General features: G+C 40.6%; 109 protein-coding genes and 1 tRNA gene (2 of these 110 running past the window's edge). 51 read left to right on the top strand and 59 right to left on the bottom strand.

Annotated features, from left to right (window positions below):
• Nucleotides 1-1362, top strand: the 3' portion of a protein-coding gene (locus MSC25_RS08075; RefSeq protein WP_248443128.1) for an EAL domain-containing protein. Its footprint begins 897 nt before the window's first position; only the last 1362 of its 2259 coding nucleotides appear in the window; the start codon falls outside the window, past its left edge; the stop codon is at nucleotides 1360-1362.
• A gap of 2 nt (nucleotides 1363-1364) precedes the next feature.
• Here the strand turns inward: MSC25_RS08075 and MSC25_RS08070 are convergent, their stop codons facing one another.
• Both MSC25_RS08070 and yeiP read right to left on the bottom strand, forming a co-directional pair.
• Nucleotides 1365-1559: a hypothetical protein gene (locus MSC25_RS08070; RefSeq protein WP_029773485.1), complete on the bottom strand. Its 195-nt coding sequence runs from the start codon at nucleotides 1557-1559 to the stop codon at nucleotides 1365-1367.
• A gap of 208 nt (nucleotides 1560-1767) precedes the next feature.
• The gene (gene yeiP, locus MSC25_RS08065; protein WP_004587302.1) at nucleotides 1768-2340 is read right to left on the bottom strand and encodes an elongation factor P-like protein YeiP; all 573 of its coding nucleotides are present in this window, start codon (nucleotides 2338-2340) and stop codon (nucleotides 1768-1770) included.
• 194 nt (nucleotides 2341-2534) lie between these two features.
• Here yeiP and MSC25_RS08060 point away from each other — a divergent pair, with 194 nt between their 5' ends.
• The gene (locus tag MSC25_RS08060) at nucleotides 2535-2921 is read left to right on the top strand and encodes an MmcQ/YjbR family DNA-binding protein (protein WP_004587303.1); all 387 of its coding nucleotides are present in this window, start codon (nucleotides 2535-2537) and stop codon (nucleotides 2919-2921) included.
• Nucleotides 2922-2958: 37 nt separating this feature from the next.
• On the opposite strand, the gene MSC25_RS08055 is transcribed toward MSC25_RS08060, so the two are convergent.
• The 3 genes from MSC25_RS08055 to fadI all read right to left on the bottom strand — a co-directional run bounded on the left by MSC25_RS08055 (nucleotide 2959) and on the right by fadI (nucleotide 7288).
• Entirely contained in the window at nucleotides 2959-3468 is a 510-nt protein-coding gene (locus MSC25_RS08055; protein ID WP_248443126.1) for a GNAT family N-acetyltransferase, read from the bottom strand.
• A gap of 287 nt (nucleotides 3469-3755) precedes the next feature.
• Nucleotides 3756-5978 (bottom strand): fatty acid oxidation complex subunit alpha FadJ, encoded by a 2223-nt coding sequence (fadJ, locus tag MSC25_RS08050; protein ID WP_248443124.1) that lies wholly within the window; start codon nucleotides 5976-5978, stop codon nucleotides 3756-3758.
• Complete coding sequence (gene fadI, locus MSC25_RS08045; RefSeq protein ID WP_024031879.1) at nucleotides 5978-7288, bottom strand: acetyl-CoA C-acyltransferase FadI; 1311 nt, start codon at nucleotides 7286-7288, stop codon at nucleotides 5978-5980. Before fadI ends, fadJ begins: the two co-directional genes overlap by 1 nt.
• Before the next feature lie 329 nt (nucleotides 7289-7617).
• Here fadI and MSC25_RS08040 point away from each other — a divergent pair, with 329 nt between their 5' ends.
• The 9 genes from MSC25_RS08040 to MSC25_RS08000 all read left to right on the top strand — a co-directional run bounded on the left by MSC25_RS08040 (nucleotide 7618) and on the right by MSC25_RS08000 (nucleotide 16882).
• Nucleotides 7618-8574, top strand: a complete 957-nt coding sequence (locus MSC25_RS08040) for a MoxR family ATPase (protein WP_248443123.1) — start codon at nucleotides 7618-7620, stop codon at nucleotides 8572-8574.
• A gap of 3 nt (nucleotides 8575-8577) precedes the next feature.
• Entirely contained in the window at nucleotides 8578-9522 is a 945-nt protein-coding gene (locus MSC25_RS08035) for a DUF58 domain-containing protein (RefSeq protein ID WP_029773480.1), read from the top strand.
• Between the two features lie 2 nt (nucleotides 9523-9524).
• Nucleotides 9525-9959 carry a DUF4381 domain-containing protein gene (locus MSC25_RS08030; RefSeq protein WP_096042038.1) on the top strand — a complete coding sequence of 145 codons (435 nt, stop codon included), beginning with the start codon at nucleotides 9525-9527 and terminating at the stop codon, nucleotides 9957-9959.
• Nucleotides 9952-10938 (top strand): VWA domain-containing protein, encoded by a 987-nt coding sequence (locus MSC25_RS08025; protein WP_029773478.1) that lies wholly within the window; start codon nucleotides 9952-9954, stop codon nucleotides 10936-10938. Before MSC25_RS08030 ends, MSC25_RS08025 begins: the two co-directional genes overlap by 8 nt.
• Entirely contained in the window at nucleotides 10938-12845 is a 1908-nt protein-coding gene (locus MSC25_RS08020) for a VWA domain-containing protein (RefSeq protein WP_248443121.1), read from the top strand. Before MSC25_RS08025 ends, MSC25_RS08020 begins: the two co-directional genes overlap by 1 nt.
• Complete coding sequence (locus MSC25_RS08015; RefSeq protein ID WP_248443119.1) at nucleotides 12839-14503, top strand: BatD family protein; 1665 nt, start codon at nucleotides 12839-12841, stop codon at nucleotides 14501-14503. Before MSC25_RS08020 ends, MSC25_RS08015 begins: the two co-directional genes overlap by 7 nt.
• A 63-nt stretch (nucleotides 14504-14566) precedes the next feature.
• Nucleotides 14567-15124, top strand: a complete 558-nt coding sequence (locus MSC25_RS08010) for a sigma-70 family RNA polymerase sigma factor (protein WP_039972214.1) — start codon at nucleotides 14567-14569, stop codon at nucleotides 15122-15124.
• Complete coding sequence (locus tag MSC25_RS08005; RefSeq protein ID WP_248443115.1) at nucleotides 15124-15876, top strand: DUF3379 family protein; 753 nt, start codon at nucleotides 15124-15126, stop codon at nucleotides 15874-15876. Before MSC25_RS08010 ends, MSC25_RS08005 begins: the two co-directional genes overlap by 1 nt.
• Before the next feature lie 160 nt (nucleotides 15877-16036).
• Entirely contained in the window at nucleotides 16037-16882 is an 846-nt protein-coding gene (locus tag MSC25_RS08000) for a Tim44-like domain-containing protein (protein WP_248443113.1), read from the top strand.
• A gap of 279 nt (nucleotides 16883-17161) precedes the next feature.
• On the opposite strand, the gene MSC25_RS07995 is transcribed toward MSC25_RS08000, so the two are convergent.
• From MSC25_RS07995 to MSC25_RS07980, 4 genes are all read right to left on the bottom strand, one after another.
• Nucleotides 17162-18352, bottom strand: coding sequence for an amino acid aminotransferase (locus MSC25_RS07995; RefSeq protein WP_248443111.1), 1191 nt, complete (start codon nucleotides 18350-18352; stop codon nucleotides 17162-17164).
• A gap of 80 nt (nucleotides 18353-18432) precedes the next feature.
• Nucleotides 18433-19092, bottom strand: coding sequence for a GAF domain-containing protein (locus MSC25_RS07990; protein ID WP_024031866.1), 660 nt, complete (start codon nucleotides 19090-19092; stop codon nucleotides 18433-18435).
• 56 nt (nucleotides 19093-19148) lie between these two features.
• Nucleotides 19149-20798 carry a fused response regulator/phosphatase gene (locus MSC25_RS07985; RefSeq protein WP_248443109.1) on the bottom strand — a complete coding sequence of 550 codons (1650 nt, stop codon included), beginning with the start codon at nucleotides 20796-20798 and terminating at the stop codon, nucleotides 19149-19151.
• Nucleotides 20798-21103, bottom strand: coding sequence for an STAS domain-containing protein (locus MSC25_RS07980; RefSeq protein WP_004587319.1), 306 nt, complete (start codon nucleotides 21101-21103; stop codon nucleotides 20798-20800). The genes MSC25_RS07985 and MSC25_RS07980 overlap by 1 nt, the downstream gene beginning before the upstream one ends.
• Before the next feature lie 129 nt (nucleotides 21104-21232).
• On the opposite strand from MSC25_RS07980, the gene MSC25_RS07975 reads away from it, so the two are divergent.
• The gene (locus MSC25_RS07975; protein WP_024031864.1) at nucleotides 21233-21562 is read left to right on the top strand and encodes a translation initiation factor; all 330 of its coding nucleotides are present in this window, start codon (nucleotides 21233-21235) and stop codon (nucleotides 21560-21562) included.
• A gap of 12 nt (nucleotides 21563-21574) precedes the next feature.
• On the opposite strand, the gene MSC25_RS07970 is transcribed toward MSC25_RS07975, so the two are convergent.
• The gene (locus MSC25_RS07970) at nucleotides 21575-24589 is read right to left on the bottom strand and encodes an EAL domain-containing protein (RefSeq protein ID WP_248443107.1); all 3015 of its coding nucleotides are present in this window, start codon (nucleotides 24587-24589) and stop codon (nucleotides 21575-21577) included.
• Nucleotides 24590-24947: 358 nt separating this feature from the next.
• Here MSC25_RS07970 and MSC25_RS07965 point away from each other — a divergent pair, with 358 nt between their 5' ends.
• A complete protein-coding gene (locus tag MSC25_RS07965) occupies nucleotides 24948-26105 on the top strand; it encodes a chorismate mutase (protein WP_248443105.1) in 1158 nt (385 codons plus the stop codon).
• A gap of 104 nt (nucleotides 26106-26209) precedes the next feature.
• On the opposite strand, the gene tyrA is transcribed toward MSC25_RS07965, so the two are convergent.
• The 6 genes from tyrA to ffh form a co-directional block, all read right to left on the bottom strand.
• Nucleotides 26210-27343: a bifunctional chorismate mutase/prephenate dehydrogenase gene (gene tyrA, locus MSC25_RS07960; RefSeq protein WP_248443103.1), complete on the bottom strand. Its 1134-nt coding sequence runs from the start codon at nucleotides 27341-27343 to the stop codon at nucleotides 26210-26212.
• A 251-nt stretch (nucleotides 27344-27594) separates the two neighbouring features.
• Nucleotides 27595-27954 carry a 50S ribosomal protein L19 gene (gene rplS, locus MSC25_RS07955; protein ID WP_004587324.1) on the bottom strand — a complete coding sequence of 120 codons (360 nt, stop codon included), beginning with the start codon at nucleotides 27952-27954 and terminating at the stop codon, nucleotides 27595-27597.
• 33 nt (nucleotides 27955-27987) lie between these two features.
• Nucleotides 27988-28755, bottom strand: a complete 768-nt coding sequence (gene trmD / locus MSC25_RS07950) for a tRNA (guanosine(37)-N1)-methyltransferase TrmD (RefSeq protein ID WP_004587325.1) — start codon at nucleotides 28753-28755, stop codon at nucleotides 27988-27990.
• A complete protein-coding gene (gene rimM, locus MSC25_RS07945) occupies nucleotides 28755-29291 on the bottom strand; it encodes a ribosome maturation factor RimM (protein ID WP_004587326.1) in 537 nt (178 codons plus the stop codon). The genes trmD and rimM overlap by 1 nt, the downstream gene beginning before the upstream one ends.
• A gap of 17 nt (nucleotides 29292-29308) precedes the next feature.
• The gene (gene rpsP / locus MSC25_RS07940) at nucleotides 29309-29557 is read right to left on the bottom strand and encodes a 30S ribosomal protein S16 (protein ID WP_004587327.1); all 249 of its coding nucleotides are present in this window, start codon (nucleotides 29555-29557) and stop codon (nucleotides 29309-29311) included.
• A gap of 250 nt (nucleotides 29558-29807) precedes the next feature.
• On the bottom strand, nucleotides 29808-31187 hold the full coding sequence (ffh, locus tag MSC25_RS07935; RefSeq protein WP_024031859.1) for a signal recognition particle protein: 1380 nt from the start codon (nucleotides 31185-31187) through the stop codon (nucleotides 29808-29810).
• 253 nt (nucleotides 31188-31440) lie between these two features.
• Between ffh and ccsA the strand changes: the two genes are divergently transcribed.
• Nucleotides 31441-32247: a cytochrome c biogenesis protein CcsA gene (gene ccsA, locus MSC25_RS07930; protein WP_024031858.1), complete on the top strand. Its 807-nt coding sequence runs from the start codon at nucleotides 31441-31443 to the stop codon at nucleotides 32245-32247.
• Nucleotides 32248-32308: 61 nt separating this feature from the next.
• Entirely contained in the window at nucleotides 32309-33577 is a 1269-nt protein-coding gene (locus tag MSC25_RS07925; RefSeq protein WP_004587330.1) for a CNNM domain-containing protein, read from the top strand.
• A gap of 60 nt (nucleotides 33578-33637) precedes the next feature.
• Here the strand turns inward: MSC25_RS07925 and MSC25_RS07920 are convergent, their stop codons facing one another.
• Together MSC25_RS07920 and gshA are read right to left on the bottom strand one after the other, a co-directional pair.
• A complete protein-coding gene (locus MSC25_RS07920) occupies nucleotides 33638-34249 on the bottom strand; it encodes a transglycosylase SLT domain-containing protein (RefSeq protein ID WP_248443101.1) in 612 nt (203 codons plus the stop codon).
• A gap of 133 nt (nucleotides 34250-34382) precedes the next feature.
• The gene (gene gshA, locus MSC25_RS07915) at nucleotides 34383-35969 is read right to left on the bottom strand and encodes a glutamate--cysteine ligase (protein WP_024031856.1); all 1587 of its coding nucleotides are present in this window, start codon (nucleotides 35967-35969) and stop codon (nucleotides 34383-34385) included.
• 601 nt (nucleotides 35970-36570) lie between these two features.
• Here gshA and MSC25_RS07910 point away from each other — a divergent pair.
• Nucleotides 36571-38118 carry a methyl-accepting chemotaxis protein gene (locus MSC25_RS07910; protein WP_248443099.1) on the top strand — a complete coding sequence of 516 codons (1548 nt, stop codon included), beginning with the start codon at nucleotides 36571-36573 and terminating at the stop codon, nucleotides 38116-38118.
• A 46-nt stretch (nucleotides 38119-38164) separates the two neighbouring features.
• On the opposite strand, the gene clpB is transcribed toward MSC25_RS07910, so the two are convergent.
• From clpB to rluD, 3 genes are all read right to left on the bottom strand, one after another.
• Entirely contained in the window at nucleotides 38165-40741 is a 2577-nt protein-coding gene (clpB, locus tag MSC25_RS07905) for an ATP-dependent chaperone ClpB (protein WP_004587334.1), read from the bottom strand.
• A gap of 97 nt (nucleotides 40742-40838) precedes the next feature.
• Complete coding sequence (gene pgeF / locus MSC25_RS07900; RefSeq protein ID WP_248443097.1) at nucleotides 40839-41570, bottom strand: peptidoglycan editing factor PgeF; 732 nt, start codon at nucleotides 41568-41570, stop codon at nucleotides 40839-40841.
• On the bottom strand, nucleotides 41570-42547 hold the full coding sequence (gene rluD / locus MSC25_RS07895; protein ID WP_004587336.1) for a 23S rRNA pseudouridine(1911/1915/1917) synthase RluD: 978 nt from the start codon (nucleotides 42545-42547) through the stop codon (nucleotides 41570-41572). The genes pgeF and rluD overlap by 1 nt, the downstream gene beginning before the upstream one ends.
• 141 nt (nucleotides 42548-42688) lie before the next feature.
• Between rluD and MSC25_RS07890 the strand changes: the two genes are divergently transcribed.
• Nucleotides 42689-43453, top strand: coding sequence for an outer membrane protein assembly factor BamD (locus MSC25_RS07890; protein WP_024031852.1), 765 nt, complete (start codon nucleotides 42689-42691; stop codon nucleotides 43451-43453).
• A 277-nt stretch (nucleotides 43454-43730) separates the two neighbouring features.
• Here MSC25_RS07890 and MSC25_RS07885 read toward each other — a convergent pair whose 3' ends face one another.
• On the bottom strand, nucleotides 43731-45953 hold the full coding sequence (locus MSC25_RS07885; RefSeq protein ID WP_029773462.1) for a TonB-dependent receptor: 2223 nt from the start codon (nucleotides 45951-45953) through the stop codon (nucleotides 43731-43733).
• A gap of 414 nt (nucleotides 45954-46367) precedes the next feature.
• On the opposite strand from MSC25_RS07885, the gene MSC25_RS07880 reads away from it, so the two are divergent.
• Nucleotides 46368-46958: a LuxR C-terminal-related transcriptional regulator gene (locus MSC25_RS07880; RefSeq protein ID WP_029773461.1), complete on the top strand. Its 591-nt coding sequence runs from the start codon at nucleotides 46368-46370 to the stop codon at nucleotides 46956-46958.
• Here the strand turns inward: MSC25_RS07880 and MSC25_RS07875 are convergent.
• The 6 genes from MSC25_RS07875 to MSC25_RS07850 form a co-directional block, all read right to left on the bottom strand.
• Complete coding sequence (locus MSC25_RS07875) at nucleotides 46948-47793, bottom strand: hypothetical protein (protein WP_248443095.1); 846 nt, start codon at nucleotides 47791-47793, stop codon at nucleotides 46948-46950. The genes MSC25_RS07880 and MSC25_RS07875 overlap by 11 nt on opposite strands.
• Complete coding sequence (locus MSC25_RS07870; protein ID WP_248443094.1) at nucleotides 47783-50194, bottom strand: fimbria/pilus outer membrane usher protein; 2412 nt, start codon at nucleotides 50192-50194, stop codon at nucleotides 47783-47785. The genes MSC25_RS07875 and MSC25_RS07870 overlap by 11 nt, the downstream gene beginning before the upstream one ends.
• Nucleotides 50191-50832 carry a hypothetical protein gene (locus MSC25_RS07865; protein WP_248443091.1) on the bottom strand — a complete coding sequence of 214 codons (642 nt, stop codon included), beginning with the start codon at nucleotides 50830-50832 and terminating at the stop codon, nucleotides 50191-50193. The genes MSC25_RS07870 and MSC25_RS07865 overlap by 4 nt, the downstream gene beginning before the upstream one ends.
• An 86-nt stretch (nucleotides 50833-50918) precedes the next feature.
• The gene (locus MSC25_RS07860; RefSeq protein ID WP_248443089.1) at nucleotides 50919-51617 is read right to left on the bottom strand and encodes a DUF916 domain-containing protein; all 699 of its coding nucleotides are present in this window, start codon (nucleotides 51615-51617) and stop codon (nucleotides 50919-50921) included.
• Nucleotides 51618-51671: 54 nt separating this feature from the next.
• Nucleotides 51672-52148 (bottom strand): hypothetical protein, encoded by a 477-nt coding sequence (locus MSC25_RS07855; RefSeq protein ID WP_024031845.1) that lies wholly within the window; start codon nucleotides 52146-52148, stop codon nucleotides 51672-51674.
• A 55-nt stretch (nucleotides 52149-52203) separates the two neighbouring features.
• Entirely contained in the window at nucleotides 52204-52674 is a 471-nt protein-coding gene (locus MSC25_RS07850) for a hypothetical protein (RefSeq protein WP_024031844.1), read from the bottom strand.
• 513 nt (nucleotides 52675-53187) lie between these two features.
• On the opposite strand from MSC25_RS07850, the gene MSC25_RS07845 reads away from it, so the two are divergent.
• Both MSC25_RS07845 and MSC25_RS07840 read left to right on the top strand, forming a co-directional pair.
• Nucleotides 53188-54318, top strand: a complete 1131-nt coding sequence (locus MSC25_RS07845; RefSeq protein ID WP_096739942.1) for a porin — start codon at nucleotides 53188-53190, stop codon at nucleotides 54316-54318.
• A gap of 12 nt (nucleotides 54319-54330) precedes the next feature.
• Nucleotides 54331-54738, top strand: a complete 408-nt coding sequence (locus MSC25_RS07840) for a phosphate ABC transporter substrate-binding protein (RefSeq protein WP_248443088.1) — start codon at nucleotides 54331-54333, stop codon at nucleotides 54736-54738.
• Nucleotides 54739-54964: 226 nt separating this feature from the next.
• Here the strand turns inward: MSC25_RS07840 and MSC25_RS07835 are convergent, their stop codons facing one another.
• The 8 genes from MSC25_RS07835 to rlmE form a co-directional block, all read right to left on the bottom strand.
• A complete protein-coding gene (locus tag MSC25_RS07835; RefSeq protein WP_248443086.1) occupies nucleotides 54965-56590 on the bottom strand; it encodes a methyl-accepting chemotaxis protein in 1626 nt (541 codons plus the stop codon).
• Between the two features lie 210 nt (nucleotides 56591-56800).
• Nucleotides 56801-56885, bottom strand: a tRNA-Leu gene (locus MSC25_RS07830).
• 81 nt (nucleotides 56886-56966) lie between these two features.
• Entirely contained in the window at nucleotides 56967-57314 is a 348-nt protein-coding gene (gene secG, locus MSC25_RS07825) for a preprotein translocase subunit SecG (protein WP_004587340.1), read from the bottom strand.
• 1 nt (nucleotide 57315) lies between these two features.
• A complete protein-coding gene (tpiA, locus tag MSC25_RS07820; protein ID WP_248443084.1) occupies nucleotides 57316-58065 on the bottom strand; it encodes a triose-phosphate isomerase in 750 nt (249 codons plus the stop codon).
• An 80-nt stretch (nucleotides 58066-58145) separates the two neighbouring features.
• Entirely contained in the window at nucleotides 58146-59486 is a 1341-nt protein-coding gene (glmM, locus tag MSC25_RS07815) for a phosphoglucosamine mutase (protein WP_248443081.1), read from the bottom strand.
• The gene (folP, locus tag MSC25_RS07810; protein ID WP_039972216.1) at nucleotides 59486-60331 is read right to left on the bottom strand and encodes a dihydropteroate synthase; all 846 of its coding nucleotides are present in this window, start codon (nucleotides 60329-60331) and stop codon (nucleotides 59486-59488) included. The genes glmM and folP overlap by 1 nt, the downstream gene beginning before the upstream one ends.
• A gap of 70 nt (nucleotides 60332-60401) precedes the next feature.
• On the bottom strand, nucleotides 60402-62345 hold the full coding sequence (gene ftsH / locus MSC25_RS07805; RefSeq protein ID WP_004587344.1) for an ATP-dependent zinc metalloprotease FtsH: 1944 nt from the start codon (nucleotides 62343-62345) through the stop codon (nucleotides 60402-60404).
• 66 nt (nucleotides 62346-62411) lie between these two features.
• Entirely contained in the window at nucleotides 62412-63041 is a 630-nt protein-coding gene (gene rlmE, locus MSC25_RS07800) for a 23S rRNA (uridine(2552)-2'-O)-methyltransferase RlmE (protein WP_004587345.1), read from the bottom strand.
• A gap of 88 nt (nucleotides 63042-63129) precedes the next feature.
• Between rlmE and yhbY the strand changes: the two genes are divergently transcribed.
• Complete coding sequence (gene yhbY, locus MSC25_RS07795) at nucleotides 63130-63426, top strand: ribosome assembly RNA-binding protein YhbY (RefSeq protein ID WP_004587346.1); 297 nt, start codon at nucleotides 63130-63132, stop codon at nucleotides 63424-63426.
• 135 nt (nucleotides 63427-63561) lie between these two features.
• Here yhbY and MSC25_RS07790 read toward each other — a convergent pair whose 3' ends face one another.
• Nucleotides 63562-64686 (bottom strand): serine hydrolase domain-containing protein, encoded by a 1125-nt coding sequence (locus MSC25_RS07790; protein WP_248443079.1) that lies wholly within the window; start codon nucleotides 64684-64686, stop codon nucleotides 63562-63564.
• Nucleotides 64687-64822: 136 nt separating this feature from the next.
• Between MSC25_RS07790 and MSC25_RS07785 the strand changes: the two genes are divergently transcribed.
• From MSC25_RS07785 to MSC25_RS07760, 6 genes are all read left to right on the top strand, one after another.
• A complete protein-coding gene (locus MSC25_RS07785) occupies nucleotides 64823-65626 on the top strand; it encodes a hypothetical protein (protein WP_029773447.1) in 804 nt (267 codons plus the stop codon).
• A gap of 87 nt (nucleotides 65627-65713) precedes the next feature.
• Entirely contained in the window at nucleotides 65714-66571 is an 858-nt protein-coding gene (locus tag MSC25_RS07780; RefSeq protein ID WP_004587349.1) for a MipA/OmpV family protein, read from the top strand.
• Nucleotides 66561-66944, top strand: coding sequence for a DUF3019 domain-containing protein (locus tag MSC25_RS07775; protein WP_248443077.1), 384 nt, complete (start codon nucleotides 66561-66563; stop codon nucleotides 66942-66944). Before MSC25_RS07780 ends, MSC25_RS07775 begins: the two co-directional genes overlap by 11 nt.
• A 195-nt stretch (nucleotides 66945-67139) precedes the next feature.
• Nucleotides 67140-67847: a response regulator transcription factor gene (locus tag MSC25_RS07770; RefSeq protein WP_029773446.1), complete on the top strand. Its 708-nt coding sequence runs from the start codon at nucleotides 67140-67142 to the stop codon at nucleotides 67845-67847.
• Between the two features lie 17 nt (nucleotides 67848-67864).
• On the top strand, nucleotides 67865-69157 hold the full coding sequence (locus MSC25_RS07765) for a HAMP domain-containing sensor histidine kinase (protein ID WP_055253011.1): 1293 nt from the start codon (nucleotides 67865-67867) through the stop codon (nucleotides 69155-69157).
• 181 nt (nucleotides 69158-69338) lie between these two features.
• A complete protein-coding gene (locus MSC25_RS07760) occupies nucleotides 69339-70691 on the top strand; it encodes a sodium-dependent transporter (protein ID WP_096739947.1) in 1353 nt (450 codons plus the stop codon).
• Between the two features lie 101 nt (nucleotides 70692-70792).
• Here MSC25_RS07760 and MSC25_RS07755 read toward each other — a convergent pair whose 3' ends face one another.
• Nucleotides 70793-71242 (bottom strand): GNAT family N-acetyltransferase, encoded by a 450-nt coding sequence (locus MSC25_RS07755; protein WP_248443075.1) that lies wholly within the window; start codon nucleotides 71240-71242, stop codon nucleotides 70793-70795.
• Nucleotides 71243-71300: 58 nt separating this feature from the next.
• Nucleotides 71301-72044, bottom strand: coding sequence for a sporulation protein (locus tag MSC25_RS07750; protein WP_029773443.1), 744 nt, complete (start codon nucleotides 72042-72044; stop codon nucleotides 71301-71303).
• 266 nt (nucleotides 72045-72310) lie between these two features.
• Here MSC25_RS07750 and MSC25_RS07745 point away from each other — a divergent pair, with 266 nt between their 5' ends.
• Both MSC25_RS07745 and MSC25_RS07740 read left to right on the top strand, forming a co-directional pair.
• Entirely contained in the window at nucleotides 72311-73885 is a 1575-nt protein-coding gene (locus MSC25_RS07745; RefSeq protein ID WP_248443072.1) for a cation:proton antiporter family protein, read from the top strand.
• A 405-nt stretch (nucleotides 73886-74290) separates the two neighbouring features.
• Nucleotides 74291-74512 carry a DUF3820 family protein gene (locus MSC25_RS07740; protein ID WP_004587357.1) on the top strand — a complete coding sequence of 74 codons (222 nt, stop codon included), beginning with the start codon at nucleotides 74291-74293 and terminating at the stop codon, nucleotides 74510-74512.
• 313 nt (nucleotides 74513-74825) lie between these two features.
• Here MSC25_RS07740 and MSC25_RS07735 read toward each other — a convergent pair whose 3' ends face one another.
• The 6 genes from MSC25_RS07735 to ilvY all read right to left on the bottom strand — a co-directional run bounded on the left by MSC25_RS07735 (nucleotide 74826) and on the right by ilvY (nucleotide 80233).
• Complete coding sequence (locus MSC25_RS07735) at nucleotides 74826-76073, bottom strand: ATP-binding protein (RefSeq protein WP_248443070.1); 1248 nt, start codon at nucleotides 76071-76073, stop codon at nucleotides 74826-74828.
• 23 nt (nucleotides 76074-76096) lie between these two features.
• Nucleotides 76097-76789, bottom strand: coding sequence for a response regulator transcription factor (locus MSC25_RS07730; protein WP_024031826.1), 693 nt, complete (start codon nucleotides 76787-76789; stop codon nucleotides 76097-76099).
• A 14-nt stretch (nucleotides 76790-76803) separates the two neighbouring features.
• Nucleotides 76804-77184 (bottom strand): DUF3019 domain-containing protein, encoded by a 381-nt coding sequence (locus tag MSC25_RS07725; protein WP_004587360.1) that lies wholly within the window; start codon nucleotides 77182-77184, stop codon nucleotides 76804-76806.
• A gap of 1 nt (nucleotide 77185) precedes the next feature.
• Entirely contained in the window at nucleotides 77186-77995 is an 810-nt protein-coding gene (locus MSC25_RS07720) for a MipA/OmpV family protein (RefSeq protein ID WP_054982656.1), read from the bottom strand.
• A gap of 164 nt (nucleotides 77996-78159) precedes the next feature.
• The gene (locus MSC25_RS07715; protein WP_004587362.1) at nucleotides 78160-79206 is read right to left on the bottom strand and encodes a GGDEF domain-containing protein; all 1047 of its coding nucleotides are present in this window, start codon (nucleotides 79204-79206) and stop codon (nucleotides 78160-78162) included.
• A 121-nt stretch (nucleotides 79207-79327) separates the two neighbouring features.
• Nucleotides 79328-80233, bottom strand: a complete 906-nt coding sequence (gene ilvY / locus MSC25_RS07710) for an HTH-type transcriptional activator IlvY (RefSeq protein ID WP_138577508.1) — start codon at nucleotides 80231-80233, stop codon at nucleotides 79328-79330.
• 139 nt (nucleotides 80234-80372) lie between these two features.
• Here ilvY and ilvC point away from each other — a divergent pair, with 139 nt between their 5' ends.
• The 3 genes from ilvC to MSC25_RS07695 all read left to right on the top strand — a co-directional run bounded on the left by ilvC (nucleotide 80373) and on the right by MSC25_RS07695 (nucleotide 85187).
• Nucleotides 80373-81845, top strand: a complete 1473-nt coding sequence (gene ilvC / locus MSC25_RS07705; protein WP_248443067.1) for a ketol-acid reductoisomerase — start codon at nucleotides 80373-80375, stop codon at nucleotides 81843-81845.
• Nucleotides 81846-82009: 164 nt separating this feature from the next.
• Nucleotides 82010-83929 carry a methyl-accepting chemotaxis protein gene (locus tag MSC25_RS07700; RefSeq protein WP_024031820.1) on the top strand — a complete coding sequence of 640 codons (1920 nt, stop codon included), beginning with the start codon at nucleotides 82010-82012 and terminating at the stop codon, nucleotides 83927-83929.
• Between the two features lie 79 nt (nucleotides 83930-84008).
• Nucleotides 84009-85187 (top strand): tetratricopeptide repeat protein, encoded by a 1179-nt coding sequence (locus MSC25_RS07695; RefSeq protein WP_121637161.1) that lies wholly within the window; start codon nucleotides 84009-84011, stop codon nucleotides 85185-85187.
• Here MSC25_RS07695 and MSC25_RS07690 read toward each other — a convergent pair.
• A complete protein-coding gene (locus MSC25_RS07690) occupies nucleotides 85173-85487 on the bottom strand; it encodes a GIY-YIG nuclease family protein (RefSeq protein WP_248443064.1) in 315 nt (104 codons plus the stop codon). The genes MSC25_RS07695 and MSC25_RS07690 overlap by 15 nt on opposite strands.
• A gap of 107 nt (nucleotides 85488-85594) precedes the next feature.
• Between MSC25_RS07690 and bamE the strand changes: the two genes are divergently transcribed.
• Nucleotides 85595-85954, top strand: a complete 360-nt coding sequence (gene bamE / locus MSC25_RS07685; RefSeq protein WP_004587368.1) for an outer membrane protein assembly factor BamE — start codon at nucleotides 85595-85597, stop codon at nucleotides 85952-85954.
• 65 nt (nucleotides 85955-86019) lie between these two features.
• On the opposite strand, the gene MSC25_RS07680 is transcribed toward bamE, so the two are convergent.
• Both MSC25_RS07680 and MSC25_RS07675 read right to left on the bottom strand, forming a co-directional pair.
• A complete protein-coding gene (locus MSC25_RS07680; protein ID WP_029773434.1) occupies nucleotides 86020-86337 on the bottom strand; it encodes an RnfH family protein in 318 nt (105 codons plus the stop codon).
• Complete coding sequence (locus MSC25_RS07675) at nucleotides 86337-86774, bottom strand: type II toxin-antitoxin system RatA family toxin (RefSeq protein ID WP_055253005.1); 438 nt, start codon at nucleotides 86772-86774, stop codon at nucleotides 86337-86339. The genes MSC25_RS07680 and MSC25_RS07675 overlap by 1 nt, the downstream gene beginning before the upstream one ends.
• A 145-nt stretch (nucleotides 86775-86919) precedes the next feature.
• Here MSC25_RS07675 and smpB point away from each other — a divergent pair, with 145 nt between their 5' ends.
• Both smpB and MSC25_RS07665 read left to right on the top strand, forming a co-directional pair.
• Nucleotides 86920-87399: an SsrA-binding protein SmpB gene (smpB, locus tag MSC25_RS07670; protein WP_004587371.1), complete on the top strand. Its 480-nt coding sequence runs from the start codon at nucleotides 86920-86922 to the stop codon at nucleotides 87397-87399.
• 377 nt (nucleotides 87400-87776) lie between these two features.
• Nucleotides 87777-90368 carry a TonB-dependent receptor gene (locus tag MSC25_RS07665; RefSeq protein WP_248443062.1) on the top strand — a complete coding sequence of 864 codons (2592 nt, stop codon included), beginning with the start codon at nucleotides 87777-87779 and terminating at the stop codon, nucleotides 90366-90368.
• A gap of 86 nt (nucleotides 90369-90454) precedes the next feature.
• Here the strand turns inward: MSC25_RS07665 and MSC25_RS07660 are convergent, their stop codons facing one another.
• Entirely contained in the window at nucleotides 90455-91060 is a 606-nt protein-coding gene (locus tag MSC25_RS07660; protein WP_004587374.1) for a peroxiredoxin C, read from the bottom strand.
• Nucleotides 91061-91295: 235 nt separating this feature from the next.
• Entirely contained in the window at nucleotides 91296-92009 is a 714-nt protein-coding gene (gene fadR, locus MSC25_RS07655) for a fatty acid metabolism transcriptional regulator FadR (protein ID WP_004587375.1), read from the bottom strand.
• 521 nt (nucleotides 92010-92530) lie between these two features.
• On the opposite strand from fadR, the gene dsbB reads away from it, so the two are divergent.
• Together dsbB and MSC25_RS07645 are read left to right on the top strand one after the other, a co-directional pair.
• Nucleotides 92531-93049 (top strand): disulfide bond formation protein DsbB, encoded by a 519-nt coding sequence (gene dsbB / locus MSC25_RS07650; RefSeq protein WP_024034224.1) that lies wholly within the window; start codon nucleotides 92531-92533, stop codon nucleotides 93047-93049.
• Between the two features lies 1 nt (nucleotide 93050).
• Complete coding sequence (locus MSC25_RS07645) at nucleotides 93051-93353, top strand: DUF6170 family protein (protein ID WP_054982151.1); 303 nt, start codon at nucleotides 93051-93053, stop codon at nucleotides 93351-93353.
• Between the two features lie 11 nt (nucleotides 93354-93364).
• Here MSC25_RS07645 and MSC25_RS07640 read toward each other — a convergent pair whose 3' ends face one another.
• Nucleotides 93365-93661: a ComEA family DNA-binding protein gene (locus MSC25_RS07640; protein WP_024034225.1), complete on the bottom strand. Its 297-nt coding sequence runs from the start codon at nucleotides 93659-93661 to the stop codon at nucleotides 93365-93367.
• A 345-nt stretch (nucleotides 93662-94006) separates the two neighbouring features.
• On the opposite strand from MSC25_RS07640, the gene MSC25_RS07635 reads away from it, so the two are divergent.
• The 3 genes from MSC25_RS07635 to MSC25_RS07625 all read left to right on the top strand — a co-directional run bounded on the left by MSC25_RS07635 (nucleotide 94007) and on the right by MSC25_RS07625 (nucleotide 96103).
• Entirely contained in the window at nucleotides 94007-94321 is a 315-nt protein-coding gene (locus MSC25_RS07635; RefSeq protein ID WP_055253001.1) for a YebG family protein, read from the top strand.
• 137 nt (nucleotides 94322-94458) lie between these two features.
• On the top strand, nucleotides 94459-95622 hold the full coding sequence (locus MSC25_RS07630) for a M23 family metallopeptidase (protein WP_055253000.1): 1164 nt from the start codon (nucleotides 94459-94461) through the stop codon (nucleotides 95620-95622).
• Nucleotides 95612-96103, top strand: coding sequence for a polymer-forming cytoskeletal protein (locus MSC25_RS07625; RefSeq protein WP_004587381.1), 492 nt, complete (start codon nucleotides 95612-95614; stop codon nucleotides 96101-96103). Before MSC25_RS07630 ends, MSC25_RS07625 begins: the two co-directional genes overlap by 11 nt.
• A gap of 7 nt (nucleotides 96104-96110) precedes the next feature.
• Here MSC25_RS07625 and MSC25_RS07620 read toward each other — a convergent pair whose 3' ends face one another.
• Nucleotides 96111-96584: a hotdog fold domain-containing protein gene (locus tag MSC25_RS07620; RefSeq protein ID WP_248443060.1), complete on the bottom strand. Its 474-nt coding sequence runs from the start codon at nucleotides 96582-96584 to the stop codon at nucleotides 96111-96113.
• A gap of 183 nt (nucleotides 96585-96767) precedes the next feature.
• On the opposite strand from MSC25_RS07620, the gene MSC25_RS07615 reads away from it, so the two are divergent.
• From MSC25_RS07615 to MSC25_RS07605, 3 genes are read left to right on the top strand one after another with little or no spacing between them, the layout of a single operon-like run.
• Complete coding sequence (locus MSC25_RS07615) at nucleotides 96768-97961, top strand: multidrug effflux MFS transporter (RefSeq protein WP_248443058.1); 1194 nt, start codon at nucleotides 96768-96770, stop codon at nucleotides 97959-97961.
• A complete protein-coding gene (locus tag MSC25_RS07610) occupies nucleotides 97958-98599 on the top strand; it encodes a LysE family translocator (protein WP_154944778.1) in 642 nt (213 codons plus the stop codon). Before MSC25_RS07615 ends, MSC25_RS07610 begins: the two co-directional genes overlap by 4 nt.
• A 60-nt stretch (nucleotides 98600-98659) precedes the next feature.
• Nucleotides 98660-99124, top strand: a complete 465-nt coding sequence (locus MSC25_RS07605; protein ID WP_004587385.1) for a methylglyoxal synthase — start codon at nucleotides 98660-98662, stop codon at nucleotides 99122-99124.
• Between the two features lie 11 nt (nucleotides 99125-99135).
• On the opposite strand, the gene yegD is transcribed toward MSC25_RS07605, so the two are convergent.
• From yegD to MSC25_RS07575, 6 genes are all read right to left on the bottom strand, one after another.
• Nucleotides 99136-100500: a molecular chaperone gene (gene yegD / locus MSC25_RS07600; RefSeq protein WP_154944780.1), complete on the bottom strand. Its 1365-nt coding sequence runs from the start codon at nucleotides 100498-100500 to the stop codon at nucleotides 99136-99138.
• 61 nt (nucleotides 100501-100561) lie between these two features.
• Entirely contained in the window at nucleotides 100562-101404 is an 843-nt protein-coding gene (locus MSC25_RS07595) for a DNA ligase (protein WP_248443056.1), read from the bottom strand.
• 33 nt (nucleotides 101405-101437) lie between these two features.
• Nucleotides 101438-102094 (bottom strand): HAD family phosphatase, encoded by a 657-nt coding sequence (locus MSC25_RS07590; RefSeq protein WP_096042066.1) that lies wholly within the window; start codon nucleotides 102092-102094, stop codon nucleotides 101438-101440.
• Nucleotides 102095-102147: 53 nt separating this feature from the next.
• Nucleotides 102148-102447 carry a hypothetical protein gene (locus MSC25_RS07585; protein WP_004587389.1) on the bottom strand — a complete coding sequence of 100 codons (300 nt, stop codon included), beginning with the start codon at nucleotides 102445-102447 and terminating at the stop codon, nucleotides 102148-102150.
• 106 nt (nucleotides 102448-102553) lie between these two features.
• Nucleotides 102554-104830: a TonB-dependent receptor gene (locus tag MSC25_RS07580; protein WP_248443053.1), complete on the bottom strand. Its 2277-nt coding sequence runs from the start codon at nucleotides 104828-104830 to the stop codon at nucleotides 102554-102556.
• 410 nt (nucleotides 104831-105240) lie between these two features.
• Nucleotides 105241-106104 carry a mechanosensitive ion channel domain-containing protein gene (locus MSC25_RS07575; RefSeq protein ID WP_024034237.1) on the bottom strand — a complete coding sequence of 288 codons (864 nt, stop codon included), beginning with the start codon at nucleotides 106102-106104 and terminating at the stop codon, nucleotides 105241-105243.
• Nucleotides 106105-106301: 197 nt separating this feature from the next.
• Between MSC25_RS07575 and MSC25_RS07570 the strand changes: the two genes are divergently transcribed.
• From MSC25_RS07570 to MSC25_RS07550, 5 genes are all read left to right on the top strand, one after another.
• A complete protein-coding gene (locus MSC25_RS07570; protein WP_004587392.1) occupies nucleotides 106302-106508 on the top strand; it encodes a hypothetical protein in 207 nt (68 codons plus the stop codon).
• A gap of 212 nt (nucleotides 106509-106720) precedes the next feature.
• On the top strand, nucleotides 106721-108856 hold the full coding sequence (locus MSC25_RS07565) for a M3 family metallopeptidase (RefSeq protein ID WP_096042068.1): 2136 nt from the start codon (nucleotides 106721-106723) through the stop codon (nucleotides 108854-108856).
• A gap of 104 nt (nucleotides 108857-108960) precedes the next feature.
• Nucleotides 108961-109824 carry a carboxylate/amino acid/amine transporter gene (locus MSC25_RS07560; protein WP_154944792.1) on the top strand — a complete coding sequence of 288 codons (864 nt, stop codon included), beginning with the start codon at nucleotides 108961-108963 and terminating at the stop codon, nucleotides 109822-109824.
• Nucleotides 109825-109879: 55 nt separating this feature from the next.
• Nucleotides 109880-111211, top strand: coding sequence for a glycerophosphodiester phosphodiesterase family protein (locus MSC25_RS07555; RefSeq protein WP_248443051.1), 1332 nt, complete (start codon nucleotides 109880-109882; stop codon nucleotides 111209-111211).
• A 77-nt stretch (nucleotides 111212-111288) separates the two neighbouring features.
• Nucleotides 111289-112023 carry a dienelactone hydrolase family protein gene (locus tag MSC25_RS07550; protein ID WP_055252990.1) on the top strand — a complete coding sequence of 245 codons (735 nt, stop codon included), beginning with the start codon at nucleotides 111289-111291 and terminating at the stop codon, nucleotides 112021-112023.
• 12 nt (nucleotides 112024-112035) lie between these two features.
• Here MSC25_RS07550 and MSC25_RS07545 read toward each other — a convergent pair whose 3' ends face one another.
• A complete protein-coding gene (locus MSC25_RS07545) occupies nucleotides 112036-112959 on the bottom strand; it encodes a LysR family transcriptional regulator (RefSeq protein WP_024034243.1) in 924 nt (307 codons plus the stop codon).
• Nucleotides 112960-113123: 164 nt separating this feature from the next.
• Between MSC25_RS07545 and MSC25_RS07540 the strand changes: the two genes are divergently transcribed.
• From MSC25_RS07540 to yghU, 3 genes are all read left to right on the top strand, one after another.
• Nucleotides 113124-113807: a type 1 glutamine amidotransferase domain-containing protein gene (locus MSC25_RS07540; protein ID WP_248443049.1), complete on the top strand. Its 684-nt coding sequence runs from the start codon at nucleotides 113124-113126 to the stop codon at nucleotides 113805-113807.
• Nucleotides 113808-113911: 104 nt separating this feature from the next.
• Nucleotides 113912-114493: a rhomboid family intramembrane serine protease gene (locus tag MSC25_RS07535; RefSeq protein WP_024034245.1), complete on the top strand. Its 582-nt coding sequence runs from the start codon at nucleotides 113912-113914 to the stop codon at nucleotides 114491-114493.
• A gap of 90 nt (nucleotides 114494-114583) precedes the next feature.
• Nucleotides 114584-115343 carry the 5' portion of a glutathione-dependent disulfide-bond oxidoreductase gene (gene yghU, locus MSC25_RS07530; RefSeq protein WP_004587400.1) on the top strand. Its footprint extends 80 nt past the window's final position, so only the first 760 of its 840 coding nucleotides appear in the window; it begins with the start codon at nucleotides 114584-114586; the stop codon falls past the right edge of the window.

Raw genomic sequence — 115343 nt, 5'->3', positions numbered from 1 at the left:
TTAACCGAACGTAAAAATGCACAATCGCAACTGCATAATTTATCAAATAGAGACCGTACGACCAGTTTACCTAACAGAAATTTATTTTTTACCGACCTACAAAAGCTAGTAAAACAAAATACCCACCATGCCCTTTTGGTATTTGATTTAGATAACTTTAAAAAGATTAATGATTCATTAGGCCACCAGCTAGGCGACAGCCTATTAGCAAAACTGGCTATGCGATTAAATAAGTTAACCCGAGAGAATGATGTTTTTTACCGCCTAGGGGGTGATGAATTTGCCTTAGTTATGGCAGATACTAATGATATTCATGTTATTACTCGCATGGCAAAGCAATTTTTAGCTGCAATTGCGACCCCATTTAAAATGGCAGGCCACGAGCTCGCTATTACCTCAAGCGTAGGCATAGTGTTATTCCCCGAAGATGGCAGTACGCCAGAGCTGTTATTAAAAAACGCTGATACCGCAATGTATCATGCTAAAAAGAAAGGCAATAGTTACCTGTTTTTTAACGACACCATGAACCGCCAAGCGGTTAAACGCTTACAAATAGAAAACCTAATGCGCTTTGGTCTAAAAGAAAACCATTTTGAAGTGTATTACCAACCAAAAATGAATATTCGCACAGGTAAACTTACCGGAATGGAAGCATTAGTGCGCTTTATAACCCCTAAAAAAGGCGTTATTAGCCCCGGTGTATTTATTCCTATTGCAGAGGAAACCGGGCAAATAATAGAAATTGGTGAAGTGGTTTTAAACAAAGCGTGTCGCGATGTAAAACAATGGCTAGACGATGGGCTATTTAGCGGCCGAGTTGCAGTTAACTTATCGGCTAAGCAGTTTAGCTTGCCAGATTTAACGACCCGTATTGACGTGATATTGCAAAAAAACGAGCTACCTTCTTACTTTTTAGAGCTGGAAATTACCGAAGGCACGGTAATGGACGATCCACAAGAAGCCATTGCAATTATGCGCTCGCTAAGTGCCCGTGGTATTCATTTAGCCATGGACGATTTTGGTACAGGTTATTCATCTTTAGCGTACTTAAAACAATTTCCGCTGAATACCTTAAAAGTAGACAAAGCATTTATTGATGACATGAAAACCGAACGAGGCCGCAACATGGTTGACTCTATCGTGACGATTGCGCAAAACCTCGATTTACATGTGGTTGCTGAAGGTGTGGAGCAAGCAAGCCAAATTGACATACTCAAAACGCTAAATTGTGAAACCGTACAAGGCTACTTCTATTCAAAACCGCTTTCAAAAGATGAGTTTACGGCCTTTTTGAAACAGCAACAAAGCAACTCTACGCCAAGCCTTATTAGTGCTAATAACCATTTAGCGCAAATAAGGTAATGTTACGGGCGCCATATACACGCACCAGCTCCTACGTTGCGTATAAAAGCACGCCTGTAATGCAAACCAAATAAGCACCATGCGCCAGGTCCGATTAGCGCCCCTAATAAAATCCACCGTTTAATTGGCATACCTTTTTTAAGCGCTTGAACATAAATGGCCAAAGCACATAGAGCATTAATAAAAACGAAAAGCAAACATCACCCCAACTGAGCTCAAAAGCAAAGCCGCGCATTTTAACGGCAAATAACACACTTTTAAAGCAGCAGGCTTAATAAGCCAATGAGTCGCCATTTAGCTATCAGTGCATATAAATTAAGTATTGATGCAAATTACTATTCCCTAGTTTAAAAATTTAGCCATAAAAAAAGCCGGCATAGCGCCAGCTTTTTTGTATAGCTTGGGTTACTTTTCAGCGCGACCCATAAATTTGTGCTCAACCGTATTAATACGGATACGGTCGCCCGTAGATATATGCTCAGGCACCGAAATGGTTAAACCCGTGCTCAGGCGTGCAGGCTTAGAGCGTGCACTGGCAGAAGCGCCTTTGATTGAAGGGTCTGTTTCTTCAACAACCAGCTCTACGCTTGATGGCAAATCTAAACCTACAGGCGAGCCATCAATTACAATAACGTGTACGCCTTGCGTTTCTTCGTTAACGAATTGAATTTCTTCTGCAATCGCCTCTTTGTTTAAGTTATACGGCGTGTAGTCTTCATTATCCATAAACACGTATTCATCGCCATCAATGTACGAAAGCATTGCTTCGCGGCGAGTTAAATCTGCTAGGGTTAGCATGTCGCTGTCTTTGAAGGTTTCGTCTACTTTTGCACCTGTTACTACATCGTATAAACGCATACGGTACAAACTACCGCCTGCACGGCCTTGTGGAACTGAACGTACAATATCTTTAACTACCAACACGCGATTATTAAACTCAATCGCGGTTCCTTTTTTAACTTCACTCGCCTTTGGCATGGGGGTTTTCCTATTATTTTTTTGATTGCCAGAAACATACCACGAACTGGGTATTGTTCAACTAAAAATACGTTAATTTGGGGCTGCATTTGATATAGACTTGCAAATTTTTAATTTAAAACTAAATACCTATAATCAAAAGCGAAAAAAACTGCTATGGTATCTCTACCGAGTATGACTTCAAGGATTGGATCATGGACCAAAACACAGTACATGAGTATTTAGTAAAGAAGCCCTTGGTGCAAGTGACAAAACCATTTGCTCAAGAGGTTGATGTTTATAAAGTAAATCATAAAATGTTTGCCACCCTTGCCTTAGGTAATGATGGAGACGTTAATGATGATGGAGATCCTATTTGGTGGCTTAATTTAAAGTGCGATCCCGATGAAGCACTTAAATTGCGTGATATTTTTCCTGCGGTGATCCCTGGCTATCATATGAACAAGCGGCTTTGGAATACGGTGATATTAGATGGCTCTATTCCACAAGGCGAAATTGAAAGAATGATCGATAATTCGTTCAAATTAGTTGTTGAGAATATGCCAGAAAAAGACCGTAAAGCAATTGAAGCACATCTATAGAAACCACCATCACGGGCTAGCTTGCTAGCCCTATTTGCTACAATTTTAATGTGTATACCAAATCATCATAACGTGTATTATTAATAGTGTGCGCTTGCGTATTAATGCCAGTTAACGTTAATCCACACTTTTGTAATACCTTTTCAGACCCTATATTCCCCTTTGTAACCACGGCTTTAAACTGTGTAATACCGCATTGTTGCCATGCCCACTCAATCACGGCACGCAATGACTCACTGGCAAAGCCTTGATTAAAATACGCGGGTAAAAACAAATAGCCTAGCTCAGCTTGCTCAAGTTCGTATGTAAACCCCGTTACACCCATGGGCTCATTTGAATGCTTATCAAATACCACAAGGCAAAGTGGATGAGTAGAAGTGCTATCCCAACTTTTTAAACGTTGTTCAAACCGGCTGCGTACAAACGCTTCGCTGGGCATATCGTAGCAATAACGGATCACGGTAGGATTTTGATGTAACTGCAAAAATAATGGCCAATCACTGCTTTGAAGTGGGCGCATTGCCAATCGTGCTGTAAACAACTGCATGATGGTTTACCTCTTATCTACTTAGCTGCAAATTAAGCTAACATACTTTATAGCAAGCCACTTAATTATAAGTCTTATTTGAGGGTAAAAACCTGTCGATAACTAAATAAAAACTGGCAATTTAGGTTTTATAAATGCACGTTTTTAACACAGGTAGCGACACGTTTAGCCCCGCAGAATGATTAAGTATTATTGCGGGTTGGTATTATTGCGCCCTAGTATTCTATATTTACAAATAGCAGATATAAAAAAACCGCATATAATGCGGTTTTTTTAATCAAGCTGTTTTACGAGTCTTGTTTTGGTGAGTCAACGCTCTCTTCTTGAGGTTGCTCATCAGCAGGTTCTGCTTCTATAGCTTGTTCAGCAACAGGTGCTGGGCTTGGCTCATCTGCAACAGGCTGCGTTTGATAAAACTTAGCGCCTGATTCAGCCATACTTACTAACGTGTCGCATGGGGCAAAATTTGCATTGTTATTCGCTAATGTAGACATTTCAGAGCTAACCTTGCTGGCGCCCAATTTATCCATATAGCTAAACGGTCCACCTAAAAACGGTGGGAAGCCAATACCAAATATAGCGCCAATGTCGCCATCACGTGGGCTGGCAATAATGCCATCGTCTAAACAACGCACGGCTTCGTTAAGCATTTGTGATACACAGCGCTTAGCAATTTCGCTTTTATTTAAACGCGGTGCAGGGGTTACACCTAATAGCTCATACACTGACTCGTCAACTTTTTTGCTCTTTTTATCGTACTCATAAAAACCACGACCCGTTTTACGGCCTAGGCGTTTTGAATCAATCATACGAGAAAATGCATCTGGCGCTTTAAAACGCTCGCCTAATTCTTTTTCAAGAATTGGGGCTATTTTAGAGCCTATATCAATCCCTACTTCATCAAGTAAAGCAAGCGGCCCAACTGGGAAACCAAACTCTACAAGGGCTGCATCAATTTTTTCAATTGGCTCACCGGCAAGCATTAAATTAGCTGCTTCATTTACATAAGGCGCTAAAATACGGTTTACGTAAAAGCCTGCCATGTCTTTTACCACAATGGGCGTTTTACCTTGCTTACGTGCAAAGTTAACTACGCGCGCTATAGTCTCTTGTGAAGTCCCTTCGTGCGGAATAATCTCCACTAATGGCATTTTTTCAACTGGCGAGAAGTAATGCAGGCCTATCACGTTTTCAGGGCGCTGTGCCTGTGCTGCAATTTGTGAAATAGGCAGTGATGACGTGTTACTTGCAAAAATAGTATTGCTTTGGCATTGCTGCTCTATATCGGCAACCATACCTTGCTTTAAGGCTAAATCTTCAAAAACAGCTTCTACTACTAAATCAATGTGTTTAAAGCCACTGTAGTCGGTAGTACCGGTAATACGGTTCATTGTTAACTGCATATCAGCTTTAGACATAATGCGGCGTTTAAGGCGCTTATCTAAAATTTTGTAGGTGTAGTTCATGGCATTACTAATGCCCTGCTCTGCTACATCTTTAATACGTACAGGTACTTTGGCTTTTACTGCGCTTACATGCGCAATACCAGCACCCATTAGGCCGCCACCTAAAACAGCTGTTTTACTGATTGCTGGCGCATCGTCGTTGCGCCACTCTTTTTTCATTTCAGTGGTTGCAAAGAAAATACCGCGAAGCGCTTTAGATTCATCACTCATTACAAGTGTTGCAAAGCTTTCAGCTTCTGTTTTGTATGCTTTTAATTTATCAAGCTCTACACTTGCACGCACAGCTTTAATAATCGCAAGCGGTGCAGGATAATGTCCGCCGGTTTTTTTAAGGACGTTTTCTTTGGCTTTTTTAAAGATAAAGTTGCGGCCAAACGGGTTTGACTCTAATAATTTGCTTACTTTATCAAGCTTTGGCTCTTTATCTGCTGGCTTTTTCTTAGCGGCAAATTCTTTAGCGACTTTTAGTAATACGCTCTGTGGTACTACATCATCTAATACGCCTGCTTTTTTAGCTTGCTTAGGGCGAATCTGCTTGCCTGTTAGCATCCATTCAAGTGCTTTTTGAATGCCTACAATTTTAGTTAAACGCTGCGTACCACCGCCACCTGGTAATAAACCAAGTTGTACTTCAGGCAGGCCTACTTTAGTCATATCGCTATCTGTGCCTACGCGGTAATCACACGCTAAAGCAAACTCTAAACCACCACCAAGCGCAGCACCATGTATTGCACTTACTGTTGTATAAGGTAGTTTTGTCATATCAAAAAAGGCTTGATGACAAAGTTCACTAATTGCTAACGCATCTTCACGCTTTTGCACGCTATCAAGCATTTTTACATCAGCGCCCGCGATAAAGTTATCGCTTTTACCACTTATAAATACCATCCCCTTTACTGACTCTTGCTTAGCCGCTTCAAGTAAAGCTTTTAAGTCATCAGCGAATGAGTCGCGCAGGGTGTTCATTTTCTCACCCGGCACATCAATGGTTACTACGGCAATTTTGTTTTCATCTACCGTTAAATTAAATACTGAATCTGTCATTACGCGCTCTCCAATACAAAGGCTGCACCTAAACCACCAGCAGCACACGCTGTTGTTAATGCTAAACCGCCACCACGACGTTTAAGCTCGTGTAAGCTTTGCGTAATTAAACGAGCACCGGTTGCTGCAAATGGGTGACCATATGCCAGTGAGCCGCCATTAACGTTAAACTTATCCATGTTAATTTCGCCAATTGCTTTGCTACGACCAAGTTGCTCTTGCGCAAACTTATCTGATGCAAACATTTTCATATTGGCAAGTGTTTGCGATGCAAAGGCTTCGTGCATTTCAATTAAATCTAAATCAGCAAGTGTAATTCCTGCTCTATCTAGTGCGATAGGCGTTGAATGCGCTGGGCCCATTAGCATGTCTTTTTCTACACCAATTGCCGAAAACGCAAAGCTACGTACATAACCTAAAATTTCGTAGCCTAGTGCTTTTGCTTTGCTTTCGCTCATCATCAGTACGGCAGCTGCACCATCGGTTAATGGTGTTGCATTTGCAGCGGTAACCGAGCCATGTTGGCGGTCAAATACCGGTTTAAGCTTAGCGTAGCCTTCAACTGTAGAATTTTTACGAATGTTATTATCTTCTTCAATAAAGCTTTTATATGGCGGTAAGTGCGCCGTCATTACTTCATCTTTTAACTTGCCATCGGCCCATGCTTGGGTTGCAAGTGAATGCGAGCGATGCGCTAGTGCATCTTGATCTTCACGGCTTATGTTATGTGTTTTAGCCATTTGCTCAGCAGTTTGCCCCATTGAAAGGCCTGTTGAGTACTCAGCAACCGCAGGCGGTACTGGTAATAAATCTTTTAAACGCAGTTTTGAGAATATTTGTAAACGCTGGCCTAAGGTACGTGCTTTGTTTAAATCAACTAAGCTACCTGCCAATTTTTTACTTACGCCAATAGGTAATACTGAAGATGAGTCGGCGCCACCGGCAATACCTACATTTACAGAGCCTGCCATAATAGACTCAGCTACATTAGCAATGGCCTGAAAGCTGGTAGCACATGCGCGCGATACAGAATACGCATCTACGCCTACTGGCATACCCGTACCTAAAACAATTTCACGTGCAATATTTGGCGCTTCTGGCATTTGTACTACTTGACCAAATACAAGTTGATCGATTTCTGACTTGTCGAAATTTAATCGTTCAAGCATTTCGTTAACCACCAACTTACCCATATCAAGGGCTGGTACATGGTGAAACGCTGTTGCTTGTTTTGCAAAAGGAGTACGTAAGCCGCTAACGATGGCAATACGGTCGCCTTTTGGTGTTTTTAGTATGTTTTGCTCAGACATTTATGCTCTCCCGCTGACAGGTCTGACCTGTTTGTTTTCCTCGATTCTAAACAACCCGTGTGCTAAAGCCAATAGATAAACACAAATTTATACAAAAGCACTAAAGGTAGATATATACATAGTGCTTAATATTGACTACCACAATAGGCTTTTTTACGCGTTTTTACAAAGTTTTGTGGTACGCTAAAAACCGTTAAAAAATAACGAACTATTTTTAAAAATACAGTCTAACTCTTGAGTTACTCACTTATAAACCTTATAACTAGGTCAGTATTAATCACCTAAAATAAATTAGGTACAAACCCAGCTGACGAGGAAGTCTATTTATTATGGCAGCTAACGCATTCAAACAATTAAAAACGTACTTAGATACACAAATTATTGGCCAGCCAGAGCTTACTCAAGCACTCCTTATTGCCATTTTAGCTGATGGCCATTTATTAGTAGAAGGCCCGCCAGGGCTTGCAAAAACCCGTGCAGTTAACGCCCTTGCTAAAGGCATTGAAGGCTCGTTCCAGCGCGTGCAGTTTACGCCCGACTTATTACCTGCCGATGTAACCGGCACCGATATTTACCGCCAACAAACCAGTGAATTTGTGTTTGAGAAAGGCCCTTTATTTCATAACCTTATTTTAGCCGATGAAATAAACCGTGCCCCAGCAAAAGTACAATCAGCACTACTAGAAGCCATGGCAGAGCGCCAAGTAACGGTAGGCAAAAACACCTACCCGCTAAGCGATTTGTTTATGGTAATGGCTACCCAAAACCCGCTGGAGCAAGAAGGGACTTATCCGCTGCCAGAGGCACAATTAGACCGCTTTTTATTACATTTAAGCATTGATTACCCAGGTGCAGAGCACGAGCTAGACATACTGCGGCTAACCCGTGGTGAAGCACTTAATGAACAACAAGCGGTTATGCAACAAATTACCCAAAGCGATTTATTTGCCGCTCGCCAAGCTATTTTAGGCTTGTATTTAGCCGAGCCGCTTGAGCAATATTTAGTACAGCTTATTATTGCCACTCGTGAAGGAGCTAAGTTTGATGAGCAACTTGGCCGTTGGATTGAGTTTGGCGCAAGTCCGCGTGCCACCATTGCACTTGATAAATGTGCCCGTGCCCACGCTTGGTTACATGACCGCGACTTTGTAGCACCCGATGACATTCAAGCCGTTGTACATAATGTACTGCGCCATCGTATTATTTTAAGCTACGAAGCACAGGCTGATGGCATTACTAAAGATCAGGTTATAAGCCGCATTGTTGAACTTGTAGCCGTACCCTAAGTTATGCAAACACAATTAGACTCAAAGGCGTGGCTAAAAGAAAGCCACAGCCACGGTGTAAATTTAGCGCTAAAAGAACTGCTGTATTACAAAGCTAAAGCACAGTTATTAGAGCTGGCACCAAAAGTTAAAATTAAAAACAGTTTAACTGGGCAATACCTTGCGCCCCATAAAGGCCGAGGCATGGAGTTTGCCGAAGTGCGTCATTACCAGCAAGGTGATGACATTCGCTCTATTGACTGGCGAGTAACAGCGCGTACCGGCGAAACCCATACAAAGCTTTTTCAAGAAGAAAAAGAGCGCCCTGTTTTTGTATTTACTGATTTTTCAAACTCTATGCTATTTGGCTCAAAGCTGCTGCTTAAGTCGGTACAGGCTGCGCACATTAGCGCGCTAGTTGCGTGGTCGGCGTGTCAACGCGGAGATAGAATTGGTGGTATCGTGTTTAATCAACACTCGCATTTAGAACTAAAGCCCAGCGCCCGCGAAAAAGCGGTATTAAAGCTGTGTCATAATCTATGCGACAGCCACCAGCAAGCACTTAACAATATAGATAAACAAGCAACCAACAACTTTAGCGATAATTTAAAACGCCTTAACCACTTAGCTAAACCTGGCAGCTTAGTGTATTTAGTCTCTGACTTTAATGGCTTAGATGATGCAAGCTTTAAACAATTAGAAATACTAAGCCGCCACTGTGAGCTGATAGGCTGTCATATAAGTGATCCGTTTGAACATACGCTCCCCGCGTTTAAAAACGCTGTCACTGTTAATGCCAACGGCCAAGATTTTGCGCTACCGCTTATGGATAAAAGCTTTAGAGAACGCTTTGCAAAAAACGCCGAGCAAGCATTTAGCACACGTCTAAATCGCTTAACTAAATCGGGTCTTAACTTAATATCATTCAATGCAGCGAGCCCGCTTGAGCTGCAATTAGTGAGAAAATAACCATGCAAACCAATCCACTCGATGGCCTGCACGGTATAATAGCGCCAAGCCAAGTTAGTTGGTGGCCACTCGCCCCTGCTTGGTGGGTTATTATTACCCTGCTGTTCATAGCAATCTGTGCAGCTGCTTTTTGGTTTTACAAAAATTATAAATTTAAAAAGCCTAAGCGCTACGCAATCGATTTAAGCCACAACGAGCAAAGCGCGCAAACACTTCATATTATTTTAAAGCGCCTAGTAATAGAGTATTACGATAAACGCCTAGCAACGCAATCAACAGCTAACTGGTGTAACACACTTAATACCTTAACCGGTTTAAGCTTTACCGAGCATGAGCTTTTAAGCCTGTATAATGCGCAGCAAACCAATGACGCGCTTAACGAAAAATTACGCCAAGGCATAAAGCAATTTAAACTAAAGGAGCCAGTACATGTTTGAATTTAGCTGGCCATGGTTGTTTTTATTACTACCTCTGCCCTTATTACTTTTATTATTAAAACCTGCTGCCAGTAACGCACATACCCGGTTACGTATTCCAAGCTTTGCCAAACATAACTTAGCCAGCCAAAGCCTTGAAAAAAGCGCACGTAGACTAACTATTTTTGAATGGCTACTTTGGCTATTACTGGTCACTGCTGCAGCCAACCCGACATGGTTAGACGACCCTATTTCATTACCTAATGAAGGGCGCGATATAATGCTTGCGGTCGATTTATCTGGCTCAATGACCGAACAAGACATGGCTTACAACGGCCAATATGTTGACCGCCTCACTATGGTAAAGGCGGTATTGAGTGACTTTATAGAGCAGCGCCAAGGTGACAGGTTAGGCCTGATATTATTTGGCGACACCGCATTTTTACAAACGCCACTGACTCGCGATGTTAAAACCGTAAGTAAAATGCTCAGCGAGTCTCAAATAGGCTTAGTTGGGCGTGCCACTGCTATTGGCGATGCGCTAGGTTTATCGGTAAAGCGTTTTGCCAACAAAGATAAAAGTAACCGTATTGTGGTGCTATTAACCGATGGCCAAAACACCGCAGGTAATTTAAAACCTGAAGATGCCCTACTCCTTGCCCGCGAGGAAGGCATAAAAGTATATACCATAGGTGTTGGCTCAGATAACCCCCGTGGATTTAGCCTATTTAATATGGGTGGTATGAGTGGGGGCAGCTTAGATGAAAGCTTGTTAAAAGACATTGCCGAACAAACCGGTGGGTTATATTTTAGAGCCAAAGATGTAGCTGGCCTTCAGCAAATTTACGCAGAGCTTGATAAATTAGAGCCAATTAGCGCAGATGAGCAAACATTTCGCCCGCAAAGCTCATTGTTTTACTACCCACTACTTATTGCTATTTTACTCATTAGTTTAAAAGTAATGTTAAGCACCTTACGTGCATTAAAGGAGCCTAACTAATGGACTTTACATTTATTCGTCCCGCTGTTTTGTGGCTTTTAATACCTGCACTTGCGTTGTTTTTTATAGCCTTTATTAAGCATAAAAAACAAAGCGCAGATAACCTAATTGCCCCTCATTTGGCGCCGTTTATTATGAACGAGTCAAACACTAAAGCCAGCCAGCCACTTTGGCTGGTCGCTGTATTTTGCTGTTTAGCTATTATTTTTAGTGCAGGTCCTAGTTTTGAAGAAAAACAGGTCCCTGTATTTCAAAGTAAAAGTGCCCGTGTGATTGTAATGGATATGTCGTACTCAATGTACAGTACCGATATAGCACCAAATCGTTTAATGCAATCACGCTTTAAAGCACTCGATATGATTGAGCTATTTAAAGAAGGCGACACCGCTTTAGTTGCCTATGCCGGCAGTGCATTTACTATTTCGCCACTTACAAACGATGCCACTACGCTTACTAATTTAATTCCGAGTTTAAGCCCCGACATTATGCCCGACAAAGGCTCTAATGTTTTAGCTGGCCTTGATATGGCAAAAGAGCTTTTAACACAAGCAGGCTATATTGATGGCGATATAATATTAGTCACCGATGGCATAGACCAAGAAGAGCAAAGCGATATTACTAGCTTTACCAGTAATTCTTCTTATCGGCTAAATATTTATGGCGTAGGCACAGAGCAAGGCGCTCCTATTAAATTACCTGAAGGCGGTTTTTTAAAAGACAGCTACGGTCAAATAGTCATCCCCACCATTAACATAAGCCGCTTAAAAAGCCTAGCGACGCGCAGTGGTGGAAAGTTTGCCCTTTACCAACCAAGCAGCAGTGACATAGCCACTTTTGCACCAAGTGCCAACAGTGAGTTATTAAAAGATGAAAAACAAAGCCATGCCCTGTGGCGCATAGACGCAGGTATATATGGGTTACTTATTTTACTGCCCTTAGGCCTTTATTTATTTAGAAGAGCAGCATTTGTAGGGGCCTTTTTAGTACTCAGCGTTTTGCCAACCCAACAGGCAAGTGCATTAGAGCTCCCCTCTTTTTTAAAAAACACTGATCAGCAAGCGCTAGATGCTTATAAAAATAAAGATTTTGAACGGGCCGCCAATGCCGACTCAAGCAGCTTAAAAGGGTCTGCGTTGTACCAACAAGGTAATTTTGATGCCGCACTAGAAGCCTTTAGTAAAGATAAATCAGCCACTGGTTTTTATAACTATGCCAACGCGCTTGCCAAATCAGGACAGCTAGAACAAGCCATAGATGCTTACAAACAAGCACAAACGCTACAACCTAACTTTAGCGAAGCCGCTGATAACCAAGCTTTGGTTGAGCAGTTGCTCGAGCAACAACAGCAGCAACAGCAGCAAGAGGGTGATTCGCAAGATAACCAGCAACAATCTGATCAAAGTGAGCAACAAAACAATCAGCAATCAGATCAAAGCCAACAAGGTGAAAATAGCGATTCTCAATCAGAGCAAAGTCAAGGCGAGCAATCACAAGATCAGCAAGGTGAGCCAAGTGATGAGTCTGACACTGAGCAAGACCAACAAAGTGCTGAGTCGGGTTCACAATCAGATAAACAAAATGAGCCAGAACTAGAAACTCAGCCACAAGCTAATCAAGAGCAAAAACAGCCTGAGCAAACAAACGAAGAACAAGCTGAAAATACTCAGCCGCAAACAGCGCAGCAGCAAACGTTAACAGATGAGCAAAAGCAAAACGCTCAACAACAAGCCGCGCAAGCACAAGCGAGTGAGCTCACCAACGAAGAGAAAGAAAAAGCCCAGCAGCTTAACCAGTTATTAAGAAAAGTACCGGACGATCCGGCAATTTTATTACGGAATAAAATGCAATTAGAAGCCCAAAAAAGACAATATCAACGTCGCCCTACAGGAGTAGAAAAATCATGGTAATGCGATTATTTTGCTGTTTATTGCTATTAAGTGCGATGCCATCATGGGCCGCCACCAAATTAGAGGCAAGTGTAGATAAAAACCCAGTCCTTGCTGGCGAATTTTTTATGCTTAACATTTCAGTGGACGACACAATAAAAAGCGAGCAACCCGACACCTCGGTGTTACTTAAAGACTTTGTGGTTGGGCCAACAAGTTTAAGTACGCGCACCAACATTATAAATGGCAGCATTAACAAGCAAACAACCTGGTCTGTTAAGTTAATGACCCGTAATGAAGGTGAATACACCATTCCGGCTTTTAACGTGGCCGGTTTAAGCTCGCAGCCAATAAAATTAAAAGTGGCAAAACGCGCTGCCGATGCTGATAAAAATAACGATATTTTTTTAAAAACATCGCTCTCAAGTGACTCGTTGTTTGTTCAAGAAGCTGGCGTATATACGATTAAACTCTACCTAGCAAAAGAGCTGCTTGATGGCAGCCTAAGTACGCCCAGTATGCAAGATGCACAGCTTACTCAATTAGGTAAACAAACCGAAAGCTATGAGCTTGTAGATGGTAAACGTTATTTAGTGATCACCCGAGAATACTTACTACAACCGCAAAAAAGTGGTGTATACACTATTGTTGGCCCTACGTTTCAAGGCCGTGTACAGCAAAATTACCGCCAATTAGAGGTGTCGGCTTTAGGGGATGATCAGCAACTTGAGATAAAACCTATTCCGGCAAACTATAAAGGCGCATGGCTACCCAGTGAGTTAGTTAATATTGATGAGCAGTGGCAGCCTGATGAAAATACAGTAGAAGTTGGCACGCCTATTACACGCACTATTACCTTAACCGCGTTAGGGGTTACTAAAGAGCAACTGCCCGAAATTGATATGAAAACCATTGCGGGGATTCGCAGTTACCCCGATGATGTAGAAACAAACAATGCCGTAAGAAACGGACGGGTTGTATCTCAGCAAACAGCGTCATTTGCGTTATTACCACAAAAAGCGGGCACTTATACCCTCCCAGAAATAACACTGCCTTGGTATAACACCAAAATAAACCGCATTAGTTACGCTACATTGCCTGAGCGCACTATAACGGTAACTCCTAGCGCCAATGCTATAAACCCAGGTGCTATTGCAAACGACAACCTTAATACAGGTGAGCCAACTTTGCCTGCTAACAAAGTAAGTAATACACAGCAGCCCAATACAACAATAGCCGCGCCGCAAAATGTTATTCCGCTTTGGTTAATTATTATTGCCGTGCTTGGGTATATTTTTTGGATAATCACTGCAATTTTTTATTGGTTAAGCCGTTCTACTAATAATGAGCAAAAAAATAACAGTGTATCTGTAAATAAAGCCCAAACGCTTTCATTAAACGCGCTTAAAAATGCAGCTAAATCAAATAATCTCAATGCATTTTATAGCGAACTAAATGAGGTAGCGATTAAGCTTACGGGCAAAAAGGTGGCTGCGATAGATACGTTAATACACAACATCAATAATGATGAACTGGCGACGCAGGTTAACCGTTTACAGTCAGCTCTTTATGCAAATAGCAGTGCAGATGTCGATCTTAATGCTATTATTAACATAATTGAGCAGCACCAAGTTCAACGTACAAAGTCGCAACAAGCTGTATTAAAAGACCTTTATTAACTAGTTTGATAAATTTAGGTCTTTTCATGCATTAAATAATAAATTTTAATTAAAAAAGTACTTATGCTTGGAAAGAAAAAATCAAATAATCAGGTCTTAGTTGATATGGCAGAGAAACAAAAGCGCTATGAAGCCTTGGTCCATGTATATAATAAGGAGCTTTATCGCTTTGCTTATTGGTTATGCCGTGACCCACATATTGCAGATGACCTAGTACAAGAAACGTTTTTACGTGCTTGGCGCTCGCTTGACTCATTATTGGATCAAAAAGCCGCCAAGCCGTGGCTGCTGACTATTTTGCGCAGAGAAAATGCACGTCGCTTTGAGCGCAAGCAGTTTGACTACAGCGATGTAGAAAACGATACACTTGTCGATGAAACCAGCCATTCGTTAGATGATGAAATGGAGCAAACGGTTATCCAACGCCAAATTGCGCTGCTATCTGATGAATACAGAGAACCCTTACTTCTGCAAGTTGTTATGGGGTGCTCTGGTGAAGAAATAGCAGAGATTCTCGATTTAAATAAAAACACGGTTATGACTCGTTTATACCGTGCCAGAAACCAACTTAAAGAGGCTTTGAGCCGTGATGATGAACAACTTAAAGGGGCATCAAAATAATGGATGAACTTGAGTTTCGTCGACGCACTATTGCGCAGCCAAACGATTTAGGTAAGGAGCTTTTAGAGTTTGCTAAAGAGAGCTCTGAGCGAAAAAACTTTATAAGCGATATGAAAGACTTTGATAAACAAATTCAAGATGCGTTAGATGTGCCTGTGCCTGACAACCTTGCTGAGCGTATTCTTTTAAACACCTCGTTAAAAGAAAAAGCAATGCAAGAAGAGCAAGCAACTGGGGATAACGTTGTAGATGCACGCTCACGTTTTAAGTTTGACCGTGTTCACTTAGCCCTAGCCGCGTCTTTTTTTGTAGCTATTGGCGCATTCTTTTTTAGCACAGAGCAACACATTGCTCATGAAGCAGGCGAACATGCTTTAACCCATGTTTACCATGAAATTACCGCCCTTGAAAAAACCAATGCTATTAGCCTACAAAGCGTTAACGATAAGCTTGCACTGCTTGGCGCTCATATAGAAGAGCTGCCTGGTAAAATTACTTATGCGATGTTTTGCGACTTTAAAGGTGAAAAAGGTCTGCACTTAATTTTTGAGTCGGACTTTGGCCCAATGACGGTCTTTATTGTTCCTTCTGAGAATAAGTCGTTTGGGTATGGCGAAGATGATTTTCATGATGCGCGCTTTGCTGGTCATATTAATCGAGGCGACAAAGCCGATACTATTTTAGTGGCTAATTCCGGCGCGCCAATTAATGTGTACAACGAGCGGGTTACCAATGCCATTCGCTGGCTGTAACTAGCGCTTAACGACTAAAAACCGCTGAGTAACACTGAGCGGTTTTTTTGTGCCTATTCAGCGCTCATTTTTCATCCAAAACAATTGATTTTAAATGTAATTATTAATTTTTACTGAAAAGTTAATTATACTCACCGCTCAGTTTAACTTAGGGAATTACATGAAGAACATCATCGTTATATTTTCATTACTTGCACTACTGTGTACAGCAAGTTTTGATGCACACGCACGCAAAAAGTTTGGTAGTAGTAAACGCGGTACAACCCCAGCAACACAACAAACCACACAAAAGCAAAAAGCCGATACCACAGCACCTGCAGCTAAGACAAAAAGCAGTAAAAAAGGCATTATGGCCGGCGTATTAGGCGGATTGTTAGCCGGCGGTTTAATTGCCGCTATGCTAGGAGATAACTTTGAGGGCATGCAGCTATTAGAAATTATTTTATTAGCAGGCGTTGCCTTTATTTTGTTTAAACTTATTACGGGGTTTATGCGCGCTCGCCACTCCCCGCAATTAGCCGATACTCACGCTACGGGGCACTCTGCTTTTAAGCAAGCAGCCCCAGAGCAACCTACCAGCAGTGGTTTTACCCAGCAAAGCGCACACACTGAGCAAGTACCTTTCAATTTACCCCCTAATTTTGACGTAAATGGCTTTTTACAAGGCGCGCGTAGCCACTATCACACTATGCAAACTGCGTGGAATAATGCAGATTACGCCACGATGGCTGAGTATTTAAGCCCATCGTTAGCTCAAGAGTTTAAAACTGAGCGCGAAGCGATTGAACGGGTAGCGACTGAGGTGATGTTTATTGATGCCGAGCTTGTGCGCGCTGAAACAACAGCAAATTCGTGGCAAGTAAGTGTGCAATTTAAAGGCAAATACCGCGACTTAGACGATAAAAAAGAAGAGCCTATTTTAGAGATTTGGCACCTTGAGCGTGCTACCACCTCAGATGCACCGTGGCTGATTGTAGGCGTAGAAGACTTAATCGATAGCGAATAGTGCTGTAATTATAGTTATACCAATTCGCTTAATTAAGTGATCTACTTTGAGGGTGGATAAACGTGTTGATAGCTCTGCAAAAAAATCGCTATTTAGGTGTTCTAAATGAGAGCTTTTTAACGCAGGTAGCGACACGTTTAGCCCCGCAAAATAATTAAGTATTATTGCGGATTGGTATTGGTGGCAAACGCTGGCTAATTGGTATAAATAACAGCTAAAAAAAACCGCCCAGCCTAAAGTTTAGGCTGGGCGGTTTTTTATTACTGTTAAGTAATAGTATTATTTACAAACGTCAGCAACGGCGTTTGCGAAATACTCAATGTTAGTATCACTAATACCCGCTACATTTACGCGGCTAGAACCAACAATGTAAATACCGTATTCTTTTTGTAGGCGCGCAATTTGCTCTTTATTAATACCTAAGAAAGAAAACATACCGTGTTGACGTTCAATAAACGAAAAGTCTTGCTCTATCTCTTTTTCTGCTAAGCTTTCTTTAATTAAGCTACGTAAACCATTAATACGATTACGCATTTCATCAAGCTCACTGTGCCACATTTGTGTAAGCTCTGTGCTGCTTAAAATAGTGTTTACAATGTCAGCACCGTGCGCTGGAGGCATTGAGTAAATACTACGAACAACGCTTAATAGCACTGAATTTGAAATATCAGCGGTTGCAGTGTCTTTTGCAATAATTGAACACGCACCAATACGCTCACGGTATAAACCAAAGTTTTTAGAACATGATGAACAAATAATTAGCTCTTCTACTGCATCAGCTAAAATGCGCAGTCCACGTGCATCTTCTTCAAGTGATGAGCCAAAGCCTTGGTAAGCAATATCAATAAGTGGTGTAAAGCCAACTTCTTTTGCAAGCTGAGCAACTGTGTTCCACTGTGTCTCGTTTAAGTCCATACCACTTGGGTTATGACAACAAGCATGAAGTAGCACAATATCCCCTTTTGGTACTTGCTTAAGGGTGTTTATCATGTCGTCGAACAATAGATCTTTGTTTTCGTAATCGTAGTACGGGTATTCTTTAACGTTTAAGCCCGCAGCTTCAAACAAGCTAATGTGGTTTGCCCATGTTGGCGTAGTTACCCACACTGTTGCGTCTTTATTGCAACGCTTAACAAATTCAGCGGCAACGCGAAGTGCACCTGTACCACCTGGTGCTTGTGCAGTACGTACGCGGTTTGCTAAAAGTGCTTGATGCTCACCTAGTAATAGGTTTTCCATTTTTTGACAGTAGTCTAAGTTACCCGCTAAACCAATGTAAGATTTGCTTGTTTCGTTTTCTAAACGAAATGCTTCAGCTTTTTTTACCGCTTTTAATACCGGTGTGTTGCCTTGCTCATCTTTATAGACACCTACACCTAAATCAATCTTGTTAGGGTTTGTATCTTGTTTATAGGCTGCCATAAGGCCAAGAATAGGATCTGTTGGTAATGGTTTTAATTCTGAGAACATTAGCTATCTCTTATCATTAATTAGGGGTTGGCTGTTGTAGTAAGCTTAACATAAAAGCTTACCTTCTTGGCTAGTGATATTTACACTAGAAAGTGAGGAATTTTAATGCAGCACGCAACTAATACAGCCAGTGTACGGCTATCAAAAAAGTCGTTACTAAATGCCTCTGCATCTATAATACCGACGCATTCATGTTGCTCGTTAAATAAGGGTAAACAGGTTTCAGCTTTCACTTTAGGGTCACACGTATAGTACTCACCACCTTGTGCTAAATAGTTTTCTACGTTGTTAATTACACGCCCGCGCTTAGACAATGCAACTTGTACATTATTGCTGCCTGCTGCAAATGCTTCAGTAAGAGGAAACAGTGGACGGCTTGGCGCACCTTGATACGCCAGCTTTAATAATTGCGGACCCTGAGCAGTGTCAACCGCTTGATAAATACCATACCAATCGACCTGTGTTTGCTGCTCTATGTAATTAACTATATTTTGTAGGTTTGCTAGTTTTTGCTCGTTTTGTGAAGTCGCGCTCACGTGATCAGTAAGTTTAAATGGCTCATCTTGTAAATAACCAAACAAACTACACGCACCGCCTTCACCGAGTTCAGGAATTTGATATTCCCAACGTACAGACGGCAGCGCGCTTGCAGCAATATACTGTTCTAGCTGCTCTAGCTCTTTGGCAATTAATTGTGGGTCTATATTTAATTGCGCAATATCAAGGTAAGAAGAAATCATTTGGCCATCCATACATCTAAAATTTTCTAGATAATAACATGGAAATTTTTTCTGAGCTATAGCAACTTGTAACACATTTCGACTTGGTTACCACTTGCGTTATACGTGACTTTTTCTGCCACTTCTTCGAGTAACGATAAGCCACGGCCAAACTCTGCGTTGAGTTCGGTACGTGTAGAGGAGTCACTTGAGAACCCCCTACCCGAGTCACAAATAATAAAGTACAAGCACAAGGTATCTGGGCAATAACGCATATCAATAATAATCATCGCCTCTTTCATTTTACTCAGTGCTTGCTCTCTTAATTCATAGTATTTAAAAAAGCCATCGTCTTGTTTTTTTATGTCTGAATCAAGGCCTAACACACCATGATCAAGTGCATTGTTATACGCCTCAGAAAGCAATAAAAATATATTTGAGCGATGCGACCTAAGCCCCTCAACACTGCTTAATACATTAACAACATCATACACAGGGTCTGTGCATTTAATTTGCTGCGCGTTCAAGCTAAGTGAAAAGTTAAATGCCAAATTAGAATACGCCTCTTTGGCCTCAGGCTCTGGGGTTAGCGGCAAACAATTAAGCAGCACTAAGCTTAAGTCGTCTAATTGCTCACTGCCATTGGCAAAGGTATTTACATTATCTATAACACGCTGACTGCTGATCATCGGCTTGCTTTTAAGTGCTGCTAAAAAGCGCTGCTCACCATAAAAAATATCGGCGTCGTTGTTAGTTTCTATTATGCCATCGGTTGAAAGCACCAAGCGGGTGTTTTTATCAACTTCTAAATTAATTAGCTCATATTCAAATTCATCGCGGTCTAAAATCCCCAGTGCCATATGTTGCGACTCAAGCGTTTGCTTAACTTCACCATCGGTATTTATTAAGTACGCATCTGGTAAGCCGCCAAGCCAGGCGGAAATACTTTTGCCCGAGGCACTGAGCTCAATAATAGTCGCCGCGCAAAACATGTGCTCTGGCAGTAAATTATGCAGTAATATATTGATCTCAGAGGCGATATCGTTAACAGCCATGCCTTTTTGCACCATAGTGTAAAACACCCGTGAGGCAGGTAATGCTCCAATCGCGGCCGCTAACCCATGCCCGGTAAAATCACCCAACATGCAATATAGATTGCCTATTGGGCTTTGCGCGACTAAAAACATGTCACCGTTAAACATAGAAGCAGGAGAAAGGCTAAAGTCTAAATGGTCTTTAAACTTATCTTGGTTTTCGAGCGAGTTATTAAAAATGTGCTCAATTATTTCGTGCTCGCGCTCTATTTGATTGCGATGATACTCAAGTAAGGAGTTTTGTTGATGGGCTTTTTTACTTAATTCGCGCGTACGACTGTGCGCTTTAATTTTTGCGTTTAAAATTACTTTTTCAAACGGCTTTTGAATAAAGTCATCCCCGCCTACTTCTAAACAACGCTCAAAGCTGCTTTGATCTTCAAGCGAAGTAATAAAAATAATGGGAAGATAAACGTCGTTGTATCGCTGCTTTATCAGCTTTGCAGCTTCAAAGCCATCCATTACCGGCATAAGTACATCGAGTAGAACAATATCAATCGCTTCTTTTTCTAACACCTCAAGTGCTTCTAGGCCGTTAAACGCAATTGATATTTTATAGTTTTCTTCGAGCAGCATTTTTTCGAGCAGGATGCGATTAAGCGCCTGATCGTCAACAATAAGTACGTGGGTCATTAGTTAATATCAAACTTCTTATCAAAACGTGATATTTGCAGTATTTTTTTAAGCTGAGGCTGACAATTACTGATCTCTATTGTTTGTACCTGGCTTTCAATGGTTTTTTTCATGTTAAGCAACATACCAAGAGCAGAGCTATCCATGTAGTCGGTCTCTCTTAAATCGATAATCACTTTATTTGTTTTAGGCTCAATTTGGGCATAGGCTTGGCGAAATGATTGCACTAAATTAAAGTCAAATTTGCCTTTAATTTGTATCGTTAAAGTACTTTCATCAACCGATAAACTCTTTGTTAAACTCATTATAAACTCCAATAATATTTCCTTTGACCTAAATATAACCTGTTAAAAGTATTTAGCAAAAATAAAAACACTCGCCAGCAAATTTGTTATTATTTCATACATCAATAAAAACGTTTATTTAGGTAAATTATGAGTGATAACCGCTTAGTATATTCAACCGATATGGGCCGAATTAGCCAGCCAAAGGTTGAGCAAGAACCCACTGCAAAACTATTTAAAGATGGCTTTATCCGCATAGAGCGCCAAACTAAGGGCCGAAAAGGTAAAGGGGTGATGTTGGTTGTTGGTATAGATCCAAAAGCGCACGATCTAAAAAAGCTAGCTAAAACCATAAAAAGTAAAATGGGCCAAGGTGGCGCGGTAAAAGAAGGCATTATTGAAGTTCAAGGCGATGATCGCGAAAAATTAAAAGGGATTTTAGAAACCCTTAAATTTAAAGTAAAAATTGCGGGTGGCTAAACCCGCAATCTTTTATTTGCTACTAGCAATGTTAGGCGTATCGTTTAGTTTTTTGTATAACGCTGGCAGTTCGCTCTCAGCAATCGGTTTGCTGTAATAAAACCCTTGCACAATATAACAATTATTATTTTGCAAAAACTCTACTTGTTCAATCGTTTCAACCCCTTCTGCAACTACGTCTAATTTAAGCTTTTGCGCCATGGCTATAATAGCGGCGGTAATTTCCATGTCATTAGAATCTGCAGGGATATCTTTTACAAACGAGCGGTCAATTTTTAATATGTCGACCGGGAATCGTTTTAAGTAACTTAGCGACGAATAACCAGTACCAAAATCATCAATCGATATTGAAATACCCAGTGCTTTTAGTTCGTGTAACTGCGTAATGGCAGCTTCAACATTGCCCATTAGCATACTTTCGGTAAGTTCCAAGTGTAACCGCTTAGCACTTACCCCTGTTTGTTTAATAATACTGCTGAGCATGGGCACTAAATTAGCGTCTTTAAACTGACGTGCCGATAAATTAATAGATACGTTGTTATCTCGTTCATCTTGCGCTAAACGCACCGCAAACTCGCACGATTGCTGCAATACCCACTCACCGAGTTCAACAATAAGCCCTGTTGCCTCAGCAATAGGAATAAACTTGGTCGGCGATATAAGCCCTTCTACTGGGTGGAACCAGCGTAGTAGCGCTTCATAGCCTACAACGTGCTGAGTTAATGAGTTTATTTGCGGCTGATAATAAACCTCAAACTGTTTTTCTTTAATCGCATGGCGTAATTCGTTTTCAATGAACAGCCTTTCATTGGCAGCCGCGTTAAGCTCTTGGCTATAAAAGTGGTAAGTATTACGCCCTTTTGCTTTTGCCTCATACATTGCTAAATCAGCATGTTTTAAAAGCTGATCTTCTTCAAGGCTATCGTAAGGGGCCATTGTAATACCAATACTAGCGCTGACTATCACTTCGTTATTGCCAAGCTTTATAGGCACATTAAGTGTTTTTTGAATAGTATTTGCGACATCACTGGCATGCTCTTGGCTTTCAATACCACTGAGTAATACAGCAAATTCGTCGCCCCCTAGGCGGGCAATTGTATCTTCGGCGCGTAAGCGTGCTTTAAGGCGGTTAGCAACTTCAATTAGTAACTGATCGCCTGCATCATGGCCTAACGTATCGTTAATGCGCTTAAATTCATCTAAATCAAAGTAAAAAAGTGCAAACGCATAATGGCCGCGCTCAGCCAAAGCCATTGATTTACGCAGCTGCATTCTAAAAAATGTTCGGTTTGCTAAGCCCGTTAACGTGTCAAAGTACGCAAGCTGCTCCATTTTGCGCTGGCTTTCTTTAACAAACGAAATATCTTGTGCGGAGGCTACATAACTGGTGATCTCACCGCCATCTTCGCGAATAGGAGAAACACTTAACGATACCCAAATAGGCTGTTTATCATTGCCCTGAATCAAGGTATCACCACGCCAGTAGTTTCTACTGCGAAGGTCGATATTGATATCTTCAACCAAAATGGCCATCTCAGATGCGATAATATTCAACAGCGGCGCGCGGTTAAAGTGGCTCTCTGGGTAGCCTGTCATCTCAAGCATTTTGGGGTTAACGTATTCTATAACAAAGTTTTCATCGGTGATCACCACGCCGGTTCCTGAGAAGGCAACGGCTTTAGAGAGCCTATTAGCGGCTTTCTCGGCAATTTCTTTTTCTGTAATTCGCTGGTTTAACCCATCTATAAGCTTACGAATTTCTACGGTCATATCTCTAAATGAGCCGTTTAGCGTGCCTATTTCGTCTTTGTTCTCTGGCGGGAATTCGGTTAGTAATTGCCCTTTACCAAAGCCAGTAACTGCATGTACTAATGTGTGAATTCTGCGAAGCACTAATTGATACAGCGCTTGGTGTAACAATAAGGCAACCAAGACCGCATAAAGCACAAACAAGCCAAAAAACTTCAGTTTTAGATCTTGCAGAGCAGAGAGCGTTGAAGAGCGTTTTTTATAAACCCCAATATACCAGTCTAATTTATCAATTTTACGAATATTAATAATGTGTGCTTCATCGTTTTGTACAAACGAATTAGCATACTCTGGTAATTTCATGGTAATTGCTTCATTTATAATGGCTTGCAATTGCGGATTAACGAATTCGTTTGTTGTTATTGTTTTATCTTTGCTGCCATAACTTGCTTGTAGCGCTGGGTTAAGACTCGGGTGAGCAAGCAGTTGGCCTTTTTTATCAAAAACCAGTAAATGTTTTTCTTTATCGCCCACAGGTAAAAATGAAATCAACGTGTTTAAATCTATATCACTGCCGGTCACGCCTAAAAATTCATTATCAACATACAAGGGGACAAGCAAACTAATAACCCATTTATGCCACACTTTATCGTAATAAACCTTAGACCAAACAGGTTCTCTGCTAGGGTTTAAATCACTTTGCACATACTTAAATGTTGCACCATTAGAGCCTCTGAGTTCAGCCGGTGCGTTTAACGCCCAATTGGGAGGCGAGACACGGATGAAATCGTCTTTGGTGATCATATAAAAATTAAAAAAGTCGTGAATTAAGGTTGGTGAAATAACTTTCCATAACGACTCTGAGTTATTAAATAAACGCTTATAAAAAGGAGAATAATGCTGCTGAGGAAGAAATGCGGCTGAAAGGCCGTCGCTCGATGCACTGCGTATAGTGCCGTCGCTATTAAATTGTAACTGGGTTTTGTTAGATAAATTGATTGCTGAGCTATCACTAAATAGCTGCTCTGACACAACATTATTAGCCTGTTTGGCAACGGCTGATTTTGTTTTGATTAGTGCGTCAAATTGCCTGATAAGTAATTCGGTGGAGCTTTTAAGTACTTCATGCTCTTCGAAAACTAATTGTTTTTCTTCAGATTTAAGCATCAGCGCGGCAGCGCACACACCGGCAATTAAACAAATTGCAGATATAAGCAACGACAGCTTTACACTTAAAGAATTTAGTCCAAAACGCGATGGAGGGCGTCTATACACCACAGGCCAACCTTACTATTTTAGTTGTTGTTATTTTTAGCTAATACCTGAAATATACCAGATCCCTATTCATATTTATAAACTATTTGTAAATTTTATCTAAATGTTAGCTAGGAACTGATAATTATTCATTATGTCTATTTAAACTGGCTTGCTTGTTGACTTTGCTAGTAACACCTCATACATTAACAGCATGAAAATTATCTTATCTTGCACTTTTTTTTCTTTTTTTAGCTTCTTTATATAAAAGAGGCTGAACTGTTTGTGAGATAAAATCAATCGAATAGCAAAGCCTCCCACTTGGGAGGCTTTTTTGTTTTAGTTGCACTAAGCAACTTATTTTTGGAATGAGGAAACCAAAATGACCAACGATGTTTTAAGCGCGCTCAGACACGATATTAACGAAATAGACTCCGATCTATTGGTGTTATTAGCTAAGCGCCGCCGTATTAGCCACGGTGTTGTTGAGTATAAAATTGCGAATAACAAACCGATTCGTGATGAAGCGCGCGAACTAGCCTTACTCGAAAAGCTGATTGGTTATGGCAAGTCGCTTGGTCTAGATGCGTATTATGTAAATAACGTTTTTCAAACCATTTTGGAAGACTCTGTGCTGCATCAACAGGCCATGCTGCAAAAAAACTTAAACCCCGATGCATTAAGCGAAACCCATCGCGTTACTTACTTAGGCGGGCAAGGCTCGTACAGTCAACTAGCATGTCATAAATACTTTAGCCGCCGCCCTGGTAAGTTAGTCGAAATTGGCTGTACCTCGTTTGATGAAATTACGGGCAAAGTAGAAAATGGCCAAGCAGATTTTGGTTTGCTGCCTATAGAAAACACCAGCTCGGGCAGTATTAACGAAGTATTTGATTTATTACAACATGCTCAAGTATCAATTGTAGGTGAAGTTACACACAGTGTAGAGCACTGCTTACTTGCTACCCCAGATACTGAATTAAGCCAATTAACTAAAATTTATGCCCATCCTCAGCCATTTGCTCAATGTAGTCGCTTTTTACAAGGCCTCGGTGATTTACAACATGAAACCTGTGATTCAACCTCAAGTGCTCTTCAGTCAGCTTTAAATACGCCAAATAGTGCGGCTATTGGCTCAGCGCAGGCAGGTAAAAACGTTGGTCTTGAAGTGATTAAATCAAACCTTGCGAATCAAAGTGAAAATCACAGCCGCTTTATCGTTGTGGCGCGCAAACCTCTGCAGGTATCTAAACAAATACCGACTAAAACCAGCCTTATTATGGCCACTAAACAACAAGCAGGTTCATTGGCTGATGCGTTAATGGTGTTTAAACAACATCAAATAAACTTAGTTAAACTAGAGTCTCGTCCTGTACCGGGTAACCCGTGGGAAGAAGTGTTTTATGTGGACTTAGAAGCAAACCTTGCCGATAGCCAAGTACAACATGCCTTAGAGGAGCTAAAAGAGCATACTCAATATGTGCGCGTTTTAGGCTGTTATCAAAGTGAGTCTTTACAAGCTGTGAGTGTTAATACCTAACCTAACACGCAAATACTAAAAAGGGCCTAAGTAGGCCCTTTTTTAATCGCTGATTTAAAATGCTTTCAACGTATAGCTTAAGTAACTACACATTTTTAACCCTTTTAATCTAATACCTTGGCGTCATTTGCTTTATTTAGCAGGCTACGGCTTTGCGTTAAAAAGTGCGCGGTCGAGTCTGAAAAATACGCTTTAGCATCAGCAAATGCATCGATGAGTGCGCCTTTATCTCCCGCTTTTAGCTTTTCAAGAGTTTGTGCAAAGGTCTCTTGATACTGCGCTAATAAACTCTCAACATTATCAAACTGGGCCAACATTATATCTGAATATAGCTCAGGAGATTGCGCAAATAAGCGCCCTACCATCATCAGCTCTAACTGATAAATAGGAGATGAGCAGCTTCTTAGTTCCTCAAGCGTATGGCTTTGCTTTGCTAAAAACTGCCCATAAACAAAGGTCGTTAAGTGGCGCATTACTTGTATTATTTGCATAGCTTCATCATGCTTTTTAGCATCTAGCTCAACAAGTTGGCAACCCCATACTTGCAACTGCTGTAGTAAGCCTTTCGCAGCATCATGCGCTCGGCCTTCACACACAACAACGGTTTGTTTAACCCAGTGAGAAATATCAGGGCCAAACATAGGGTGCAGGCCAACAACGGGCCCAGAGTGCGCCGCCTTTAATGCCTTAATGGGTGATTGCTTAACTGAGGTAATATCAACAAGCAAACAGTCATCATCAAGTTTAGGTAGCTTAGCAACAACGGTCTCAAGTGCATTGATAGGCACACTGATCATCACTAATTTTGCGCCAGCTAAAATGGCTTTAGCATCGTTTTGCTGATCTTTATCTAAAATCTTAACTTCATAACCTGAACGAATAAACTGCTGAGCAAATAACTGGCCCATTGCCCCTTGCCCACCTACAATTACAATAGGTGATAAATCAGGGGCGGCACAGGCAAGTTTAGCTTGTTGGTTTTGATAGGCTTCGCGCATCATGCGCCTTAATATGTCTTCAACAAGTTCAGGGCTGACTCCTTGTTTAATCGCTTCATCACGACGAGCAGCGAGCAAAGCAGCTTCTCTTTCAGGGGCATGCAGGGGGGCGCCATTTTGCTGCTTAATAGCACCAATTTTTTGTGTTATTGCATTTCGCTTTGCAAGTAAAGCAACTAATTGCGCATCGCACTCATCTATGCCATCTCGTAATTGTGATAAATCACTTAATTCAGCCACGTTTCTCATTCCACCTATAAACAACTCATTTAGTAAATATATATTTACATTTAAGTAAACTAATCAATACGTTAAATACTAACAGGATCAAGTATGGGTTAAAAGGCTAATGTAACAACGAGAGTGAAGATTACTTAATACAGAGGGATGCTTTTGTGAAGAGGTAGTATGTTATTTAATGCTTAAAAACCAAAACGGGTTGCAACCGTGAGGCTGCAACCCGTTTTCTTTGCGTTGATAAACAGCGCGTATTAGTTAAGTTTTTCTCTAATACGTGCAGATTTACCAGAACGCTCACGTAGGTAGTAAAGCTTAGCACGACGAACCGCACCGCGACGCTTAACTGTTACGCTATCAATAAGAGGGCTGTGCGTTTGGAATACACGCTCAACACCTTCACCGCTCGAAATTTTACGAACTGTGAATGCTGAGTGAAGACCACGATTACGCTTAGCGATTACAACACCTTCAAAGGCCTGTAGACGCTCTTTGTTACCTTCTTTTACACGTACCTGTACAACTACTGTATCACCAGCGCCGAATGCTGGTACGTCTGTTTTAAGCTGCTCTTCTTCAAGCGCTTTAATAATATTTTGGTTTACTTTTGCCATTATGTTTCTCACTTTCCTAGGTGTAACTGTCTTCTAGCCACAAGCTTTTTGGTACTCTTGCTGAAATTGTGCGAGTAATACCGCTTGCTCCTCAGTCAGAGCTAGGTTATGCAACAAGTCAGGACGTCGTAGCCAAGTTCTGCCTAATGACTGCTTAAGCCGCCATTTTGCTATCTCTTGGTGGTTTCCACTGAGTAGTACAGCAGGCACCTGTTTGTCGTCCAATGTTTCTGGCCGTGTATAGTGAGGACAATCTAGCAAGCCATCCGAAAATGAGTCTTGCTCTGCTGACTGGTTATGACCTAACACGCCTGGCACTAATCGCGCTACTGCATCAATTAATGTCATGGCAGGTAATTCACCACCACTCAAAATAAAATCACCAATTGACCATTCTTCGTCAACGTATGACTCTATTATTCTCTCGTCTATACCTTCATAGCGACCGGCAATCAAAATCAGCTTTTCAGAGTTTGCGAGTTCGCTAGCCCCTTGCTGATCTAATTTGCGCCCTTGCGGGGACATATAAATTACTTTTGCGCCATCACCTGCCGCTTTTTTAGCGTCAAGAATGGCTTGTTTTAATGGTTCAACCATCATTAACATACCTGGGCCGCCCCCATAAGGACGGTCATCTACGGTTCTGTGCTTATCTAAAGCATAGTCACGTGGATTCCAGCAGTTAAAGTCAATTAAGCCATTTTTCACTGCGCGACCAGTGACACCTTGGTGTGTAATAGCATCAAACATGTCTGGGAAAAGGCTTATCACCCCTACCCATAATGAACTAGTTTGAGTCATTAAAACCCAGGATCCCAGTCTACGGTAATTTCTCTCGCTTCGTATTTAACTTCTTTAATTACTGAATCAGTTAAAAAAGGAATCAAACGCTCAGCTTGACCAAATGCATCTTTACTGTTTGCCTTAACAACCAGTACGTCATTCGATCCTGTCTCCATCAGGTCATCGACAGTGCCTAAATTGTAACCTTTATCAGTTACAACCGACATGCCAATGAGATCTCGCCAATAAAACTCGCCTTGCGGGAGTTCTGGTAATTGCGCTGAATCAACAGATATTTCTGCATGGGTATAAGCCATTGCTTCGTCTCTGTCGTTTACTTGCGCAATTTTAGCGATAAAGCCTTTGTTGTGGCGACGCCAGTCGACCACTTCTAAGGTCTGCCATTTACCTTGTTGCCCTATCAACCACGGGCTGAAATCGAAGATCCCTTGGGGATCATCAGTAAATGAATGTACCTTAAGCCAGCCCTTTATACCATATGGGGCACCGAGCTTTCCTACGACAATAATTGATGAGGTGTTCTCTTGACTCATGGTTACACTTACGCCTATTAAGCCGCTTTACGAGCGTCTTTAACTAACTTAGCTACACGATCAGAAAGACCTGCGCCCTGACCTACCCAGTGATCAACACGAGGTAAATCTAAACGAAGTTTTTCTTCTTGACCTGAAGCAATTGGGTTAAAGAAACCAATTTTCTCGATGAAGCGACCGTCACGCGAGAAACGGCTATCCGCAACCACAATTTGATAGAAAGGGCGTTTTTTAGCGCCACCACGTTGCAAACGAATAGTTACCATACCGTCCTCTAAATAGATTGACTGTTTTCATTAATAAGATTTACTCCCCAGTATGGGGAGCTGGGGAATTGTACGAGTTTTTAGCAACAATGCAAGTAAGAAGTGAAGCAAAAAGCCACTTTAGTAGGTTAAACTGTGATCTGAGCCACAATTAATAGATTATCATGCACCACGCGCATAATTTATTCAACAAAAAAGGGCCAATTAGCCCTTTTGTTATACATTATATAGCGGCTATTTAAGCGCTACATTAAAATTTAGGGCCACCGCCACCCATCATTCCAGGTGGTAACATGCCTTTCATGCCGCGCATCATTTTTTGCATGCCGCCTTTACCTTTCATTTTTTTCATCATTTTTTGCATTTGCGTAAACTGTTTTAGCAGTTTATTTATCTCTTGTACCTGTGTACCAGAGCCTGCGGCTATACGTTTTTTACGAGAGCCTTTAATAATCTCAGGACGCGCACGCTCTTGTTTGGTCATAGAGCTGATGATTGCTTCCATTTGAATGAAGGTTTTGTCACCCATTTGGCCTTTTACAGCATCGGGTAAGTTTTGCATACCAGGCAGCTTATCTAGCATCGACATCATGCCACCCATATTTTTCATTTGCTTTAATTGCTCTGCAAAATCATCAAGGGTAAAGCCGTTGCCTTTAAATACTTTTTCAGCGACCTTAGCTGCTTTTTCCTTATCGACTTTCATTTCGACTTCTTCGATTAATGAAAGTACATCCCCCATGCCTAAAATACGCGATGCGATACGATCTGGATGGAACGGCTCTAGTGCATCTGTACGCTCACCCACACCCATAAATTTAATTGGCTTGCCGGTAATATGACGAATAGATAAAGCAGCACCACCGCGTGCATCACCATCTGTTTTAGTTAAAATAACACCGGTTAGAGGTAGCGCTTCATCAAATGCTTTAGCGGTATTCGCCGCATCTTGACCCGTCATTGCATCAACCACAAATAATGTTTCGATTGGGTTGATTGCTTTATGAAGGTCTTTAATTTCGCCCATCATTTCGTTATCTACGTGCAAACGGCCGGCGGTATCGACTAAAACAACGTCTATAAATTTCTTTTTAGCATGAGAAATAGCAGCGGTGGCGATATCTACTGGTTTTTGCGAAATATCACTTGGGAAAAAATCCACGTCAACTTCGCTGGCAAGTGTTTCAAGCTGTTTAATAGCCGCCGGACGGTATACATCGGCACTAACAACTAGCACTGACTTTTTCTTACGCTCTTTTAAAAACTTAGCAAGCTTACCAACACTGGTTGTTTTACCCGCACCTTGTAAACCAGCCATCATAACAACGGCTGGCGGCTGTGCATTTAGGCTAAGCTCTTCGTTGGCTTCACCCATCGCTTTTTCAAGCTCTTCGCGCACTATTTTTATAAATACTTGGCCAGGGCTTAAGCTTTTAGTTACTTCAACACCTACGGCACGTTCTTTAACTTGCTTTACAAACTCGCGAACAACAGGCAACGCAACGTCAGCTTCTAAAAACGCCATACGTACTTCACGCAGCGTGTCTTTAATGTTGTCTTCTGTTAAACGGCCGCGGCCACTAATATTTTTTAAGGTTTTACCTAATCGTTCTTGGAGGTTCTCAAACATGTAACGGTTCCGATAAGACGTTTATATTGACCCAATAAGCTCACGCTTATTTGCATTTTACTTATTAGATGGGAGCAATAGTATTAAATTTCAATTAAAAACAGTATACCGTAAATGATGGCGCACAATACAGTATTGAAGCACAGCTTATTGAGTTTCTTTTTTTAGGTCTATGCAATTGCTTTGCTATAAAATACAATGTGCTTATAACAACAAGAATTATTTGACTCTAATTATAAGTGGCCCAAGCACAATGCTGATTATTAGTTTAACTATTATTGCCAGTTTATTTTATGTGTTAGCAACGTCTCACGTGTTAACACGCCTGTTTCATCAACAAGGTCCTAGCCAAAAGGTAACGGTTATTTTAAGTACCGTGGCTATACTAGCGCACATGCTGCTGTTGGTTAATTCGGTGTTTCGCTCCGACGGGCAAGATTTAAGTATCGTTAATGTTGCACTGCTGACCTGCTGGGTTATTGTGGTGTCGGTGACTGCGGTGTCATTAAAGTTCCCTGCTACATTGCTGTTACCGGTCGTCTATGGCTTTGCAGCCCTACTCACCATTGCAAGTTTGTTTATACCGCACCATATTTTATTACAAAGCTTTAATATTGAAATAGGCCTTATCACACATATATCGCTATCACTGTTAGCATATTGCGTGTTAATTATTGCCACTTTATACGGCGTGCAGTTTTACTTTATTGATAAACGCTTAAAACGTAAAGATTTAGCAATTGTGCATAGCCATTTGCCACCATTAATGGTGGTAGAACGTCAGCTCTATCAACTATTAAACTTAGGTACGGTGTTACTTACCTTTGCCTTATTAACAGGGTTTGTGTTTTTAGATGGGATGTTTGCAAAAGAATTTATCCATAAAACCATTTTATCGCTTGTCGCATGGGTTATTTTTGTCACTGTTGCGCTTGGGCACATGAAAAAAGGCTGGCGTGGTAAACCTGTGGTTATTACCATCATGGTCGCTGCATTTATCCTCACACTTGCTTATTTTGGCAGCCGTTTTATACAAGAAGTGGTGTTAAATAAGTTTTAACTTGACTCTGTCAGCTCACTCTAGCTTAATACGCATTGGTTTATAAAAAAAGGATCCATCGTTGGACGACATATCGACAAGTACCTTGTTTATCATTTTAGGTTTATTGGTGCTTTTTTCTGCTTATTTCTCGGGTTCAGAAACCGGGATCATGTCAATTAATCGTATACGCTTGCGCCACCTTGCAAAAGAGGAACATCGCGCAGCTAAACGAGTCAGTAAATTACTTAGCCGTCCTGATAGACTCATAGGCCTAATATTAATTGGTAACAACCTTGTAAATATCGCTGCTGCCCAGGTAGCTACTATTATTGGTATTCGTTTATACGGTGATTTAGGTATTGGTATTGCAACCGGTGTGTTAACGCTAGTGGTACTAATATTTGCAGAAGTAACCCCAAAAACGCTTGCTGCGTTGTACCCTGAAAAAGTAGCCTTTCCAAGCTCTATTATTCTCAAAGGGTTACTCAAAATACTATTCCCATTTGTGGTTGTTGTTAACTGGATGACCAACGGTATTTTACGTCTATTTGGTATCAGCTCAGCACAAATAGATGAGCACAGCATGAGTAAAGAAGAGCTTAAAACAGTGGTGAATGAGTCAGGCGCATTACTGCCAGCTCGTCACCAAAGCATGCTGACCTCTATTTTAGACTTAGAGCAAGTGACCGTTGAAGATATTATGATCCCTCGTAACGAAATAGTGGCGATTGATATTAACGACGATTGGAAGCTCATTAGCCGCCAATTAACTCATGCTCAGCACACCCGTGTATTACTTTATCGCGACAATATTGATGACGCGGTAGGTTTTATCCATTCGCGTGACGCTCTTCGTCTTTTAACCAAAGAGCAATTTGATAAACCGTCATTATTGCGTGCTGTACGTGAGATTTACTTTATTCCTGAGGGGACGTCCCTAAATACCCAGCTATTAAAGTTCCAACAATCAAAAGAACGTATTGGTATAGTGGTTGATGAATATGGCGACATACAAGGTCTCGTAACCCTTGAGGATATTCTTGAAGAAGTGGTTGGCGATTTTACTACCACGCAAACACGTACGCCAAGTGAAGAAGTGACCACACAAAGCGATGGCTCTTACCTTGTTGATGGCGGCGCTAACGTGCGCGACTTAAACAAAGAGATGGGCTGGGAGTTTCCTCTTGATGGCCCTAAAACACTCAGCGGTTTAATTGTGGAATACCTAGAAGATATTCCAGATGCTAATTTAAGCCTTAAAATAGCCGGCTACCCTGTTGAGGTGTTAGAAGTAAAAGAGAATATGATAAAACAGGTAAAAATTAAGCCAAATCAACGTAAGTTGTAAGTGTAAATAATGCATTAAAAAAGGAGCCTTGGCTCCTTTTTTTGCTTTTAATATATGTAGTTAGCCAAAAAGTAGTCGCTCAAACCAGCCTTTATCAAGCTCGTCTTCACAACGTTTAAGCTGCGCACCATAACGGCTTGCGCGGTGTTTTACTTTATTAGCAACACCCATTAGCCACTTTTTCTTTTTATAGGTACCGCGTTTATAACCGCCCCAGCCTTCGTGATAATTTAAGTATTGGGCGTAAGCATCCCATTTAGAGATACCATTTACTTTATGTGTTTTATAAACAAACCATGCCATAAAGTCGATTGCATCGTCAAAATCATCTCTATCAGCCCCACTGTTACCCGTTTCACGAATATAGTCAGACCAAGTTGGAGTTTTTGCTTGTGAGTACCCGTAAGCATCACTGGCACGCCCAGTTGGAATTATCCATAAAAAATACTCCATGGGTGGTGCAGCATCATGACGAAACGAACTTTCTTGGTACATCATGCTCATAAGAACATGTTTAGGTGAGCCCCATTTTTCTTGTGCATCTTTTGCATCAAAGTACCAGTCTGACTTTTCTTCAAAAATTTTACAAAGATCATTAGGTTGCTTTGGCGGCGCAGTGGCACACCCAGCTAAAGAGAGGGCAAAAGATAAAATAATTGCATTTTTTTTCATTTTTATAAGATCTCACTGAACTTTTTAAAAAAGCGTGGGTCTGAGTATATGAATGCAGCAGTATAGCATTGTTTCATCCCTGAAGAATATTTACGCAGCCACCTTGGGCTGCGTTTTTTTTGCTTAAAAAAACTTAAGCGGGTGCTTTGGCATTAAAATATTCATCTAAAAAGTCAGTAAAGCTTAGCGTGTCGGCGCGCTCTATTTCTTCTCGCGCTTTATCCGAGAGAACAACTTGTTGCTCTAGCCATTCTTTAGAAAACACATTGTAGTTGGCTTGCGCATGGCTTTGCTTATATTTATTAGCTAATTGAATAGCAAATAAACCGTTATCTATACCCGCACTTTCTAGCTCGCGCACATAACGCCCTGAAAAAGTCAGCGCTGGGTTATCAACCCAAGTAGCCATTTGTGCGATGGTTTCGCTGTAATAGGTCACTCCATACGCCTTATCCATATGCTCAGCGACTTCACTTAGTTGGTCAAAAATTTCTCTCCCCCAACTTTGTAACGTACGCTGTTGGTTGTTGTCGTTAAGCATAACACCTAACTGACGCCCCTGATTAACCACTGTATCTAAATTCTCAGTGCTGCGGGCTTGCTCTTTCCACTGCATTTCTGGAGAGTCTTTTAACAAACAATACGTTAAAAACACATCTAAAAAATGAATTTGCTCTATATCAATGCCGGTTTCACTAAACGGGTTTACATCCAGCGCTCTAATTTCAACATATTCAATGCCTGCTCTTAATAATGCATCCGTTGGTTTTTCACCACTTTTAGCATTACGTTTAGGGCGGATCGGCGAATAAAATTCGTTTTCGATTTGCAGAATATTTTTATTAAGCTGCTTAGGTGTTGCTGTGGTGTAGTCATCAATATCGCCATATAGGTCAGAAGGCGTGTTGATTGCTTTTTTAAGCCCAGCAACGTACTCATCAAGCGAGTTATACATTACGCGTAATGAAGATTGCGCACTGTTGGTGTAACCTAAATCACCCAAGCGTAGCGCGGTTCCTACTTCTAAATAAAGTGTGCCTTTACCTAGCTTTTTAAACGGCAGGTCAGTTTTGCGCCCTTGTAAAAAAGAATTACATAATGCAGGTGAGGCACCAAACAAGTAACTAATCAACCAAAGCTCGCGTTTAAAATTACGAATAAGCGCTAAATAACCATCCGAAATAAATGCTTCTAGGCTTTGCTCACTTTGCTTTAAGGTGTGTAAAGATTGCCAAAGTGTTTCTGGAAAAGAAATATTAAAATGAACACCCGCAATCGCTTGCATCATACTACCATAACGGTTTTTTAATCCTTCACGGTATAGGGTTTTCATACGCGCAGTATTTGAGCTACCAAATTGAGCCAGTACGATGTCATCTTGATCTTCAATAAAGCATGGCATACTGATGGGCCATAAAAGCTCATCACCCATGTGCTCAAGTGTAAACTTTTGCAGGTCTTTTAATTGCGCTAAGGTTTCTGTCGCTGATTCACTAACAGGGGTAATAAATTCAAGTAATGACTCTGAAAAGTCGGTAGTAATATGTCCGTTTGTTAATGCACTACCTACGCCTTTAGGATGTCCTAAAGTGGAAATGGCGCCATTACCTTTAATACGCAACGACTCTCGCTCAATACCACGTTTGATCCCTTTAATTGCGTGCTGATGCGGTGTTGCTGATAACGCGTTTAGCGCGCTAGATAAATCATGTATAGTCAAAAAATGCTTCCTCGGCCACGTGGCTTAATCTTAGGGTTATGGGGGCTAATTGCCCATACTCAAGATTAAATTGTTAAGAACAATATAATTTTTCAAAATTTTTAGCTATTTACCCTGTTGAGCATGCGCTTGATACAATAAGCATCAACCAGCAAGCTAATCTTGCCACTGCTCACGCTAATATACAATCGCTTTGCTAGGGCGTGTTGGCCTTTGTGAATTGAAATTTGTTAGAACTAAGCGCGATATTTGTAACCTAATGGGCTCGATAACTGCCCTGCATTATTCTAATAACTTACCTCCATGTAAGAATAAGTAAAAACCAAACAAAGCTTTCGCGTCCTGCTCTTACCCCTTGCCTAAAAACCAAACACACTGCTGTAAATTCAGCCTCCAAAAATCAACACACCCCAAAACATAAAGACCCTGAATTAATAGATTACACTTCATAAGCTTTAACATTTTAAGCGCAGTATTTGATATAGATCATAAAAAGTCGCAATTTTGATGACAATTTTATTTAGCGCAGCGCCTTTACTTCACCTCCTTTTGTTTACCCAATACAATGACAAGTTAATTAAAAAGGATGGTTAAAACTAACATGCATCATAATCAAAGCTTAATAAATGAAGAGGTTCACTTTAGTGATGCTCAGCAATTGGTATCCACAACCGATTTACGAGGAGTCATTACGTATGCAAATAAGGCATTTTGCGATGTAGCAGGCTTTAGTGCCCAGGAGCTCGTTGGTAAAAATCATAATATTGTGCGCCACCCAGATATGCCCAAAGCAGCATTTAAAGAAATGTGGAGTACGCTAAAAAGCGGCCACTCATGGCGCGCCATAGTAAAAAATAGATGTAAAGATGGGCGCTATTACTGGGTTGATGCATTTGTAACCCCTATCTTTGAAGGAGATCAGTTAGTTGGCTATCAATCTGTACGTACAAAACCAGATAAAAAACATGTTTTAACAGCCCATAAACTATACGAAAAATTAAATAGCGGTAAAGCCACTTTTAATTTTAACGAACGCACACACTTGCGCCAAATGCTTACGTTAGCCGTTGTATTTAGCTGGCTAATAATGAGTGGGTTTGCCTTTTCAGCCATGGCAGCGGTTATCAACGTATTAATTTGCGTGCTTATTTTGGCCTTAAATTATCAAGAGCTTGTGGCAACCCCTGCTAAATTAAACACCTATAAACAGCATTCTGACTCTATCTCGCGCTATGTTTTTTGCGATAACTCACCGCTAAGTGTGAGTGACTATAAAGAGCAAATGTTACTTGCTAAGCTCAGAACTGTATTGGGGCGCGTAAAAGATGCCACCTATGCCTTTAATAACATTGCTGAAAACCTAGATGATAAATCGACGCTCACCGAAAGAGGCATTGAGGCACAAAGCACACAGCTTACACAAATCGCCACTGCTATGGCGCAAATGACCGCCACTATTGGTGAGATTTCGAATAGTACAACAACTACCGCCGACAAAGTTAATTCTACTCAGCACAGCTGCGCGGATATAAAACAACATATTGCTGATAACAAAAAAATGGTATCTGAGCTGGCAACCCACGTAGATCATGCTGCCAATACGGCTAATAACCTCGCGCAGGAAGCAGATAAAATAGGCCAAGTAATGAATGAGATAGAAGGTATTGCTGAGCAAACCAATTTACTAGCGCTTAATGCTGCAATAGAAGCCGCAAGAGCAGCCGAGCATGGCCGTGGTTTTGCCGTAGTTGCTGATGAAGTACGTGCCCTTTCTTCTCGTACGCAAAGTGCTACGGGGCAAATTCACAGCTCGATTAAAGATATACAAGATACATTGGTTAATTGGTCAAAGGTAATGCAAAGTACAAAACTACAAGCTGAGGGCTGCGTACAAACAACCGAGCAAACACACCAAGAGCTCGATAGTATATTCAATCAAATTAGTGAAATAGCATTACTTACAAACAGTATATCGACGGCTGCAGAGGAGCAGCAGATGGTGAGCCATGATATTGCTAATAATGTAGATAATATAAAAGAGGTGAGTAACGAAAACTTAGCTTTAAGTTTTGACGTTGCTAAAGATGCCGCAGAATTAGTTGCCGGCTCTCAAAAAGTAAGCAACCTACTTTATACATTTAAAGTATAAAGCAATGCAATAAGCCGCCTGCTTGGCGGCTTATTGTGCGTCTAGATTAGCGTTTTGAAAAAATCAGGCCCTGCTCGTTTGCATCTATCACGACAATATCGCCAGGGTTGTACTCTCCCCCTAATAGCTGCTGAGCCAGTGGGTTTTCAATTGTTTGCTGAATAGCTCGTTTTAATGGCCGAGCACCGTAAACAGGGTCGAACCCGCTAGAGGCAATTTTTTCAAGCGCCGCATCACTGATCTCTAATAAGTAGCCCATTTCTGTTAAACGCTCACGCAATTTAACAAGCTGAATATCGGCAATTTCTTTAATATGCTCATTGGCAAGTGGATGAAATACGACGGTTTCATCAATACGGTTTATAAATTCTGGCCTAAATTCGTTAACGAGCACATTCATAACTTTGCTCTTAAGCGTTGCGTAGTCGTTTGTGCCCGCTTGCTCTTGAATAATATCAGAGCCTAAATTTGAGGTCATAATAATAACCGTATTTTTAAAATCAACCGTACGCCCTTGCCCATCAGTAAGGCGGCCATCATCGAGTACCTGCAATAAAATATTAAATACATCGGGATGCGCTTTTTCTATTTCATCAAGCAAAATTACAGAATAAGGCTTACGGCGAACGGCTTCGGTTAAATAGCCGCCTTCTTCGTAACCAACATAACCGGGAGGCGCACCCACTAAACGTGCTACCGCGTGTTTTTCCATAAACTCTGACATGTCGATACGCACCATGGCATCTTCTGTATCAAACATAAAACCTGCAAGCGCTTTAGTAAGCTCTGTTTTACCCACCCCAGTGGGTCCTAAAAATAAAAATGATCCTATTGGTCGATTAGGATCGGCAAGCCCCGCACGAGAGCGGCGTATCGCATTCGCGACCGCAACAACTGCTTCGTCCTGCCCTATCACTTTACTGTGAAGTTGCTCTTCCATTTTTAACAGTTTTTCTCGCTCACCTTGCAGCATTCGCGATACTGGGATCCCGGTCCAACGAGAAAGTATTTCTGCAATTTCGTCTTCGCCTACTTGGTTTTTTAGTAAGCTCATTTCTTGCATTTCAGCTTGCGAGGCTAAATCAAGTTTTCGCTCAAGCTCTGGAATTCTTCCGTATTGCAGCTCCGACATACGCTGTAAATCGCTCGCTCGGCGGGCAACCTCTAAATCAAGGCGCGCTTGTTCAAGCTCAGCTTTAATTACTTGCGTGCCTTGTAACGAGGCTTTTTCTGCATTCCATACTTCATCAAGCTCTCGGTATTGCGCTTCTAAGTCGGTGATGAGCTGCTGCATTTCGCTGCGCCGCTTTTGGCTTGCATCGTCTTTTTCTTTAGCTAAAGCGTTATCTTCAAGTTTTAATTGAATAATACGGCGCTCAAGCTTATCTAAAGACTCAGGCTTAGAATCTATTTGCAAACGAATTGACGAGCCAGCCTCGTCAATTAAATCAATGGCTTTATCTGGTAATTGTCGGTCACTAATATAACGGTGCGATAAATGCGCAGCGGCGACAATTGCCGGGTCAGTAATATCCACCGAGTGATGTAACTCGTAGCGCTCTTTTAAGCCGCGTAAAATGGCAATGGTGTCTTCAACTGAGGGCTCTTCAACCAATACTTTTTGAAAACGACGCTCAAGTGCGGCATCTTTTTCTATGTATTGGCGGTATTCATCAAGCGTAGTGGCGCCCACACAGTGTAGCTCCCCTCTAGCAAGCGCTGGCTTCAACATATTGCCAGCATCCATAGCGCCGTCGGTTTTACCTGCGCCCACCATAGTGTGAATTTCATCAATAAATAAAATCACTTGGCCTTCTTCTTTAGCCAGCTCGTTGAGCACCGATTTTAAACGCTCTTCAAATTCACCACGGTATTTAGCACCCGCCACCAGCGCGCCTAAATCTAGCGATAAAACACGCTTGCTTTTTAGGCCCTCTGGCACTTCGCCATTTATAATGCGCTGCGCTAACCCCTCTGCAATGGCCGTTTTACCTACCCCTGGCTCACCAATAAGCACGGGGTTATTTTTAGTACGGCGCTGCAAAACTTGAATCGTGCGACGGATTTCGTCATCTCGCCCAATAACGGGGTCGAGCTTACCTTGCTCTGCGCGCTCGGTTAAATCAATGGTGTATTTTTCAAGTGCTTGTCGGGTTTCTTCGGCGTTAGGGTCATCGACTTTTTGGCCACCGCGAATTGCTTTTATGGCACTTTCTATTTTAGTTGCAGTGATATTTAGCGCTCTAAAAATATCACCTAAAGGGCCTTTGTCGTCACAGGCCGCTAATACAAATAATTCGCTCGAAATATACTTATCTTTACGCTTTTGCGCATATTTATCACATAAGTTAATAAGCGAAGCCATATTATTAGAAAGCTGTACGTCGCCCCCTACTCCTTCGACTTTAAACAGCTTTTCTATTTCTTGAGAAAGCTTGGTGTTGAGCTCATCTGCACTCACGCCTGCTTGTGCAAGCAAGGCGCGCACGCTAGAGCCATTTTGCTGTAAAAGCGCATACATTAAATGTACGGGTTCAATAAATTGATGATCGCGCCCTAATGCTAGCGACTGAGCATCTGAAAGCGCAGATTGAAATTTACTTGTGAATCTATCTAAACGCATGAGGGTTTACCTATTTAATAAACTAATTGCTTAATAAATGGGTATGTTAATAGAATTGTTCAAGGTGTTAAGAAGAATATTGTGGGGAAATAGTGTTTTATTTGCGCCAGATCAAACTTGCCATACGTCCTGTTTTACCTTCTCGCCGATAAGAGAAAAACAATGATGGCTGAGAAACAGTACAATAATCGCCTCCGCTAATATTAATAACGCCTAATTGCTCAAGCTCAATGCGAGCGATTAGGTAAATATCGCACAAGTATTTATTATTGCTTTGTAATTTAAACGCCTCTTTAAACAACGGAGATTTTGCAATAAATCGCGTAGCAACCTCAGCGCCAACTTCAAATTGCTCAGCACCAATAGCAGGCCCAAGCCACGCATATATTTGCTTACTAGGCGCGCTAAAACAGGCAAGCGTATTTTTTATGATCCCTTTTCCAAGGCCGCGCCAACCACCATGCACTGCTGCAACTTCATGGCCATCATGACTTGCAAACAGAATAGGCAGGCAATCTGCACTCATAATAGCAAGAGGCTGATTTTTAACTTTTGTATACAACGCATCAGCACTGTGTAATGTTTGAAAATTAAAATCTGCATCAACGCAGAGCACATCGGCGCTATGCACTTGATTAAGCCACAGTGGCGGGTTTGGCAGGGATTGCTCAACCAAAGCACGGTTTTTTAGCACGTGCTCTGGATCATCATCAACATGTAGGCCTAAATTTAAGCTATTAAAAGGCGGCTTTGACACGCCGCCTTCTCGGGTGGTACTAAGCGTACCTACCGAGGTTAAATTAGGCCAAGGGGCTGACAAAAAAGCCATTAATACTCTATGTTAGGGTTAGCTTTCGTATCTTCTCTAAGAACCTGAGTCATTGCCACCATGTCATCTGGAATAGGCGCTTGCCAGGTCATCATCTCGCCCGTAATAGGGTGCGCAATACTCAATTTTACTGCGTGTAAGGCTTGGCGATTAAATGTACGTAACATTTCAAACAGCTCCGGCGTAGCACCTTTAGGTGGACGCGGACGGCCGCCGTAGGCTCTATCGCCAATTAACGGGTGGTTTATATACGCCATATGAACACGAATTTGGTGTGTACGGCCGGTTTCTAGGCGAAGGCGTAAACGTGTATGAGCACGGAATTTTTCAGCAACACGGTAATGTGTAATAGCAGGCTTACCCATTTCGTGAACTGCCATGTGTGTACGCTGCGTTGGGTGACGGCCAATCGGCTTTTCAACCATGCCACCTGCGGTCATAGTACCATTACATAAAGCTTCGTATTCACGCGTAAAGTTTTCGCGTTTTTGCAGTGCTTTAACTAAATGTGTTTGCGCCTGAATAGTTTTAGCCACCACCATTAAGCCTGTGGTGTCTTTATCTAGACGGTGCACAATACCAGCACGCGGTACGTTAATAATATCCGGAAAATGATGCAGCAATGCATTTAGCACTGTGCCATCAGGGTTACCTGCACCTGGGTGAACGACTAGGCCCATAGGTTTGTTGATAACCAAAATATCATCATCTTCATAAACAATGTTTAATTTGATATCTTGTGCTTCGTATTCGCGTGGTGCTTCAATGCTGGTTTCAACATTTACAACTTCACCACCGAGTAGTTTTTCTCGTGGTGTGTTATAGATTTCACCGTCAACGGTGATTTTATCATCCAATATCCATGTTTTTATACGTGAACGTGAATAATCAGGGAACAATTGCGCTAATACTTGGTCTAGACGTTTACCACCTAACTCGGTAGGAACCTCGGCTTGAAGTGAAATTTGTTCTGACATTAGTAACTTTACCCAATTTACCAGTGCAAGCTGTGCCTGACTGGGTTAGAATCGCTTTTAATAAAAGCATAATATAATACGCATAGTTTACTCGGTTTTACCGCCGTGGCCTAGCCGAAGACATCGAAGGTAACAAATAAAATGATAAATAAAATAGGGAAACGTGCATTCGCCATTGTTTTTTCAGCTTCTGTACTTACTTTAGGGGCCTGTTCTTCTGCGCCTGACCAAGAAGATATCCAACGCGTTCCTAACAAATCTGCACACGCTTTGTATGAAGATGCAAAACAAACGCTCGACTCAGGTTTATACGCCCGAGCAATTGAGCTGTTAACCGCTATTGATTCACGCTACCCATTTGGCCCTTTCTCAAAGCAAGTACAAATGGATTTAGTGTATGCCCATTACCAATCAGGTAATACAGAGCAAGCATTAGCGACTATCGACCGCTTTATTCGTTTAAACCCAAACCACAAAGATTTAGATTACATGTACTACATGCGTGGCTTGGTTAACATTAAAGCAGATAAAAATGCTTTCCAAGAGTATTTTGGCATAGACAGAGCTGACCGCGATGCAAACCGTACACGTGTTGCATTTACCGATTTATCAACGCTTGTAAAACGCTTTCCAAAAAGTGATTACGCACCAGAGGCTAAACGCCGCTTAGTGTGGCTTTTAAACCGCATGGCGCGTTACGAGCTAAAAGTGGCTAATTACTACTACGAACGTGAAGCTTACCTGGCGGCCGCTAATCGTGGTAAGTACGTTGTTGAGCATTACTCGCAAAGCAGCTATTTAGAGCCTGCACTTGAGATGATGGAAAAAAGCTACGAAAAGCTTGGCCTGACAGATTTAAGTGAGCACGCAAGACTAACGCGTGAATACAATGAATCTAACAAATAAGAATGGCAGAGGTTTTTATTTAAACCTATGTTGATTGTTTAAAAGCCCTCTCTGAGGGCTTTTTTATTGCCTAAAAACGAGTTTAGTTGATGTCTGTGGCGCTTTTTAATACTTAGCGATTAGCCTTCGCACCACACTAAATATATCAATAGCAATTGCACTACACGATTGTATAGCGCTTTTAACAAAGGGATTCACTGTTGATCTAAGTTTTCTTTTTACAGGCGAAAAAAAAGGTAAGCCTAAGCTTACCTTTTAATTAACTCATTGCGGGTTATTAAAGTTCAAAGTCTTTTTTGAACTTTAAACCAAACTCGCTACGGTCATTACTGCGCATTACACCAACAAAACCTGACTGTTGTAAACGACCTACATCGTAAACCTCGTTTAATACGTTTTCACCGTATAAGGTTACTTCCATATCGCCATAAGGATTAGTGTAAGAAATATTAAAACCAACTAACTCACGCGAATCAATAGTCTCGCTTTCATTGTAAACCGACTGGCCTTGCATTTCGCTTCTGAAAGAGTAGTTAGCGTTAAATGCAACGGTTGCACCGCTGTCTAAATCCATAAAGTAAGAAGGGGCAATCATTACAGTCCAACGTGGTGTTAATGCTGGTGAATCACCTTTACCAATACCTTGTACGCCTGCATCTACTTCTGTAATTTCAGAATCTAAGTAACCTACAGAGCTGCGAATTGTGAAATCGTCTGTAATGGCAACGGTAGTTTCAAGCTCAATACCTTGCGCTTTAGATTCACCTGCATTTTCAACAATCGTTACAAAACCACCGCCTGCAGTAGGGTCAGAAAATGGTAAAGCAAGGTCAGTGTAATCTGTTACAAATACAGCTAACATCATAGATACATTTTCATGTACTTGGCCTTTTAAGCCCATTTCGTAGTTAATTGCTTTAGTTTCATCAAACGATACAAACTGATCGGGGCCACCAAATGGACGTGGAGGGAAACCACCGGTTTGGTAACCTTTTTGGATTTGACCATATACATTCATGTTATTGCTGATTTGATATGATGCGTTTACATCCCATGTTACAGCGTCAAACTCTGCACTTACGTATTTACGTTCAGCAAATGTTGGGAAAATCGCATCGGCGTCTTTCTCATCTTTTGAGTAACGAAGGCCACCACCAATACTTAAATCATCTGTTAAATCGTAACTTGTATTAAAATATACAGCGTATGAATTTGTTTCTTGGTTAATTTCAAAATCGCCATAGCCACCAAATGAAGGTGTAACACCATCGTTTAATAAGCCATTAGGTGTATTGAATGGGCTAAATACAAATGGACCTGAACGTGTAAAGCCATCTTCATTAAAGAAGTAAAGGCCTGATACAAAGTCCATATTGTCGTAAGTCGCATTTAGTTGAATTTCAAACGAGTATTGGTCTGCACCACCCTCTTCTGGGAACTCAGATAAGTTAAGTGGTGACGCATCATCATCAAGCCCACCTTCGTATTCAGAAGTACGGTAACTTGAAATAAATTTAGCCGTGTACGTATCATCAATTGCCCAATCAGCAGTAAATGACGTACCCCACCCTGAGTAAGACGTAGATTCAATACCAGCAACGGTAGTGCCTAAATCATCTGGGTCAGATGGGATCATATCCTGTGTTAATAAAGGAAAGTCACCATTAAATACATCATTTGCATCAAGCGGCTCAGTTAACTCAATAGTGTAAGGCGATTGACCCGACTCATTATCAACACCGTCAAGTGAAAAAGTAAACGCTAAATCGCTATTGGCTTGCCATTTAAGGGCTACGCGACCGCTAAACTCTTCTTCTTCACCAATTTCTTTTTCTGGGTTAGCTAAATTGACAGCTTCACCCACACCATCGCGCGTTTTGTATGATGCACTTGCAGACATACTTACTTCATCTGTTAGCGAGTTATTAAAGTATACATCGCCAGCAATACGCCCGCGGCTACCAATTTTAGCTGTAGTTGAAACAATCCCTTCATCACCTGGTTGCTTAGTAATTACATTTACTGCGCCACCTAAGGTATTACGGCCATATAATGTACCTTGTGGTCCACGTAGAACTTCAACACGCTCTACATTTGGTAACGATAAGTTTGACCCCATTTGACGGCCTAAGTAAACACCATCTAAATAAACACCTACACCCGGATCGGTTGTAATTATGTGATCTTGTAGACCAATACCACGAATAAACACAGAGGCATGCGCCGCATTACCTACACCGTAGCGAGTGATATTTAAGTTTGGAACGTATTTACCAATATCTTCTAGGTTACTCATATTGGCTTTATCAATGAGGTTAGCACCAATTGATGTGATAGCGGTTGGAGATTCAAACAAGCTCTCTGTACGTTTACGAGCTGTAACTTCGATTTTTTCAAACGCGTCTTGTTTTGCTGTTGTTTTAGCTTCTTCAGCATTTACTGAGGTAGTTAGTGCAGCGACAATTGCGAGGCTTAACTGTGAGAGTTTGCGTAGTTTCAAAATATTCTCCAAAGGATACCGTATAATTTAGTTATGCGAACTTATTGGCTTGGGCAATAAGTTTTGGGCATAAAAAAAGACGCCTAATAGCATCTTTCCTCTGGAAGGGTATTATATTACATATTTGTGAAGAAATGTATAAAAATTTTCATTTAATAAACATACAGGTACAAATTAATTATAATTTTTGATTATTGTTGGATAACCTACACAAAAAAATGGGCCTTTTGCTAAAAAGTAATCACGTTACACACACTCTAATTTTGTGCACCTTTTATGTTTACATATAAGAGAACCATTATTCCATAAAGCACATTAATTAAAGCTTCGTATAGCTTATCGAACTATGCACTATGATTGATATTAACCAAAAATAGCAATATAGTATTACTATTGCATCTACGGACAGAAATTATGGATATTAAAAATACTCCAATACGCTATATAAAGTGCTTTAATAGTCCAGACTATACTTCACTTTTCTGTGTAGCAGCTAACTACAACATTTTATTAGTTAATTACCAAGCACTTAATGTAATCACAACTTATGAACTTATCAATAAGTTTATGCAAGATAACGGTTATAAAAGCTTAGTTATTTTTGATGTTCCAAAAAATAGTGACGTATTAGCTTTAAAAGAATGGCCTAATTTAAAGGGACTTTTTTACGAAAGTTCAGATGACTCCCTTTTTCAACAAGGCCTTGAAGCTATTGAACAAGGTAAGCTCTGGTTTCCCCGTGATGTGACAGACAGCTGGATGAGACAAATGTTAGCCACTGAACAGCAAACCACCCTGCAATCAAGTAACCTTACTTGTAAAGAAATTAAAGTATTAAACTTGCTTTTCTCCGGTCTACACTCCACCGCTATTGCAGATAGCTTATTTATAAGTGAAGCCACGGTCAGAGTGCATTTACATAAAATTTATCAAAAAATATCTGTAAAAAACAAACAACAAGCATTGCTGTGGTGCCAAAAAAACTTAAGTAAAGTCAATAATTAAGTGGGCTTATTTGAAAACGAATAACGTCCGAATACTCTCCAGCGGCTTGACGTGTGAAGTCCTCCAATTGAATGCTAAGCGGAATGAAAAACTCAGTCTGGCCGGAATACGAAAAGTTTAGACTTGAAGCTTTTACTAAGTTAATTTCTTCTGGGCCTAATTGCAATGTATAGCTAATACCATACTTATTACTAAAAATAGAGTGTAATAAACGACTTTTATTCTCTGAGGTTACATTAAGTTGAACATCCGTATTCGTCACTATTTGTAAGCTAGGTAACATGGTGTATTTTTCTGCTGGCTTCAATTCTCCCAAATAAACAGTATTAGAAAAAGTGTTATAACCTAATAAAGATAAACTAGTTCGGGGTTGGATATTAGTTTCAATCTCGATTTCTATTTCATCTACGGTTTGCTTATTTTCATCATAGAGTCTCAACTCAAGCCTATCAGTGTAATGCCCTGCTTTTACTGGCGTCCCTGCGGGGATCACTAGCCTGATATCTACTTTGCTATTGTTAAGCTTAACCTGATTGATGCTCCTACTTAACAACTGATTTTCTAGACGAATTTGATAGTCAATAAATTGAGAGTTACTTTTAAGGTATCCTTGGTTTTGCGAAGAAAGACTAAAATACAAAGTACAATCCGACGTATTTATTGTGTCTACTCGAATTGTCTTCTCAGCATCGACTTGTGATTTTACGTGATAAAAAGGCAGGTCATCAAACAAGTATTCAATTTCCCCAATACTTGCATCACACTGAGCATTAACTCTACATGCCATAGTTAGTAAAAATATACTTATTGCTAAATACACAATTTTAATGAACATAAATAACCCCTTTTCGTTGAAGTTGCTCTGCATCACGAACCTCTATTAAAAATGTAGTACTATCTTTATTTTGTAAGGTCACTTTATACTGACAAGGAGCAAGGCCAGTTATTGCAAAGCGGCCCCGCTTATTTGTGAAGAATGTATACTCTTTGGCCGATGCTTTATCTTGACAAATAGCCTTTCCCACCATTAAGGCTAAGGGGCTCTCGTCCTTACTCCGAAGAGTTGCAATAACAGAAATATTTGCTGCAGTCCCAATTATTGCCTTATGTCCAGTTTTGTATTTAGGGTAAAAGCTAAGCATGCCAGAACCTATATCATAGCCAGGGGCTAGATCATCAATATCAACAGGAATGTTGATATTGTCATAAGAGCTCAAATCATTAAGTAATATAGTTTTGAAATCTCTATTATCAGCTCTATAGTCATTTTCAACTCGGCCTAATGTAATCACTTTATTTTCTAAACTTTTATGGGCGTTAACCAAAGCAAAGCTATCGTATATAGGCTTTCCAAATGCCCATGCATCATCTGCAAAAGCTATGCTAGATGAGAGGCTTACACGACTTTGATGATAAGCAGAACGAGCATTTAAATCTTTATAAAAACTTGCATGTTCAAGGTTAGCAGCAAAACGGTTTGCGTTATATTGCATGTTTAAATCAAAGATAGTTTTATTTAATTCATTGCTCTCTAAGCCAGCTCGAAAGTTCAAAGCACCGACAAAACGCTGATTACTGTCTTGAGTAAATTCTAGTCTCGTTTTATCACGTCTAGACTGGTGGGATAGTTTAACTCTATGCTGATTATTAAATTTATAGGTAAATGATAAAGTTATACCCCACTCTCGCTCACCTTTTAACTCATCCCATTGCGCCCCTGCAGTATATCTCCACTGACTATTTACCAAGTCGCCTGAGAAATTGACTCCCAGCGATTTATCAAATTGAACACTTTGATGATCTCGGGAAATATTTGTAAAAAAAGAGGCTAATGTTCTATCGTTAACATAATAACTATAACTAGCCTGTGCATAATGCTCTCTATAGCGGTTATTAAACGTATCTTGAGACCTAAAACCTAAAGCTGTAAAGTCTTTTGAACTGTATTCATAACCGAGCGTTAGCTCACTTCCTAAGTTGCTCATATTATAGCTACTATAAACAGTACGGTAAGCGTATCCTTGGCGTTCCGCGAAGCTAAATGCGCCCTCAAATGCCAGTTGCCCTATTTGAGCTGCATAGATTTGTTTAAAGCCAATTTGTTGCGCGTATTTATCTCCCTGCGCTGTAACCCCTGCAGTCCAACTTGGGGTCAGGCCATAATCCAGATAGGCACTGAGGAAGGGAGAATCTGGTTCATACTCGAGTTTATCGCCAGCCTCAGCAGGAACGCCTAAGTGAATTTCATATTCAAGCTGCCCTTGTGCAAATAGATCTAAGCCAGTCGCAACATCAAAGTTTACATAGCGCACAACGCCAGCTATATCAGTAATTTTTAGAGAAATATTATTGCTGCCTTCGCTCAAAGGTATGTCATCTAAAGAATAAATACCCGCAACCAAATTAAGGCGCTGAATAATTCGTTCATCGACATATACCTCTACACTTGAAGGGCTTTGAAGAGTAAAGCTACGTGAAGCAGTTGGCCTTATGGGCCTGTCTGATAATAGAGAAAAATCATGTGCTATTGAAAAGCCTAACAAACGAGAAGAGTTCTGGAAGTAGCCACCAGAGCTAAAGTTGTCTCCAAGAGAAAGACGCATACCTAAATTTGGTAAATCATGAATAAGCCGAGTTCCTCGCCGCTTAAAACTTGATGAGGCTGGCTGCGATATTTTATTATATTCGAATTCATTTTCTACCACCCAGCCTTGCCAACTCGCTACAATTTCGGATCGTAATGCGTATTGCTCTTGAACTTGCTGTTGCTCCTTATCATCTTGGTGAACGTAGCTTGCATATGCGTTAACAAACCCACTCGCATTGGCTGGTTCAATAGCCTTCAACCTTTTCCTTTGCATTTGCGCACTTAATTTTTGTGGGCGGGTTAATTCTACGGGAACAACAACGTCCAAACTAAAATCACTCATATCAAACACAACACTAAAACCTAGTTCCCTTAATGAAGTTACCGCTAAAGTATTGCCTTTTAATACCTTAAAAAGCTCCCTCTCTTTTTCTTCAAGTAAAATTTCGCGAAGGTGTGGCTCTAATTCGTCCCACTTTAAAAAAAGGGCATCATTTTTATCAACTTTAAGGGAGACTTGACCTATAGGGCTTTTATTTAATTGAACTGACACATTAAGTTCAATTGTCTTACTAGAAGGGTTTATTTTTGCTAACAGGCTAAGTGGTAAAAAAAATACAGCAAAGAGGAACACTGCTAAAGTTTTCATTGCACTAAATCTAAACTTAAATACTCTACCTCACGGCTTTCAATATGTTCAGGTAGCTTAACTTTTATGGTCTGTGTGGCATAAGGCGCAAAAAAAACATCGTACCCCTTCTCCAATAAAGCTTGTTTTTCAAAAGTAGTTACAACGGATTTATTTGTAGTTACTTTAATTTTATAGTCACTGAGCCGCGCAGCCCCCTCTCCTTCATTTTTGACTTGAGCTAAAAGCTCTCCACTTTCTATTTTAGAAGTCAGTATTTTTAAGTTAGGTAAATATATATCCCTGTCTACGTGAACAACTAAATTTACATTCATTAATATTTTAAGTTGCGAGGTACCACTTCCGATATTAGAAGCCAAAGGCTGCTCTATTAAACTGACCTGATAACTCTTATCCTGCTGTGGGAGCCTCTGTCCAATCCATCTAAATTGAATCCTCTGACCTTGCCCTTCTTGTAAAAATAGTGAGGGAGGAAATACCCATAATGGAGAATCTTCCAGCTTAATTAAAGAAGGACTCGGTGTAGAAAAATCGATTTCATATATTTCAATGTCAAATGCAATCTCTCTAGGCAGTTGATTAAAAATTAGACTGGAAGGTATTTTTGAAGGCTTCTCCGGGGATAATGTAATCACCATAGGTGTTACTTCCAGAGCCTCTACCGATATAGAAATATTACATATTAGTATCATTAAACATCGGGAGAGCCACTGAACACAAAACATTAGAATATAACCTCTAACTCACTATCAGAAGCTTGAAACTCTTTTGGTATTGAAATTGAAATATTGCTTTTTGAATTTGGAAGTAAAATTTTACCTGATAGGGCTCTACTCAGATCCATTCCTTCTAAAGTTAATACTTTACCCTTAGATTTAATATTCCACTGACCTTTTGAAAGGCGTACATATTTGTTCCCTTGGTTTTCTAACGACACACCCCATTGATTTTCTGCTAATTGTTTTTTTTCTTTAATTATTAGGTTAGCTTTAGCATTATCGGGAACAACGTTAAATAGCGTTCTAAAACTAAGTGACATACCAACACCAGATTGGGCATTTTCGTTCAAGTTAACTGACACTTGTTCTACGGTGATTCGATAAGACTTAGAGTGGTTAATAATGGGCTCCCCAATATATCGAACGATTACCGATTGACTATTTCCCGGTGGGATAATCGTTGTCATAGGAATAATTAAGAAGTCTTCTTCGTTTACCTCTAAAGACTCAACGCCATTATCACTTATACTCATATTAAAAGCAGAAACATCAATAGTTAAGGGTTTATCAGATGGGTTTATTATTCGAAGTGTTTGCTGCGACTGACTACCTTGAGAGCTGAGATCGGCTACCATAGGTCTCACTTGAAAGGCATTGACTGAAAATGAAAGCAAACAAAATATAAAGATAAGTAAAATATGCATAGAATTCCCTCCTGAATAAAGGCAGTGCATAGTCACTGCCTTTTCTATTTAACTTTAGTTTGCTGTTACAGTTAGCATTAAAGTATCTGCATACGTACCTGCATATACAGGAGTCTGAGTAACTTCTAGGTCAATCATTCCTGTTACGCCTGTCGTTGCTAATGTGTTACTTCCACCATTGCTTTGAAAAGCACTCTGATCATTCGTTCCATCTTCAGCTGACAAAGTAAAGTCATAAGGACCTGCTGTTAAATGAGCAGTGTATCCTACACCTCTGTCTTCGTGATCAGCGTTTTGAAGGTGTCCCTCAGAAGTAGTTAAAGTAAGTGTTGCACCATCCACATCATTACATTTCAAGTCAAAATTAACTGTTTTTGTATTCCCCAACGCAAGAGCTGGAAAGTAGTGTGTTGTTGCAATATTGCTTACTTCACATACAGACTCAACGGCACCACCTACATTTAAGTTTTCTGCTAGTGCTGAACCTGAAGATAGTGCTGCGATTGCTGAAATTACGATTAGTTTATTCATTGTTATATTCCTTATCCATGTGACATATAGTTTGTTATGTTTAATAAATGTGCGTTTAAAGCACGCCACCCGATACTACTGATGGTGTCATTTCTATGCGGATCACATCCTGGTAGCTTCCTGCATATATCAAGGGTTCATCTAGAGTTAACTGAATCTCAGCAATGCTATCAAATAAAATATCATTAATATTAAAACTATATGTCGATTTGGTTGCCTGTGCCGATACAGACACATTGTTGTTGGCACCTTCCAACTTCCAGTTAATATTATATGAACTTATTCTACTGCTTTGCTCATGACTCAAACCGCCATTAAGTGACTGCATTGATATTCGCATTGGCGAATTACAGTTTATCTCTAATGTTGTATTAGCAACGCCATCAGAAGAAAACTCTAGGTTATTATTTTGTGAGGTAAATTCACACACCGGAGAAATATGCCCCACCAATGTAATACTTACTTCATCGTTACTATATGCATAGGATGCAAAGCAACATAATACTAACCATGCTAGCCTCTTCATCACTGTCACTTCCTTTGAACTACCTTGCTAATACAGTGGTAATGTTAAGCTAAAAATCAGGTTTAGAAAGTTGTTATTTGATTACAAAACAAAGGGTAAGACTAAATACACTGTAGCTAAGCATACCTTTTGGTATAAACATTTAAGTGACTCGTAAACGATAAAGGTAGCCTCTTTATTATTATCACTCTCTTAAAGTCCGCTTTAACGCTATGTTTAATGTTTATAAACAAGCAAAACGTAAGATAAATAAGAGATAAACAATTAATTAAACAGTAATTACTATTTTATAAATTATTAGATAAACAACTTTAATAAATTCAAATAATTTTTAACTTTAATTAAATCAACAACTTTGATTACTAAACCCTCAAGATTAACAATTGTAAACTTCAATATAAACTAAATGCTCACTTCTTTTTTTACTAACTAGCTAAAATTATTAGATAAAAACTAAAATCACTTCTATAATCCCCATGAAATCAACATCTAAATAACAAATAGGAAATACATATGAAAAAGCTATCTGTAGCAGTAGCAATATGTGCCGCACTTGCATCTAGTTACACGAGTGCTGAAGTTCGCATAAATGGCTTTGCATCTATAGTAGGTGGCAAAAGTCTAGACAGTGATCAAACTTTATACGGATATGATGACGATATCTCATTTAAAAATGAGAGTAAGTTCGCCTTACAACTCTCTGCTGACCTTCAAGAAAAGCTAACAGCTACAGCGCAAATTATTGCGCGTGGAGAGGATGACTTTGACGCAACATTCGAATGGGCCTATGTTACCTATGAATACAGCGATGAACTGCAATTAAGCGCTGGTAAAATGCGTGTCCCTTTTTACAAGTACTCTGACTTTTTAGACGTTGGCTATGCTTATCGCTGGGTTCGCCCACCGAGATCTGTATACGGTATTCCTTTTTCTACTTATGAAGGACTTAGCGTAGTATACAACAGCCAATTAGGTGACTGGGATTCTACATTACAAGGCTTTTACGGCGCTTTCGACGGTGATATTGATGTATTTGGAGATAGCTTACCTGCTGAGTTAAATAACTTAGGTGGTGTTAACTGGAGTGTTTCTTACGACTGGTTTAGTGCGAGAGCCGCATACATTGTTGCTGATACTTCAATCTCTTCTGATGACAGCGACCTAATTCAACTTATCGACGTTCTAAACACGAGTGGATTGACCGATACTGCCAATGATCTTGTAACTGATGAGGACGAGACCACGTTTTTCGGAATTGGTTTCTCAGTTGATTATGACAACTTCTTATTTGATGCTGAGTACACTCAATTTGAAGTGGAAGGCAGTATTTTAGCTGAACAGTCACAATACTATGTATCTGGAGGTTACCGATTCGATGATGTAACTGTTCATGTAACTTATGAGAATAATGATGATAAACACGATTCATCACGTTTCAATACGCTTGAGTCAATTCCATTATTAAACACTACTGTAAATTACGCATTAGAAAGTATGCGCGCGCAAAGCAATGTATACACCATTGGTGCACGATACGACTTCCACCCATCGGCTGCATTTAAAATTGATTTTAGTCGTTTTGATGATGACGTAACTGATATTGACACTGATGTAGTAGCTGTTGGCGTTGACTTAGTATTCTAATTGGAGCGAAATATGAAAAAATTAATCCTAGCCAGTGTACTGTCGGTAAGTGCGTTTAGCGCCTATGCTGAAGTTGCGGTAATAGTAAACCCTGGCAATGCAAGTGCACTTGATGCCGATACTATTAAAAAGATTTACCTAGGAAAAGCAAAGTCATTTGCTAACGGTAATAAAGTAAACCCAGCTACTCAAAATGGTACCGCTGTTGCTGATGAATTCAATTCTAAAGTAGTTGGTAAATCTAGTAGCCAATTAAATGCCTATTGGTCAAAACTTGTTTTTACCGGTAAAGGTACACCACCAGAGAAATTTGATTCTGACCAAGCTGTTATTGATTTTGTTGCTAATAATGGCGACTCAATTGGTTATATAGACAGCAGTAAGGCAACAGATAAAGTTAAGGTAGTTGCTACGTTTTAAGCGCGGTAGCTAGATATAAAAAAACCACCGGTTAGGTGGTTTTTTTATATCTAAATATTAAGGCTATATACTAATATGCTTAAACAAATAAGCGATTGAGTGGCGGACAAGTGTGTAGATAGCTAGGCAAAAAAAACGTTATTTAGTTGCTCTAAATAACGATTTTTTTATGCAGCTACCGCCTAGCTTAGCCTCTAAAATGATTAAGTATTATTGCAGATTAATATTACTCAATTTTAAATTTCGCAGTGGCATCTAAAAGGTTATCTGAAAGGTAGTGTAGATTTTTCGCTACATCCCTTACCGCCGCGAGTGAGTCCATGGTGTCTTCAAACGATTCATGCATATTCGTCACATTTTCTACAACCATCGCAGCAACCGATGTTTGCTCTTCTGTTGCAGCGGCGATTTGTGAGTTCATACCATTTATTTCTAACATTTGCTCTGCAATTTTTTCTATCGAAACGCCTGTTTTCTCTGCGGCTGTTGCGTTATCTGTGGCCATATCTCGCGCTGATGTCATCGCCGTTACAGACTCATTTGCAGCCTCAGTCAAGGTGCTTAGTAACTCACGAATTTCATTCGTTGAATGTGCTGTACGTGATGCAAGCTCTCTTACTTCATCCGCAACCACGGCAAAGCCTCTACCGTGCTCACCTGCACGAGCCGCTTCTATAGCAGCATTTAGTGCTAATAAATTAGTTTGCTCAGCAATAGATGTGATCACATTAAGAATTTGAGACACATTTTTTGTATCATCAGCTAACTTATTGATAGTTGAGGCGGCTTGATTTATTTCATCACTTAACGTACGTGAGGCTGTGACTGACATTTGAACTTGAGTTCTGCTTTGTTCTACCTCTTTTTCTGCTGTTTGCGCTGCATTTGATGCACTTGCCGCCGATTGAGAAATATCACCCACGCTTTGCTTCATCTCTTCCATAGACTGTTTAACCACCTCAGCCTCTGTTGTTTGCTTTGTGGTAGCACGTTCAGCCTGCTCCATACCTTGCACTAAGCGAGTTGAGTTCTCCATTAGTGGCTCACATACCGCGATTACTTCAAGTACTGTTTTTTTCAGCAAAGCGATGAAGGAGTTGAAGTTAATTGATACTTGACCAATTTCATCCTCTGAATTTACGCTCAGATTAGTGCTCAGCGACCCTTTACCGTTTGCGAGTAGACTCAGGTTATTAGCGGCATCACTTGCAGAGGCTGCAATACGTTTGGCAATCCAAATAGCCATAAATAGCAGTAAAATTAACGAAACAATAGATACCACCAACATAAGTGTTAGTGCGTGATCAGAACGCTCTTTAGTACTTGCAACTAATTCAAAAAAGCGATCGTCTGCTTTTGCTTGAGCGGTTTTAAACCTTTCAAGCACATCATTATACAGTGCTGTTTTTCTTTGTGCTTGTTGCTGAATTTTACTAAAGTCAGCCGTTCCATTTACCATGCCATTGGCAATACTGGCTGATATTTTTTCGTAATTTGCTAACTGAACTTTCGTGTCACTATGAATATACGAAGCGTTTATTTGCTCAACCGCATTTATGTTGTTACTTAGTGCATTGTATGTATCAGCTGCTTTCTCTACTAACTCCTGCTCTCCAAATGTAACTGCTTGCGTATAAAGCTCATCGAGCTTTTCTAAAAGACTTACATTTGCTGAAGTTAACTTAACAACCTGATATGAAGACTTTTCCATTTCATCAAGTGCGATTCTATTGTCATTCATTGCAAAGTAATTAATCAAAACGATTGCTAAAAATGCTACAACCGCAATGCTGGTAATCGCATGTATTTTTTTACTTATGCTGAGGTTTTGAAAAGAGAAGCCTGAAGCCATTGTGTATACCTTATTTTGTTGTCTATATCTATTATCGGCTTATTACCTATAAGTGTTAACTAAATTTGTAATATTTCTAGTTTTTTTTACAAATACAGCGAGTTTTAAACAACTAATAAACGCAAAAAGGATCAAGCGATTAATAAGTGAGCAAATTGAAAATTTCCCATAAAAAAAACCAGTAACATTGCTGCTACTGGTTTTATAATTTGGTGCGGATGGGGGGACTTGAACCCCCACGCCCGAAAGCACTACCCCCTCAAGGTAGCGTGTCTACCAATTCCACCACATCCGCATTTTTAAGCTTTCGCTTAGGTGTTAAACTTATTGACTTACTTGAGGAGTATAAGTCGTTTAACGTTAGCTTTACGCTAAATTAGTTTGGTACGTCAGAGCTCTGCTGTTGAGTAACAGGTACGTCTTCTTCTGCTGGCGCTACAGTTTCTACTGCAGGTGCTGCTTCAAGGTTTTCCCACTCATCGGTCTTTTTAATTTGACCGGCAGTTAAGTTACCTAACACAATACTTAAAACAAAAAACACTGTTGCTAAGCTTGTTGTTGTTTTGGTCATGAAGTTACCTGCACCTGATGAGCCAAAAACTGTGCCCGAAGCACCGGCGCCAAATGAAGAACCCATGTCTGCGCCTTTACCTTGCTGGATTAAAACCATACCAACTAAAGCTAAAGCAACAACTAAATAAACTACTAATAAAATTTCGTACATCTTATACGGTCCCTTTTGCACTGTTACAGATTGCAGTGAACGAATCTGCTTTTAGACTAGCTCCACCAATAAGGCCGCCGTCTATATCTGGTTGTGCAAATAATAATTCGCTATTTTTTTCGTTAACGCTACCACCATATAAGATGGTAAGCCCTTGTGCTAAATCGCTATCTAATGAAGCAATTTTGTCACGGATAAATTTATGAACAGCTTGTGCCTGTTCTGGCGATGCAGTCTTACCTGTGCCTATGGCCCAAACGGGCTCGTATGCTATCACAGAATCTTTCAGTGCTGCTACACCTAATTTCTCAATTACTGCATCAATTTGTGCAGCAACCACGTGTTCGGTTTGACCGTTTTCTTGTTCGCTCTCGCTTTCTCCGATACACAAGATAGGTGTTAGTCCTACTTGCTGTGCACGGGCAAATTTTGCGGCTACAGTTGCATTGCTTTCTTTGTAAATACTGCGTCGCTCTGAATGACCTACGAGTACGTACTTAGCACCTAAATCTTTAATAAGCTGAGCATCCACTTCACCGGTAAAGGCGCCTGGGGTATTTTCACTTAGCGTTTGGGCACCCGTGGTAACACCACTTTCAACCAGTGCTGATACTAATGGAAATGGAGGAAATAAAACAATGTCTACCTCATTTGATTTAACACTGTTAATGGCATCAGACAGTTGAGTGACAAGCTCTAAAGAGCCATTCATTTTCCAGTTGCCTGCGACCATTACCTTACGTATTGCCATTTTCCACTCCAGATTAGAAAGCGGGCGAGATATTAACTTTTCTCGCCCTAAGTTACAAGAGGTTATTGTTCTCAATCAGTTTATTTGCTCATAGATTCGACAACTGCTGCAATTTTTTGCGCACTGTCTATGACTATTTTTTCTTGTTCGGCTTCAACCATAACACGTACTACCGGTTCAGTGCCTGATTTACGGAGTAAAACACGGCCTTTTTCGCCTAAAGCTTGCTCTACTTGCGCAACCGCATCTTTTACTTCTGGTGCTTGTGCAGGGTCTGTGCCTGGTGTGTAACGTACATTAATCATTTTCATTGGGTACTTTGTAAAACCAGCCCCTAAATCTTGTAATGTGCGATTTTGAGCCACCATTGCAGCCAATACCTGAAGGCTTGAAATGATACCATCGCCCGTGGTGATTAAATCGAGGTTTAATACATGGCCTGAGCTTTCACCGCCAATTCTCCACCCTTTTTGCTGCAGCATTTCCATTACATAACGGTCACCAACTTTACTGCGCGCGAATTCAATTCCTTTTGCTTTTAATGCATTTTCAAGCCCCATGTTCGACATAACCGTGCCAACAACACCACCACCTAGCATATGATCTTCAGCCGCTTGGCAGGCAATAATGTAAACTAAGTCATCACCGTCAAATACGCGACCGTTGTGATCAACCATCATTACGCGATCACCATCACCATCGTAAGCAATACCCACATCGGCTTTATGCTCTAGCACTTTGCGCTTTAACGTATCAACGTGTGTAGCACCACATTCATGGTTTATATTCACCCCATTAGGCTCACATGCATGAGTAATCACTTCAGCGCCTAGCTCACGCATTACCGACGGTGCAATATGGTAGGTTGCGCCATTGGCACAATCTAGTACAACTTTTAAACCTTCAAGTGATAAGCCTTGTGGAAATTGGCTTTTACAAAATTCAATATAGCGCCCATCAGCACTTACTAAGCGCGAGGCTTTACCAAGTTTATCTGAGGCAACACAGGTCATTGGTTCATCAAGCATCGCTTCAATTTGTAGCTCAACGTCGTCATCCAATTTTAAGCCTTGGCCATTAAAAAACTTAATCCCGTTATCGTAATAAGGGTTATGCGATGCACTAATTACAATACCTGCTTCGGCTCTAAACGTCTGCGCTAAATATGCTACAGCGGGCGTTGGCATTGGCCCAAGCAGTACGACATCTATTCCTGCGGCAATTAAACCAGCTTCAAGCGCGGTTTCTAGCATGTAACCTGAAATACGGGTATCTTTACCTATAATTACTTTTTTTGTTCCACTTAGAGACAAAACTCGACCTGCGGCCCAGCCTAATTTCATTGCAAACTCAGGGTTAATTGGAGCTGTGCCCACTAAACCACGTACCCCATCGGTACCAAAATATTTTCTTTCGCTCATTATAAAGCTCCTTTTTCGCAAGCTTGGAGTACACCTAGCACATCTGCTGTTTCTTTTACATCGTGTACACGAATAATTTTTGCGCCATTTTGCGCGGCAATTAGCGCACCGGCTAAGCTGCCCGCTAATCGCTCATCTGTTTTTCTGTTTAGCAAATTACCTATCATCGACTTGCGTGAAAGACCTGCTAAAAGCGGTAGTTCAAATTTATTAAATGCATTAAATTTAGCAAGTATTTCAAAATTATGCTCTAGGGTTTTGCCAAAGCCAAAACCTGGGTCGAGGATAAGTTGCTCCACCTTAATACCCGCTGTTTCGCATGCGCTTATGCGCTGCTCAAAAAAGAGGTTAATTTGCGCTAGCAAGTCAGTATAAGTGGGTTCACTTTGCATTGTCCGTGGCTGCCCTTGCATATGCATTAAACAAATTGCTACATCGGGATACTTAGCGAGTGTGCTAAGTGCGTGGGGCTCTTGTAATGCACGTACGTCGTTAACTATATCAGCACCTGCTAAAATCGCCTGCTCCATGACCTGTGCTTTACTGGTATCTACCGATATAACGCAGTCACTTTTAGCTCTAATAGCTTTTATTGCAGGTATCACACGATTAAGTTCATCGTCTAAATTAACATCTGGCGCGCCTGGGCGTGTAGACTCCCCGCCAATATCAATGATAGTTGCACCCTCGTCTAACAACTGCATTGCCTGTTGCACCGCGTGCGCTGTATCTAAAAACTTTCCACCATCAGAAAATGAATCTGGGGTCACATTTAAAATACCCATCACACATGGTTTTTCTAAATTAAGTTTACGCCCACGGGGAAGGTTTATTATGTTAGTCATCGCCAACCTTTTAGTTATTTGATACAAAAAAGCCCCGAAGTACGGGGCTTTTAAAGTATTATTTTAACGATTATTCAGCTTTATCATCAAGGTTTGTTTCATCTTTTTTCGATGAATCATCCGGTTTTTGGCTTTCATCAACCGGCTTTTCTTGAGGTGCGACTGTTTTAGTTGGCTTATCGTCTAAACGGTCGTGTGCATCACGTGGTTCACGCACAGGCTGACGCGCCATTAAATCATCAATTTGTTTAGCATCAATTGTTTCATATTTCATTAATGCATCTTTCATCGCATGAAGAATATCAATATTTTCTTTTAATATATCTTCTGCTCTTTGATAATTACGGTCTGAGAATAAGCGTACTTCGGCATCAATTACTTTAGCTGTTTCATCAGACATGCTCATTGCGCGACCACCGCCGCCACCCATGTACATCTCGTTTTGATCTTCAGCGTAAAGTAACGGACCTAGTTTTTCACTCAAGCCCCACTGCGTTACCATTTTACGTGCAATATCTGTTGCACGCTCAATGTCGTTACTCGCACCCGTTGTTACTTTGTCTTCGCCATAGATAAGTGCTTCAGCAATTCGGCCACCGTAAAGGCTTGAAATCATTGACTCTAAAAGCTCTTTAGAATGGCTAACACGGTCCTGTTCAGGCAGGTACATAGTTACACCAAGGGCACGGCCACGTGGAATAATCGACACTTTATAAACTGGGTCGTGCTCTGGCACCATACGGCCAACAATAGCATGGCCCGCTTCATGGTAAGCCGTCATTTCTTTCTCTTGCTCACTCATCACCATGGTCTTGCGCTCTGCACCCATCATGATTTTATCTTTAGCAGCATCAAATTCAGCCATACTTACAACACGTTTATTACCACGTGCGGCATAAAGTGCAGCTTCGTTTACAAGGTTTGCTAAATCAGCACCAGAGAAACCAGGCGTACCACGTGCAATAACTGCCGCTTCTACGTTATCGCCTAATGGCACTTTACGCATATGTACTTTAAGAATTTGCTCACGGCCACGAATATCAGGCAAACCAACCACTACTTGACGGTCAAAACGACCAGGACGAAGTAATGCAGGGTCTAGTACGTCAGGGCGGTTAGTTGCCGCTATAACGATAATACCTTCGTTACCTTCAAAACCATCCATTTCTACTAGCATTTGGTTTAGTGTTTGTTCACGTTCGTCGTGTCCACCGCCCATGCCAGCGCCACGCTTACGACCTACAGCATCAATCTCATCTATAAAGATAATACAGGGTGCAGCCTTTTTAGCTTGCTCAAACATGTCACGTACACGCGATGCGCCCACACCAACAAACATTTCAACAAAGTCAGAACCTGAAATGGTGAAAAACGGTACTTTTGCTTCACCGGCTACGGCTTTTGCAAGTAATGTTTTACCCGTACCAGGAGGACCCACCATTAGTACGCCCTTAGGAATACTACCACCAAGTTTTTGGAACTTAGAAGGGTCACGTAAAAAGTCTACTAACTCTGTTACGTCGTCTTTTGCTTCATCACAACCTGCTACATCAGCAAAAGTTGTTTTAACTTGGTCTTCGCTCATCAGGCGCGCTTTGCTTTTACCAAACGACATTGCGCCTTTACCGCCACCGCCTTGCATTTGACGCATGAAGAATATCCATACCCCTATAAGCAGCAACATTGGGAACCAAGAGATAAAAATACTTGCTAAAAACGATTGTTCTTCAGGCTGAACGCCTTTCACATTTACATCATTTTTAAGTAAATCATTAATTAAGTCTTCATCGTACATTGGCATTGTGGTTTGAAAACGCTCACCACTGCTTTTAGTACCTGTAATATTACCTGTTCCACGGTCAATAATAACTTCTTGCAAAGAGCCGCTACGCACGTCTTTTACAAATTGAGTGTAACTTGTTTGACGATCAACTTGATCGCCGCCATTAAAGCTCTGAAATACTGACATTAGCACAACTGCAATAACCAGCCAGAGTATTAGATTTTTCGCCATATCGCTCAAGGGGTTAACCTCTTGTATCCAATTAATTTAAATTCAACTAAACGCCAAGCAACTGTACTACAGTTTGTAGCCGGTCGCTACTATATATACTTCCCGAGAACGGGCACGTGAGGCATCAGGTTTGCGTATTTTCACTGCTTTAAAACTATTACGAACGTCTTGCAAGTATTGATCAAAGCCTTCACCTTGAAACACTTTAACAACAAATGCACCATTTTTCTTTAATACTTGATGACACATATCAAGTGCTAATTCTACCAAATACATGCTACCCGCTTGATCTACCGAGTTATTACCGCTCATATTTGGCGCCATGTCAGAGAGTACCACATCAACATTTTTACCATCAATGCGTTTTAACAATGCATCAAGTACGGCTTCTTCACGAAAATCGCCTTGTAAAAAGTCAACCCCCGCAAGTGAGTCCATAGGTAATATGTCACACGCAACAACCTGACCTTTATCAGATACTTTCTCGGCTAAGTATTGTGACCAGCTGCCAGGTGCAGCACCTAAATCAACAACGGTCATACCAGGGCGAAGCAGTTTATCTTTATTTTGGATCTCATCTAATTTGAAAACAGCTCGAGAACGCCAGCCTTTTTTTTGCGCTTGCTGAACATATTGATCATCAAAATGTTCTTTCAGCCATCGCTTTGAACTGGCTGAATGTTTTTTATTTGTCATAAATTAACACGCAACTAATTAGTAATATTCTTTAGATGGCGTTAGAATACCCTTAATTCAAGCCATATTCAGCAAAATTTGTATAAACATGACATTATCAAACAAACAAAAGCAGTTTTTAAAAGGTCAGGCGCATAGCCTTAAGCCTGTAGTTTTACTAGGTTCTAACGGTTTAACCGAGGGCGTAGTAGTCGAAATTCAAAGTGCATTAGAAATTCACGAATTGATTAAAGTAAAAGTACCTACTGACGATCGTGAAACAAAAGCACTTATTTTTGATGCAATCGTTCGTGAAACCGGCGCTACTAAGCTACAAACAATAGGTCACACTGTTGTATTGTATCGTCAAAGTGCAGAAAAAAAGATTCAATTACCACGCGCATAAGTTAATTGTGCAGTGAGCCTTATTATAAAAAAACCAGCATTAAGCTGGTTTTTTTATTATATGTGCTTATTTATGCTTTTTACCGGTAAAAAATAAATTTAAAAGCACGGCCCTTTTAAGCAATCTTAGGCATGTTTATTTAGTGCGTTTGTATTTTAATAAACGGTCTAAAAATTCAGTAGTTAATTCATTTATCACGCCTGTTTCCGCGTTAACAATCAAACTAAAACCCACATTGAAATGCGGTATAACCACCAAATCACTGCGATAGCCTTGCACCCAGCCGCTATGATAATAAAGCGTTTCATCGTTGTAGTTATAAACACGCCAGCCTAATCCATAATAAGCTTGTTCTAATTCCTTTTTCCATACTCGTCTATAACGCTCTTTTTTTGTAAGTGTATAAGGACGTGTTTGTGTAGCAAGTGCATCTAAAGAGAGTACATCTAGGTTTTGCCCTAATTGCGCATTTAACCATTTTGCCATATCGGTGGCACTTGCATTTACGCCCGCAGCCGGGCCGACTTTATAATAATTTTTTTTCAGCTTGGCTGTGTACCAACGTTTTTTGCCTCTAACGTGCGGCAACGCATAATTTTTATCCTGCACCATTGCATCGTAGCCTAAGCTGGTATCGCTCATTTTTAATGGTGTAAAAATTCCCTCTTGCAACCACTGGTCATATTTTTTATTGGTACTGCTGTAAATTACATCATCAATTAAACTAAACATCACATTTTGATAGCCATAGCATTGGCCTGGTTCGCAAATGGGCTTTACTGTTAATAGCTTTTCGACAATATCGGGGTAATTCATTCTTGATTCGATTAAATTGTCATACGCATTAGGGACCAACCCGCTGGAGTGGCTTAATAAGTGAAACACTTTTAAATTGTCTTTATAAACCGTGCCTTTAAAGGCAGGTATATACTCACTTACCGGTTTAAATAAATCTATTAACCCTTCACTTGCAAGCTTTGCAGTTAACGACCCTGCAAATGTTTTTGACACAGAAGCCAACCTAAAGCGGGTATGGCGGTTAACCTGTGTGCCACTTCTTGCCTTGGTGCGGCCCATGGTGTGGATATAATCAGCGTTACCAATACTCACTATCGAAAGCGCAGCGCCAGGAATACCTTTACTGTTGAGTTTTTTTTCTGCGTAGCGTCCATACTGTTTTACGAATCCATCCCAGCTTGAGTCTGCTTTAGCTATTGCCTGAAGCGGTAAAGATAGACAAATAGCGACCCAAACATACATAAAATTAGTGAGATACTTCATTCGTTACAAATTTATTCTTTTTTAACTACATCTATGTGCATAATATCATGAAGTTTTGATAGGACTAACGTACAATGTTGCGATTATTGGCTTTTTAAGTGGATGTTAAGTATTTATGCGTTTTATAGTTGTATCACTTTTTATATTATTATCAGCAGGTTGTGCAATTACCAAACAGCCGGCCGAGCCTTTGGCTTTACCGTTAAAGCCAACATTAAAGAGCGAAACTTACCAGCTTGAGTATAAAACAGAGCACGCATCGCCAAAAGTTAAGTCTGTACAGTTACCGGCGCACAAAGTAACACGCGGCCAAACAGTGCGTATTACAACCGATAAAGCAAGCGTAACAGACACGCTATTAAAGCAAATAACCCAAGCCTTGAACGATAAAGGCTTAGAAGTGACTGATAGCAAAAACAGTGACTACACGTTAGCTATTCATCAGTTAGATTTAGCTTTTACTGACGATACAAAATATGCGTTAACTCAACCTGAAAACCCTTACCCTTTATTTGCCAAAGTAGCGCAGCAATACCCTACTCAACAATGCGCCACCATACTAGCGCAAGTGAGCATGCGCATTACGCACCGCGCCTCTGGCGATGTGGTGTGGTTTGCAAAATCATCAATAGACAGCGCAAGCTTCCACCGTGAGCCTTTATTGTTTAGCTTTGCCCAAGAGCAAAAAATTACTAATGAGTTAGAAGTGGCAACATTTGTACATCAACAAAATACCGAGCAAGCCCGTATAGCGCGCGCAGGTAAGGAAGTAACTGTACCGCCCTTTAAAACTATTACTAAATTAAGCAGCTTAACTAAACTACAAGGCCCATGTACGCGTACAGAGGTGAGTGCCTTAACGCCTATGATGCAATATTACTTAAGCAGTATTTTAATTGATAAAATAAAAGTGCAATAACGTAAAAAACTACATTTTTTTACAGATTCAAGGATTCACTTACCAATATAATACGCTTAATAACAAATAATAATTAGGTCCCCAGGGATGAAAAACGCTTTCTTACAGCATACTTTTATTAATAGCGTATTGCTTTGCGCCAGTTTTTTGAGCTTTCAAAGCCAGGCAAGCAATCGATACTATGCTGATAACACACTAGAGCCCACCCAAGGCTTTGCGTGGGATTGGAGCGCTGGGGCTGGTTATTATGTAGAAGACTCTTACCTAATTGGCCTTGATTCCTACGACGATGGCATTGAACTCGATTTAAGCCTGGCTATTTCCTACGAAAACTTTTATCTCGACTTTGATCATAACCAATTAAGCGGCGGCTTAGTTGTGGGTTACAGCCTTATAGATAAATTTGATTGGGGCTTGGATATATTAGGCACCAATACTCAGGCTGGCTTTGATGACAAAGGTTTAGGTTTTTACAACCACGGTGTAATAGAAGAGCTTGCGGGTATAAAATCGCGTAATTACGATTTTGATGCTGGGCTAAGATTAACGCGCCGCTTTGAAAACTCGCAAATTTCGTTTGAGTTTTTACATGATATTACAGGTACACATAATGGCTGGGTGTTTAACACCTTTTTTAGCCATATTTTGCCATGGCGTAATTGGGAGTTTAGATCTGGGGTAGGTATTAGCGCTTATTCGGGCAGTTTTACTAACTATTACTTTGGTATAGATGCAGACGAAGCCACCGCTAACCGCCCTATTTACACCCCTAATGGCAGTACCAGTATTATGTTTGAGTTTCATGCTGAGTACCCTATTTCTCAAGATTGGGTGTTTTTGTCTGGCTGGTTAACAACGTGGTTTTCAAAAGAAATAGACGACAGCCCCATTATTTCTCAAGGGTATCAACATAAAGCCAAGGTAGGCCTACGTTATGTATTTTAGATGGATCTGTTTATTATTGATCTTCCCTGCTATTTCATCTGCTAAAACAACAGATAAAACAGCCCCATTAATTGCGCTGCCCGACACCTGTGTTGCACTACGTGAAGGCCGCAATTGCTACGCTGATGTAACGCTTAGCTGGCAGCAACCAACTATTGGTAATTACTGCCTAAGAGACGCAACATCAAAATATATAATGCAATGCTGGTTAAAGCAGCAAAAAGGCGTATTTGAATATACCTTCGACTCCCAGCAAAGTGTTTCTTTTGAATTGTTTGATAGTAATACAGCCCAAGTTATTGCCACAACAGAGGTTAAACTGCAGTGGGTTTATCAAAATAGACAAAAAAAACGCCGCTGGCGCTTGTTCTAATTAGAGGTGTGGCCTTTCGTGATTGATTTTACAGCAATGTGTTTGGTAATTAAGTAAGTCAGCGCTTATAAAGTGTGGTTGTTCACCTAAATAGGCACTAACGCAGCACAAATCCCAAACTTATGCAGCCCTTAGGGTTATTTAAGGGCGAGTTTCAATCCACACACGGCAACCCTCTAACACTAAGGAAGCTTTATGGATAATTACGGCACTATTTTATTAGTTGAAGATGACACCTCTTTAGCCCAATGGGTTGCAGAGTACTTAACCGAGCAAGGCTATACCACCCATGTTTGCCATCGCGGCGATGAAGTAATAAGCCAGGTAAAAAACTTAAACCCTAACATAGTCCTGCTCGACATTATGTTGCCAGGCCAAGACGGTATAAGTGTGTGCAGAGAGCTACGTAGCTTTTACACCGCGCCCATTATTATGCTAACCGCCCGCGATGATGAAATGGATGAAGTAATTGGTTTAGAAGTAGGTGCGAGTGATTACATCATGAAACCTGTGCGCCCTCGCGCATTACTTGCCCGTATAAAAGCAGCACTGCGCCTTACCAGCGAACCGACTAAAGTAGCCACTAACGAGAGTGTGATTACTGTAGGCGCACTCAGTATTGATACTCAATCACGCAGTGTAACGCTTAATAATCAAGATATGGCTATTTCTAGTGCTGAGTACCTCCTACTGCACTATTTAGCCAGTAATGCAGGCCAAGTAGTCTCGCGTGATGCTGTGTTTAAAGCAACCAAAGGCCGTGAATACGATGGGCTTGATAGAAGTGTTGATGTACTAATATCTGCGCTGCGCAAAAAGTTTCATGATGACCCGCAAAACCCAGAAAAAATTAAAACAATTTGGGGGCGAGGTTATTTACTTGTTGCCACTGCGTGGGAATAGTAACCGTGGTGGTTTAAATGAAAAAATTTTACATTTCACTACTCGGTAGTGCGCTGCTTTCTATTGTTGTATTGGGCTGGCTAATCGATGCATTTAGCCAACAAACTCAAACACCGCATGATGAATTTAGCCTACAAAGCCAAATGATCAACGGCTTTAGTAAACATTTGAGTAGTGTAGCGACCTCAGAGCGCGCAGCTTATGTAAAGCAATTGGCAAACGACTTTAATGTAAAGCTTGATTACAAAAACAATGAATCCCTTGCCCTGCCACCGTCTTTAATACTACAAATGCATACCCAAAGCGGCCTTATTTTAGAAGACCAGCAAGGTTTTTATATGCTCTACAGTAGCGAAGTATTGTCGCCTTATCATCTTTCCATGCGCCTAGATAAAGGCTTTGAAACAGATCAGCGCAACGATATTATTTTAACTTTGTTGTTTTATGCTGGGCTCTGCATTTTTATGGGCTTTATTATTGCCCCACTTGCTAAACGCTTAACAGTATTAAACGATGCGGCCAAAAAATTTGCCGCAGGAGATGTGCAAGCGAGAATAAAGGTCTCTCACTTTACCTACATAAGAGATGTTGAGCTTACATTTAACCGAATGGCTAGCCAAATAGAAAAGCTCGTGGCGGAGAACAAATTAATGGCATCGAGCTTATCGCACGATATTAGAACCCCTATCGCATGTTTACGCTTTGGCTTAGATGCTGCGCTCGACAGCGCAGATATGCCTAAAGTTAAGCAATACCTTGTGCGTATGGAAAACGATCTCGATCATATGGAATCGATGCTTAAAAGCTATTTAGCCTTTGCAACCCTTGAGCAAAATGCCAACCAGCTCACCTACTCGCAAACTAATTTATCGCACTATCTTGAGGATTTACTTACACAGCTTTCGCCTAAAATTGAAACCAGCCAACTTAAAATACAACTAAACAGTAGTGACGATATGGTTTTTGCTGACTTACATTGGCTTGCTCGGGCTATTAGTAATTTAATTGGCAATGCCTGCGACTTTGCAAAAGACACTATTTATGTCAGTGCAAAGCGCGATGAGCATTATTTATATATTACAGTTGAAGATGATGGCCCAGGCATCGCACCAGAGAACTTTAATAACGTTTTTAGCCCGTTTTTTAGAGAAGAAAGCCACCGTAACCGTGCTGATAAAAGTTATGGCTTAGGGTTAGCCATTGTTGCAAAAGTGGCAGATTGGCATCACGGCAGTGTAAGCGTTAGTAAAAGTGCGCGGCTTCAAGGGGCGTGTTTTACCCTTAAAATTGGCCAGCATCACGATTCGTAAAATATTATTTACACAAAATCAACTCCTTATTCTAAACCTGTTGATAACATTAATTAAATGCATCGCGTGATAGACACACCAGACGATAATTATTGTCACAATTGGGCAAATAAGTACTTTTTATTTATTTGCAATTCCAGTAGATTGTCAGCGCCGTCAAAAAATAGAGAAGTACAACAATATGAGCGCAGTTAGAGGTGAGTTTAGCTCTCGCTTTGGATTTATAATGGCCGCCGCAGGCTCTGCAGTAGGTTTAGGTAATATTTGGGGTTTTCCTACCCAAACAGCAAGCAATGGTGGTGCCGCTTTTTTAGTCGCTTATTTGGTACTCGCGTTCTTTTTAGCATACCCCGCACTTATGGCTGAGCTTATAATTGGCCGCCACGGACAAGCTAATGCGGTGTCTTCTTTAACAAAAATAACATCACACGCGTGGCAAAAGCGTTTTGCTTTTATCGTGGGTTTTGGCGGGATTTTATGTGCAGGCTTTATTTTAAGTTTTTATGCCATTGTGGCAGGCTGGATGCTCAGCGCAACAATCGAGCCTATCACTACATTAGCTGGTGCAAATCAAGCTTCAACGTGGTTAAGTGAGCAGTCACTTTCACGAAACATCATTTTTACAGTGATATTTATTATACTCACCGTGGCTATTATTAGTCGTGGCGTAGAAAACGGCATAGAAAAATGGTCTAAGCGCCTGATGCCTGCTCTTTTAGGTATTTTATTTGCCCTAATTGCCTACGTTATGACCCAAGAAGGTGCCATGCAAGGGCTTAAAGCCTATTTAGTGCCTGATTTTTCATCTATATTTGATGCAAATTTACTAGTAAGTGCACTCGGCCAAGCGTTTTTCTCTTTGTCATTAGGCACCAGCGTGATGATTATTTATGGCTCTTACATAAGTAAAAAAGAAAACCTAGTCACGCTAGGCGCATATGTAACCTTAATAGATGTGTTTATCGCGTTTGTAGCGGGCCTTTTAATTATACCTGCCATGTATGTCGCGCAAGCTCAAGGCGTAGAAATTTTTTCATCTACAGGCAAACTTCTCTCTGAAGACACACTGGTGTTTCAAGTGCTACCAGCATTGTTTGATGGTATGGGCTCTGTGGGTTTATTTATAGGCTTTGCATTTTTTGCCCTAATGAGTATAGCCGCACTTACCTCCTCTATTTCAATGTTAGAGGCGCCGGTATCCTATACTGTGGAGCGCTTTGCAATGAGCCGCCTGCAGGCAACATGGCTAATAGGCGCGCTAATAAGCGCAGTGAGCATTACCATAGTATGTAACTTAGGAAGCTTATTTGGTTTAGTGATCACTCTAACAACTAAAGTTGCTCAGCCTTTACTTGGCTTAATGTGTTGTATTTTTGTTGGCTGGATTTGGTACCGTGGCTCACTACTAAAAGCAATACAGCAAGGTAACCCTGAGGTTCATAACACACTATTTTGGAAAGTATGGCCTGTATACACTAAGTTTGTGTGCCCTATAGCTATTGGTGCTGTGTTTTTACATTCGGTGTTAAGTTAAAACGTTATTTTTAACTAACCCGAGTTCAGGTTAAGTACTAAATTAAGCAAAGCCCACGCGTTAAGTGGGCTTTTTAATAGCTTAAATTTACTCGTAATAAATTAGCTTAGTGTATTTAACACCATATCTTGATGAGGGATGCCATCTTCTAGGTATTGCTCCCCTACTTCTGTAAAGCCAAAAGAGCGATAAAATGCTAATAAATAGGTTTGTGCGCCTATATAAATATGACGTTGTGGCCACTGCTTTTGACAACACGCTATGGCCGCATTTACAAGCTCAGTAGCCCGCCCTTTACCTCGTTCACTTTTGCAAACCAGTACACGGCCTATTGCACTGTACTGCTCGTTTTTTTCATAGCAGCGGGCATAAGCTAATAAACTATTATCTGCAATTGCATATAAATGCTGAGTACTAGGGTTAAAGTCTACTTCATCAAGCTCAGGGTAAGGGCATGTTTGCTCTACTACAAATACATCAACACGGCCGCGCATTATCGTAAATAAAGTACGAGTATCAAGCGCATCAAAATGCGCACATTTAAACGACATATAAAATCCTAAAATAAAAAACCCAGCCTAAGCTGGGTTTAGTTAAATTACGCATCACTTAGGCAAACAAACGCTCTAATTGGTCGCACAACTGCGATAAATTCACATGGTCGTGCTCTATGGTTAAATCAACATAACCATCGCCTCGAAATGCTCTATCCAGCTCAATTAAAACATGCGTTTTGTGTGCTTCTGGTACAAACGATAATTCAATTTCTTGAATACCAAATAAGCTGCGGCTATTAGGCTTGTACTCTAACTCTTGATAACACCCCGATACCGACTGAAAAGTAGGAGCACGTAAATGGCCTTTTTCAACATCAGCTTTTAATAAACTAAAACCTAATTTATCCATTGCTTGCATACAGGTTTTAACAGCTTCGTTAGGGTAAATATGCAAGTGGTCTTTATCTGTAGGGTCTAGTGCTAAATCAATATCAAGGCCTGTTTCAATCCATACATGTGATTGGTTGTAGCCGGCATTAATTTCGGTAATTGGCGTTTCTGGATGAAGGCGCGCTTCAAATGGAATGCTTTTAACTTCGCCTGGCTCAATGGTGCCTATGTCGGTTATACGCCACTGATCAATTACGTGATTAGTAAAGTACTCACCTTCTTCGCCATCAACTTTAACGCGAGTCATTAAAAACAAATCAAGGCCAGCAATTTCTTGAGCCACATCGCCTGCAGTTATAACGATATTAGCGTTAAAGAGTTGCCCTGGCTGAAGGTGCTCAGTTTCTAAAATTGTATCTACTTTTGCAGCGCCAATACCTACCGACGCTAAAATCTTTTTAAACATATCTATCTCCTTAAGCTGAGCGGCTCAGTTTGTTGCTCAAGCTTAAACTCCTTCGTTAAAGCATCTTAACCATATTTAAAAGCCAATGTCAGTGAAAAAATGTTATTTACATGCTATTTACGATTAAATACGTGTTTAATGTGCATTTTTTATACGTAGCTGGGCAAGTAATTGATTAAACGCGCTCATTTTTAGGGCTATTTTTATTTTCAATGGTATAAAATTTTCGCTACACTGCAATCCCAAATGAAGTGATATTAAGAATTATGGAACTAATCTATTTTGCCGCCGCGTTTGTTTGTGGCTTTGGTGTTTATCAATTAAAACTTCCTCCCCTTATTGGCTTTTTACTTGCCGGTTTTGCATTAAATTTATCTGGCTATAAAAGCACCGAACTACTCGATACCATTGCGGCACTGGGTGTAACACTTCTTTTATTTAGTATTGGCTTAAAACTTAAAGTAAACAGCTTAATCAAGCCCCAAGTATGGGCGCCCGCTACCCTACACATTATTTTTAGCAGTGCATTATTTAGTGGCTTTATGTTACTGCTAGGTATTTTTGCTGTGCCTATGTTTGTTGATTTAAGCTGGCAAAGTGCTTTATTAGTTGGGTTTGCGCTAAGCTTTTCAAGCACTGTATTTGCGGTAAAAGTACTTGAAGAGCGCGGTGAAATGGCAAGCCTACACGGTAAAATAGCCATTGGCATTTTAGTTATGCAGGATATTTTTGCGGTTATATTTTTAGCCATTAGCACTGGCAAAGTACCTAATATGTGGGCTCTTGCTTTAATTATTGCACTCCCTTTAGTGCGCCCGATTATGTATGCAGTGCTTAACCGCTCTAAACATGGTGAGCTATTGCCGTTATTTGGCTTTTTCTTTGCGTTGGTAGCCGGTTATAACGCTTTTGATTTTGCAGGTTTAAAGGGCGATTTAGGCGCGCTCATTATGGGGATGATGTTTGCGCCACATAAAAAGGCGGGAGAGCTTTCAAAATCTCTGCTTAATTTAAAAGATATTTTGCTGGTCGGTTTTTTCTTAAGTATTGGTTTAAACGCAGAGCTTACAGCTAATTCATTAATTGTAGCGTTAATCCTTATATTTGTGCTGCCAGTTAAAACCTTACTTTATTATGTGTTTACGAATACCTTTAAGCTCAGAGCACGCACCTCGTTACTCACTGCATTTAGCCTTGCTAATTTTAGTGAGTTTGGCCTTATTGTGTGTGCTGTGGCAGCCTCTACAGGCATGATCACCTCAGAGTGGCTGGCGGTAATGGCTATTGCAGTGTCTATTACCTTTGTTATTGCATCGCCTCTTAATAAACGCTCAAACGAGTTATACGTAAAAATTGAGCGCTGGTTATTAAAATTCGAAAGCAAAACCCGCTTAGCTGAAGAGCTACCCGTTAATCTAAACGACACTAAAATCGTTATATTTGGTATGGGACGCATAGGTACAGGTGCCTACGAAACAATAAATGCGACTCACCCTAATGTAGTGGCGGGCATTGATATAAAACCAGAGGTGGTAGAAAAACATATTAAACGCAATAGAAAGGTACTCCTTGCCGATGCCACCGACCCTGACTTTTGGCAGCGCGTTAACCACTCTCATGTTGAAATGGTCATGTTAGCTATGCCAAAGCATATGCAAAATATTTTTGCACTAGAGCAATTACAAGCCTCAGGCTATAACGGCCAAGTAACAGCTATCGCCAATTACCCTGATCAACAAAAAGAGCTTGAACAAATGGGCGTAAACTCGACCTATAACTTTTATTTAGAAGCAGGAAGTGGTTTTGCCGAGCACGTAAAGCAAGAGCTATTCGAAAAATAGCACTTTTATACTAAATAATAAAAACAACCAAATGAAAACGCCTTGTTTTTAATAAGGCTTTTTTATTAGTTTTAGTTTAAAAACTCATTTTATTTACATTCCTTTACATTACTTCTCTCTACCTGTAAAAAAAACAGATAAACTACCGGTGTTGTTTAAATAAACGCCTTCGCACCTGTGTCACATAATTAGACTCCAGCTAATTAATGCAAGGTAAGCATTTATTTATCAACACAAATTTATTCAATCAGAGGGCCTACTCCCTCGTTCAATAGGCTGTTTCTTGCCCGTCACAGCCTATTTTATTTCTGTTTACTTGCCCGCTTACCCAGCCACTATTTAATGCGTTTATTATTAATAAGCAGTAGTATTACTATTATACGTTTTATCAATTACTGACTTATTATGGATACAGCCGAACTCAAGCTCGCCATTAATACAATTATGCCCTTTGGAAAATACGCAGGCAGACCCTTATTGCTTTTGCCAGAGCCCTACCTAGTGTGGTTTAAACAGCAAGGGTTTCCAGAAAGTAAACTCGGAGCGCAGCTTGCAATGATGTACGAGGTTAAATTAAACGGGCTTGAGCAAATGCTGATGCCCCTACTAAAAAAAAATGAAAAATAATTGAGAACTTTTTCCACGTAGCCGGGTCTACTATTTTGCTACTTGTTGATTTTGGTTTTTAACCACAAAAAGCGCCTTAGGCGCTTTTTTTATGCCTGGCGTTTTTAGGTGAATTGCTTTTATACCAATCCGCATAATAAAGTGATCTATTTTGAGGATGGAAAAACGTGTGGATAGCTAAGCAAAAAATTCGCTATTTAGTTGTTCTCGGCAAGTGCTCCTGCATTGCTCTACCTTCTGCATTTATGCACTCGTAAATGGGAGTTTTTTAACGTAGGTAGCGGCACATTTGGCCCTACAAAATGATTAAGTATTATTGAGGATAGGTATTAGGTAAGGTAACTATAAACTTTGCCCCACCAAGCTGTGAGTCTGTTATTGCATAGTGCCCTTTATGCCAAGATACAATTTTTGCCACTATGGCTAAGCCTAAACCAAAGCCCCCTGTGCTTTTATCACGGCTTTTATCTAAACGAGTAAAAGGTTTAAATACGCTTTCTCTGTCGCTTTTTAAAATACCTTCTCCGTCATCTTCCACAATAAAGTAAATTGCATCACCCTGCGCTTTGAGTGTGACATCAACACGACTAACAGCGTACTTTAACGCATTGCCCACTAGGTTTTGCATTACACGCGCAATAAAGTGCGCATCACACTTGTACACTAAAGCCTGTGGTAACACCGCATTAAACTCTATGCCGCTTGCAAAATTTAGCTTATTAATGACCGATTGTGTTAAGGCAGCCAAATCAACGTCGCTTCTAGCTAAGCTTGGTTGCTGCGAATCAAGCCGAGCATATTCAAGCATTTCACACACAAGCGCTTCAAGTTCGCTTATATCTGCCTGCATATTAGTTAGGTAATGTTGCCCTTTTTCCGATTGCAGTGTTTCTTCTAACATGGCTATACCAAATTTTAACCGTGCAAGGGGCGTTCTAAATTCATGAGATACAGAGGAGGTCAGTTCTTGTTGCGCACTAAGAAGATGCTCTATGCGCTGCTGCATTACTTTTAGAGTATCAGTAACGGGTAAAAAAAACGATTTAGAAGGACTGCTTAAGCTAAAGTCTTGCGAGCCATCTACCGCTTCGCACGCATGGCTTAATTTAGAAAAATCACGCCATAGTAAAAAGCTCCACAGCCCCACAGGTAACCCTACAATAGCCAGTAACATTAAATACGGGATAACAGAGCTTTCAGGTGCTTTTATAACGCCTACAGGACCAATTTGAAGTAGTTTGTTATCACCAAGCTCAACATACCACACTATGCGCTGCTTTTTATCATACAGATACAGGTAATGATTTTTATCTAATGAGGCTTGCTGCTTAAGGGGTAAAATAAGATCTTTGCGGGCAATAACTTGGCTTTCAAAGCTGTGTTTTAGCTTATCTAGCCCATCATCGGTTTGCGATAATAACCAAAGTGCTTGGCCAAACTCATCATCTAACAGCACTTGCTGCTGCGTCTCTTCGTAAGGCCAAATTTGTTCTATAACACCACTAACAATAAATAAAGAAACAATGATATAAACATATAAACTTATAAATAGTTTGCCCATTATTCCTTATTTACCTTCATATATTATTTTTCCCAGGCGTCTGATACAAACAAGTAACCTTGCCCCCACACGGTTTTTATACGGTAAGGTTTATCGCTGTTATCACCTAGCTTTTTGCGAATTCGTGACACGCGTACATCAACGGTACGGTCAAGCCCGTCGTATTGACGACCAATCATATGTTGATGAACATGTTCACGGCTTAGTACTTCGCCTGCATTTGAGGCAAGTAGCCATAGTAGCTCAAACTCATGGGATGTAAGTACTATTTCGTTTTCGTTTAATTTAACAATTCGGCTAGTTTTATCAATGACTAAATCACCAAACTGAATCTCTTCTGCGGCCTTAACCACGGGTTGCCCGCGACGCAGTAATGCATTTACACGCGCCAGTAAAACACGCGGTTCTGCAGGTTTTACCACATAATCATCTGCGCCAAGCTCTAAGCCAATCACCTGGTCAAAGTCTTCACCTTTTGCAGTAAGCATTAAAATTGGCAACGAAAACTTATCACGTACTTGTCGACATACGCTAAAGCCATCTTTACCTGGCAACATAATATCTAAAATCATTAAATCAGCAGCGTTATTCTCAAGATAACTAAATACTTCATCACCACGGCTTAATACGTCTACTTCTAAGCCATTATGTTCAAGATAATCTTTTGTTAGTTGTTGTAAACCTAGGTCATCTTCAACAAGTAAAATTTTTGGCATGAGTTGCTCCTAAATTAAAAATAGCTCCATGGAGAGCGAAGCCTGCGCCTACTTTTTTTAGCATCAGCACTTTGCACTTCAACGTGTGTTTTAGCAATTAACACACCGGTATGAGGATTGATTAAGGAGTATATGGTCTCTACCTGAACACGCGCTTTATACTCAAACACACCAACAGCCTGCTGTTGCCAGCATTTAATCAGTTTGTTTTGTTGGTACAGGCATGCATCGCTTGGCGATGGTTGCTGCCAATTAAACTTTAAATCAAGATCGCAAAACGCTTGCTGCTCAGACACAACACACACTTTGGGAGAGACCTTTAAAGACGCATTTTGCGCTACAACGGGAGGGCTAAACAGAAAAACTGTAAGCACAATCAACATTAAATACTTCATATTAAAAAGTATGATCGAATCCTATAAAAGCAGTCATTGAATAGTTACGTTCAAAAAGCGGACTGCCATCCATAGCTGAATAGTCGTAATATGCTACATGAAAACGAAGACTGTTAGCCTCACTCAATGGCCAACTGGCGTCGATTTTAGCATAAGGTTGCCAGCTACTACCAACGTCAATTTTACCTAATGAGGTTTCGTGTGCTTTTAAACCATAATAGTAGCTGTTTAATTCAGCTGATTTATAGTTAACCCCAAGCGTTGGTTTTAACTTTAAACGCCCTACTTCACTGTGGTACTGCCATTGTATAGCGCCTCGAGTACCGTTATAAACATTACTTATATCGTGTAATAACTGTATCGATAGTACATGATTTTGCTGCACATAATGATAGCTGCCCCCAGCATCTAGGGCTAAATGGCGATTATCAATATTATCGATATTTATTTTTTTAGGCTGGGGATTATTTTGCGCTAATGCAGAAGCACCTGCGGTTGCTGGTAAAACAAAGAGGTTATTAGGGTGCCAATCAATAAAAAAACGTGACTCTGCGTTAAGTTCTGAAACGATATTAAAATGATGCTTTTGATTTTCTTTAAGTGTGTAGCCAAGGCGACCATTATCGAAAAACCAACGCTCGCCATAAAAAGCAATGCGTGGGATCACAGGGAGCGGGACGTTTTTTCCGCCATGCAGAGGGTTGGTAATAACACCCGCGCCGACACTTAGATTTACATGCCACTTTTTAACAGTAATATGTTGCTGCGCATACTCTTGTTCGTTATAGGCCTGCGAAGCTGTGCTAGGCACGCAAACAAGACACACCACAAAGCAAAAAATGTAAATAAAAGTATTGAGCCGCATTAACCTAATCTAAATGAGTAAATAAGTAAGTGACCCATACTAGCAAGGTAAGCACAAATGTGCGCCACCTGGTTACAATCATTCACAATTTTTATACATGCGTATCACATTTAAATGTCAGGGGCTATTTCAATACGGTTGCGACCATGTGTTTTAGCTATATATAAAGCTCGGTCGGCGCGCTCAATAAGTACCGAACCTTTCGTGAATGGACGTAAAATAGCGAGCCCAAAACTTGCAGAAATTGCACGTTTAGAATTTACATCGTCTTTTTTACGGATAGTTAATGAGGCAATATCTAAACGAATTTTATCAGCAAACACCATAATCTCGTTGATGCTGTCAAAATACCCGGTAATACAAAACTCCTCACCACCATAGCGGTAAACATTCAGGCTATCGGAAATATTTTGTGAAACTTTTTTGGCTACTAATTTAAGTACTTCATCGCCTTTTTGATGACCAAAATCGTCGTTAAAACGTTTAAAGTGATCAATATCAAACATGATTAGTACCGCCAATACGCTCTCGTCAGCTTGCTCTGAATAGGTTTGACAAAACTGCTGAATATCATCATCAAACTTTCTTCTATTAAAAAAGCCTGTCAGGGGGTCTGTATCGGCTGCTTCTTGAGAAAGGTTAAGTGCTTCTTTTAAATCTTTAATTTCGTTATAGGCTACCGCAAGCTTAGTTTGAAATTCTCGCGCATAGTCTTGCATAGCCACCGACTCGTCAGTTAAGCGTTCAACACAACCGAGTATTTCGTTAAACGAATTTACATTAGCTAAACTTGCCAACTCATTTTGAGAATCTACCAACGACGTGGTAAAGCTTTTAGAATGATCGAGGGTAACGCTTATATCATGCTGTACTTGCTCCATAGTGCCATGGAAGCGATCAGCCATTTCTTGAAAAAACACTAAGTCATCTTCGCTTAAATGCTTATCAAAAATTTCTTTTGCTTTATTTTGAGTACATGTTTGTTGCTCAGCAATGACGTGATCAAGCTCAGCATTTAATGCTGGCTTACTGCCTTGCACATAGCAATACCAAATAGCGTAATTGATAGGCGTTACCGGCATTCGGTACTTTACCATCAGAGGAATTGCTTTTTTTAAACATTGAGCAGAATGAGCGAGCGATACAGCATGATCCATAATTATTATAAACTCTCGTGCGTCATTATTTTTTATTATTAAGCTTTCATGTTAAGTAATAGTAAACTCATACGCAACTGCTAATCATACTATTTACTGAATTATATTAATCGTTAAAAGCTTAAATAACATTTGCGCCTAAAGTTTGTGCAATATTCCATAATGCACTGATTGCAGGGTCGTTAAGCTCTTTTTTTAGCACCGCCAAACCAATATCAAACCCTTCTGGCTGGTGATTTTCACTGGGCAGTACGTGTACCTTGTCTTGTAGCGGACTATTATCTAGCACTATTTTGGGAACCATGGCGACACCTAATCCTAGGCTCACCATAGACACCATTGCTTCGTGCCCTGCTACTTGTGCATAAATTTTTCCATGCACATTATTTTTCCGCCACCACTGCTCTAACCGCTGCCTAGAAAAACCTTGCTCAGGTACAATAAACTCCAGTTCTGACCAATCGATATGTGGGGCGTTTTTCGCTATTTTTTCGCTGATCGGGCATTGAATTTTAGGGCCAATAAGAACCAGTGGAGAGTGGCCTATATTAACAAAAGCAATTTGGGCAGGCAGTTTACTTGGCCGTGCAGCAATAGCCATTGATTCATGGGCATCCAGTACTCGGTTTATTGCCAACGCCGGATCGCCGGTATTTAGCGTTATTTCTATATGCTGATGCTGCGCGCGGAGTTGTTCTAATATTTGATGCAAAAAACTATACGAGGCGGTAACTGAGCAATAAATACTCACATTACCGTAAATATGCTGGGTTGGGTCTTTCACATTCGCTTTAAAGCGCTGCCAATTAGCCAGTGTAGAGGTGGCGTAATCAATAAACGACTCCCCTTCTTTAGTTAATTTTACACTTCGGTTATCGCGTATAAATAAAGCAACGCCGACCTCATCTTCAAGCTGCTTAATATTGCGACTTAATGTAGGTGCACTTATATGGCACAGCTCGCTCGCACGGGCAAAATGGAGCGTTTTAGCTAACGCTAAAAAGTAATTTAAATGCTTATGATCCATTACACGCCTCTACGTTTCATTTTTTGAAATACTTTAGTGCAAATATATCATTTTACGCAAGCAAAGTTTTTTTTTATGGTGTGTTTAAGCAAAGCAAATACGCTTTGCATCTAACAAACACGAATTATAGGACACTAACATGGCGAATTATTTTAATACCTTACCTTTACGCGAGCAGTTAGCTCAATTAGCGCAATGTGAATTTATGGACCCAAGTGAATTTACCGATGGTGTTGATGCACTTAAAGGTAAAAAGCTGGTTATTGTTGGCTGTGGCGCACAAGGTCTTAACCAAGGTTTAAACTTACGTGACTCAGGCCTAGATGTATCATACACGTTACGTCAATCAGCAATTGATGAGCGTCGTCAGTCATACCTAAATGCATCTGAAAACGGTTTTACTGTAGGCACGTACGAAGAGCTAATTCCGAGCGCTGACGTAGTATTAAACCTAACACCTGATAAGCAACATACGGCCGTTGTAACTGCCATTATGCCTTTAATGAAACAAGGCTCTACACTTGCTTACTCGCACGGGTTTAATATTGTTGAAGAAGGCATGCAAATTCGTAAAGACATTACGGTAATCATGGTTGCTCCTAAGTGTCCTGGCTCTGAAGTTCGCGAAGAATACAAACGCGGCTTTGGTGTACCTACTCTTATTGCTGTTCACCCAGAAAACGACCCACAAGGTCACGGTTTAGCACAAGCTAAAGCCTACGCTGCGGGTACCGGTGGTCATCGTGCCGGTGTACTTAAGTCATCATTTATCGCTGAAGTTAAATCAGACTTAATGGGCGAGCAAACAATTCTTTGTGGCATGTTACAAACCGGTTCAATTTTATGTTTTGATAAAATGATTGAAAAAGGCATTGATGCGGGTTACGCATCAAAACTAATTCAATACGGCTGGGAAGTAATTACCGAAGCCCTTAAATACGGCGGCGTTACTAACATGCTTGACCGTTTATCAAACCCTGCAAAAGTAAAAGCGTTTGAACTAAGCGAAGAACTTAAAGTTATTATGCGTCCGCTTTATAACAAGCACCAAGATGACATTATCGACGGTACTTTCTCACGCGTAATGATGGAAGATTGGGCAAACGACGATGCAAACTTACTAAAATGGCGTGCAGAAACTGCCGAAACTAACTTTGAAAAAACCCCTGCTGGTGATGTAGAAATCTCTGAGCAAGAGTTTTTCGATAACGGTATTTTAATGGTTGCTATGGTTAAAGCGGGCGTTGAGCTTGCATTTGAAACCATGACTGCAGCGGGCATTATTGACGAGTCGGCTTATTATGAGTCTTTACACGAAACACCGTTAATTGCCAACACAATAGCACGTAAAAAGTTATTCGAAATGAACCGTACTATTTCTGATACTGCAGAATACGGCTGTTACTTATACAACCATGCGTGTTTACCATTATTGGCCGATTTTATGAAAAACATCGACACCGATGTTATTGGTAAAGGCTTAAATGAGCAAAGTAACCAAGTAGATAACCAAACATTGATTCAAATTAACACTGCACTACGTGAGCACCCTGTTGAAATTGTTGGCGCTAGACTACGCGGCTACATGTCAGCTATGAAGAAAATTGTATAACTAGTTTCGCTTGTTAGAAACCAAGCCCACATGCATACGCTGTGGGCTTTTTCGTGCTAGTAATAATAAAAAGCGAGTATACCCTTTTAGATATATTGCAATAATTAGCGCTTAATTAATAATGTGCTAACATGGCTATCTACCTAGTTGTAAAGTTAAATAATATGACGATAAAAAACCTAACTATCACTCAAAAAATCACCATTTTAGGCAGTACCATTGCAATCTGTGTCGCTGCATTAATTGGTTTAACGTCTTTATATAGCTCTGAAGATATTATAGAACGACGTATGATTGAATCTGAGCTACCCAGCAAATTACACAGTATTAGTAATCAAATTGGTGGCGAAATAAACGAACTACTAGGTGCTGCTCAGCAACTATCATCAAATGAATTTATCTTAGAGTGGGCGCGCTCAAATAACCAAGACGACACACTACTGCTTAAAGAATTAAACCGCGTAGCAAAGCAGTTTGATTTAGCAACGGCGTCGTGGGCTAACCGTGATACAGCACAATATTGGAACCAACACGGATTTTTACGCGTGCTTAAAAACGACGCGGCTGATGGGTGGTTTTTTGGCTTTACCAACTCAAATAATCCGTACTCAATCAGTATTTATCAAGAATCCCCGACTGATGTAAAAATGTTTGTAAATCATCAACAAACAAATGGGCTTGGATTAGCGGGGCTTGCAAAAAGCATCACCGACATGCAAAAGCTATTACAACAATTTAAAATTGAGCAAACAGGCTTTGTATTTATAGCAGATAAAAGCGGCTTAATTCAGTTACATAAAGATGCAAATAAAGTGGCTAAAGTAAACATAGACACACTTTATGGCAGTAATGTTCATAGTACTTTGTATAACCCTTCAGGTTTTGCAATTACAGAATTATCACTTAATAACGAAGCCACATTTTTAGCAGCCATGCCGATAGCTAATACCGACTTATACGTATTAGCCCAAGTACCTAAAAGTGAGGTGTTTGCGACTGTAGGTACATTGGAGTGGCAAATATTTACCTTTACGCTAGTGATAGCCCTCGTTGCTAGCATGCTAAGTTACTTGTTAGCACGTTCTTTAGCGTCACCGCTTTCGGATATGGCCGAGCTGTTCTCACGTTTAGGGTCAGGCGATGCTAATTTAGCGTACCGTTTGCCAGAGTCTAATCAGCCAGAGCTAAACAATTTAAGCCATGGCTTTAACCAATTTATTCATAAAATTGAAACTGCCATCAAGCAAGTCGCCAACGAAAGTACAGAAATACGCCAAAGTTCTAATCATGTATTTGAACAAGCAAAAAACAACTCGCAGTCTATTGATAATCAAAAAGAGCAAACCATTTCGGTTGCTGCAGCCATTAACGAAATGGGCGCAACTGTACAAGAAATAGCACAAAGTGCGGCTAATGCAGCTAAGTTAACGCAAAGCAGTCAAGAAAACACCAGCCAAAGCCATCAGCAAGTACTGCAAAGCCAAGCTACAATTTCAGCGCTTGCCACTGACATTGACGGCATTACCGAGCAAGTAACACTGCTTTCTAAAAAAACAATTGATATAGCGAGTATTGTTGACTCTATTCGCGGCATTTCAGAGCAAACTAATTTACTAGCCTTAAACGCAGCCATCGAATCGGCTCGGGCTGGTGAGCATGGTAGAGGCTTTGCAGTGGTGGCCGATGAAGTACGCGCGCTTGCTAATCGTACCTCGCAATCAACCACCGAAATTCAGTCAATGATTGAAGAGCTAACCACTATTTCTGAAGATGTAGTAAACGATATTAGTCAATCTAAGCAAAAAGCCCAACAAAGCGTAGGCGCAATGCAAAGCTCTGTTGAATTACTTGATGCGATAAGCGAAACAGCAAATCAAATAAACGACATGGCTACCTTAATTGCCACCGCAACTGAGCAGCAAAGTAACGTGGTTGCTGATGTAGGACGTAATATTGAGCAAATAAGTGAAATTAGTGACCGTGCTATGAATGAGCAAATAAACACCGAGCAAGCAATTCGCGATTTAGCAAATAGCGCTCAAGCGCTTGATGCACTCGTAGCCACCTTTGAAAAACACCACTAAACACGTTTTGTAACACTTTAATAAACCACCTGCGCATATTGCATCTACACTTATAGATGTAATATGTTGGAGGTGGTTTATGAACATATCTTGTTTTAACGCATTATTACTAAGTAGTTGCTTATATTTAAGCGCATGTAATACTACGGTGCGTGAACCACCGCCGCTTGCCCTAGCAAACCATCCAACATTTAACCGTATTAACGTCGAAACCGAGCAAGACATATTTAAGCTCGACAAAACAATCACTTCCCAACTTGATGCCCACTTAACCAGTAAGCGCAGCGCGCATTACTTAGCGAACAGTATTTTAAGTTTTTTATTAAAAAACGGCGATAACTCATTAACCTATCAAAGTGGCGCCACATTGAGTGCATCGCAAACCTACGCTAATTTAAATGCTAATTGCCTGTCGTTATCGATATTAGCGTATAGCTTAGCCGATTATTTAGGTATAAAAGCGCGCTTTCAAAAGGTTCATATTCCTGAATATTGGGCAATGAATAAAGGGGTTAATTTACTGACAGGGCATATTAATTTATCAATTGACAATGCGCTTATGCAAACAATACCAGCCACAATGGTTTATCAACGTGATAAACAGTTAACCATAGACTTCGACCCGAATATAAGAAAACAACGCTTTAAAACCAGCCCAATAAGCAAAGAGTTTGTTACGGCTATGTTTTATAACAATAAAGGCGCTCAAGCTTTAGTAAATAAAAATTATAATTTAGCTTATAGCTACTTTAGTGCCGCCGTTGAAGCCGCCCCATTATACAGTGGTGGCTGGGGAAATTTAGGTATTGTATTTAGGCAGCTTAATTATTTAAAAGAAGCTGAACAGGCATATAACTATGCATTATTGCTTGATAAAAATAACCATACTGCCATAGGTAATCTCGCTGTGCTGTACACCTTAAGTAACCGCGCTAAACAAGGTCAGCAAATGCTAAAACAGCTCAATAAAAAGCGCCAAGCTAACCCGTATTACCATATATCATTGGGTAATAGTGAACTGGTACTTAAAAATTACTCTCAAGCGATTAAGCATTTTAAAAGCGCTTATAAAATTGACGCTAAGTTACACGAAAGCCACTTTGGCCTTGCGCGAGCATATTATTTTACCGGCAATATAAAGCAGGCAACACATTATATGCGTTTAGCGGGTATAAACGCCGAATTTAACTATGACAAAGCCCGCTATCGTAATAAATTAAAAGCATTAAAAAATGCCACAGCTTCACTTAGTCACTAGCTGTTGTACGTAGTGCTCTTTTTGGGCCCTACTTAATTTTTTAATTTGCCACTCTAACTTGCTGGCTTCGCTTTTTGAGCCCACCTTTTGTTGATGAATTAAAACTAAAGGGCCTTTGCCTTTTAAGTTTTTTGCGCCTTTACCCGCTTGATGCGTGGCTAAGCGCTTATCAACATTGGTTGTTATACCTGTATACCAGTGGCCTAAACGCGTTTGCACTATATACAAATACCACGTTGAGGGTACTTTGTGTGCTTTGCTTATATTTATACTTAAACTTTTTTGTGTGTTTGTGGTCAAAACGTTGCCCTAACCCTCGTAACTAAAAACAATTTCTTAAAAGGGTTTTACCTTCAGTGACTAATCGGTATCATGCAGATTATAAAAAATAAGGATCACAACTAACAATGCAGTCGTTAAAAACTTTTTCTCTTTGGCTTATCGTTGCTCTCACATTCAGCTCTTTAGCAGGTTGTTCTAGCTGGGTATATAGAATCAATATCCCACAGGGTAACTTTTTAGAGCAATCAGATGTAGATAAGCTTCGTGTAAACATGACACGAGAGCAAGTTATTTATGTATTAGGTCGTCCAATAGCAGAAGATGCGTTTGATAATAGTACCTGGCGTTATGTGTACAGCTTTAACAAAGGCCGCGATAATGAGCAGCATAAAGAGTTGCTGGTTAAATTTGAAAATGATCAACTAGTTGCTGTTTCGGGTGATTATGATCAACCAGAAAACTTTGATACTCCGCTAGAGCAGTAAACGCTTTAGTTATTAAAAAAAAGGTGAGCATAGCTCACCTTTTTTATTTACTACATTAATGACCTTTATAAAGGACGCCCACCGGTAACTTTATTTGCTCGACCTTCCTCTTTTGCTTTTTCAGCACGCTTTCTTCGAGCATCTTTAGGGTCTGCAATTAGTGGACGATAAATTTCTATTCTGTCGCCATCTTTTAATTCGTAATGCGCTTTTACTGTTCTATTCCATACACCTAAAGTAAGCGCAGTTGGGTCTATTTCAGGGCATTTTTCAATGATCCCAGATTGAATAACAGCTTGTTCGGCTGTGGTTCCTTGCGCTACTTCCACTGTTAATGTGGTCGCTTTAGTCGGTAATGCAAAAACTATCTCAACGCTAATCATTATCTTGCTCCGTATACATCTTTTGCACGTTGCGTGAATGCGCTAACCATATTTTTAGCTACATCATTAAATATTTTACCAAACGCCAATTCTATAAGCTTGCTAGAGAATTCAAATTCAAGCTTAAGCTCAACTTTACAGGCTTTTTTATCTAACGCTTGAAAATGCCAACGCCCTTTAAGAGTTTTAAATGGGCCATCAACCAGCCTTAATTGCACGGTTTGCTCGTCAATAAAGGTGTTTTCAGTGGTAAACCACTTTTTTATACCCGCCTTGGATATTTCTAAACTCGCGGTCATGTTATTATTGTGCTGCGAAACGATTTTAGAGTCTGAGCAATTAGGTAAAAACTGCGGATAAGCTTCTACATCATTAACTAGGTCAAACATCTCTTTAGTGCTGTACATAACCAGCGCACTTTTTTCTATTTGTGGCATACTCACTCCCAACTGTGTGGGCGAATTTTAGCAAGCTTTGCGCGTTTCCCCAAATTTTCATGGTCTTAAGTTCACCAGATTATTTTAAAGGCACATATAAAAAATCGATGTAAAACATCTCTTAATACGTATATTATAGGGCACTATGGCTAAGAACAAATCATCAAAATCGAACAGTAATACCATCGCGCTTAACAAAAAAGCGCGTCATGAGTATTTTTTACACGACAAGTTTGAAGCAGGTGTTGAACTACAGGGCTGGGAAGTAAAAAGTATCCGAGCTGGTAAGGTAAACATCTCAGAAACTTATATTCATCTTAAAAATGGCGAAGCTTTTTTATTAGGCAGTCAAATTCAGCCTTTAAATAGCGCCTCGACTCATGTTATTTGCGATCCAATGCGATACCGTAAACTGTTATTAAGCCGCAAAGAGCTTGATAGATTAGTCGGTGCCACTGAACGAGATGGCTACTCACTTGTTGCCACTGCCATGTATTGGAAAAAATGTTGGGTGAAACTTGAATTTCACTTAGCAAAAGGTAAAAAAATGCATGACAAACGTGAAGACGGCAAAAATAAAGATTGGTCGCGTGAGAAAGAACGCCTCATGAAACATAAAGTATAAACACAACGCCTAATTTATTTAGGCGTTTTTTTAATTTCTCACCGGTTAAATTTAAAACAACCTGATCAAATTCCCCTCAGTTTTATTTAATTAATCCCTGTGCATGATATAAATAAATTATTACACTTTATTTATTTTTTTAATTTCTTTAGATGCCTACCCATTTTAGTGCGCAAATTTTATGGTACAAAGCGAGTAATTTAGCCTTGCCTATCCTTTTTCGTTGTTTCTATTATTGAATATTTTTCCCTCAATACTCTACAAAAACTCATACTAAAATCGCAAAGGGTGTAGATTGATAACACTTAAGTTACATGATATTAATGTCAGCGCTTGTTAAGCAACTAAATTTATAACATATCAACAAGGACTTAAGGATGAAGCAATCAATTGCATTTACACCTAGCATAATTGCAGGTGCTACAATCGCACTTTCAGCAGGGTTTACAACAACAGCTTATGCTGCCGAAGAAGCAAAAAAAGTAGAACGCATTGAAGTAACAGGTTCGCGCATTAAACGCACCGATATCGAAGGGCCTTCGCCAGTACAATCTATTGGCAGAGCAGATATCGAAAACATGGGTTACGATAACCTTCAACAACTCCTCGAAAGAATGCCTGTGGCAGGCAGCGGTACTTTCTCAACACGCGGCAACAACCAAGATTCAACTGCAAATGGATCTGCCGCGGTCAGCCTACGTGGTTTAGGTGCTGATGCTACATTGGTGCTAATCAACGGCCGCCGTGTGGCTATTAGTGCCTTTGCCGAAGGTATAACAAACTCATTTGTCGATATTAATAGTATTCCGGTATCGGCAATTGAACGCATTGATATTTTAAAAGATGGCGCATCAGCAATTTATGGCTCTGATGCAGTAGCGGGCGTAGTCAACGTTATTTTGAAAAAAGACATAGATGGCGTTGAACTAAACTTAGGCTACGGTGGTACCGATGGCCCTAATTACGAAGAAACAACAGCAAGTTTAGTATGGGGTACAACTAGCGAAAAAAGCAGCGCCTCAATTATTATTGATTACTTTAAAAACACCTCGCTTTCGTCAGATGAAATGGGCAGCTTAGGCACCGCTAATCAATCGCCTTATGGCGGCGAAGACTTTCGCTCTTCTCGTGGCTTCCCAGGCTACTTTTATGTTGATGGTGTAAAAACAATTGACCCAGATTGCCCTGCTGAAAACGCCACATCAAGCGGCAGTTGTTTATTTGATTACGGCCCATTTGGCTACATCGCCCCTGAGTCTGAGCGCGTAGGAGCTATTTCTCAATTTGAATACAATTTTGATAATGGTATTACCGGCTTTTTAGAAATGGCAGTGCAGCATAATACCTCAGTTGCAGCCGGTGCCCCTACCCCACTTGATGAAGATGCAGGTTTAACAGTACCTGCTAGCCACCCTAACAACCCGTTTGGTGAAAATATTCAAATTGGCCGTTACCGTACGGTTGATGCGGGCGCTCGCCAATGGGATATTGAATCAGACACGCTTCGCTTTGTAGCTGGCCTAAGAGGCGAAATTAAGGAATGGAGCTGGGAAGCTGCGGTTCAAAAAGGCCGTAGTAAATCACTTCAAACAGGCGATCGCTCGCAAGGTTGGGTTCGCACCGACTTTTTACAACAAGAGATTGATGCCGGTAACTATAACCCATTTGGTGGCACCTATAACAGCCCAGAAGTTATTGACAGAATTACCACAAGCTTAGTTCGCCGCGGTGAGTCTCATATGACCTCATTCGACGCTAACATCTCTGGTGAAGCATTCAGCTTTGGTGATGATGTGGTTATGATGGCCGCGGGTATTGAATACCGTGAAGAAGATGTAACCGATACACCGGATGACCAATTTCAGCGCGGTTTAATTTTTGGTACTGAGTCTGTGTCTGCTGCAGCAGAGCGCGACCAATACGCAGCCTATGTGGAATTTTCAATCCCACTTGCTGAAAACCTAGAGCTACAACTCGCTGGCCGTTACGATGATTACAGCGACTTTGGTAATACAACAAACCCTAAAGTAGCTTTACGTTGGGCACCTACCGACGAAATAACCATTCGTGGTTCGTGGGCACAAGGGTTTAGAGCGCCATCGCTTGCACAAGTAGGTTTAGGTCCATCACAAGAAAGTCAGTTTTTTGTAGATACTTATCGCTGTGAAGCAACTGGCCTTGATTGTGACGCGCTAGATTACAACATTGAATTTGCTGGTAACCCTGACTTAGAAGCCGAAGAGTCAGAATCATGGAACGTTGGCTTTATTTGGGCACCTTCTGCTGAGTTTGGTTTAAGCGTAGATGTGTGGAGTATTACCCAAGATAATAAAATTGATGAACAAGAATTTGGCCCAATTTATAACTCTGAGTGTAATAACCAAGATAGCACGGTGTGTGTACGCTTAGCACCTAGTGGTGGTAATAGCTTAGGCACCATTCAAAAAATATACAGCACCTTTGAAAACGTCTCTTCGCAAGAAGTGTCAGGTGTTGATTTATCAGCAAATTACAACCATTCGCTGGATGATTTAGGCTTACTTAAATTTAACTTAGAATGGGCGTACCAAAACAAGTTTGAAAAAGACGGCCGCGATTACACGGGTGAATACAATTACCCAGAACACCGCTGGATTTTCTCTACTAACTGGGAAATTGGCCAATTTAATACCAACGTAAATATTAGCTACGTAGGCGAGTTTGAAGATACCCCAGATATAGACTTTGACGGTAATTTAGACTTTGATAGCAATACATCGCGTATGGTTGACTCGCAAGCACTGGTAGATTTACAAACATCTTACCGTGTAAGTGATGCAACTAAAGTGTCGCTTGGTGTAAATAACATATTTGACGAAGAGCCACCATTTGCCATTGGTGATGGCGATGCCGACCTTTACGGGTATGCATCGGGCGTACACAACCCACGAGGTCGTTACTTCTACACTAAAGTAACCTTCTCGTTTTAATTTAATATAGCCCATTATTAAATGGGCTATATTAAAAACAAAAAAACCGCCATATGGCGGTTTTTTATTAAAACGTAGGGGCTAAATTATAGCTCGCCTTCGTTTTCCGATAGGAACTTAGCAACACCTTCAGGGCTTGCGTCCATACCTTTTTTACCTTCTTCCCAACCAGCAGGACATACTTCGCCGTTTTCGCTGTGAAATGCTAGCGCGTCAACCATGCGGATCATTTCGTCGATGTTACGACCAAGTGGTAAGTCGTTTACTACTTGGTGACGTACGTTACCTTCTTCATCGATTAGGAAAGAGCCACGAAATGCAACGCCCGCTTCAGGGTGCTCAACGTCGTATGCTTTACAAATTTCGTGCTTAACGTCTGCAACTAGTGCGTATTGAACTTTACCAATACCGCCGTCTGCTACAGCAGTGTTACGCCATGCGTTGTGTGAGAATTGTGAATCGATAGAAACACCAATTACTTCTACGCCACGCTTTTGGAATTCTTCATAACGCTTATCAAATGCGATAAGTTCTGAAGGACATACAAACGTGAAATCTAGTGGGTAAAAGAAGATTACTGCTTTTTTACCTTTAATTGTTTCATGAAGGTTATAGCTATCTACAATTTCACCATTACCTAGTACAGCTGCAGCGGTAAAGTCTGGTGCCTGGCGGCCTACTAATACACCCATTTTATTCTCCAAATATTTTGAGTTTGTTGTCGATTGCATACGCAATGCTGATACTTATATGGGCGCTAAAAATTAAAAAACAATAGCGCCAACACATAATTACGTGGCATTTTAAATTTAATAAGGAAAAAAGAACAATCGTATTTAGCGATGTGCACAATCGAAAATACCGAACAGATATTAAAACTTTATTACGACTATAAAAAAACCTGCATTTGCAGGTTTTAAAAATGGGTTAATCCATGATATCGGAAGGCATATCGCCTTTAATATTTTGCCAGATTTCACCGGTTTGATGGCCAAACTTACGCATCATTGAAATCGCGCCATCATGCTCACGGTTTTCAGCCAATACTGTTAGATCTTTATAAAATTGACGTGCTAACTGGCGAGTGCCTGCGTCTGAGAAATAATGACAACCAATTTTAAAGTAAAACCCTCTAAAACCGTTAAGTATAAGTACGTATATGCGGTTATTACCAGCGACAGCTAATTCGTGGTGTACTTTGTAATCGTAATCTGCAAAAGCTTGCGCAGTGTCTTCAAGTTCATCGCTTTTTGATAAAATTTCAATAACACGCTCAGGGTTAAGCTTTATCGCTGCACGGGTATAAATAGCACTAATATTAGTACGTGCAGATAATAACTGATCGGTCAACTCTGGCATTTTGTCTTCATCTAAGCGCGCCAGCGTTTCGAGTATGTTTAAACCCGATGTTTCCCAGAAGTTATTCACTCTGGTTGGCTTGCCGTGCTGAATAGTTAGCCAGCCATCGCGTGCTAAACGTTGCAGTACTTCACGTAAGGTTGTTCTGGTTACACCAATTAACTCAGAAAGCTCACGCTCTGCAGGTAGAATTGAACCTGGAGGGAAATCGCCGTTCCAGATAGATTCAACTATATACTCTTCAGCAAACCCTGCTGGGCTTTTAGCTTTAAAAATTCTCATTCAATTCCCACTCGAATTAATCACAACTCATCGTTTTATACGAATAACTGACAGATTGTACCAGATGAAATATAACTAACAAGTAAACTCGTTGATATAAGTGCCAACCAACTGCTGAAAATTTCGCAATAGTAAATAATAAAATTCAACATGCTTAAATTAGGCCTAATTCGCTAAATAAATTAACCCTATTCATAGTAGGTACATTAATACCATTGCTGTTTTTGCTTCACCATTACATTACTACAATAATTCCCGTGTGCGGCAGCAAGTACATTCAAAATATTGCATACAGCAGAGCCTATTAACTGTAACGTTTAATCAAGTCTTTTTAGCGTACCAATCTTATATTACATGTTTACTTAGCAAAAAAGCTTAACCTTTCCCTAAATAGGATTGGCCATAACCGCTTATTAATTTCATCTTAAAAAAAGCCACTTCGGTAGCTTTTTTACCCTTTTTGTTGCTCGTTACTTTATCCTAGTACATAATTCAACGTCTTATTTCAATGCGGATTTTTTATGAACTGGCTAGCACAACTCCCTACTCAACGTACTCCATGGCTACTATTTACAGGCATTGTATTTTTATTAGAAGTCACCGCACTGTTTTTTCAATACCAGATGGGCCTTGCTCCATGCATTATGTGTATTTACCAGCGAACTGCGGTATTAGGCTTATTAGGGGCAGGCATTATTGGCGCAACTAAACCACAAAGTAAATTAGTACGCGCTATCGCTTATTTAGTGTGGGGTGTATCAAGTGTGTGGGGTTACTTTATTGCACGTGAGCACATTGAAATGCAAACAACCACCGATCCCTTTGCGTTTAGCTGTGAGTTTGAGCCAAACTTTCCTTCATTTATGCCATTGCATGAATGGATCCCAAGCTTTTTTCAAGCCACAGGGGATTGCGGTAATATCGATTGGCAATTTGCGGGATTAAGTATGCCAGCATGGATGGAAATACTATTTGCGTTATTTACTATCACGCTTTTTGTACTTGTTACCACTCGCTTACTTACTAAAAAGACTATTTAATATGTTTACGTTTTTTACCAGTCAGCTGCCTGAACTAAAGCACCTTAAAGTGAGGCAGCGACAAGCCGTTGTTGCTATTGCGCTAAGTATGCTACCTGCCACCGATAGAGTGTTATTAAGAATAGTAAAGCTGATATTGCTCAGCCCATTGTTTTTGTTATTTACTGTTTTTAAAGGGTGGGAACTCATTCCCTTTTTAATTTTAGGTGGCCTGTTTTACCCGCTTTTAACCACCCCGATTGAAATAAACTTCGCTAAAAAATATTTAGCCAAAGCACTTGAGCAGTATTCACAGGGCGCTTAGCGCCCTGCCTATTATAAAGACACTTTTCCTTCTAGTTTAGCTACAAGCTTTTTACCTATTCCTTTTACGTTAGTTAAATCGCTCAGCTGGGAAAATTCACCATTTTCAACCCTGTAATCAACAATAGCCTGCGCTTTTTTCTTACCTATACCAGGCAACTTGGCCAGCATTTCTGAGTCGGCACTATTAATATTAATAACTGGCGCTTGCGGCATTTCAACCATAGGCTTATCTTCAACAGGGTTAGCGTGGGTAAACGCGCTAAAGCTTAAAAAGCTAATAATAAGTAGCGTTAATAGATTTTTCATTTGTTATTCCTTATTTTTGTTTATACCAAAGCGTTATAGTTAAACGGCTAATTTGGCTTTAAACATGTGCTTAATTTTTATTTGAGGAAATAATGTTAAATAAGGAGCAACGCGCATCACTTATATTATTTCCAGTGCATAATCACCTAAATCCGAAAACCTAAAATGCAGCTGGTACAACAAGTGATTGCTTAACTAAAGTAAAGTTACGCTTTTTTGTCAAATTGATGACAAGCTAAAAATGCACCGAATGCTTGCAATTTTACATACAAACATTTACTGTATATAAAAACAGTGACCTATGGGTCACTAACCACATTACCACGCAATCAAGCAGGAGAGATCATGGCTGTTGTTGTTAAATATGTTGTAGAACGAAACGGAGTTGAGCGAATGACGTTTACTACTAAAAAAGAAGCGGATGCCTATGACAAAATGCTCGATATAGCAGAATCGCTTGAAGTAATGCTGGAAAAAGTAGATGTGCCACTGAGCGAGCAACAGGTTGAATCGCTTGCGCTTGAAATTGCAAAGAGTAAAGATGACTTCATGGCGGTGTTAAAAGGCGCAAAAGAGCCCACAACAAAAAGTACAGCTAAAGCTAAAAAAGCCGACAACGTAGCATCAATAAAAGATAACGATGAGCAACAAGCTAGCTAATTTGTGACTATTTTAAATAAAGGGCTGCTACTAAATAGCAACCCTTTTTTATTAATTTTGAACAGTTACAAATTTTTTCTGGCTTTTTAGACTGAAATTGATACATTAATCCGGTTAATAGCGAGTGTTTATGTGCCATGTCAGTATTTATTAAGTCTTTTTACCAAAAATTTTTCCCAGCCCGTCAGTTGCTTATTCGTCAAAATGGCGAAGTTAAGCATGTTGTTTTGGCGCCTTGGTTTCAGCTTTTTACAGTACTGCTTATTTTAGGCACTATTACTTGGGTCGGTATTTCTAGTTTTCGTGTTTATAGCCAAACAAATAAAATTACCGACATAGAACAAAGCCAAATTGATAAACAACAAGTGTGGCAAAAGCAGGTCCAAGAACAAAAAGCACTGCACGCTAAGCAATTAGAACAACTTGCTGTACTAGAGCAAAAGCAGGCACTTTTGCAAGGTATGATTGAATCCCTCCCCGCATCTATTAGTAAAGAGACAATAAAACTAGAAGAACAACTTGAATCGCCTGTTAATCAAGACAAAGGCGAGTTTCATGAACCACTTGTAGATGAAGAGCCGAAAAACAAACACGCCAGCCTTCTAACGCCAATCACTTTTGCCGCACGTTATGAGCGCTTAAATAAATACTACGAGCACAATTTTGCGCTTATTGATGCGCAAATTAATAAACGCCATGATGCAATTTTAGCGATGTTAAAAGGCGCAGGCTTAGAATCAGCCCTTGAACAACATTTAGCACTGGGCGCACAAACCAGTGCGCAAGGTGGCCCGTTAGATGTATTTGACGAAACTAAAATACCAGGGCAGTTTTTAGCCATTGTTGATAAGCTATTATTACTTAACAACCTTGAAAACTTTTTAACAGAGCTGCCTAACTCACTGCCCTTGCCTGCGGCTAAATACTATATTTCGAGCAACTTTGGGTTACGTAAAGATCCGATGAACAACCGCCGCGCTTTTCACAAAGGTGTTGATTTAGCCGGCTGGCATAAAACCGAAATTTTTGCCCCTGCTGATGCACGTGTATTGCGCGCTGGTAAAAATGGCGGCTATGGTAACTTTATCGAGCTAGAGCACAAAAATGGCTTGGTCACCCGTTTTGGCCACTTAAATAAAATTAAAGTGAAAAAAGGCCAAACAATTGCTAAAAATGAGGTAATTGGATTAATGGGCAGTACTGGCAGAAGTACCAGCACCCACTTACACTATGAAGTGTTACTCGATGGCAAACATGTCAATCCTCTAAAAATAACAAAGGCGCTTTCTCGTGTTCGGTAAAAAAAAGCAACCAAGTAGTCAAACTACGTTAAAAAGAGTAAATCATACCCCTTCTATTATTTCTGAAGATGTGCGCTTAACTGGCACACTTACCAGCCAAGGCGAAGTGCAGCTAGATGGCCGAATTGATGGCGATATAAAGGCAGAGCACTTGGTAATTGGCTCTACCGGCATTGTTGAAGGTGTGGTTGAAGCTAAAAGTGTCATTGTAAAAGGAAAAATTATTGGCTCACTAAACGCAAGTGAAGTGAATATTCAAAGCAGCGCTCACGTACATGGCGATGTTTTTCACGACACACTAAGTATTGATGCGGGAGCCATTATTGAAGGCAGCTTAAAACAGCGCTTTGAAAAAGAAGAACCGGAACTTATTAGCGAAGATTTAAAGCCGGCTAAAGAAGTAAAAACTTTGCTTGATGATGCTGATAGCGACTTGTCGTTTGTTAATAAGCAAGCCGCTGATAAAGCCAAATCTAATTAAGCGCTCATTACTTTTTCTCGGTTATGTACATCGTAATATCTGCAGTGAACACCAGTTCATTGCGGGTATTGTAAAGCTTAACTGGCACTACTAAATCTTCTTTATCTGCCCATTGGCGAGGCAAGTCGATTTCTGCAATAGCAGTTACATCGGTATCAACCTTTGCTAAATAGTGTACCGTCATTCCTTTTGGGATCCAGCGATGCGTTTTATAAGGCACGGTGGCATCTACCATTACACCAGCACACAGCTCAGCTAAGTTACATTGTGCAATAGCATGAATAGTTCCAATATGGTTATGCACACTACGGCGGTTTTTTACGACAGCGCTACAGTGTCCTTCTCTTAAATCGAGTACGTAAGGTTTCATTGAGCCAAAATACGGGGCTTTTATGCATACCGCTTTGCTAAACAACCAATTGCCAAAAGGTAAGCGTTTAAATTTAAGCCAAGTTTTTAAAAGGGCTGATTTATTACTCATTGTTATTTCCCATTTTGTGTTTATAAATTCAAATTAACACATCAGACCAGTTAAAAAAAGCGCAATTCACCGCGCTGTTAATCCTAATGTCATGAAATATTTATCACAATAAAGCGTGGCTCACTCATAAGCCCTTTCTTTTTTATATGCGGGCACCTAAAATAGCCAGCAAAAGGAGACCTAATGCAAACACAGCCCGCTAAACCTAACTTAATTTTATTACTCATCTTAGCGTTACTCGTAATATTTTGCCCTATGGCAATTGATATTTATCTTCCCGCTTTTCCAACTATTGCCACGCAATTTAACGTAACCGAACAACAGGTTCAGCAAACGGTGGCTATTTTTATGCTGACTGTGGGTTTAGGGCAATTAATTGCAGGGCCGCTTGCTGATAAGTTTGGCCGAAAGCCGGTAGCGGTTGTAGGTGTTAGCTTATATGCAGGCTCAGCCTTACTTGCCTATATGGCGCCCTCTTTTGCTGTATTAATGTTTGCACGCGCTCTGCAAGGGTTAGGTGCATGTGCTACGTTTGTGGTTGCTTTTGCTATTGTACGTGATAAGTACGGCAGCGAACGCAGCGGGCAAATGATTACCTATTTAAATGGAATTGTGTGTTTTATTCCTGCGCTTGCGCCTATATTAGGTGCTTGGCTTACCGTGCAATTTGGCTGGCGCATGAACTTTATGTTTTTAACTTTGTTTGCGTTAGCGGGCCTGGTCATTACGCTCACCTTATTTAGAGAAACCCGCCCTGCTGATAGTCACTACCAAGGGCATATATTGGACTTACGCCGGTTTGTGCCAATATTAAAAACACCGATATTTTTATTTAATAGCTTACTGTGTATGGTCGCCATGTCGGCGATTCTTGTGTATGTCACCTTGGCACCTGGGTGGATAATTACGCACTTAGGGGGCACCGTTGCCGATTTTACTTTTTGGTTTACGCTCAATGCCGTATTAAGTATTGTAGCCAGCTTTATTACCCCCATTTATATTAAACGTAATAGCCAAAAAGCCCTGCGTGTTGGGGTTACAGTATTGGTGACCTCTGGCATATTAATGATTGCACTTAGCCATATAGAATCGGCCATTGCACTTATGCTACCTATTTTAATTGCAGCACTTGGCTTTGCCCTGAGCTTAGGCTCTGCGGCCGGTATGGCGTTATCGCGCTTTCCAAAACAAGCCGGTACAGCCTCTGCCTTAATTGGTGCTATGCAAATGAGTGGCGCTAGTGTGCTTGTGTTTTTAACGCAATATTTAGGCCTTAGCACACCTTGGCTAATTGCTTTTCATTTATTGTTACTGGCGCCACTTTGGTTAATTTTAATGAGTAAAAAAGCCCATACATTGCACCCGGTTAATACATGATCAACCCTGATTTTTTAGCATCATTTTTACTGGCGAGCTTTTTAATGGCGGTGGCCCCTGGGCCATCAAACGCATTTTTAATGGCGCAAACATTTGCCAATGGCAGAGCGGCAGGTATGCAAAGCGCATTTGGCTTTGCTTTAGGTGGAGTAATACACACATTTTTTGCTGTTATTGGATTAAGCGCAGTGTTAAAAGCCTCGCCCACCGCTTATAGCGCAGTACAGTACTTAGGCGCGGCGTATTTGTGCTATTTAGGGTTTGTGATGATTAAAAGCACTTTTTCGCAGCCAAATACCGCCGATTGCGCTAGTGATGATAAGCCCCATGTAAGCACCAGTAAAAAGCCAAATGTCATGTTTCAAGCCATGATGACCGAGGTATTAAACCCTAAAGTCGCGTTGTTTTTTATTGCTTTTATCCCTCAGTTTGTAGACCCAAGCTTATCATCGGCAACGTTTCAATTAGCATTTTTTGGCCTGCTCTACCCTATTTTTGCTTTCCCAATTGACTGTACGTATATTTACTTTGGCGACAAAATAGCGCAATTTTTCAAAAAATACCCACATAGCCAACTTTGGATAGACCGAGTGACCGGCATGGTATTTATTGCACTGGCCATTAATTTATTATACTAATTACACTAAATTGGTATTACTTAACCAAAGCCTTGGTTACTCAACAAAATAAGATGCAGCATGGAACAAAAAAAACAATCGCTACCCGCTAATAAAAATATTGCCTTAGTTGCGCATGATGGTAAAAAAGCCGCGCTTAAATTATGGTGCGAAAAACACAAAGAAGCCTTAAGCAGACACACCTTATACGGTACTGGCACCACAGGCCATTTAATCGAAAAAACCACCGGGCTAGAGGTTATTCAGCTATTAAGTGGTCCTATGGGGGGCGATCAACAGCTAGGAGCTAAAATTGCCGAGCACGAAATTCATGTATTGGTGTTTTTTTGGGATCCGTTGGCATCACAACCACACGACCCTGATGTTAAAGCATTACTGCGTTTAGCTGCTGTTTGGAATATTCCTGTGGCCTGTAATGAAGTCAGCGCCGACATGTTATTAAGCTCGCCCTTAATGGACACTGAGCTTGAACGTACTTTGCCAGATTACGAAAAATACCTCGCAACCCGACAAATCAGTCTTTAAAGCCTTTTAAGCTACTTATAAAGCATGCTGGCCCATTTTGTTAGGCCAGCCGTTACACTACCAAAGTGATCGCCATTCAGCATTTTAATATCACCTAAATGCTCACTTAACGCGGCTTTAATAAGTGGTGACTGCGCACTCCCCCCTGTTAAATAAATAACGTCTGGGGTGGTTCCTGCATCGGTAATTGCTTGTTTTGCTAACGTTACTATTTGGCTAATACTACTTTCTACTGCAACCGCTAAATCGCTAACCGATAGGTTTTTACTAAGGTCATTATCTAAAAAGCGAAGATCGCAATCAAAAGCATCTGCCGATGAAAGCGCTATTTTAGCCGCCTCACCTTGCTGTACTAACTGATGGCCCTGTTTATTTTGCTGTAGATGAATTAAGCGTTTGAAAAGCGCAGGTGCACTGACATCGCGTAATTGGGCAGTGAGTTCTCGATAGTGGCTTTCACTATAAAACTGACTTTGTAAATTTACATCATTAATTTTACAGGCTTGCCAAAAAGGTTGGTTTGGTAAAGGTAGGCCGGATTTAAAGGTACTGCCTAAACCAAGCAATGGCATTAAACCATGAAAACTAAGCGCTATATCTAAGTCATTCCCGCCAACTCGCTTACCGCTGTGGGCTAAAAAGTCACTATCGCGCTCACTGTTACCTCTAAAGCTTGGCCCCATTTGTACAAACGAGCAATCGCTGGTACCACCGCCAATATCAATAACCAGCACTTTTTGGTCTTCCACTAAACTACTTTCGTAATCAATCCCTGCTGCAAGCGGTTCGTATAAAAACTCAACGTCTTTAAAGCCCGCACGCTTAGCTGCGCGCTCTAAAATACCTACAGCTTGCTGATTTGACTGCTCACCGCCAACAGCCTGAAAGTTAACTGGACGACCAATAACCGTTTGCGTCAATGGGGTTTTAAGTGAAAGCTCTGCGCGTTGCTTTATTTTTAAAATCATTGCCGTAGCAATATCTTCAAAAAAATTAATTTGCCCTTGCTTTAAGCCTGTGGCACCAAAAAACGATTTAGGAGATTTTACAAAGTAGCCTTCTTCAGGAAACTGCACATATTCACTAATGGCTTCACGGCCAATAAAAAGCGTTTCATCTGTAGGTTGTAAATCAAGATCTGACTTAATACGTGGGAGTGTATTTAATAAAGCTTGGCGCTGCGTTAAAAAGTCATGCTCGTGGGCAGTGCCTTTTACATGCTTTGCCACAAAGTCGACAACTAATGCGCTATGGTGCGTATAAAGAGTAGAAGGTAAATAATGTTTTCCTTGCTCAAGTGGCACTAACTGTACTTCCTCTTGCTCCATAACACCCATGGCACAATTAGAACTACCGTAATCAAAACCTACAAACATACTTCACCATACATTAGAAAAAGGCCGCGCAATTTAGCATACTTTGCCAAAATTATAAACGCTAATGACCCTCCCTCACCCTTAAAAAGCTCGCAAATCGTGGTAAGCCATGCTTTGTTAACCCATGGTACCGATACGTTACCGTGCTACCTATAGCCGGAGGTGTTTGGCGCTGTTCGTTACTAAAGCCCGTGCCTATTTTAAATATTTGCCCATGAGGTGTTTTTACTTTTAATGCACCTAACATACCGGTGTATTTTCCTTTACCCGGTAAATGTGCAATAACAACCGCTTCAGCATCAAGGTAGGGCTTTAACTTTAATAATGTATTACTGCGCCCGCTTTTATGTTTAGCATTGGCTAAATGCAGCATCACCCCTTCAGCCCCTTGCTTAGTTAAATCTTCAAAGTACGCTGTTAATTGGGCTGTGCTAGTAAAGCGGTGTTGCTTAACTGCAGTTATATGCTGCTTATTGATTTGTTTTACCAAGGCTTGGTAGTTTTTATAACGCGTACTAAAAGGAAGGGTTGAGTCTGGCATATCAAATATTTGATAGCGTATAGCGTGCCAATCTGAATTACTGGGGCGTTTAGTTCTTACAATCCCACTGACCAAAGAAAATTGAGTGCGCGCTATCCACAGTTCCCCATCTAACCAAACATTTGGTAATGGCGCCGTAAACCAACTCGGGGCGTTAATCGCATTTCCTTTACGGGTAATAAATTTATCGCCCGTCCATATTGCTCTTACACCATCAAATTTTTCACTAACGAGGTATTCACTAATATTGCCATGTTTAGATTCATCATATACTTTTGCCAATAACACCTGAGGCTGCGCCGCAAAAACAAGCGATGAGCCAATTAAGCTGACAATGAAAAGTAAGTACTTTAGCTGAGCCATTACTGCATCCCTGCAAATAAAATAAGGCTTTAACTATAGTTGAGATTCGACCCACTGCCAAAACTCACCTAGGTCAGCCATTTTGTACGTCGCCTTACTAAAGTCATGGTCAATTGTATGATGATTTGCAATCGCAACGACTCTAACCTGTGCATTAGTTGCAGCACAAACGCCCGTAAAGGTGTCCTCTACAGCAATTGCATGCTCTGGGTCTACATGTATGTGCTCAAGCGCTAAAAGATAAGGATCGCCTGCTGGCTTTGGATTTGTTACATCGTCTTTTGTCACTACAGTATCAAATAACTCATAAAAACCTAGCCCTTTTAAAATAGGCATAGCTTCGCTGCGAGCACTACCGGTAACTAACGCCATTTTTAGCCCACTGTTTTTAACAGCGTGTAAGGTTTGCTTAGTAAAAGGCATAACAGGCGGTAAATTAGTTTTTACGTATTCACCAAATAATCGATATTTTTCATCTGCTAAAAACTGTGCACTGACGGCTAAATTATGCTCATTTTTAATATCAATTGCTGCTTCTAGCGTTGGGCGCCCTGAAAAGCGCTGACAAAACTCCACTTCGTTATAACTTACATTGTAGGGTGCAAGCAGCTGGCTCCAGCACTCAAAGTGCATGCTTTCAGAGTCAACTAGCGTGCCATCCATATCAAACAATACTGCGTTTAAGCTCATCCTCATTCCTTAAATTTTGACGTTAAAAAAGGCGCCTAGGCGCCTTTATAATATTATGCTGTCAAGCCAGCAGGTGGCTCAGCAAATGCTTCTTCACCGGTTTCAACATCAACCAATTCGTAGCCTCGGGCTTTGCGCACAACCTTAAGTACTGGTTTTTCTAGCGCCGTTTTTAAACGATCGGCATCAGCTGCTAGCTCATCTAGCGTTGTACCAAAAGGTGCTGCGCCTGTTTCTGACCAATTAGTTACTTTGCCATTTAAGTTATATTCTACTTCGTGTATTTGGTATTGCGCTGCTTCGTCTTTCGTTGCTTCACAAAAAATTACACGGTAGTTCCAAAATCCAGCCATTTTTCTATCTCATCAAAGTTAATTAACGCTACTTTACCAGCTTTATAAAAACATAAAAGCCTGCACAAGGCAGGCTTTTAAAAATTAATAAAATTTAAGGTTATCTTTAGAAGAAGTTAACTTTAAATTCAGCACCAACAAAGCGAGGTTCATTAACAATCCCAGAGTTGTTACTAAAATCTACACCACCAATAAATACTTCTTCATTCGTAATATTGCGGGCAAAAGCAGATACCTCGTATTCGTAATCTCCATCGAACCACTTATAACCAGCACGCACACCGCCTTCAAGCAACGCCTCACCAGTAAACTCTACTGAGTCATATAAAAAGAAATCTATTTCACTACGGTAAGACCAATCAGTGTAAGCATAAAACTCTCCGTCACCAAGTTCTTTAGTATAACGAAGGGTAAAGTTAGCAATCCATTCAGGGGCATGCGGTAAGCTATTTCCATCTAAACTATAACCTTGCTCAGTTAGAGGGTCAGTAATAGTACATGCAAAACAACCAGAAGCGAATAGCTCATCATCCTGCAGTTCTGTATTGTTATAGCTGAAGTTAAACGTCATATCAAACTCATCGTTTAAAACCCACTGCGTATCAACCTCAAAACCATAACCAACTGTCTTATCTGCATTTAATAATCTAGCTGTATTTCCAAATTCACCACCAACAGCTGTTAATTGCTGATCACTCATTTGGTAATAAAAAACTGTTGCATTAACACGGCCACTACCATCTAGAACATCAGATTTAATACCTGCTTCAATAGAGTTTATAGTTTCAGAATCAGCCACAGTAACATCGTCACTAAATAAAATACGGCCCTGAACGCTAGGCGCACGGAACCCATTCGCGGCGCGTACGAATAAATTTACATCATCAGAGTATTTATACGCGGCAGCTAAGTCCCATGAAACGTGGCTATCTTCAGGTGAGACTGATTTAGTTAAATCAGCAATTACAGCATCTGGAGATGAATAACGAGAAGCAGTAAAATCCCTTTCATCATCAGAATAGCGAAGGCCGGCTGTAACCTCTAACTTTTCTGTTAATTGAAACTCTGTTGAGCCAAATAATGCCCAAGCAGTAGTTTCTTGATCTTGTCTAACATACCCTGTCAAAAAGTTTGCGCCTAAACCATCGTAACCGTATGTTTCTATAACTTGATCTTCTTTGTAATAAAAAGCACCAACTTGATAATTAAAATCACCATCAAAATTACTTGATAGACGTAACTCTTGAGAATATTGATCGTGCTCTGGTAATGCATCTGCAGTTTCAGAAGCTAAAAAGATAAAACCTGGACCCATTTCAGGAGTTGGGCATCCCGGGATAAAGGTATTTCCACAACCAAAACCACCATCCACATCTGCTCGAGAATAAATTTCAGCACTTTCCCACCCAGAAATAGAAGTTAATGTATAATCATTAAAATCGTATTCTAGCTTTAGATTTGCCCCTTGACTTTCAACATTTTGCGTCGAATATTGGACAGTATCTTGAGTTATAACCTCTGGATCAAAGCCTGATACAGCGTTGTTTGTTCCGCTTTCAATAGCATTTGCATGAAAAACAATAGGAGAACCATTTAAGTCACGCGTGTGGTAGTTAAATAGAGCATTAAAATTATCATCTTCGTACAAAAATTGTATACGCGCAGCCGTTTCCTGATAACCACCGGTGGCATCATCAATAATATTCCCTTCTAACCTATTATCAATGTAGTCGTCTCGCTCTTGCCTTAAAACAGAAGCCCGCGTCGAAAGTTTATCAGTTAAGCCTGTACTTATAGCACCTTCAAAGTCTATCGAATTAAATGAGCCATACGATAACGAAGCGTACCCCTCTAAATCTTGTGTTGGTCGAGCAGAATCAATTTTAACCAAACCAGCAGGTGTATTTCGTCCGAACAATGTACCTTGAGGGCCACGTAACACTTCAACACGGCCAGTATCGAATACCGGGAAACCTTTTAATATAGGACTTTCTTGAACAATTTCGTCTACAACTAATGATACAGGCTGTGAGGAGTTAAGGTCAAAATCAGAATTACCCAAACCACGAACATAAAAACGTGGAAACGTACGACCATATGAAGATTCAACTGAGAGACTTGGAATTTTCGCATTTAAAAAGCGAATATCCATTCCTGCAGAACTATAAGCATCTAAACTATCACCTTGTAATGCTGATGCTGAAACTGGCACTTCTTGGGCGTTTTCTACACGTTTACGAGCTGTAATCTGAATAACTTCTAGTTGATTGCTTTTTTTAGCGGTATCTTCTTCAGCAGCAAAAGCCGAAACAGATGTACCAGCAGCAGATAGTAGTACTGCATTAATAATGGTCGCTATTGCAGATTTTTTTAATGATTTCATGTCGGGTATAAACCTTTTGTATGCACTCTTGTTCAACGGTTTTTTGTGTTGCGCAATGTATTCATTGCGGGCTCGTACAATTTTTCGCGTCTTGCTTTATGGCGCGCGGACCTCATCACCGAGAGTACAAAAACGGAGTAATGAGGCTGAACGAACGATGAAGATTATACCATCGTATTACAAATTTACTGCATAAATATGTACAAAAAAGTAAACTTTTTTGCAACATTTAACCTCATTTTATAGCTTTTTTACCCGCTTTTAGATGCAAAAGACTAATAATACGGACATATGTCCTTTCTTTCAAAAGCCGCTTTAAAGTAGCAAACTGCGTATTTTTACAAATAAACCCAAACTAGAAACGCGCAGTTAAAACCCGTTAATGCTTGCTAAATTTTTAAAGGCTAAATTCATTGAGTACGCTTTAACGCAATTTCTCCATCAATGTGAATATCGCGCTGTGGAAACGCAATCACCACATCATGTTTTTCAAAAACAGCATAGATACTAAAACGGATATCACTACGTACTTTTCTGAGCATGGTTTCTGACTCTGCACAAACCCAAAAAATTGCATTAAACACCAGTGAGCTATCAGCAAAGTCGTCAAATAAAACAGAGGCTTTTGGATTTGTTAGTATCGCATCATGATCATCAAGCACTTGTTGAATTAACGTTTTAACTAACAATACATCGCTGCCATAAGCAACACCTACGCTAACCGAGGAGCGGGCATTACCGTCTATTAAGGTCCAGTTAGTCACTGTGTTTTCTAACAGTTGCGAATTAGGGATTAACATATGCACACCATCGTTACGGCGAATGCGGGTAGAGCGCGTATTAATAGTTTCTACTACGCCCTTTGCATTACCCACTTCTAAAAAGTCCCCAATACGAATTGGCCGCTCCCACATTAAAATCCAGCCACTAATAAAGTTATTAATAATGTTTTGCGCACCAAATCCAACCCCAATGGCTATGGCCCCTGATACAAATGCAAAGGCCGTAAGCGGAATACTTAAAACCTCTAACGAGGTGAAAATTAATATTGCGATACTCAAAATAAAATAAATGCGCGTAAATAGGTGCACCGCATCTTGGCTGATTTTTTTTGCCAACAGTGTTTTTTTAATAAGTTTGCCAATGCGCGTTACTACAAACCACATAGCAAATAAAATTAAAGGAACTTGTATAACCTTAGCCACAGTGATGTGTACGTCGTTATAGGTAAAAATAACCAAGCTGAGATAATGTTGAATGTGTTCGAGCGTCATGTATTTTCCAAAGTATTATTTATTGTTTGTTATTTGTTCAGTAAAAATAAGTGTGGTTCAGTCTTCGCTAAGCTTAGCACGGCATAATAGTGTTAAAACGCTAAGTTAATAGGTTTAACGTTTTTGTTTAAACAATTTATTAACTCTTTATTGCACCGAGTGCTATATAAATAGTGTACAAGCACTGGAGATTACATATGTCACAACTTACTCTAAATCAAAGACTCGCTACTTTGCAGCCGCAGGTAGATTTAAATTTGTTTGAAAGCAGCCTAGATTACCGCAATAAAATTTTGTGCCTTCTTGCTGAGCAAGAACAAACACTTGCTACTATTAATAAAGAATTTGGCCAGCAATCTAATAGCTTTGGTTCTGAAAAACGCTTTGTTCTTGGCTATAACTAGCCTTTAAAAAACACACACAATACAATATTTAAGTAGCCTTACGTTTATTTTTAAGGCTACTTTTACCTCCAAATCGCATTTTTAGTAGCTAATTTGCGTTTAAATCCCGCTTAATACCGATAAACTTTATTGTATAAACGCCAAAATTTGATAAGTTAACTGGGTTTTCGACTCGAAAAGCCTATTTCGGCTCATCTTTTTATGGAGTTATTATGCGTAAAACACTGATCGCCACTACTATTGCTAGTGCCCTAATCCTATCTGCTTGTTCATCTAACGAAACTCAGAACACAGCTAAAGAGAGCGCAGCACAAGTGCAAGATATGAACGCAAACAATGTATTATTCAAACCAAGCCCATTACAATACATGGCACCAGAGTTTGATAAGTTTGGTACAAAAGACTACGAAGCAGGCTTTGATGCAGGTATTGCTCAGCACACTGCACAAGTTCAAGCAATTGCAAACAACCCAGAACCAGCAACATTTGAAAACACACTTGTTGAGATGGAAAAGTCTGGTGAGTTGTTAAACCGCGTATCTGCTGCTTTTTACAACCTATCGGGTTTAATTTCAGATGACGAATACCAACGTATAAGCAAAAAAATGGCGCCGGTATTATCTGCTCACTCTGATGACATTTACCTAAATGGTGCGTTATTTAAGCGTGTACAAACTATTTACGACAATAAAGATGCGCTTAACGCTGAAGATCAACGCTTAGTTGATTTCTACTATAAGCAATTTGTAAAAGCCGGTGCTAAGTTAAGCGATGCTGAAAAAGCAAAAATGCGTGAAATAAACGCTCAGCTTGCAGAGCTATCTACTGCGTTCTCTCAAAACATTTTAAAATCGTTTAAAGAAGACGTTATTGTTGTTACAGACAAATCTAAACTTGCTGGCCTATCTGAAGGTGAAATTGCAGGCCTTGCAGCCGCAGCTAAAAAAGCAGGCAAAGACGGCTACATGATCACCTTGGTTAATACCACTCAGCAACCTATCTTATCAAGCCTTGAAAACCGTGAGCTACGCGAGCAAATTTTTAAAGCCTCTACAAACCGTGCTGCTAAAACTAACGGCCCTATCATTATTGAAGAAACTAACCTGCGTGCACAAAAAGCAGAGCTGTTAGGCTTTAAAGATTGGGCATCGTATGTAATGACTTCGCGTATGGCACAAACAACCGACAACGTGTACGGTATTTTAGATGACCTTGCACCAAAAGCAGTTGAAAAAGCCAAAGCAGAAGCGGCCGCTATCCAAAAAGTAATTAACGATTCTGGCGAAAGCTTTGAGCTTAAGCCATGGGATTGGGCGTTTTACGCAGAAAAAGTACGTGCTGAAAAGTACGACCTAGATCCTGCGCTAGTTAAGCCATACTTTGAAATGAACTCTGTGATCCATGATGGTTTATTCTTCGCAATGAACAAGCTTTACGGTATCACCTTTAAAGAGCGTAAAGACTTACCTGTTTACCACGAAGATGTAACAGCGTACGAAGTATTTAACGCAGATGGCAGCGCTATTGGTTTATTTTACATGGACCCATACGCTCGCGAAGGTAAGCGTGGCGGTGCATGGATGAGTGCATATGTAAGCCAAAGCGGCTTAAAAGGCACTAAACCGGTTATTTACAACGCACAAAACATTCCAAAACCAGCTGAAGGTGAGCCTACGCTAATGACCTTCGACGAAGTATCGACTATGTTCCATGAATTTGGTCATGCTGCGCACGGTTTATTCTCAAATGTTAAATACCCAAGCCTAGCGGGTACTGCTACAGCACGTGACTTTGTTGAATTTCCTTCACAGGCACATGAAGACTGGATGATTGAACCTACGGTACTTGCTAACTACGCTAAGCATTACAAAACAGGTGAGCCAATTCCACAAGCATTACTTGATAAAGTACTAGCATCGCAAAAATTCAACCAAGGCTTTGGTACTACTGAATACTTAGCAGCTGCTTTACTTGATATGGAATGGCATTCATTTGGTTCTGATAAAAAAATCAGTGATGTTCAAAAGTTTGAAAGCGATGCGCTAAAAGCACACGGTATTGATTACTACCCAGTGCCACCGCGTTATAAATCAAACTACTTTAGCCATACTTTTGCCGGTGGTTACTCAGCAGGTTACTACGCCTACCTATGGACTGAAGTATTTGCAGCCGATGCGTTTGCCCATATGGAAAATAACGGTGGCCTAACCCGTGAAAACGGTGACAAGTTCCGTGAAGAAATCCTATCAAAAGGTAACAGCCGCGACTTAATGCAAAGCTACATTGAGTTTAGAGGCCAAAAACCAACAACAGACGCACTTCTTAAGCGCCGTGGTTTAGTTGATTAATAACCTCGTTTATTAATTTTAACCTTATAAAAGCCCGCTTGCGGGCTTTTATAAGGTTAAAATTAATAAACTAACCACACTATAAATTATAAAAAACGACAATTATGGGCTATTTATTTGCAGTTACCCTACTTTGGGCTTTTTCATTTAGTTTAATTGGTGTGTACCTAGCAGGCCAAGTTGATGCGTGGTTTAGCGTATTAATACGAGTTGCATTAGCCACGTTGGTTTTTTTACCCTTTTTAAAACCTAAACTTACCTCAAAACCACTCGCACTTAAGCTAATGCTGATAGGCGCTGTGCAACTGGGTGTTATGTACAGCTTTTACTATCACTCCTTTTTATTTTTAAGCGTACCCGAAGTGTTGCTCTTTACCGTTATGACGCCGCTTTATATAACACTTTTAAACGATGCACTTAATAAGCATTTTAATCCTCGCTTTTTTGCGGTTGCGCTTATTGCCGTACTGGGCGCGGTAGCTATTCGCTGGGAAAGCCTCAATAGTCATTTCATCATCGGTTTATTACTGGTTCAGGGTGCCAATATTAGTTTTGCCACCGGACAAGTAACTTATAAACGTTTAATGGCCACTAATCAGCTGGATGACAAAACCGTATTTGGTTGGTTTTTTATTGGCGCCTTAGTGGTGGCGAGTGCTTGCTACGCTTTATTTGGCAATACAAGCAAATTACCGAGTACACCTACCCAGTGGGGTATTTTAATATATTTAGGTATTGTAGCCTCGGGCCTTGGTTACTTTTTATGGAACAAAGGGGCAACAAAAGTAAATGTGGGAGCATTAGCCGTTATGAACAACGTGCTTATTCCTGCCGGTATTATTGTTAACGTGCTTATATGGAATAAAAATGCCGACATTGTGCGCTTAAGTATGGGGGGTGCAATTATGTTAGCGGCACTGGTAATTAATCAAATAGGGACAAATAAACAGAACGTCACATCCTTGTAGCTAATTTGTCATTGAATGCGATTAGGGTTGAATAAAATAACGTTAAGGAACAAACATGAAACATCTCACCCTAATAACAAGCTCAGTAATACTTGCACTACTGAGCGGCTGCGACGACGATGTCGAAGTTGTAGAAAAAGACGTAGTCGTTACAAATACCACCGTTGAGGTTGTTGAAGTACCGACGCCTGTAATTGTTGAAGTTGCAAAAGGCGAGGCGCCTGATATTCAATTAGGTACTCGTGCCGACTACCTTATTAACGATATGGCACAGAGCGATTTAAAAACAAAATTAGAATCGTGTACAGATGGGCCATTTTACCGTACAGATTTTTCTATTGGGCATCGTGGTGCGCCAATGCAATACCCTGAGCATACAAAGGAGTCTTATATAGCTGCGGCGCGTATGGGTGCAGGTATTGTCGAGTGCGATGTAACCTTTACCAGCGACAAAGAGCTCGTGTGTCGCCACTCTCAGTGCGATTTGCACACCACCACCAATATATTAGCCATTGATGAACTTGCCGCTAAATGCAGTGTGCCTTTTACTCCAGCTAACGCGGCCAGTGGCACGCCTGCCACCGCTAAATGCTGCACAAGCGATATCAGCCTGGGCGAATTTTTAACGCTTGAAGGTAAAATGGATGGCGCCAACACCCAAGCCACTACTGTTGGTGAATATATGCAGGGCACGCCCAGCTGGCGCACCGATTTATACGCCACAGGTGGAACATTAGTAACTCATAAACAAAGTATTGAGTTATTTAAAAGCTTGGGTGTAAAAATGACCCCAGAGCTAAAATCGCCGCAAGTGAGCATGCCTTTTGAGGGAATGACACAACAGCAATACGCGCAAAAAATGCTTGATGAATACACGCAATTGGACGTACCAAGCAGTGATGTGTACCCGCAATCATTTAATCTTGATGATGTGAAATATTGGATAAATAACAACCCCGACTTTGCAAATCAAAGCGTATATTTAGATGGCCGTGACAGCGAAGCGGGCTTTGATCCAAGTAACCCTGCAACGTGGCAACCAAGTATGGAAGAGCTAGTAGCCGATGGCGTTAAAATATTAGCGCCCCCTATTTGGATGATGCTCACCATAGACAACGAAAGTAATATTGTCCCCTCACAATACGCCATTGACGCAAAAGCTGCAGGGCTTGAACTGATAGCATGGAGCCTTGAGCGCTCGGGGCCTCTTAACGAGGGCGGAGGCTACTACTATCAATCAATCGCCGATGTTATCGATAACGATGGCGACATGATGACGGTGGTTGATGTACTCGCGCAGGATGTTGGGGTTATGGGTATATTTTCGGATTGGCCCGCGACCGTAAGCTACTACGCAAGTTGTAATAAAATGCCTGCAAGCATTTAAAAAACCAGTATCAGTGGTCGTTTATTTTTTTGCGCTCAGTTACCATAACCTTATTAATTATTTAACTGAGCGCTTTTATGATAATCCAACACCATAATACCGACCTAGCCACCCCAACAGGCTTAATGCGTACTACCGTTTACCGCCCACAAGCAGCTGGCCAATACCCAAGTATTATTTTTTACTCGGAGATTTTTCAGCAAACCGCGCCTATTGCGCGCAGCGCTGCTATTTTAGCAAGCCACGGTTTTGTTGTGTTAGTGCCTGAGGTATTTCATGAGCTAAACCCGATTGGTACTGTACTTGCGTATGATGACGCGGGTAAAGATAAAGGCAATGCCGATAAATGGCAAAAGCCACTTGAGCACCACGACAGCGACACACAAGCACTCATCGACTTTGTACAAAGCCAAGATTACTGCACTGGCACAGTAGGCGCCATGGGAGTGTGCATTGGTGGGCATTTAGCTTACAGAGCCGCATTAAACCCACACATAAAAGCCGCATTTTGTTTATACGCCACCGATATTCATAGTGATACCTTAACTGCTAATGCAGGTAACAATTCGTTTGAACGCATGGCTGATATTCAAGGTGAAATACACTTTATTTGGGGTAAGCAAGACCCACATGTACCGCAACAAGGCCGAAGTAAAATTTACCAGCAATGTGTAGCCACGGGTATTAACTATCACTGGCAAGAAGTAAACGCACAGCATGCGTTTATGCGTGATGAGGGCGAGCGTTACGATGCCGCGCTTGCAATTACTATGTACCAACAAGCGGTTGCATTATTTAATCGTACTTTGTAATTAAGTGCGGTTTTACGTGCTTTTTAGCATGCCCAGTGCAGTATGTTGTTTAACAAAATAGGCTTTTAAATAATCAATAAACAACCTGAGCTTTTTGGAGCCTGCCGCCCCAGGTGGAAACACGCCATAAAGCTCAATATCTTTTGTTTTATAATCATCGAGTATTATTTCTAACAGCCCTGCTTGCACTTTAGGCCACGCATCATACAACGGAATGCGCCCAAGCCCGTGCCCGGCCTCTACAAACGCGGTACGCGCAGCGGCATTATTGGTGCTTATGCCGCCTTGTAGTATTACATCGTATTTTTTGCCCTCTTTGCTAAGGGTTAATGTTTTACTGCTAAGTTGGTACACCACCCATTTATGCAAGGCTAATTCAGCTGGCGTTTTAGGTTTGCCAAAGTGTTCAAAATACTCAGCTGAGCCACAAATACAGGTACTCATGGTGGTTAGTTTGGTGGCTTGTAAGTTTGAGTCACTTAAAGCGACCCCACGAATAGCAATATCAAAGCCGTTTTTTATTATATCAACCACATCATCGGTTAGTTGCAGGTCTATTTCAATTTTGGGGTATTGGCGTTTAAACGTATTAATTGCAGGCACAATTAGTTGCATGCCTACATTAACGGGGCAGCTAATTTTTAATACTCCTTGTGGCTCACTTTTAATGTTTTCTATTTGCTGATTAGCTGCGTTTGCTTGTTCTGTGATCACTCTACAGCGCTCATAATACGCAATGCCCGCCTCTGTTAGCGCCATAGTGCGGGTTGAGCGATTTAGTAGCGTAACTTCTAATTGCGTTTCTAATTTTTTAAGGTGATAACTTACCACCGCACGCGTTAACCCCAACTGCTTTGCTGCCGCGGTTAAACTGCCCTGCTCGACAATTTGCGCAAATACCACCATGCTTTTAAGTTGCTCAAACGACACTTTCATCACAAATCCACCAATGATTATTCAACCCAATAATTGTATCAATAATTAAACCAATAAAGTTAAATTTATCATCGTTGTTTAAATCCTTTTAAGTGCATATAGTTATTACAGCACCTTGGTTAACACCAAGCTTTAATTTACTCACTAATCGAAGGAATATTGTTATGGCTAAAAAAATACTTATGGTACTTACCTCACATTCAGAGCTTGGCAACACAGGCGAAAAAACAGGTTTTTGGGTAGAAGAATTTGCAGCACCATACTATGCATTTGTTGATGCTGGTGCAGAGGTAACACTTGCTTCCCCTGCGGGTGGCCAACCGCCAATTGACCCAACTAGCACGCTTTCTGACTTTGAAACCGATGCAACAAAGCGCTATGACAACGACAGCGCAGCACAAACACTTATGGCAAACACCAAAGTATTAAGTGAAGTAAACGCCAGCGACTTTGACGCGGTATTTTACCCAGGCGGCCACGGCCCACTATGGGATTTAGTAGATAACACAGATTCAATCTCACTTATTGAAAAGTTTGTAAAAGAGCAAAAGCCAGTAGCGGCTGTTTGCCACGCAAGTGCCGCTTTTTTAAATGTTAAAGATGCACAGGGCAATGCGCTCGTAGCCGGTAAAAAAGTAACAGGCTTTACTAACTCAGAAGAAGCCGCCGTGCAATTAACAGACGTAGTGCCATTTTTAGTTGAAGATGAACTCATTAAAAAAGGCGGCGATTATCAAAAAACTGACGACTGGGGCGTATTAGCGCTCGAAGATGGTTTAGTGATTACAGGCCAAAATCCAGCAAGTTCAGAGCTTGCGGCGAAAAAACTATTAACTAAACTAGGTTAAAATAACCCCTGTGCGCGGCGTATAACGCCGCGCTTATTAAATCGCTTTTAATAGCGAAAACATACTCCTATACTGGTACAAAACAATTCTACTAAAGCGTTTATATGCCAACTACCCCATCATCATCTTCACTGATAACCAGTACGCGATTTGCAATATTTAGCGTAGTTTTTATATGCCTAATACTACAAGTGATCAATAGTTTACCTGGCATTACGCTTAATGGTTTAGGTATTTACCCTCGCAGCGTTCAAGGGTTAATCGGTATTTTATGCGCCCCATTTTTACATGGCAGCTGGTGGCACTTTGCTAGCAACATGTTGCCTTTTGCTGTACTTAGCTGGCTAATTTGCCAATACAGTGTAAAACGCTTTTATACCGTGTTTATATTTACTGCGTTAATTGGCGGGCTATTAGTGTGGGCCTTTGGTCGAAGTAGTTTTCATGTTGGATTAAGCGGCGTTATTTATGGTTTATGGGGATTTATACTGTGCTATGGCGTGGTTAGGCGCTCATTTAAGTCTATTGTTATTGCCCTAGTAGTGGCAGTGCTTTACAGCGGATTTATTTGGGGCGTGTTACCACAACGCTTTCATGTCTCGTTCGAAAGTCACCTTTTTGGTGCGTTAAGTGGGTTCTTTTTAGGGTATAAACTTGCCAAAGCAGATAAATTAAAAGCACGATAATTTTTTCATTGCCTTTAATTAATTTTTTACGCCCCCAGCTTGTTATCTATGAGTATATAAATTAATTACATTTTTAAATTGAGGTTATTTATGAGTAATGAACACGAATACACGCCGCCTAAAGTTTGGACGTGGGACAGCGAAAGTGGTGGTAAATTTGCTAATATTAACCGCCCTATTGCCGGCGCCACTCATGACAAAACCTTAGACATTGGCAAGCATGCGTTTCAACTTTATTCATTAGCCACGCCTAATGGCCAAAAAGCGACCATTATGTTTGAAGAGTTATTAGAGCTTGGCCTAACCGATGCCGACTACGATGCCTATTTAATTAACATTGGCGAAGGCGACCAATTTGGCTCAGACTTTGTTGATATTAATCCAAACTCTAAAATTCCTGCGCTAATGGATCACTCTACCACGCCACCAACACGCATTTTTGAGTCGGGTTCAATTTTACAATACTTGGCAGAAAAATTTGATGTGCTAATCCCAAAAGATTTTAAAGCCAAGACCGAGTGCCGTAATTGGCTATTTTGGCAAATGGGTTCAGCGCCTTATTTAGGCGGCGGATTTGGTCATTTTTATAGCTACGCACCAACAAAAATGCAATACCCAATAGACCGTTTTACTATGGAAACTAAACGCCAGCTCGATGTATTAAATCGCCACTTAAGTGAAAACGAATACATGGCGGGTAGTGAATACTCTATAGCCGACATTGCCATTTGGCCTTGGTACGGCTCGTTGGTGCTTGGAAAATTATACGACGCCGCTGAGTTTTTAGATGTTGCCTCTTACACTCATGTAATGCGCTGGGCAGAGCAAATAGCAAAGCGCCCCGCTGTTA

It is taken from the genome of Pseudoalteromonas sp. 1CM17D, assembly GCF_023161805.1.
GTDB lineage: Bacteria > Pseudomonadota > Gammaproteobacteria > Enterobacterales > Alteromonadaceae > Pseudoalteromonas > Pseudoalteromonas atlantica.
This window is presented reverse-complemented; position numbering and strand designations above follow the sequence as displayed.

What these genes read in the sequence shown, in the direction of transcription:
- MSC25_RS07615 (WP_248443058.1), top strand. Translation starts at nt 96,768, where the DNA reads ATGCAAACACAGCCCGCTAAACCTAACTTAATTTTATTACTCATCTTA.
- MSC25_RS08020 (WP_248443121.1), top strand. Translation starts at nt 10,938, where the DNA reads ATGGACTTTACATTTATTCGTCCCGCTGTTTTGTGGCTTTTAATACCT.
- MSC25_RS07750 (WP_029773443.1), bottom strand. Translation starts at nt 72,044, where the DNA reads ATGTTTAAAAAGATTTTAGCGTCGGTAGGTATTGGCGCTGCAAAAGTA.
- MSC25_RS07645 (WP_054982151.1), top strand. Translation starts at nt 93,051, where the DNA reads ATGTTTACGTTTTTTACCAGTCAGCTGCCTGAACTAAAGCACCTTAAA.
- folP (WP_039972216.1), bottom strand. Translation starts at nt 60,331, where the DNA reads ATGACTAACATAATAAACCTTCCCCGTGGGCGTAAACTTAATTTAGAA.
- MSC25_RS07785 (WP_029773447.1), top strand. Translation starts at nt 64,823, where the DNA reads ATGCGTTTTATAGTTGTATCACTTTTTATATTATTATCAGCAGGTTGT.
- fadI (WP_024031879.1), bottom strand. Translation starts at nt 7,288, where the DNA reads ATGTCTGAGCAAAACATACTAAAAACACCAAAAGGCGACCGTATTGCC.
- secG (WP_004587340.1), bottom strand. Translation starts at nt 57,314, where the DNA reads ATGTACGAAATTTTATTAGTAGTTTATTTAGTTGTTGCTTTAGCTTTA.
- MSC25_RS07535 (WP_024034245.1), top strand. Translation starts at nt 113,912, where the DNA reads ATGCCAACTACCCCATCATCATCTTCACTGATAACCAGTACGCGATTT.
- MSC25_RS07610 (WP_154944778.1), top strand. Translation starts at nt 97,958, where the DNA reads ATGATCAACCCTGATTTTTTAGCATCATTTTTACTGGCGAGCTTTTTA.
- rplS (WP_004587324.1), bottom strand. Translation starts at nt 27,954, where the DNA reads ATGGCAAAAGTAAACCAAAATATTATTAAAGCGCTTGAAGAAGAGCAG.
- MSC25_RS07585 (WP_004587389.1), bottom strand. Translation starts at nt 102,447, where the DNA reads ATGGCTGGATTTTGGAACTACCGTGTAATTTTTTGTGAAGCAACGAAA.
- MSC25_RS08040 (WP_248443123.1), top strand. Translation starts at nt 7,618, where the DNA reads ATGGCAGCTAACGCATTCAAACAATTAAAAACGTACTTAGATACACAA.
- MSC25_RS07675 (WP_055253005.1), bottom strand. Translation starts at nt 86,774, where the DNA reads ATGCCACAAATAGAAAAAAGTGCGCTGGTTATGTACAGCACTAAAGAG.
- MSC25_RS07780 (WP_004587349.1), top strand. Translation starts at nt 65,714, where the DNA reads ATGAAAAACGCTTTCTTACAGCATACTTTTATTAATAGCGTATTGCTT.
- MSC25_RS07575 (WP_024034237.1), bottom strand. Translation starts at nt 106,104, where the DNA reads ATGACGCTCGAACACATTCAACATTATCTCAGCTTGGTTATTTTTACC.
- MSC25_RS07995 (WP_248443111.1), bottom strand. Translation starts at nt 18,352, where the DNA reads ATGTTCTCAGAATTAAAACCATTACCAACAGATCCTATTCTTGGCCTT.
- MSC25_RS07910 (WP_248443099.1), top strand. Translation starts at nt 36,571, where the DNA reads ATGCATCATAATCAAAGCTTAATAAATGAAGAGGTTCACTTTAGTGAT.
- fadJ (WP_248443124.1), bottom strand. Translation starts at nt 5,978, where the DNA reads ATGACAGATTCAGTATTTAATTTAACGGTAGATGAAAACAAAATTGCC.
- MSC25_RS07760 (WP_096739947.1), top strand. Translation starts at nt 69,339, where the DNA reads ATGAGCGCAGTTAGAGGTGAGTTTAGCTCTCGCTTTGGATTTATAATG.
- MSC25_RS07565 (WP_096042068.1), top strand. Translation starts at nt 106,721, where the DNA reads ATGCGTAAAACACTGATCGCCACTACTATTGCTAGTGCCCTAATCCTA.
- MSC25_RS07890 (WP_024031852.1), top strand. Translation starts at nt 42,689, where the DNA reads ATGATAAATAAAATAGGGAAACGTGCATTCGCCATTGTTTTTTCAGCT.
- MSC25_RS07965 (WP_248443105.1), top strand. Translation starts at nt 24,948, where the DNA reads ATGACCAACGATGTTTTAAGCGCGCTCAGACACGATATTAACGAAATA.
- MSC25_RS07745 (WP_248443072.1), top strand. Translation starts at nt 72,311, where the DNA reads ATGGAACTAATCTATTTTGCCGCCGCGTTTGTTTGTGGCTTTGGTGTT.
- ffh (WP_024031859.1), bottom strand. Translation starts at nt 31,187, where the DNA reads ATGTTTGAGAACCTCCAAGAACGATTAGGTAAAACCTTAAAAAATATT.
- MSC25_RS07870 (WP_248443094.1), bottom strand. Translation starts at nt 50,194, where the DNA reads ATGAAAACTTTAGCAGTGTTCCTCTTTGCTGTATTTTTTTTACCACTT.
- MSC25_RS07560 (WP_154944792.1), top strand. Translation starts at nt 108,961, where the DNA reads ATGGGCTATTTATTTGCAGTTACCCTACTTTGGGCTTTTTCATTTAGT.
- clpB (WP_004587334.1), bottom strand. Translation starts at nt 40,741, where the DNA reads ATGCGTTTAGATAGATTCACAAGTAAATTTCAATCTGCGCTTTCAGAT.
- yegD (WP_154944780.1), bottom strand. Translation starts at nt 100,500, where the DNA reads ATGTTTGTAGGTTTTGATTACGGTAGTTCTAATTGTGCCATGGGTGTT.
- MSC25_RS07975 (WP_024031864.1), top strand. Translation starts at nt 21,233, where the DNA reads ATGAGTGATAACCGCTTAGTATATTCAACCGATATGGGCCGAATTAGC.
- MSC25_RS07880 (WP_029773461.1), top strand. Translation starts at nt 46,368, where the DNA reads ATGGATATTAAAAATACTCCAATACGCTATATAAAGTGCTTTAATAGT.
- MSC25_RS07740 (WP_004587357.1), top strand. Translation starts at nt 74,291, where the DNA reads ATGGATACAGCCGAACTCAAGCTCGCCATTAATACAATTATGCCCTTT.
- MSC25_RS08005 (WP_248443115.1), top strand. Translation starts at nt 15,124, where the DNA reads ATGGATGAACTTGAGTTTCGTCGACGCACTATTGCGCAGCCAAACGAT.
- MSC25_RS07735 (WP_248443070.1), bottom strand. Translation starts at nt 76,073, where the DNA reads ATGGGCAAACTATTTATAAGTTTATATGTTTATATCATTGTTTCTTTA.
- ftsH (WP_004587344.1), bottom strand. Translation starts at nt 62,345, where the DNA reads ATGGCGAAAAATCTAATACTCTGGCTGGTTATTGCAGTTGTGCTAATG.
- MSC25_RS08015 (WP_248443119.1), top strand. Translation starts at nt 12,839, where the DNA reads ATGGTAATGCGATTATTTTGCTGTTTATTGCTATTAAGTGCGATGCCA.
- MSC25_RS07640 (WP_024034225.1), bottom strand. Translation starts at nt 93,661, where the DNA reads ATGAAAAATCTATTAACGCTACTTATTATTAGCTTTTTAAGCTTTAGC.
- MSC25_RS07845 (WP_096739942.1), top strand. Translation starts at nt 53,188, where the DNA reads ATGAAAAAGCTATCTGTAGCAGTAGCAATATGTGCCGCACTTGCATCT.
- yhbY (WP_004587346.1), top strand. Translation starts at nt 63,130, where the DNA reads ATGACATTATCAAACAAACAAAAGCAGTTTTTAAAAGGTCAGGCGCAT.
- MSC25_RS07635 (WP_055253001.1), top strand. Translation starts at nt 94,007, where the DNA reads ATGGCTGTTGTTGTTAAATATGTTGTAGAACGAAACGGAGTTGAGCGA.
- ilvC (WP_248443067.1), top strand. Translation starts at nt 80,373, where the DNA reads ATGGCGAATTATTTTAATACCTTACCTTTACGCGAGCAGTTAGCTCAA.
- MSC25_RS08030 (WP_096042038.1), top strand. Translation starts at nt 9,525, where the DNA reads ATGCAAACCAATCCACTCGATGGCCTGCACGGTATAATAGCGCCAAGC.
- MSC25_RS08000 (WP_248443113.1), top strand. Translation starts at nt 16,037, where the DNA reads ATGAAGAACATCATCGTTATATTTTCATTACTTGCACTACTGTGTACA.
- MSC25_RS07540 (WP_248443049.1), top strand. Translation starts at nt 113,124, where the DNA reads ATGGCTAAAAAAATACTTATGGTACTTACCTCACATTCAGAGCTTGGC.
- MSC25_RS07580 (WP_248443053.1), bottom strand. Translation starts at nt 104,830, where the DNA reads ATGAAATCATTAAAAAAATCTGCAATAGCGACCATTATTAATGCAGTA.
- glmM (WP_248443081.1), bottom strand. Translation starts at nt 59,486, where the DNA reads ATGAGCGAAAGAAAATATTTTGGTACCGATGGGGTACGTGGTTTAGTG.
- MSC25_RS07985 (WP_248443109.1), bottom strand. Translation starts at nt 20,798, where the DNA reads ATGACCCACGTACTTATTGTTGACGATCAGGCGCTTAATCGCATCCTG.
- MSC25_RS07605 (WP_004587385.1), top strand. Translation starts at nt 98,660, where the DNA reads ATGGAACAAAAAAAACAATCGCTACCCGCTAATAAAAATATTGCCTTA.
- MSC25_RS07835 (WP_248443086.1), bottom strand. Translation starts at nt 56,590, where the DNA reads ATGGCTTCAGGCTTCTCTTTTCAAAACCTCAGCATAAGTAAAAAAATA.
- MSC25_RS07770 (WP_029773446.1), top strand. Translation starts at nt 67,140, where the DNA reads ATGGATAATTACGGCACTATTTTATTAGTTGAAGATGACACCTCTTTA.
- tpiA (WP_248443084.1), bottom strand. Translation starts at nt 58,065, where the DNA reads ATGGCAATACGTAAGGTAATGGTCGCAGGCAACTGGAAAATGAATGGC.
- MSC25_RS07725 (WP_004587360.1), bottom strand. Translation starts at nt 77,184, where the DNA reads ATGAAGTATTTAATGTTGATTGTGCTTACAGTTTTTCTGTTTAGCCCT.
- pgeF (WP_248443097.1), bottom strand. Translation starts at nt 41,570, where the DNA reads ATGGCTTTTTTGTCAGCCCCTTGGCCTAATTTAACCTCGGTAGGTACG.
- MSC25_RS08055 (WP_248443126.1), bottom strand. Translation starts at nt 3,468, where the DNA reads ATGCAGTTGTTTACAGCACGATTGGCAATGCGCCCACTTCAAAGCAGT.
- trmD (WP_004587325.1), bottom strand. Translation starts at nt 28,755, where the DNA reads ATGACTCAAACTAGTTCATTATGGGTAGGGGTGATAAGCCTTTTCCCA.
- MSC25_RS07755 (WP_248443075.1), bottom strand. Translation starts at nt 71,242, where the DNA reads ATGTCGTTTAAATGTGCGCATTTTGATGCGCTTGATACTCGTACTTTA.
- MSC25_RS07860 (WP_248443089.1), bottom strand. Translation starts at nt 51,617, where the DNA reads ATGCATATTTTACTTATCTTTATATTTTGTTTGCTTTCATTTTCAGTC.
- MSC25_RS08025 (WP_029773478.1), top strand. Translation starts at nt 9,952, where the DNA reads ATGTTTGAATTTAGCTGGCCATGGTTGTTTTTATTACTACCTCTGCCC.
- MSC25_RS07840 (WP_248443088.1), top strand. Translation starts at nt 54,331, where the DNA reads ATGAAAAAATTAATCCTAGCCAGTGTACTGTCGGTAAGTGCGTTTAGC.
- MSC25_RS08035 (WP_029773480.1), top strand. Translation starts at nt 8,578, where the DNA reads ATGCAAACACAATTAGACTCAAAGGCGTGGCTAAAAGAAAGCCACAGC.
- MSC25_RS07980 (WP_004587319.1), bottom strand. Translation starts at nt 21,103, where the DNA reads ATGAGTTTAACAAAGAGTTTATCGGTTGATGAAAGTACTTTAACGATA.
- rluD (WP_004587336.1), bottom strand. Translation starts at nt 42,547, where the DNA reads ATGTCAGAACAAATTTCACTTCAAGCCGAGGTTCCTACCGAGTTAGGT.
- rimM (WP_004587326.1), bottom strand. Translation starts at nt 29,291, where the DNA reads ATGAGTCAAGAGAACACCTCATCAATTATTGTCGTAGGAAAGCTCGGT.
- yeiP (WP_004587302.1), bottom strand. Translation starts at nt 2,340, where the DNA reads ATGCCAAAGGCGAGTGAAGTTAAAAAAGGAACCGCGATTGAGTTTAAT.
- fadR (WP_004587375.1), bottom strand. Translation starts at nt 92,009, where the DNA reads ATGAGAATTTTTAAAGCTAAAAGCCCAGCAGGGTTTGCTGAAGAGTAT.
- MSC25_RS08010 (WP_039972214.1), top strand. Translation starts at nt 14,567, where the DNA reads ATGCTTGGAAAGAAAAAATCAAATAATCAGGTCTTAGTTGATATGGCA.
- MSC25_RS07700 (WP_024031820.1), top strand. Translation starts at nt 82,010, where the DNA reads ATGACGATAAAAAACCTAACTATCACTCAAAAAATCACCATTTTAGGC.
- MSC25_RS07680 (WP_029773434.1), bottom strand. Translation starts at nt 86,337, where the DNA reads ATGATTAGCGTTGAGATAGTTTTTGCATTACCGACTAAAGCGACCACA.
- rpsP (WP_004587327.1), bottom strand. Translation starts at nt 29,557, where the DNA reads ATGGTAACTATTCGTTTGCAACGTGGTGGCGCTAAAAAACGCCCTTTC.
- MSC25_RS07920 (WP_248443101.1), bottom strand. Translation starts at nt 34,249, where the DNA reads ATGAAAAAAAATGCAATTATTTTATCTTTTGCCCTCTCTTTAGCTGGG.
- MSC25_RS07555 (WP_248443051.1), top strand. Translation starts at nt 109,880, where the DNA reads ATGAAACATCTCACCCTAATAACAAGCTCAGTAATACTTGCACTACTG.
- MSC25_RS07765 (WP_055253011.1), top strand. Translation starts at nt 67,865, where the DNA reads ATGAAAAAATTTTACATTTCACTACTCGGTAGTGCGCTGCTTTCTATT.
- ccsA (WP_024031858.1), top strand. Translation starts at nt 31,441, where the DNA reads ATGCTGATTATTAGTTTAACTATTATTGCCAGTTTATTTTATGTGTTA.
- MSC25_RS07665 (WP_248443062.1), top strand. Translation starts at nt 87,777, where the DNA reads ATGAAGCAATCAATTGCATTTACACCTAGCATAATTGCAGGTGCTACA.
- MSC25_RS07595 (WP_248443056.1), bottom strand. Translation starts at nt 101,404, where the DNA reads ATGGCTCAGCTAAAGTACTTACTTTTCATTGTCAGCTTAATTGGCTCA.
- MSC25_RS07875 (WP_248443095.1), bottom strand. Translation starts at nt 47,793, where the DNA reads ATGTTCATTAAAATTGTGTATTTAGCAATAAGTATATTTTTACTAACT.
- MSC25_RS07850 (WP_024031844.1), bottom strand. Translation starts at nt 52,674, where the DNA reads ATGAAGAGGCTAGCATGGTTAGTATTATGTTGCTTTGCATCCTATGCA.
- bamE (WP_004587368.1), top strand. Translation starts at nt 85,595, where the DNA reads ATGCAGTCGTTAAAAACTTTTTCTCTTTGGCTTATCGTTGCTCTCACA.
- MSC25_RS07775 (WP_248443077.1), top strand. Translation starts at nt 66,561, where the DNA reads ATGTATTTTAGATGGATCTGTTTATTATTGATCTTCCCTGCTATTTCA.
- MSC25_RS07590 (WP_096042066.1), bottom strand. Translation starts at nt 102,094, where the DNA reads ATGAGCTTAAACGCAGTATTGTTTGATATGGATGGCACGCTAGTTGAC.
- MSC25_RS07620 (WP_248443060.1), bottom strand. Translation starts at nt 96,584, where the DNA reads ATGAGTAATAAATCAGCCCTTTTAAAAACTTGGCTTAAATTTAAACGC.
- MSC25_RS07790 (WP_248443079.1), bottom strand. Translation starts at nt 64,686, where the DNA reads ATGTATGTTTGGGTCGCTATTTGTCTATCTTTACCGCTTCAGGCAATA.
- ilvY (WP_138577508.1), bottom strand. Translation starts at nt 80,233, where the DNA reads ATGGATCATAAGCATTTAAATTACTTTTTAGCGTTAGCTAAAACGCTC.
- MSC25_RS08060 (WP_004587303.1), top strand. Translation starts at nt 2,535, where the DNA reads ATGGACCAAAACACAGTACATGAGTATTTAGTAAAGAAGCCCTTGGTG.
- MSC25_RS07715 (WP_004587362.1), bottom strand. Translation starts at nt 79,206, where the DNA reads ATGGATCATGCTGTATCGCTCGCTCATTCTGCTCAATGTTTAAAAAAA.
- MSC25_RS07570 (WP_004587392.1), top strand. Translation starts at nt 106,302, where the DNA reads ATGTCACAACTTACTCTAAATCAAAGACTCGCTACTTTGCAGCCGCAG.
- MSC25_RS07660 (WP_004587374.1), bottom strand. Translation starts at nt 91,060, where the DNA reads ATGGGTGTATTAGTAGGCCGCCAGGCACCAGACTTTACCGCTGCAGCT.
- dsbB (WP_024034224.1), top strand. Translation starts at nt 92,531, where the DNA reads ATGAACTGGCTAGCACAACTCCCTACTCAACGTACTCCATGGCTACTA.
- MSC25_RS07630 (WP_055253000.1), top strand. Translation starts at nt 94,459, where the DNA reads ATGTCAGTATTTATTAAGTCTTTTTACCAAAAATTTTTCCCAGCCCGT.
- MSC25_RS07730 (WP_024031826.1), bottom strand. Translation starts at nt 76,789, where the DNA reads ATGCCAAAAATTTTACTTGTTGAAGATGACCTAGGTTTACAACAACTA.
- MSC25_RS07865 (WP_248443091.1), bottom strand. Translation starts at nt 50,832, where the DNA reads ATGGTGATTACATTATCCCCGGAGAAGCCTTCAAAAATACCTTCCAGT.
- MSC25_RS07545 (WP_024034243.1), bottom strand. Translation starts at nt 112,959, where the DNA reads ATGAAAGTGTCGTTTGAGCAACTTAAAAGCATGGTGGTATTTGCGCAA.
- MSC25_RS07990 (WP_024031866.1), bottom strand. Translation starts at nt 19,092, where the DNA reads ATGATTTCTTCTTACCTTGATATTGCGCAATTAAATATAGACCCACAA.
- MSC25_RS07695 (WP_121637161.1), top strand. Translation starts at nt 84,009, where the DNA reads ATGAACATATCTTGTTTTAACGCATTATTACTAAGTAGTTGCTTATAT.
- smpB (WP_004587371.1), top strand. Translation starts at nt 86,920, where the DNA reads ATGGCTAAGAACAAATCATCAAAATCGAACAGTAATACCATCGCGCTT.
- rlmE (WP_004587345.1), bottom strand. Translation starts at nt 63,041, where the DNA reads ATGACAAATAAAAAACATTCAGCCAGTTCAAAGCGATGGCTGAAAGAA.
- MSC25_RS07550 (WP_055252990.1), top strand. Translation starts at nt 111,289, where the DNA reads ATGATAATCCAACACCATAATACCGACCTAGCCACCCCAACAGGCTTA.
- MSC25_RS07855 (WP_024031845.1), bottom strand. Translation starts at nt 52,148, where the DNA reads ATGAATAAACTAATCGTAATTTCAGCAATCGCAGCACTATCTTCAGGT.